This is a genomic window from Agromyces sp. NBRC 114283 (assembly GCF_030268405.1).
GTDB classification, from domain to species: domain Bacteria; phylum Actinomycetota; class Actinomycetes; order Actinomycetales; family Microbacteriaceae; genus Agromyces; species Agromyces mediolanus.
Map to the genome: position 1 here is coordinate 223,522 of NZ_BSQP01000001.1, position 111,628 is coordinate 335,149.

A 111,628-nucleotide genomic window follows, 5' to 3' on the forward strand; every position below is an offset into this window, starting at 1 on the left:
CATCCCCGCCCTCGACCCGGTGAGCACCTTCACCGACGACCAGGGCTGGGTGCCTGGCTTCGCGCTGCGCGAGTCGGACGGCGCGCTGTTCTACCGCGACCGGGATGCCTCGACCGTGGTGCCCTCGGTGGGCAACGCGCAGTACAGCACCCCGCTGTACGACCTCGAGGGCAACCGCCTGCCCGGCTACGACGGCGTCGACGCCGGGGTCGGGCCGTTCGGCTCGGGCAACCCGGCCGACGACGGCGTGGGCTACGGCACCGTCATCAAGCTGAAGAAGCCGATGAAGGACAACACGACGGCGCTGATCCAGATCACGCCGCCGAAGGCGGACTGACCCGCTGCACCGCGCGGCCCCGCCGCGCTGCCGGGCGCCGGCTCTCCTCGTGAGGGCCGGCGCTCGGCCGTGTCAGCCCCGGCTGCCGATCCGCTCGCCCCGGCGCACCCCGCTGCGCACCACCCGGATCTGCACGAACAGGGTCACGACGCCGCCGGTGACGATCGCGGCGAGGTTCACGACGAGCTGCAGCAGCGAGGTGCCGAGCGTGTGCCACTCGCCCGCCGCGAGCGCGAGCGCCGCCGCCCCGGCCGCCGGCACCGTCGTGACCGAGATGAGCACACCGATGAGCGCCCCGGACTTCGCGGAGGTGAGCGACAGCACCCCGGCGATGCCCGCGAGGAAGCCGACGATGTAGCTCAGCACGTTCGGCGTCCAGATGAACTCGGTGGCCGGATGCGAGGACGCGAAGGGGTCCGCCGGGAACACGCCCCAGCTCACCATCACGAGGCTGAACAGCATCGCGACGACGATGGCCGAGGCGTAGCCGAGGAGGATGGCCACCGCCGACCGCCCGACGACGCGCCACCTGCGCCGGACGATCCCGACGGCCATCGCGGCGAGGGGGCCGAAGTCCGGCCCGACGACCATCGCCCCGACGATGAGGATCGGCTGGTCGCTGACGACGCCGACCGCCGCGATCATCGTCGCGACGGCCATGAAGACGAGGAAGGTCGCGGTGAGCCGCACCTCGTCGCCCGCGCGGGCCTCGACCTCCTGCCAGACGACGGCGTCGTCCTCGCCGCCGAAGACGCTCGCCGCGCTGCGCTTGGCGCTCGGCGAGAGCGTGAGCTCGACCGTCTCGATCGCGATCGAGCCCGAGCGGTCGAGGCCGGCGGCGTGCAGCTCGCCGAGGAGCTCGCTCGCCGCGATCCGGTCGACGTCGCAGAGCACGACATCGCCCGCGGGATCGGCCGCGGCGCCGGGCAGCCGAATGACGTTCGAGACGTGGTCGCGGTGCGCGCCGAGCACGCGGTCCACGGCGGTCCCGAGCCCGCTCGGCACGATCATCCGGAAGTGCAGCATGCGCTCAGTGTCGCGCCGGAGCGCCGAGCGGCGGGCGAGGCGCGCGCGGCGTTCTCGCCGCCCGGCCCCGCGCGACCGGTTGGACCGGTTACGCCGAGGCGAGCAGGCCGTCGATGAGGCGGTCGAGGGTCCAGCGCCGGGATGCCTCGTCGGCCTCGCCCGTGTCGAGCCCGAGATGGGCGGATGCCTCGAGCCGGGGGTGGCGGCTCGGCTCCTTCCAGAGGGTCTGCGGGGCCGGCGTCGGCTCCGGGCTCGCCGCGGCCGCGGCATCCAGCGCCGCAGCACCGATGACCTGCGCCCGCACCGCGTGCCCGGCGCGCGCCGCCTCGTCGGCGCCCAGGCCCGCCTCGGCGAATGCGGCGATGAGCGCCTCGGCGATGTCCCGCGACCGTTCGCCGTCGAGCGGGCCGCTCGTGAGCAGGGCGATCGAGCCGGCGTGGCCGGCGATGCGGGCGCGCAGCGCGGCGGCGACCGCGTGGATCCGCTCGCGCCAGGCCGGCTCGGCACTGGGCTCGGGCGCGGTGTCGGCCTCGGCGACGCCGGCGAGCAGCTGCTCGATCATCGCGGCCTGCAGCGCACCCTTGGAGGGGAAGTACGTGTAGAGCGCCGTCGGGGTGAGCCCGAGCGCGGCCGCCACCGCGCGCACGGAGACGGCGGCGAAGCCCTTCTCCTCGAGGATCTCGAACGCGGCGTCGACGATGTCGGCCTGGCTGATGCTGCGCCGGGGTCCGGGTTTCATGCGGGTGGGGCTCCTTGGTGCTCGACCCACCACGCTACCGGTTGAGGAGGCCACGCTCCCGGCTCAGGAGGCGGCGAGAGACGCCTCGATCGCCTCGACCACCTCGGGCGCGTCGGGCTCCGTCGTCGGCCGGAAGCGCGTGACCTCGCGAGCGGGCGAGACGAGGAACTTCTCGAAGTTCCAGGTGACGCGGCCGGCCTTGCCCGAGGCATCCGGCGTCTGCTTCAGCTCCTGGTAGAGCGGGTGGGCGTTGCGGCCGTTGACCCGCACCCGGTCGAGCACCGGGAAGGAGATGCCGTACGTCGTCGAGCAGAACTCGCTGATCGCCTCGTTGCTGCCCAGCTCCTGCAGGAACTGGTTGCTCGGGAAGCCGAGCACCGTGAAGCCGCGGTCCGCGTAGCGCCGCTGCAGCTCCTCGAGCTTCGCGTACTGCGGGGTGAGGCCGCAGCGCGAGGCCACGTTCACCACGAGCACCGTCTGGCCCGCGTAGTCCGCGAGCGAGCGCTGCTCGCCGTCCATGGTGGAGAAGGGGATGTCGTCCAGAGCGGTCACGTCGTACCTCCTCGCTCAGCCTACGCCCGCCCGAACGGCGAACGGCCAGGGGTCGGCAGACTCCCAGCCGTGCCGGAGAACGGTGGCGCTACGCCGGCGGCGTCGCCGCCAGCCCGGCCCGGTAGACCGCCTCGGTGCGGGTGGCCGCGCCGAGCTTGCGCAGGATGGCGGAGACGTGCACGCTCGCCGTCTTGCCGCTGATGAACAGCCGCTCGCCGATCTGCCGGTTGCTGAGCCCCTCGGCGATGAGCGCGAGCACCTGGCGCTCGCGGGCGGTCAGCTCGGCCGTGGCATCCGCGACGGCGTCGACCGCGTCGGTGACCCCGATCGCGCGACCCGCCCCGGCCCCCTCGAGCACGAGCCCCGCGGCGCTCGCGACACGCACCACCGAGGCGAGCACCGCGCCGATGCCGTACCGCTCGGCCTCGTCGTGCGCGAGCTGCAGCGTCGCCTTCGCCGCCTGCCTCGCTCCCGCCTCGAGCTCGGCCTCGCCGAGCCGGAGCCGGGCGTAGGGCCGGAGCAGCCGCAGCGCCCGCGGGTCGTCGACCGCGTCGACGGCCCGGCGCCACGCCTCGACGGCGCGCTCGTGGTCTGCCTCGAGCTCCGCATCGATCAGGGCGAGCCAGAGCGAGTGCATCGGCCAGTGCGCGAAGCGCTCGAGCAGCGCCCGCAAGCGGGGCTCGGCCGCATCGGCGGTGGCGAGCAGCTCGGCCTGCTCGGCGTTCGCGGCGGCGTGCCCGGAACGTGCGGCGGCGATCGTGCGCGCGAGCGCCCAGGCGTAGGGCAGTCCGTAGCCGGCGATGGCCCCCTCGTGCTCGTCGAGCAGCGGCGCGGCCTCGCGCCACGCGGTCACGACGTCGCCGTGGGCGAGCGCGATCTCGGTCGCCACGCGACCCACGCTCTGCCGGGTCTGCAGCTCGACCTCGCCGACGGCGTTCATCGCGGCGCGGTTCGTGCGCAGCACGTGGTCGGCGCTCGCGAGGTCGCCGCGCCAGAGCTCGGCCCAGGCCTCGGCGCGCCACAGGTAGATCTTGAACGGCTCGGGCGGATCGAGCGCCAGCGCCCGCTCGATGAGCTCGAGCCCGCGCTGCCAGCGACCGAGCGCGAACAGCGGATCGACGGCGTTGGAGGCGAGGATGACCCCGCTGCTGCGTTCGAGCCCGGTCGCCCGGGCCCGGCCGAGCCCCTCTTCGGCCAGCTCGATCGCGAGCTCGTAGTCGCCGAGCAGGTTGTAGAGGTCGGAGGCGTTGACCCAGTAGCGGAGGAGCGCGGAACCGTCGCCCTCGGCGAGCTGCTTCGCCCGTTCGAGCTGCTCGGCCGCGCCGAGCGGGTCTTCGAGGTGGGCGCGGCTGACCGCGGCGATGTTCAACGCGACGGATGCGAGCCGCGGGGCGTGGATCGTCTCGGCGAGCTCGAGCGCGCTCTGCGCCATCTCGGCCGCCTCGGGCAGCCGCCCGTCGATCATGTAGCGGCCGGCGAGCGAGGTGCGTACGGAGGCGCGCAGCTCGGCCGGGCCGTCGGGCCCGAGCACATCGAGCGCCTCGAGCAGCAGCGGGATCGAGCCCGGTCGGCCGTCGCTGCCGAGCGTGAGCGCCCGGTCGCGCAGCAGCCTCGGATAGTTCGGGTCGTCGCGCGGGCACTCGGCGAGCGCCGCCTTGAGCACGGCGAGGCTGCGGTCGTTCTCGCCCGCATTGCGGAGGTGGGATGCGGTGCGCCCCATCAGCTCGGTGCGGCTCATGCCCGCAATCTTCGCCGCGCCGCCGCCGGCGGACCCGCCATCCGCGCCATCCCCGTCATCTGTGCCGCCGGTGCCGCCGGCCGACCCACCGGCCGTGGCCCCGTCTACCACGTCCCACAGGGCGAGCGCCCGCTCGCCGAGCTGCGCCGCGGAGGCGAAGGCGGAGGCCGCCCTGGCCTCGCGCATGGCCTGCACCGTGGCGGGGAACGCCCGCATCGCATCGTTCGCGCCGAGCCAGTGGTAGGAGATCTCGGCCGCGAGCCGACGGCTGCCCGCCGCCGCGAGCGCCTCGTACGCCTCCGCGTAGCGGGCGTGGAACCTGGCCCGCTCGCCCGGCAGGATGTCGGCGAGGATCGCCTCGCGCACGAGGGCGTGCCGGAAGCCGTACTCCTCGCCGTCGACGACGAGCACGCCGCCGAGCACCGCCTCGCGCGCGGCCTCGTCGAGCTCGTCGTCGCCGCCGCGGAAGACGCGGGTGAGCAGCGGGTGCGCGACCCGCACCCCGCCGGTCGCGATGAGCCGGAGCAGCTGCTGCGCTTCGTCGCTCAGCCGTTCGTAGCGGGCGAGCAGCAGGTCGCGCAGCGTGTCGGGCAGCTGCCCCTCGTCGCTGCAGCCGTCGAGCCCGACGACCTCTTCGACGAAGAACGGCACGCCGTCGCTGCGGCGGAAGAGGGTGTCGAGCAGCGCCTCGTCGGGCGAGCTGCCGGCCAGGGAGGCGGCGAGCTCGCGCACTTCGTCGCGCGACAGCCGGGACAGCTCGCGACGGTCGACCCAGCGGTCGCGCTCGAGTTCGGCGAGGAAGGGCCGCAGTGGATGCCCGCGCGTGACGTCTTCGCTGCGGTAGCTGAGCAGCAGCATCACCCGGCTGGCGGTGAGCGCGCGCACCAGGAAACGCAGCAGGCCGAGGCTCGCCGGGTCGATCCAGTGCAGGTCTTCGACCACGAGCACGAGCGGCCGCTCGCGGGACACTGTCTCGAGGAGCACCGCGACGGCCTCGTGCAGCTGGCCGCTCGCCCCGGGGCCGCCGGCCACGGCCGGCACCGGCTCGCCCGCCGCGCCGGACTCGGCCAGCTCGGGCAGGAGCGCGACGAACGCCGCGCGCCCCGGGCCGACGGTGTCGAGGGCGCGCTCGGCTCCGATCTCGGAGACGAGGCTGCGCAGCGCCGCCTTGATGGGCGCGTAGGGCGCGGCCACGGTGCCGAGGTCGACGCACTGGCCGACGACGACCCGGGCGATGCCGCTCGGGCCGGGCGACGCGCCGTTCGCGCCAACGCGGGCCGCGAACTCGCGGATGAGCCGGCTCTTGCCGATGCCCGCCTCGCCCCCGACCACGACCGTGCGGGGCATGCCGGCCTCGGCCTCGCCGAGCAGCCCGTCGAGCCAGGCGAGCTCGGCGTCGCGGCCGATCATGGCGCTGGCGGAGGTGGTCACCTCTTCATGCTGCCACGCACCACCGACGGCGCGTCCCGGCTCCGCCGTCAGCGGATCGGCGATCGTCACGCAGTGCGACCGGCGGCGCGCTCCTCGGCGGCGCGGCGCAGTTCGAGCACCAGCTCGGCGCGTCGCAGATCGGCGGCGTAGGTGCTCGTGGCGAGCACGGCGTCTGCGAATTCCATGGTCTTCTCCCCTGTTCGGTACTCCGAGCCTCGCGACTGAGGTACCGACGGGGCATCCGGCGATCGCCCTATTCCTGCGGCCGGGGCACCTCAGACGCCCGTGAGGCGGCGCACCGACTCGGGGAGCGGAGTGCCCGCCGGGGTGAGCGGCGAGGGCTCGGGCTCGCCCCAGGCGCGGCCGAGCGGCACGACGCCGGCCCAGGCGGAGTGGTCCTCGCCGTCGTCGGGGGTCTCGCCGACGCCGGCCGCGCGGGCCTTCATCACGAACTCCGCGATGGGCAGCCGCAGCGCCCGCGTCGCCGCGTACTCCTTCTTGGTGGTGTCGCGCACCTCGGCCGGGCGGCCGGGCATGAGGTGGGCCGAGAGCGCCACGAGCGCGTCGTGCTCCTCGGCCGCGGGCACCTCCTCGAGTACGCCGTAGACGACGGCGCTGCGGTAGTTCATGGAGCTGTCGAAGAGCGAGCGGGCGTAGACGAGCCCGTCGAGCGAGGTGACCGCGAAGGCGACGGTCGCGCGCTCGGCCGCCGCGCGCAGTGCGAAGCCGCCGCCGGTGGAGCCGTGCAGCAGCAGCTCGTCCCCGACCCGGGCATAGGCCATCGGGATCACGAGGGGCTGGCCGTCGGCGACGACCGCGAGGTGGCCGACGAGCTCCTGGTCGAGCAGGGCGTCGAGCTCGGCGCGCTCGTGGCGCTGGCGCTCGGGCAGACGGCGGACACGGCGGGGGGAGGAAGTCATGCACGCAGTCTCGCTCGCACACTGGTACCGTTTGCAGTCCAGTTCAGAGACTTTCACACAGACCAGTTGGGAGCCATGGCCGAGCCGCACATCCTCCTCGACCGCCGTCCGGGCGCCGGCCTCGTCGCTCAGCTCGTCGCGGCGCTCCGGCGCGACATCCTCGACGGCCGCCTGCGCGCCGGCGACGCGATGCCCTCCACGCGCGGCCTCGCGCGCGAGCTCGCGATCGCCCGCAGCACCATCGTGGCCGCCTACGAGCAGCTCGCGGGCGAGGGCTACCTCGAGCTCCGGCAGGGCGCGGCGACGCGGGTCGCCGAGCTCGGGCCGCGTCAGGCGCAGGGGTCCGCCGACGGCGGCCGGTCGGATGCCCCGGATGCCCCGGCCTCCCCGGCTGGCGACTCCCCCGCCCGGTCGCTCGTCGCCGACCTCTCGCCCGGCGTCCCCTCCACGGTGCGGCTCGACGAGCGCGCGTGGCGCGCCGCCTGGCGGGCCGCCGCCGCCCATCCGCCCTCGTGGTCGCCGCCGCCGCTCGGCGTCCCCGCCCTGCGCACCGCGATCGCCGAGCACCTGCGGAGCGCCCGCGGGGTGCACTGCGCACCCGAGGACGTCGTCGTGGCCGCCGGCACGAGCGAGGCCCTGGCCCTCGTCGCGCGGGCGCTCGTCGCGCTCCGCGGCGCGGGGGTGCGCGTCGGCGTCGAGGACCCCGGCTACCCCGCCGGACGCCGGGCGCTCGAGCGGCACGGGGCCACGCCCGTGCCGCTGCCCCTCGCCAACGGCGGCCTCGAGCTCGGCGCGCTCGAACGCGCCCTGCAGCGGCGCGGCCGCGCTCGGCTCGACGCGGTGATGGTCACCCCCAGCCACCAGTACCCCCTCGGCGGGCGACTGCCGGTCGCCGATCGACTCGCGCTCCTCGAGCTCGCGGCCCGAGCCGACGCCTTCGTCGTCGAGGACGACTACGACAGCGAGTTCCGGCACACCGGCGCACCGCTGCCCGCCCTCGCCTCGCTCGACGGCGGCGAACGGGTCGTGCTCGTCGGCAGCTTCTCGAAGGTGCTGACGCCCTGGCTGCGGCTCGGCTACCTCGTGCTGCCCGCGCACGCCGGCCTGCGCGCGGCCGTCGCGACCGCCCGCGCCGAGCTCGATACCCCCGTGGCCGGGCCGGTGCAGCTCGCCGTCGCCGACTACCTCGGGCGCGGCGCGCTGCGCCGGCACATCGCGGCGACCCGTCGCGAGTACGCGCACCGGCGTCGGCTCGTGCAGGACGCCCTCGGCGACCTCGACCCCGGGCGGGCCCAGCTCACCGCGATCGACGGCGGACTGCACGCGGTGCTCGAGCTCCCGGACCGCGCGGCGGAACGCGAGCTCGTCGCACGCCTGGGCGAGCAGGGCGTGATCGTCGCCCCGCTCGCGCAGTACGCCGTGCACGAGGATGGGGCCGGGCCGGATGCCACCGGCCGACCTGCCGGCATCGTGCTCGGCTACGCGGGCGTCGGGGATCTCGCGCTGGCGGCGGCCCTCGAGCGGATCCGCACGGCGGTCGGGACCTGAACCCGGCCGGAGGGTGTGTTCCACATCCCCGCCGAAACCGGTCCAGCGGTGGCATCCGCGACTAGGCTGGCCGAGCCCACCGGATCGATGAGGAGCCCTCGTGAGGCCAGTCCCCAGCATCGCGCGGCGACGCCGCGCGCTCGGCGCCGCCGCGCTCGTCCCGCTCGCGATCGTCGGATTCGCCGCGTGCACCCCGTCCTCGCCGCCGCCGGCCGAGACCGTCCTCGTCACCGTCACGGCCACGCCGACGCCCACGCCCACCCCGACACCCACCGCCCCGGTGGCGGCGCCCGAGCCCCCGCCCGCGCCCGAGCCCGTGCCGAACGACCCCGCGCCCGTCGTCGAGCCGGGGCCCGCCGTCGACCTCGGCTCGATCCCGGGCGCCACCGGCACCCCGGTCCTCGACGGCGACGGCATGCCCGTCCGCTACACCGTCGTCTCGGGCGACAGCTTCTTCGACATCGCGCAACGCTTCGACCTGCCCCAGCAGCAGCTCCTGCGCATGAACCCGCAGATCCACGACTTCGGCGAGGCGGTCTACATCGGCGACGAGCTCAACCTGGACTGGACGAAGACCGGCCTCGGCTGAGCGCGCGGCTCCCGCGCAGCCCCCTCCGGTAGCCTGACCGGGTGCCGCCCGCCCTCGCTCTCGACTCCCCCGTCGTCGTCCTCGAGCCGTGGAGCCCGTGGCCGCTCGTCTTCTCCGGGCTGGTCCTGCTCACCGGCGCGGTCTTCGCGATCGCGGGCCGCGAGCACCGCTGGATGCGCGACCTCGGCTACGTGCTCGTCGTCGCCGGGCCGCTCTCCGGCGTCGCGCTGCTCGGCTTCCTCTCGGGCAACTGGGACCAGGGCCAGCGCCGCGACGCGATGATCGCGATCGGCTACGAGCAGCCGCTCTTCTCGGGCGGCGAGGGCATCGTCGGCGGCACGCCCGGCGCGATCGACTTCACGGCCGTCCGCGACGGCGAGGACGTCTCCGGTCAGCTGCAGCCGCTCGGCGGCGACCGCTGGGCCGTCGTCGAGGGCGCGCGCTCCTCGCAGGAGTAGGCGCGCGGGCGGCTCAGTCGAACAGCCGCTGCCCCACGAACTCGCCCTCGGCGATCCCGCCGGGCACGGCGAAGATCGCCGAGCCGACGTGCTTCAGATACTCGTTCAGCCCGTCGGCCGCGAGCGAGGTCTGCACCCGCACGAACTGCTCCGGCGAGCGCTGGAACGCCAGGAAGAACAGTCCGGCGTCCAGCCGCCCGAGCGCGTCGTTGCCGTCGACGAAGTTGTAGCCGCGCCGCAGCAGCCGCGCTCCGCCGTTCGTGGTCGGATGCGCGAGCCGCACGTGCGAGGCCGGATCGATGAGCGGGGCGCCGGTCGGGCCGGCGGCCTCGAAGTCCGGTTCGGTGAACTCGGTGCCGCCGGAGAGCGGCGCGCCCTCGCCCTTCGAGCGGCCGACGAGCTGCTCCTGCTCGCCGAGCTGCACCCGGTCCCAGTTCTCGATGACCATGCGGATGCGCCGCGCCACGAGGTACGAGCCGCCGGCGAGCCAGGCCGGCTCGTCGCCCGGCTGCACCCAGACGTGCTCGTCGGCGACGCCGGGCTCCTCGGCCTTGATGTTCGCGGTGCCGTCCTTGAACCCGAAGAGGTTGCGCGGCGTCGCCTGCGCCGTCGACGTCGAGGAGGTGCGGCCGAAGCCGAGCTGCGACCAGCGCAGCGTCGCGCGCCCGAAGGCGATCCTGCTGAGGTTGCGGACGGCGTGCACGGCGACCTGCGGGTCGTCCGCGCAGGCCTGGATGCAGAGCGCGCCGCCCGTGCGCGCCGGCTCGAGGGCGTCGCCCTGGAACCTCGGCAGCGCCGCGAGCTCGGGCGGGCGACGGACCGCGAGCCCGAACGGGTCCCCGCCATCGGCAGTCTCGAAGAGCTCCGGGCCGAAGCCGAAGGTGATCGTGAGTCCGGACGCGGGCAGGCCGAGCGCCTCGCCCGTGTCGGCCGGCGGCGCGTAGTCGGAGCCGCCGACCGCGCCGCCCTCGGCGACCTCGAGGCCCTGGCTGAGCCGGGCCGCCGCGGCCGTCCAGTCGCTGAGCAGCCCGATCAGACCCTCGCGGTCGAGGCCGGCGTCGGGGTCGAAGACGGCGAAGTGCAGCCGGTCCTGCGCCGGCGTGGTGATGCCGGCCTGGTGCGTCCCGTAGAAGGGGAACACGGATGCCCCGGCCGCGCCGCCGCCGCGAGCGCCCGCCGTGAGGGCGACGCCCGCGGTCGCCGCGCCGCCCGCGAAGCCCGCCGCGGCACCGGCCGCCCCCGCGCCGAGCAGCCCGAGCAGCCCGCGGCGGGAGACGCCGCGGGACTCGGGCGCGGCGCCGGCGGCCGGGGCGCTGCCCTGGTCGTCGGCCTCGGCGGGGACGTCCGGCTCGGTCATCGGACTCAGACCCCGAGCACCGTGGCGGTGAGCTGCGACAGCGGCTCGGCGAGCGCGTTCACGCGGTCGCTCAGCGCCTTCCGGTCGGCATCCGTCAGCGTCGCGTAGTCGACGAAGCCCGCATCGAGCGAGCCGTACTTCGCGAGCTCGTCCTCGAGCGCGGTGAAGCGCCCGTCGATCTCGTCCGCGAGCGCCGTGCCCTCGTCGCCCTTCGACTCGGCGAGCGCGCGCACCGCGCCGAACGCCACGCCGGCGCCCTGCACGTTCGCGGCGACGTCGGAGAGGTCGGTGCCGCTCCACCAGTCCTCCTCGCCGGTGATCTTTCCGGCGGCGACCTCGTCGAGGAGGGCGATGGCGCCGTTCGAGATGTCGGCGAGCGAGACCGCGAACGCGGAGTCGGTGACGAGCTCGTGCAGCTGGGTGACGTCGGCGACGAGGCCGTCGGCGTAGGCCTTCCGCTCCTCGGGGGTCGAGGGCGCCCAGTCCTTCAGCGCGTCCTGCCCGTCGGAGTTGAGCTCGCCGGGCTTCGGCGCCCAGAGGTCCTTCTCGATGCGGTGGAAGCCGGTCCAGTCGAGGCCGTCGGCGACGGCGTCGACCTCGCGGAAGTCGATCTTCGGGTCGAGATCGCCGAACGCCTCGGCGGTGGGCTCGATGCGCTCGTAGGGCACGCGCGCCGTCGCGAACAGGGCGCGCGCCGCCTCGTCGTCGCCCGCCGCGTAGGCGTCGGCGAGCTGCTGCACGAGCGGCAGCAGCTCGGAGGTCTGCGAGCGCACGTAGGCGAGGTACTCGGTGACGGCCTGGTCGCTGAGCTCCTGCTCGTCGGCCGAGACGGCGGATGCCTCGCCGGTCACGGTGAACTCGGCGAGGCCGACCGGGGCGCCGACCTGCTGGAACTTGCACGCGGTGTAGTACGTGCCGGGTTCGAGCTGCGCGGTGAAGTCGACCGTCTGCCCCGGCGTGACGTTCTCCTTCTCGCCGACGATGCGGAGCTGGTCCTCGGCGAGGATCTCGAACTCGTTCACGTCGCTGCCGGAGTTCGTGAGCGAGAACGTGACGGCTCCCGCCGGGGCGGTGCCGGTGGCGACGGCGCAGGCGTCGTCGCTGATCTCGACGGCGATCGCCTGGGCGAGCTCGGACTTCGCGACGCAGCCGGTCAGAGCGAGCGCGGTGAGCGCGGTCGCGGCGACGGCGACGGGGAGGGCACGACGGGTCATGGATGCTCCAAGGGTCGATGAGTGGATCGGATCACTGCTGGCGACGTCGGCCGGCGGGCCGACGGGCGTCGGATTCAGCCGGCGACGGGCGCCGGGGCGGGCGGGGCCGCGGCCGCGGTGTGCCGGCGACGCAGCATCACGAGGTAGAGCGCCATCGTGACGGCGACGTACGCGGTCCAGCCGATGACCTGCGCCCAGGTGGGCTCGGGGGTGAAGTTGAAGATGCCGCCGAGGAGGGTGTCGAGCCAGCCGCCGGCGGGGATGAGCTGGGTGAGGCTGTAGGCCGGCGTGCCCCAGCCCGGGATCACCGAGGCCTCCTGGAGGTCGCCGATGCCGTAGGCGAGCACCCCGGCGGCGACGAGGATCAGGAAGAGGCCGGTCCAGGTGAAGAACGCGCCGAGGTTGAAGCGCACGAGGCCCTTCGAGATGCCCCACGCGATCACGATCGCGGTGGCGATGCCGGCGAGCGCGCCGAGGGTGCCGAGCACCGGGTCGCTGCCGCCGGCGACGTTCGCCCAGACGAACAGGGCGGTCTCGACGCCCTCGCGGCCGACCGAGAGGGCGCCCAGCAGCACGATCGCCCAGGACGAGCGCTCGATCGCGGCATCCACCTGACCGCGCAGCTCGCTCGAGAGCGTTCGGCCGTGGGTACCCATCCAGAAGATCATCCAGGTGACCATCGCGACGGCGAGGAGCGAGAGCGCGCCGCCGAGGATCTCCTGCGCCTGGAACGTCATCGCGTAGGGGCCCCAGGTGAGCAGCGCGCCGACGCCGAGGGAGATCGCGACGGCGATGCCGATGCCGATCCAGAGCCGCCCGAGCAGGTCGCGGCGGCCGGTCTTGCCGAGGTACGCCACCAGGATGCCGACGATGAGGCCGGCCTCGAGGCCTTCGCGGAGGCCGATCAGATAGTTGGCGAGCACGGGCGTCTCCTGGATGTGGACGGAGGATGGCTCTGATGAGAGCAGCTAAGGCTAACCTAAGCGCGCCCCCGCGGCGAAACGGATTCTCAGCTTCGGATGCGCCCGGTCCCCGGAGGCCGGCCCGGGGGTAGCGTGGGGACGTGCTCACTCCGCCCGTGACCCCCAAGCGACCGACGCAACGAGAGCACCACGGCGACGTGGTGGTCGACGACTACGAATGGCTGCGCGAGAAGGACGATCCCGCCGTCATCGCGCACCTGCACGCCGAGAACGCGTACACCAAGGCGAAGACCGAGCACCTCTCCCTCCTCACCGAGCAGGTGTTCGAGGAGATCCGCGCCCGCACCAAGGAGACCGACCTCTCGGTGCCGACCCGCGAGGGCGACTGGTGGTACTTCACCCGCACCCGCGAGGGCGCCGAGTACGGCATCCACTGCCGCGTGCCCGCCGCCGGCCCCGACGACTGGGAGCCGCCCGTGCTGCCCGAGTCCGGCGGGGAGGCGCTGCCGGGCGAGCAGCTGCTGTTCGACGAGAACGCCGAGGCCGAGGGCCACGAGTTCTTCGCGCTCGGCAGCTTCGACGTCTCGGCCGACGGCGCGCTGCTGCTCACCGGCGTCGACGTCGAGGGCGACGAGCGCTACGAGCTGCGCATCCGGGCGATCGACGGCTCCGGCCGCACCTTCGACGACGTCATCCCCGGCACCTCGGGCGGCGCCCTGTTCGACCCCAGCGGACGCTTCGTCTTCTACGCGACGGTCGACGGGTCCTGGCGGCCCGACACGATCTGGCGGCACGAGGTCGGCACCGAGGCATCCGCCGACGTCCGCGTCTTCTCCGAGCCGGACGAGCGCTACTGGCTCGGCGTCGGGATGACCCGGAGCCGCCGCTTCCTCGTCATCGAGGCGGGCTCGAACATCACGAGCGAGACTCGCCTGCTCGACGCCGACGACCCGACCGGCGAGTTCCACGTCGTGTGGCCGCGCCGCGAGGGCGTCGAGTACGACGTCGAGCACCTCGTCGCGGGCGGGCGCGACCGGCTGCTCATCACGCACAACGACGGCGCCCCGAACTTCGAGCTCGTCTCGGTCGCCGCCGACGACCCCGAGGGCCCGCGGCGCATGCTGCTGCCGCACAACCCGGCGGTGCGGCTGGAGGGCGTGGATGCCTTCCGCGACTTCGTCGCCGTCGAGTACCGTCGCGGCGGGCTGCCGCGCGTCGCGATCGCGAAGGTGCCGGCGGCCGGCATCCCGGAGGGGGCGACCGCCGACGACACCCTGCACGAGCTCGTCTTCGACGAGGAGCTCTTCGCCGTCGGCGTGCGCGGCAACCCGGACTGGGCGCAGCCGCAGCTGCGCATCGGCTACACGAGCTTCGTCACCCCCTCCACCGTGTTCGACGTGGTCGTGGAGACGGGCGAGCGGCGGCTGCGCAAGCGCCAGCCCGTGCTCGGCGACTACGACCCCGCCCGCTACGTGCAGCGCCGCGAGTGGGCCACGGCCGAGGACGGCACCCGGGTGCCGATCTCGCTCGTCTACCGGCACGACCTCGTGACGCCCGGCACGCCCGCGCCGACCCTGCTCTACGGCTACGGCTCGTACGAGCACTCGATCGACCCCGGCTTCGGCGTCGCCCGGCTCTCGCTGCTCGACCGCGGCATGATCTTCGCCGTCGCCCACGTGCGCGGCGGCGGCGAGCTCGGCCGGCACTGGTACGAGGACGGCAAGAAGCTCCGCAAGAAGCACACCTTCAGCGACTTCGTCGCCGTCGCGCGGCACCTGAGCGACGAGGGCTGGACCGCACCCGACCGGCTCGTCGCCCAGGGCGGCTCCGCCGGCGGCCTGCTGATGGGCGCCGTCGCGAACCTCGCGCCCGGCGCGTTCAGCGGCATCCTCGCCGAGGTGCCCTTCGTCGACCCGCTGACCTCGATCCTCGACCCCTCGCTGCCGCTCACCGTCATCGAGTGGGACGAGTGGGGCGACCCGCTGCACGACCCCGAGGTGTACGCGTACATGAAGTCGTACTCGCCCTACGAGAACGTTCGCGACGGCGAGCACGGCGGGCGGCACTACCCGCCGATCCTCGCGGTCACCTCGCTGAACGACACCCGCGTGCTCTACGTCGAACCCGCGAAGTGGGTGGCCCGGCTGCGCGACGCCGGCGCCGAGCCGCTGCTGCGGATCGAGATGGCGGCCGGGCACGGTGGCGTCTCCGGGCGCTACGCCTCCTGGCGGGAACGGGCGTTCGCCTACGCCTGGGTCATCGACCGGGCGAAGGCGCACCCGAGCGGCGAGTGACTGGTTCGCTGAGCTCGTCGAAGCGCCTGGTTCGCTGAGCTCGTCGAAGCGCCTGGTTCGCTGAGCTCGTCGAAGCGAGCCCGCCGCAGCGCCTGGTTCGCTGAGCTCGTCGAAGCGAGCCCGCCGCAGCGCTTCGACAGGCTCAGCGAACCACAGCGCGCTTTGACCGGCTCAGCGAACCACTCCGGCCCAGCGAACGTGCGGACGTCGGCGGCGGGTGGCACACTGGCGCGCATGCCGATCCTCGCAGCGTTGCAGCAGGTCCTTCCCGGCCGCGCCTTCGGGCCCGGCGACTCCGAGTACGACGCCGGGCGCGCGGTCTTCGCCGGCGTTGGCTCCCCCGAGGCGGTGGTCCGCCCGGCGAGCGCGGAGCACGTCGCGGCCGCCGTGCGCATCGCCGCCGAGTACGGCGCGCCGATCGCGGTGCGCTCCGGCGGGCACGGCAGCGAGCCCGTTGACGGCGGCCTGGTCATCGACCTCGCCGAGCTCGACGGCGTCTCCCTCGGCGAGGGGCGACTCGTCACGGTGGGCGGCGGCGCGCGCTGGGGCGACGTGGCCGCCGCGCTCGAGCCCGCGGGCCTCGGCGTGAGCTCGGGTGACACCCGCGACGTCGGCGTCGGCGGCCTCACGCTCGGCGGCGGCATCGGCTGGCTCGTCCGCCAGCAGGGGCTCACGGTCGACGCGCTGCGCTCGGCGGAGCTCGTGACGGCGGCGGGCGAGGTGCTGCGGGTCGACGCCGAGCAGCACCCCGAGCTGTTCTGGGCGATCCGCGGCGGCGGCGGCAACTTCGGCGTCGTCACCTCCTTCACCTTCGAGGCCGTGCCCGCCGACGGGCTCGCGGGCGGTCATCTGCGCTTCGCACAGGCGGATGCCCCGGCGGTGCTCCGAGCCTGGCGCGAGGTCGTGCGCGCCGACGAGGCGCTGAACTCGACGCTGCTGATCTTCCCGCCGTTCGCCCCCGAGGTGCCGGCGGGCCCCATGGTCGCCGTCGCCAGGCGCGGCAGCGAGGCCGAGCTGCGCGAGACGCTCGCGCCACTGCTCGCGCTCGACTCGCTCGAAGAGACCGTGCTCGGCCCGGTCGCCTACTCCGAGCTGCTCGAGGACGCCCCGCCCGGCAAGCCGCCGTTCCGTTTCGTCGGCGGCAACGGCTTCGCGCCCGAACTCGACGACGCGCTGCTCGAGGCCTGCCTCGCGGCACTGGCCGGTCCGGCGCCCACGATGCTGCTGCTGCGAACGCTGGGCGGCGCCTTCGGACGGGTGCCCGCCGAGGCGACGCCGATCGCCTTCCGCGACGCCGAGACCTTCGTCGTGGTCAACGCGGTGCTGCCGCACGACGCGCCCGAGCAGCAGGTCGCCGAGCTCCGTGCGCTGCACGAGGGCGTGCTCGGCCGACTCAGCGGCGTCTACGGCAACTTCTCCGAGGAGCGCGGTGAGCACGTCATCCGCGCCATGTACCCGCCCGAGACGCTCGCCCGGCTGCGCCGGATCAAGGCCGAGGTCGACCCGCAGCACCTCTTCCGCCACGGGCACGCGATCGCGCCGGCGTAGCCGTTCGCCGAGCCTGGTTCGCTGAGCTTGTCGAAGCGAGCCCGTCCGAGCGCTTCGACGAGCTCAGCGAACCAGCCGCTTCGACGAGCTCAGCGATCCAGCCGCTTCGACGAGCTCAGCAAACCAGCCGGCGCTTCGACGAGCTCAGCGAACCATGACCGGCGGGTCGGCGTGCAGCTCGGTGTCGGCCGCCACGTGCCGCCAGGCGGTGAAGGTCACCTCGAGGCCGTCGCGCGAGGGCGCGCAGATCATCGGGCCGGCCGACGCATCGGCCGGGAACGGCGTCACCCGGAACGTGCGCCACGGCCCGTCGTCGGCCCGGGCGCGCAGCACCACCGCGTCGGCGATCCGGCTCGCGCGGATGGTGACGAGGCGCCCCGCCCACTCGGGCACGGGAGCCATCGACCAGTCCGAGCGCCCGTCGGTCACGACCGCCCCGAGCTGCGGCACCCCGTCGCTCAGCTCGATGCCCGCCTTGACCCAGCGCTCCGGGCCGGCGACGAGCATGAGCCCCGCCTGGTCGTAGAGCTCGCTGAGCGAGGCGCTGTCGAAGGAGACCTCGATCGCGGCATCCGCAGGCCACGCACCGAGCAGGGCGTGCCCGTCGTCGTGGACGAAGCCGTAGAGCGTCTCACGCCAGTAGTCGCTGCCCTCCAGCGCCCGCACGACGAGCGCGTCGCCGCGCTGCTCGGTCGAGGCGGGCTCGCGGCTCCAGCGGCCCTCGCTCCAGGGAACGCGCATCGTCAGCCCACGTACCCGTGGAAGGGATCTTCGCGCTCGGCGCGCTTCAGCTCGGCCGTCTCGACGGCGCGCTCGAGGTCCTCGAAGAGCTCGCGCATGCGCTGCGGGCGGGCGAGCTCGTACTCGGCATCCACCTCGATCTGCGGCCACTCGCGGTCGAGCCTGGCCTCGATCGCACCGGCGACGTCGTTCCACGCCTCGTCGCGCGCGCGGGTGGCGAACTCGCGCAGGTACTCGGGGTCTTCGCGCAGCTCCCAGAGCCGCTTCGCGACCGAGGTGTAGACCTTCTCGCGGCGGCGCAGGTTGCCGGTGTCGGCGCGGCGGTAGTCGTGCTGGTGCTTCGCCTTGCCCTCGCGCTTCGCGGCGGTCTCGCGATCCTCGGCGGAGAGCTCGGCGGTCGCGTCGGCCTGCTGCACGAGTTCGTACAGCACCTCGCGCGCGGCCGCGGCGGCACGATCGTCGTCGTAGCGCTCCTCGCCGCGCAGCGCCTCGACCACGAAGCGGTTGCGGAGCGTCATCCGGCCCGCCGATTCGGCGAGCATCACGCCCTCGTCGATCATCTCCTCGACGCTGGGCGGCTGGACCTCCGGCAGTGCGGCGCGGTCGAATGGCTTGAACTTCGGACGCCTCCGACGGAACCAGCGCATGCGGGCTCCCTTCCGACTCCGATGCCCGCCTTCGAGCCTAGCGGCGGGAGCCCGGACGATGGGAGGGGGCGGCGGCCGCGGCGATCACGTCGGGCAGTGCAGCTGCGTGCGCTCGCCCGAGCGGTCGATGTCGTGCTCCGACATCGGCTTGCCGCAGAGCGGGCAGGCCGGCGGGCGCTCGGCGACGGGCTCCTCGTCGTAGGGACCCAGGGGCGGGGGCCCGATGTACGGCAGGAGCTTCGCGTTGAGCTTGTCGATGAGGCCCGCGTACCCCCGTCGGGGCGAGTCGCCTGCGGGGTGTTCTCTTCGTGTCACAATCATTAGTGTACTAATTATTAGCTCATGCGCAATACTGGAGGAGTGACCATGCAGGAGCAGCGCGCGAGCGACGACCGCACGGATGCCTCGATCGTCGAGGTCGACGGCGAGCCCATCGACCTTCTGGCCCTCGAGAATCAGGTGTGCTTCGCCCTCGCCGTCGCCGCCCGCGGCGTGATCGGGGTCTACCGCCCCATCCTCGAGCCGCTCGGCCTCACCCACCCCCAGTACCTCGTCATGCTCGCGCTGTGGCAGCGCAGCCCGCGCACGGTCCGCGACCTCGGCGCCGCCCTCCAGCTCGAGCCCGCCACCCTCTCGCCGCTCCTGAAGCGCCTCGAGGCGCAGGGCTATCTGACCCGGCAGCGCAGCACGAAGGACGAGCGCGCCCTCGACGTCGAGCTCACCCCCTCGGGCCGGGCGCTGCGGGAGCAGGCGCTCGGCATCCCGCCGCAGGTCGTCGACCGGCTCGGCATGACCCTGGAGGAGCTCGGCTCGCTGCGCGACCGGCTCGGCGAGGTCATCGACGCGGTGCAGCGCGGCGAGCGCTGAGCCGGCCCGAGGCTCGGCACCGCGAGCGCCGGGCGGCGCGCCTCCTCAGGCCTGCGGGTCGAAGCCCGCGATGCGCCCGTCTGGCGAGGCGAACTTCGCGATGAGGCTGCAGTCCTTCGCGCCGTAGCCCTCGCCGATCAGCCGCTCGAACTGATCGAGCGCGATCCGAGCCGCCGGCGTGCGCACCCCGGCCGCCCCGGCGGCCTCGACCGCGAAGGACAGATCCTTCTCGGCGAGCGCGGCCGTGAACGTCGCGTCGAAGTTGCGGTTCGCCGGGCTCGTCGGCACGACGCCCGGCGCGGGGTACCAGGTGCGCAGCGGCCAGGACTCCCCCGACGAGACGGCCGCCACCTCGAAGAAGCGCTGGGGATCGAGTCCCAGCGACGCGGCGAGCGCCGCCCCCTCGGCGACGCCGAGCAGTGAGACGAAGAGCATGAGGTTGTTCGCGAGCTTGGCGGCGATGCCGCTCGTCGCCCCGCCGAGCTCGAAGACGTGCCCGGCGAAGGGCTCGACGAAGCCGCGGGCGAGCGCCGTCGCCTCGGCCTCGCCGCCGAGCATGACGGTGAGCGTGCCGGCGGCGGCGCCGGCGATGCCTCCCGAGACGGGCGCGTCGACGAAGCGGATGCCTCGGGCCGCCGACTGCTCGTGGCACCAGCGCGAGGTCTCGACGTCGACGGTGGAGGTGTCGAGCAGCAGCGCCGTGGCCGGCGCGGTCTCCCACACGCCGCCCGGGCCCTCGTAGACGGCGCGCACGTGCTCGCTGCGCGGCAGCGAGGTGAAGACCGCCTCGGCTCCGGCGACGGCCTCGGCGACGGAGGCCGTGACGCGCACGCCCCTGGCCGAGGCATCCGCCGCGGCCTCGGCGGCGACGTCGAAGCCGCGCACCTCGTGACCCGCCGCGACGAGGTTCCCCGCCATCGGCGCACCCATGTGCCCCAGCCCGATCCAGGCGATGACCGACATGACGACCTCCCGACCCCGGTGTCGATGTGCTCACTCCCCACGGTACGCCCGCCCGGCCGCGGCGCTACAGCAGCAGCTCCTCGGGCCCGGTGAGCTCGCGCCACCCCTCGGCTGCCACGGGCCGGGGCATCCGGTCGGCGGCGACGAGCTGCGGCATCGCGAGCCGGGCGAGCTCGGAGATCTCGGCGATCGGCGCCTGGAAGGTGCGGAAGCCGCCCAGCTCGGGCAGTGCGCCGGATGCCGAGCGGCCCGGCGTCGCCTCGCGCTCGACGATCGAGGCGATGAGTGCGGACTGGTCGAGCACGAAGCCCGCCGCGGCGAGCCGCTCGCCGCGCAGCCAGGCGACGACCTTGAAGAAGCGGCGCGGCAGGCGGATGCCCCGGTACGGCGGGTCGTCGGCGGCGAGCACCGGCGCGGTGAAGACCGCGAGCCGGAGCCCCTCGGCGGTGCCGAAGGCGAGCACGTGGTCCTCGAGGCCGAGCCACAGCTGCTTGGACTGGTTGAAGCCCGCGGCCTGCGGCGCGGCGTTCGGGTAGTGGAAGGTGTCGGACTCCGCCCGGGCGGCGACGGCCGGATCGCCCCAGACCGGGTCGCGGCGGCGCACGAGGTGGCCGCGGTCGAGCGGGTTATCGGCGTAGACGCCGGGGCCGGCCTGCCAGTCGGCGGGGATGCGCGGGTCGAGCCGCCAGCCGTCGCCCGAGCGTTCGCGCTCGACGAGTTTCGCCCCGTCGAGGTTGACGCCCGTCACCCGGGCCAGCCGCCGCAACTGGTCGAGCCGCACCGAGAAGTGCACGTAGTCGAGCAGCACCGTGTCGGGCTGCGCACCGTCGAGCGGCAGCGGCACCGGCATGGGCAGTTCGCCGCCGAGGAAGTCCGTCTCGTACCCCATGACCCCAGCCCAGCACACCCCGCCGACGCCCGTGCGCCGGCCGGGCGGGGCACGGCAGAATGTCCCCATGGATCTGCTGCTGGCCGCCGTGCTCGCGCTCCTCGCCATCGCCGCGGCGACGGCGTTCGCGCCGAAGCTCGGCGTCGCCGCGCCGCTCCTGCTCGTGCTGGTCGGGCTCGGCGTCGGCCTCCTGCCGATCGTGCCGGCCTTCGAGGTCGATCCGGAGTGGATCATCGCGGGCGTGCTGCCGCCGCTGCTCTATTCGGCCGCCGTCTCGATGCCGGCGATGGAGTTCCGCCGAGACTTCGGCGCGATCAGCGGCCTCTCGGTCGTGCTCGTCGTGGTCACCTCGGTGCTGCTCGGGCTGCTCTTCGCGTGGCTCATCCCCGATCTCGGCATCGCCGCCGGCATCGCGCTCGGTGCGATCGTGAGCCCGACCGACGCGGTGGCGACCTCGATCGTGAAGCGGCTCGGCGTCTCGCCGCGCGTCGTGGCGATGCTCGACGGCGAGAGCCTGCTCAACGACGCGAGCGCGCTCGTGCTGCTGCGCTCGGCGATCGCGGGCATGGCGGCGACGGTCTCGCTCTGGAGCGTCGCGGGCTCCTTCGTCTACTCGGTCGTGCTCGCCGCCGTGATCGGCGTCGTCATCGGCTGGGTGAACCTGCGGGTCCGGGCGCGCGTGATGAACCCGACCGTGAACACCGTCATCTCCTTCACGATGCCGTTCCTCGCCTCGATCCCCGCCGAGCACTTCGGCGCCTCCGGGCTCGTCGCGGCCGTCGTCGCGGGGCTCGTCACGGGGCGCGGCGCGGCGAAGTTCCTGAGCCCGCAGCATCGCCTGTCCGATGCGCAGAACTGGCGCACGGTGGAGCTCGTGCTCGAGGGCGCCGTGTTCCTCATCATGGGGCTCGAGCTCACCGCGATCGTCGACGACGTCGAGACCGCGCACTCGGGCGCCTGGCACGCGGCGGGTCTCGCGGCGATCGCCCTCGCGGCCACGATCCTGATCCGCGCGGCGTACGTCGCCCCGCTGTTCGCCGGGCTCGCCCGCCGGGCGAAGCGCGCCGAGGGCATCCGCGAGTTCATCCGCACGAAGCAGCAGACGAACCCGGGCGCGGCGATCCCGGTGCACCCGAAGGCCTCCCCCGCGCAGGCCGACCGGATGCGCTCCATGTTCCGCCGCCGCGTCGCCGACATCGACTACTACCTCGACGAGCGGCTCGGCTGGCGCGAGGGCACCGTGGTCGTCTGGGCGGGCATGCGCGGTGTCGTGACGCTCGCAGCGGCGCAGACCCTCCCCTCGGACACGCCCAACCGCTCGCTGCTCGTCTTCATCGCCTTCCTCGTCGCGATCGGCTCGCTGCTGATCCAGGGCGGCACCCTGCCGTGGCTGGTGCGCTGGGTGATGCCCGCCCGCGACCCCGAGGACGGCGCCGCCGAGCGCCGCGAGCTCCGGCACGTGCTGCAGTCGGCCGCGATGACCGAGCTCTCCGGCTCGGAGGATCCCGCCATCCGCGCCATGGCCGAGCGCATGCGCGCCGCCTGGCAGCTCTCGAACCAGGAGGGCGTCGGCGAGGACTCCGCCGAGGAGCTCGCCGAGGTCGAGGGGGCGGATGCCTCGGCGGGGGCCTCGGCGGGGGCCGCCCCGCCGGCCGAGAGCCAGCCCGGGCCCGAGGCCAGCCAGCGCCGCCTCGTCGATCCCGAGCGGGTGCGCCAGCTGCGGCTGCGGATGATCCGCGCCCAGCGCGACGCCCTGCTCGACGCGCGCGACGAGGGCCGGTTCAGCGCGGCCTCCCTGAGCGCGGCCCTCGAGGACCTCGACGCCGAGCAGATCAGCATCGAGCTGAAGGCGATCGAATAAACCGTGGCGCGATCGGCGTCATGATCGCGCCGCATCCGCATCCCTCCAGTAGGCGCATCGCGAACGGAGGGAGACCGGATGGCCCGCCACCTCGAATTCGTCTTCGGCCCGCTCGGCGAGGAGACCCGTCTGCCCTGCGCATGCGCCAGGGACGGCAACCATCTGCGGCCCACCTCCGTCGACCGCGTCGGCGCGCTCGACCCCGAATCCCTCGCCCGCGCGGAACGGCTGCGAGCCCGTCGTCGGGGCCACCGCCGCCGCTTCAGCTTCGAGCTCGCCGCGCAGCCCAGGCACGCCGCCTGAGCCCGCGAAGGGCCCGCCATCCCGCCGGAGTCGTCCCGAGGTACCACGCATCTCCCTCGCCCGGCTGATGCCCGACCCCCGCCTCGCCGAGTGAACTGGAACCATCGCCCGGCGCGGCCCCTGCCCGGCGCGCTCGTGCACCGATGCCCGCTCCATCCGGCCGTGCCCCCGACCGGAGATCGCCATGACCTTCCTCACCCGAGCCAGTCTCGCCAATCGCGCCATCGTCGGCCTCATCACCATCGCCATCGCCCTGCTCGGGCTCGTGGCGATGGGCTCGCTCCGCCAGGAGCTGATGCCACCGGTGAAGTACCCGGGCGCGTTCATCTCCGTCCAGGCCGCGGGCCTCGCCCCCGAGCAGATGGCGGAGGTCGCGACCGAGCCGGTCGAGCAGTCGCTGCGCTCGGTCGCCGGCATCACCGAGGTGAGCTCCGTGTCCAGCACCGGCTCGTCGCAGATCTCCGTGACGTGGCCGTTCGAGCTCGACGCCGAAGAGACCGAGCGGGCCATCCGCTCCGCCGTCGACGGCGCGAAGGCCGCGCTGCCGCAGGGTGCGCGCGTCGACGTCATGTCGGGCTCCAGCAGCGACATGCCCGCGATGATGTTCACCGCCGGCTCCTCCGGCGACCCGATCGCCTTCGCCGACTCGCTCGAGCAGACCGTGCTGCCGGCGCTGCGCTCGGTCGACGGGGTGCGCGAGGCGACGCTGTCGGGGCGCGAGGAGCAGCGCGTCGAGGTCGCGATCCGCCCGGCCGACCTCGATCGGCTGAAGGTCGAGGCCGCCTCGGTGCTGCAGGCGCTCCAGGCGAACGCCGCAGTACAGCCCGCCGGCCAGGTCGAGGGCGCCGAGGGCGCCGTCTCGGTGACCGTGGGCCCCGGCCTCGAGAGCATCGAGGCCATCCAGGCGCTGCCTGTGCAGGTGGAGGAGGGCTCGGTGCGCGTCGGCGACGTCGCCGACGTGTCGCTGCAGTCCGTCGCCGCGACGAGCATCTCCCGCGTGAACGGCAAGCCCGCGCTCACCATCCAGATCATCCCCGGCTCCGGGGCGAACGTCGTCGACATCTCGCACGGCGTCCAGGCGCAGCTCGACGGCTTCACCGAGTCGCTCGACGCCGAGTTCGTCACCCTCTTCGACCAGGCGCCGTACATCGAGCAGTCCATCCACGACCTCTCCGTCGAGGGCGCGCTCGGCCTGCTCTTCGCGGTCATCGTGATCTTCGCGTTCCTGCGCTCGTGGCGCTCGACCGTGATCGCCGCGGTGTCGATCCCGCTGTCGCTGCTGATCACGATGATCGGGCTCTGGTGGAGCGACAACACGCTGAACATCCTCACGCTCGGCGCCCTCACGATCGCGATCGGCCGCGTGGTGGACGACTCGATCGTCGTCATCGAGAACATCACGAGACACGCGGAACGACGCGCGCCGACCCCCGCCGACATCGTCACCTCGGTGAAGCAGGTCGCCGGCGCGATCACGGCGTCGACGCTGACGACGGTCGCGGTGTTCCTGCCGATCGCCTTCGTCTCGGGTCTGACGGGCCAGCTGTTCCGGCCCTTCGCGATCACGGTGACGATCGCCCTGCTCGCCTCGCTCGTCGTGGCGCTCACGATCGTGCCGGTGCTCGCCTACTGGTTCCTGAAGAACCGCGCGGCGAAGCAGCTCGCAGCGGCGGATGCCTCGGCGGAGTCCGTGGCGGCCGGCACAGCCGGCGCGGCCGGCGCGGCCGCGCACGACGACGCCGAGCACGACGCCCCGCTCGACGCGGCCGCGGTCGCCCGGGCGGAGATGCAGAGCCCCGAGGACCGGCTGCAGCGCAGCATCATGCCCGCGCTCGGCGCGACCCGACGGCATCCCTTCATCACCCTCGGCGCCTCGATCGTCATCCTCGTCGCGACGCTCGCCCTGAGCGTCGTCATCCCGACCGACTTCCTCGGCGAGTCCGGGCAGCAGAGCCTCTCGCTGCAGCAGACCCCGAAGGATGCCGTCGACCTCGAGTCGCGGGCGAAGGCGGCCGAGCCCGTGGAGCGCGCGCTCAGCAAGGTCGAGGGGGTGCGCGACGTCGTCGCCGCCATCCCGGCCCAGTCGAGCACGGCCGGCGAGCCCGCCAAGATCAGCTACGACATCCTGCTCGCCGACGGCGCGAAGGCCGACACCGTCCGCGGCGCGGTCGAGCGCGCGCTCGAACCGCTCGGCGACCCGGAGCAGTTCGAGCTCACCGCGGTCGACACCAGCGGGTTCGGCGGCGGCGGCATCGAGCTGCGCGTGCTCGGCAACGACCCCGTCGCCCTGCGCGAGGCGAGCGACTCGCTCGTGAAGGCCCTCGAGGGCGAGCCCGGCGTGGAGAAGGCCACGAGCAGCCTGTCCGGCGATCAGCCCGTCGTGCGCGTCGTCGTCGACCCGGCGAAGGCCGCGGCCCTCGGCTTCGACCAGCAGCAGATCGCGCAGGCGATCGACGCGGCGCTGAGCGGCACGCCCGCGGGCACCCTCATGCTCGAGGGTCGCGAACGCAACATCGTGATCCGCACGAGCACGGTCACCGGTGGCGCCGCCGGCGTCGCCGAGCTGCTGCTGCCCGTGACTCCGAAGCAGACCGCCGCCGCCCAGAAGGCCGCGTTCGACAAGCTGAAGGCCGAGCAGGAGCAGCAGGCGCAGAGCGCGCAGGCGGACGCCGCGAACGCGCTCGATCGACAGATCTCCGAGGCGCAGTCGGCCCGGAGCGAGCTGCGCGGTCAGCTCGGCACCCTGCGCGAGCAGCTCGCCGCGCTCCAGGCCGCACCCATCGTGCCCGCGGTGCCCGGTTCGCCCGAGGAGGAGGCCGTCGCCGCCGCCATCCGGGAGCGCCAGGAGCAGCTCGCCGGCCTCGAGTCGGCGATCGCACAGACCGAGCAGGGCATCACCGCGAGCGACGAGCAGGTGGACCAGCTCCGCAAGGCGCAGCGTGAGGCCGACGAGCAGCGCGCCGAAGCCGAGCGGATGGAGCAGGAGCAGACCGCCGCCGGCGAGCTCCGCGGCACCGCCGTGCGCGTCGCGGACGTCGCCAGCGTCACCGAGGAGCGCACCGCTCCCTCGGTGACCCGCGTCGGCGGCGAGCGCGAGGTCACCATCACGGTCACGCCGAAGAGCGGGGCGCTCGACGCGGCGAACGCGGCCGTCACCGCGGCGATGGCCGAGGTGACCCTGCCGAGCGGCGTGCACTACGAGGTGCACGGCGTCGCCGCGGAGCAGGACGAGGCGTTCGGTCAGCTCGGGCTCGCGATGCTCGCCGCGATCGTGCTCGTGCTGTTCGTCATGATCGGCACGTTCCGCAACCTGCGGCAGCCGATGATCCTGCTCGTCTCGGTGCCGTTCGCGGCGACCGGCGCGCTGCTCGGCCTGTTCCTCACCGGGACGCCGCTCGGCCTGCCCGCCCTCATCGGCCTGCTGATGCTCATCGGCATCGTCGTGACGAACGCGATCGTGCTGATCGACCTGGTCAACAAGCTGCGCGAAGGGGGTGCGACGCTCGAGGACGCGGTGCGCCACGGCACCCGGCTGCGGCTCCGCCCGATCCTCATGACCGCGGCCGCGACGATCTTCGCCCTCCTGCCGATGGCCTTCGGGCTCACCGGTGGCGGCGTGTTCATCTCGCGCCCGCTCGCGATCGTCGTCATCGGCGGGCTCATCTCCTCGACGCTGCTGACGCTCGTGCTGGTGCCGATCCTGTACCTGCTGTTCGAGCGCGGCCGCGATCGGCGGATGGCCCGGCGCGCCCAGCGCCGCGAGCGCCGTGCCGCGCGCCGCGACGGGGGCTCGGGCACCGGCTCCGCCGACGGCGGATCGAAGGACGGCGGCCTGACGGACGACGGACCGGGTTCCGGACCGGGCACGGGGGTTCCCGGACCGGGCCTGCCGTCGCCGACGGCCGGCTGAGGGCGCGTGCCGGGCAGCATTGGGGGCTGCCCGGCACGGCGCCCCGCGCACGCACCGGATGCGGCTGCACGCCATCCGGTGCGTGCGTGCGTCCGGGCGCGGCCTGGCCCGCGCGCGCAGGTTCCGTCGGACGCGCTCGACCGACCGCCCGTCTCGCAGCGTCAGCCGGCGACGAGCACGCCGCCGAGCGCGACGCCCGCGACGACGAGCGTCGAGGCGCCCGCGAGCGCGACGGGGCGGAACCCGACCCGGCGGAACATCGAGAACCGCACGCCCGTGCCGAGCGCGAACATCGCCATGGCGAGCAGGACCGTCTGCACGACGCCCGCACCGGCGAGCACGCCCGCGGGCAGCACGCCCGTCCAGCGCACGAGCACCATGACGAGGAAGCCCACGACGAAGAGCGGCACGATCGGCGGGCGCCTGCCGGTGGGTGCGGCGCCGTCGGCCTGCTCGCGACGCATCGCGCGGCGCCGCTGCACGGAGACGACCGCGAGCACCGGAGCGAGCAGCAGCACCCGCGCGAGCTTCACGACGACGGCCGCGGCGAGTCCCGCCCCGCCGATCGCGGAACCGGCGGCGACGACCTGGGCGACCTCGTGGATCGAGCCGCCGGCCCACAGGCCGGTGCGCAGCTCGCCGAGCCCGAGCCCGGCGCCGAGCAGCGGGATCAGCGGGATCATCAGCGTGCCGAACAGCACGACGAGGGCGAGGGCCGTGACGACCTCCTCCTCGTCCTCGGTCTCGATGACACCGTCCACGGCGGCGACGGCGGCCGCCCCGCAGATCGAGAAACCGCAGGCGATGAGCAGACGCTGCGTCGGCGAGACGCCCAGCGCCCGGCCGATCGCGAGGGTCGCGAGGATGCCGACGGCGACGATCGCGACGACGACCGCGATCATGCCCGGCCCGAGCGCGAGGATGTCGCCGAGCACGAGCTGCAGGCCGAGCAGCACGATGCCGATCCGGAGCAGCCGCTTCGCCGCGAGCGCGAGGCCGGGGTCGAGCGAGGCGGGCAGGGGCAGCAGGTTGCGGCAGGCGACGCCGAGCACGATCGCGACGAGGAGCGCGCTCACGGTCGGCAGCACGAGCGTGAGCGCGAGCGAGAGGCCGGCCGCCGCGAGGGCGAGGGCGAGTCCGGGGGCGAGGCCGCGCAGCCGCGCGGCTCGGGAGGCGGTGCTCGGGACGGGGTTCGGGGCGGGGCTCGGACGTGCGGGACTGCTCACCAGTTCACTCTGGGCGCCCCGGACGGCTCGCAGTAGCCGCCGATCCGGCATCGAGTCATATCATCGTGATATGCCCTTGACGCCGCAGCAGCGCTGGCCTGATCTGGCCGTGCTCGAACTCCTCGTCGCCGTGGCCGAGCACGGCGGCCTGGGCGCCGCGGCGCGCGCGGTCGGGATGGCCCAGCCGAACGCGAGCCGCGCCATCACCCGCCTCGAGGGTGAGCTCGGACTCGACCTTGTGGCGAGGCATCCGCGCGGCTCGCGCCTCACCCCGGCCGGCGCCGCCGTCGCCGACTGGGCCCGCCGCGTGCTCGACGACGCCCGCGAGCTGATGACGGCGAGCGCCGCCCTCCGCGCCGACCGCGACGCCCACCTCGACGTCGCCGCGAGCCTCACCGTCGCCGAGTACCTCGCGCCGGCCTGGCTCGCCCGACTGCGACGCGCGCGGCCCGAGCTCGAGGTGCAGTTGCGCGTCGCGAACTCGGCCGAGGTGTTCGCCCTCGTCGCTTCGGGGGCGTGCGAGCTCGGCTTCGTCGAGACGCCGCGCGTGCCGCCGGGGCTCCGCAGCGTGACCGTCGCCGACGATCGTCTCGCGGTCGTCGTCGCCCCCGACCATCCGTGGGCCCGGCGCCGACTGCTCACCCCCGCCGAGCTGGCCGCGACCCCGCTCGTCGTGCGCGAGGGCGGCTCCGGCACCCGCGCCACGCTCGCGGCGGCACTGGAACGGCTCGGCATCCCCGAGCACGAGCTCGCCCCGCCCAGCCTCGAACTCGGCAGCAACGCCGCCGTCCGGGTGAGCGCCGCCGCAGGGGCGGGACCCGCCGTGCTGAGCGAGCTCGCAGTCGCCGGCTGGATCGCCCGCGGCGACCTCGTCGAGGTGCCCGTCGACGGACTCGAGCTCCGTCGACGCCTGCGCGCGGTGCGCCGCGCGACCGCCCGGCCGAGCGAGGCCGCCGCCGAGCTCGTCGCGATCGCCCGGCGCTCCTCGCGGCCCGCGTAGGCCGCGTGGGGCGCCGCACCCGGCTGCCCCGTCCACCGCCGCCCCGCGCCGCCGCCTCTCCCCGCCCGCTCTCCCCGCCGAGAACCGCCGTGTCGTCACTATTTGCGGGTGGCGGCGACCGGCGACCCGCAAATAGTGACCGCACGGCAGGAGTGGGGTCCGGGTGGGTGGGCGCGGGTGGGTGGGCGCGGGTGGGTGGGCGCGGGCGTGGCCGGGATGGGTGGGTCCGGGTGGGGGCCGGTCAGGCCGGGCGGAGCGTCGCGAGGATGGCGGCGGCGACCTCGGCGCGGTCGCGCTCGGGCTCGAAGACGAGCCATTCGAGGCCCGCCATCAGCACCGCGCCGAACACGGCCGAGGCGCGCAGGCCCGCGGCGGCGGCCGAGGCATCCGCGTCCCCCGCACCAGCGGGGCCGGATGCCTCGGCGATCGCCTCGGCGAACACCGCGAGCGCCTCGTGCCGCAGCGCGAAGAGCGTCTCCTGCCAGGCCCGGTCGGTGCGGAAGATCTCCGCCGCCATCAGCTTCGCGAGCGCAGAGTTGGCCGCGATCACGTCGAGCAGCTCCGCGACCAGGGCCTCGATGGCCTCCTGTCCGCGGCGCTCGCCCTTCGCCCGGCGCAGCGACTCGGCGAGCGCGCCGACCCGCTCCTTCAGCAGGGCCTCGAAGAGCAGGTCCTTGGAGCTGAAGTTGTAGTAGAGGCTGCCCTTGGCGACGCCGGCGCGCTCGGCGACCTCGTCCATCGTCGTGCCGGTGATGCCCTTCGTGGCCGCCAGCTCGAGCGCGGCGTCGAGGATCTGGCGCTTCGTCGTGCTGGTGCGGGCCACGGGCATCTCCTGGTCGGCGGCGGCGGTCGGTGCGGGCGGTCGGCGGCGGGCGGTGGCTCAGATCACGAGCTCGGGGTGCAGTCGGCCGATGCTCCACACCCGCTGCTTGCCGGCGCTCCAGGCGCTGATCGCGAGCGATCCGACGAGGATGCCGGCCATGACGAGCACCGAGAGCCACAGTCTAGAGTCGACGCCGCCCGTGATGAGCTCGCGCAGGCCGTTCACGACGTAGGTGGCGGGCATGAACGGGTGCAGCGCCTGGAAGAACGCGGGCGTCGTCTCCACCGGGTACGTGCCGCCCGAGCTGCTGAGCTGCAGCATGAGCAGCACGAGGCTCACCACGCGCCCCGCGGCGCTGCCGAGCACGACGATGAACATCTGCTGCAGGGCGAGGAACGCGAGCGTCACGAGGTAGATGAACGCCGCCGTGCCGAGCCAGTACTGCGGCTGCAGCCCGATGCCGTAGACGAGCACGAGCACCATGATGACGACCTGGCCGAGCCCGATCGCCATGGCCGGCAGGAACCCGGTCATCACGGCGCGGAGGCCGGTGGCACCCGCGGCGAGCGCGCGACTCGGCAGAGCCCGCAGGATGAGCCAGGTGATGAGCCCTCCGACGAAGGTCGCGAGGGCGATGAAGAACGGCGCGAAGCCCTCGCCGAAGCTCCTGGACTCGTGCTGCCAGCGCTCGTCGAGCGCGACCGGGGCGGACATCACCTCGGACTTCGCCTCGAGGTCGGCGCGGCTGAGCTGCGGCGCCGCCTCCGCTCCGGAGCCGAGCTCGTCGGCGAGGGTGCGGCTGCCGTCGGCGAGCGTTCCCGCGCCGTCGGCGAGCTTCGTGCCGCCCGCGGCGAGCTCCCCGGTGCCGCTCACGAGGGAGTCGGTGCCGCCCGCGAGGGTGGCCGCGCCGTCGGCGAGGGTGCGGGCGCCGGATGCCGCGTCGCCCGACTTCGCCGCGAGGGTGGCGGTGCCGTCGCGGAGCTGGGCGGCCCCGGCGGCGAGCTGCTGCGCCCCGGGCTGACCCGCGGCGAGCGCGGCGGCCAGCTCGTCGGTCTTGCCGGCGAAGCCGGCGCTCTTTGCCGCGTACTCCTGGGCGCCGGGGAGGGCGGCCTGCGCCCGTCCGTTCAGCTCGCTCGCGCCGTCGGCGAGCTGCTGCACGCTGTCGAGGTAGGCGGCAGCGGGCACCTCCGGGTGCGCCTGCATCGCGGCGAGGAGTTCGTCGATGCCGCCGGACAGCGTGCCGGTTCCGCCTGCGAGGGCCGCGGTGCCGTCGCTGAGGGCGCCGGCGCCGTCGGCGAGCGCGTGCGCGCCCGCGGCGAGCGCCTGGGACCCGGATGCCGCGTCGCCGACCTTGCCGGCGAGCAGCGCCGAGCCGTCGGCGAGCTGGGCGGCGCCGCCCGCGAGTTCGCCCGCGCCGTCGCGCAGCTGGGCGAGCCCGTCGGCGAGGGTGCCCGAGCCGTCGGCGAGCCGGATCGCCCCCGCGTCGAGCTGCCCCGCGCCGTCGGCGAGCTCCCCGATGCCGACGACGAGCGCGCCGGCCCCGGTCTTCGCGGTGGCGACGCCGTCGGCGAGCTGATCGGCCCCGTCGGCGGCCCGGCGGATGCCGTCGCCGGCGTCGGTGATGCCGACGAGCAGGGTGTCGGCGGTGCGCTTGGAGACCTGCTCGGCGACGGCGTCCTTGAGCTGCACCATGGCCTGCTTGCCGAGGGTGGAGGCGAGGAAGTTGTTCGCGTCGTTGTAGTCGACCTCGACGCTCGCGGGGCGCGGCTCGTCGGTGCCGACGGAGACGGCCCGCTCGGAGAAGTCGCGCGGGATGGTGACGGCGAAGTAGTAGTCGCCGGCGGCGACGCCGCTCGAGGCATCCGCCGCGTCCGTGACGCGCCAGTCGAGCTGGCCACCGTCGGTGAGCTCCTCGACGAGGTCGTCGCCGGCGGTGATCCGCTCGCCGTCGAGGCGCGCGCCGGCGTCCTCGTTCACGAGGGCGACGGGCAGGTTCTTCAGCTCGTCCGTGGGCGCCCAGAACGCCCAGAGGTAGAGGGCGCCGTAGATGAGCGGGATGAAGAGCAGCACTGCGATGGCGATCTTCGGCAGCGTGCCCTTCCGGAAGCGGCGCAGCTCGGTGCCGGGTGAGAGGAAGGCGAACATCAGGCGTGCTCCAGGAGAAGGTCGAGGTCGTCGGCGTCGTCGGCGCCGTCGGCGCCGCTCGGCGTCGAGTCGGCCCGTTCGGCCGTCGGGAGGATGGACTGGGCGGCGGGCTCGATGCCGAGCTCGGCCCAGAGGCGGGGGTCGGCAGTGGCGGCCGAGACGACGACCGCGGTGCCGGCGCGGGCGATCGCGTCGAGGCTGCGCCACACGGCCGCTCGTGCGGCGGGCGAGGCGAGCTCGTCGAGGCCGTCGAAGCAGAGCAGGCGCGGCTCGCTCATCATGGCGAGCGCGATGCGCAGCAGTGCGGTCTGCGCTTCGTCGAGCTCCCAGATGACGGTGTCGGGAGCGGGCAGCGGCGTCTCGCCGAAGACGGGGCCGAGGACGGCGCGCAGGGCCGCCTCGTCGGGGCGGCGCACGAACGCCCACCACGGCGAGATCCAGGCGGCGCGTTCGCGGACGGCGGCGCCGACGGTGACGGACTCCTCGAGCTCGTCGATGCCCGCGAAGCCGGCGATGCCGGACTCGCGCTGCACGCGGCGTGCGCCGCGCGGCAGTTCGCGGCCGAGGGTCTCGAGCGTGCCGGCCGAGGGCTTCATGCGCCCGGCGAGGGTGAGCAGGAGGCTGGTGCGTCCGCTGCCCGAGGGCGCGTGCAGCACGGTCAGGCCGTCCTGGATGCGGAGGTCGAGCGGGCCGTAGACGGGTCCGCGCTTCGATTCGAGGGCGAGGTCGTTCGCCCTGGCGATGGTCGGCACGTGCGTTCCTTCGATTCGTGCGGTGGGATGGTTCGCACGTCTTTGTACTGACCAGTCAGTTTAATCACGAGAAGCGGATGCCGCAAGCGCCCGATGCGCGGGGCGCAGTCAGCCGTGCGCGGCGGACTGCCCCGCGAAGACGTTCAGCACGATGACCCCGGCGATGATGAGCGCGATGCCGATGAGCTTCGGCACCGTCAGACTCTCGCCGAGGAACAGCACCCCGATCGCGACGATCGCCGCCGTGCCGACGCCCGACCAGATCGCGTAGACGATGCCGATCTCGAGCTCCCGCACCGCCTGCGCGAGCGTCAGGAACGACACGCCGTAGCCGGCGAGCACGCCGACCGTCCACCACAGCTTCGTGAAGCCCTCGGTCTTGCCGATGAAGCTCGTCGCAGCGACCTCGAAGGCGATGGCGAGCGAGAGGTAGAGCCAGGCCATGGCGGTCCGTTTCCGCCCCGTGCGCAGGGTGCGCCGGGCTCAGCCCGCCGGGGTCACATTCGCATTGTCGCGGAAGAGGTTGTCCGGGTCGACCTCCGCCTTGATCCGGCGCAGCCGCTCGAGGGTCGCGGGCGGGAAGGCGGCGGCCAGGCGCTCGGGCCCGCCCTCGGTCTCGAAGCTCAGGTATGCGCCGCTCATGTGCGGCTCGAGCAGCTCGTCCCAGCGCTCGCTCGTGCGACGGTTCGGCGTGCCGAAGGCGACGACCGAGAACTCCGCGTCGCGGTGCGCGTACGCGGTGGCGTCGGCGGGCACGTCGTGCACGGCGCCGCCGGCCGCGCGCACCTGGAAGAAGTAGCTCGCGCCGCTCTCGAGGAAGCGCGTCGCATCCCGGGCGAACTCCGGCGTGAACCGGCCGATCAGCCCGGTGCGCGACAGCGGCTCCCCCTCGGCGCTGTGGCTCGCGTCGCTCGCGTTCGACACGATGCCCCGGTAGGTCGTGAAGCGCACGTCCTGCGCGACGAGCTGCGCCGCGTCGGCGAGCGGGTTCAGCCGCTCGAGCACCGTGTCGGCGTCGTCGGAGTCGACCACCACGAGCACGTGCGCGAGCGGCGGCCGACTGGCGCTGCCGGGCTGCACGATGAGGAAGCTCGTGAGGTCGCGCGGCGCGTCCACGACCCAGTCGCTCCAGGCGAGGAGGAACGCGGCGGTGTCGCTCGCGTCGAAGGTGAGCTGCCCGAACGCGAGCACGCCGACCTCGTCGGCCTCGAACTCGAAGGCGGTCACGATGCCGACGTTCGCGCCGGCGCCGCGGACCGCCCAGAACAGCTCCGGGTGCTCCTCGGCGCTCACGCGCACGGTGCGCCCGTCGGCGAGCACGAGCTCCGCCGCGCGCAGGTGGTCGATCGTCAGGCCGTGCTCGCGCACCAGCCAGCCGATGCCGCCCGCCGTCGCGAGGCCGCCGACGCCGACGCCGCCGGAGTCGCCGGAGCTGAGCGCCCAGCCGTGCGGTTCGAGGGCGGCCGCGACATCGACCCAGCGCGCGCCCGGTTCGACGCGGACGAGCCGGGATTCCTCGTCCAGCACCTCGATGCGACGCATCCGGGAGAGGTCGATGACGAGGCCCCCGTCGTTCGTCGAGCGCCCGCTGATGCCGTGCCCGGCGCTGCGGACGCTGAGCGGCACATCGCGATGGGCGCGCGCGACGGCGACCGCCTCGACGACCTCCTCGCGCGTCGCGGGCTGGAGCACGAGCCCCGGGTCGCCGCCGCGGAGGTACGTCGAACGCACGCGGGAGAACTTCGCGTCCCCGGGTTCGATGGCGGTGGCGGCGAGCGAGGCGGGCAGCCCGTCGTAGTCGATGCCGGGGCGTCGCTTCGCGAGCGCGGCGGTGCTGCGGACGGCTCCGGCCGAGGCATCCGCGCCGAGCTCCTGCTCGACCGCCTCCCGCAGCGCGGGCGCGACCTCCTCGATGAAGCGCTGCATGCTCGCCGGGTCGTCGCCGGCGAGGATGAAGGTGTCGGCGCCGTCTTCGACGACATAGGGCAGCAGCTGCTCGACCCAGTCGGCCGGCGCACCCTCGACCATGCCGCCGCGGCTGCGGACGTCGCCGCCGCGGCCGGCGGTGAAGCGACCGGCGACGTTGAGCAGGCGGCGGATCTCGGCGGGGTTGCGGCCCGCCTTCGTCGCCGCCTCGTCGATGCGGGCGGCGGAGTCGGTGTAGTCGCCCGGTTGCAGGTAGGCGAGCGAGGGCAGCCAGCCGTCGCCGGCGCGGCCGATGAGGCGGAGCATGCGGGGCTTCAGCGCACCGATCCAGATCGGGATGTCGTGCGCCGGGGCGGGCCCGCGCTTCGCGCCGTCGACCCGGTAGTAGTCGCCCTCGACGGCGAAGCGTCCGCGATCGGAGACGTCCCAGGTGCCGCGGATGATGCGGATCGCCTCGTCGAGCGCGTCGACCGCCTGGCCCGGCGTGAGCCGGCGCCCGCCGATGGCCTCGATCGCGTCCCAGAAGCCGCCGGCGCCCAGGCCGAGCTCGAAGCGCCCGTCGCTCAGCAGGTCGAGGCTCGCGGCGGCGCGGGCGAGCACGGCGGGCTCGCGCTGCAGCGGCAGGTTCAGCACGTTGCCGGCGAGGTGGATGCGGCTCGTGCGCGCGGCCGCCCAGCTCAGCAGCGTCCACGTGTCGTGGAACGCGGGCTGGTACGGGTGGTCCTGGAAGGTCACGAGGTCGTAGCCGAGCTGCTCGCTGAGCTCCGCGAGCTGCACCGCGCGCTGGGGCGGGTCGTTCACGGGCGTGACGAAGGTGCCGAACTGCAGTGGGCGTCCGTAGTGCATTCCATGCTCCGTTCCGGGGCGGTCGCGTCCATCATGCTGGGGATGCCGCGGGCCGCGCATGCGACGGGTAAGCTACTTACTCGAAGGAAGTTCCTTCACCGAGTGGAACGGAGCGCGGCCCATGGCGTATTCCCCGGACCCCGAGGCGCAGGCCGACGAGCTCGACGCCCGACGCTCGGCCCGGCTGCACGAACTCGGCCACATCGACGACGAGGCCTGCCGCCGCTTCACGAGCGCCATCGAGTTCGCCGGGCGCAAGTGGAACGCGGCCATCCTGCTCGCCGGAGTGCGCGGCGCCCGCCGCTTCTCCGAGTACCGCGACACCGTCGCCGGCATCTCCGACCGGGTGCTCGCCGCCCGCCTGCGGGAGCTCGAGGCCGACGGCCTGCTCGAACGGCACGTCCGCGCCACGACGCCCGTGACGATCCGGTACACGCCGAGCTCGCGCGCGCTGCAGCTCATGGAGCTGCTGCAGCCGCTCGTCGAGTGGCAGGCCGACGAGGAGCGCAGCGCCGGACAGGCGGGCTGACCGGGCGGCGCCCGGGTTGCGCGCTCAGCGGGCGCGGTGGTCGACGAACGGCATCCGCGGTCCGCGCCGCGGCCGCCCGCGGTGCCCGGCGAGGCCGAGCAGGCGGATGACCCGGTAGCGCTGCCCGGCCCACGGCGCGAGGGCGGCGAGCATCTCCTCGTCGCTCATGTCGCGCCCCTCGAGCGCGTGGCCGACGAAGTTCGCGAGATGGTAGTCGCCGACCGAGACCGCATCGGCGTCGCCGAGGGCGCGCTGGGCGACCTCGGCCGCCGTCCACGGGCCGACGCCCGGCAGCGCGGTGAGCCGGACGAGGGCGTCGGCCGGCGCCATCCCCGCCGCCTCCTCGACGCGCTCGGCGAGCGCCGCGACCCGCACGATCGCGCGGGAGCGCTGCGGGTCGACCCCTGCCCGGTGCCACTCCCAGCTCGGGATCATGCGCCACCCCTCGGCACTCGGCGGCACCAGCATCGGCCGCGGCACCGGCCCCGGTGCCGCCTCGCCGAAGCGACGCAGCAGCACCCGCCACGAGTCGTGCGCCTGCAGGGTGATCACCTTCTGCTCGAGGATGGCGGGCACGAGCGCCTCGAGCACCCGGCCGCTGCGCGGCACCCGGAACCCCGGGTTGCGCCGGTGCGCCTCGACGAGCTCGGGGAGCCTCGGCTCGAAGCGGGCGGTATCGTCGCGCGCACCCAGCAGCTCGGGTGCCGAGGCCACCGCGGCGGCCGCCCCCGGCCCCCACGCCTCGCAGCGGAACTCGTCGGCGCCGCGCTGCGAGAGCCGCATGGTCGCCGGCCCCTCGGCCATGCGGGTCGCACGCCAGACCGAACGATCGGGCGCGGTCAGGTACGCGGGGTCGCCGGGCCCCCGGCGGAGCGAGCCCACCGTCTGATGCAGCTCGCTCGGATGGGGCGCCCGCCAGTCGAGTCGCGCGTCCGGGGTCACCAGTCCAGTGTGCGCCATCCCGCCGACGGCGCACCCGGGCGGCCTGAGCCGTCGAGGCATCCGGCATCCTCCGCGCGCCGCCGCCCGCACGCAACGGACTGCCCGTTTGTGCCGTCCAAGCGAGCGGTGATTGCGTGCACGGCGGGATTCATGCGTAGAAGTTGCGCGCGGCCGGGCGACGGTTCAGACTTGCCGATGCCATCGAGAGGACACACATGGGCACCGCAGCCGACTCCCCCAGCAGCAGCACCACCGACGCCGGGTCCACGCCCCCGGCGGAGGCCGTCGACCCCACGCGGATGCACGCCGTCACCGCCGAGACCCAGGCCATCGTCGACCTCGTGCTCGACTACTCGCGCCGCCGGCTGCTCTCGACCGACACCCCGCTCGACAAGCCCGAGACGGAGGCAGAGCTCAGCCGCCTCGCCGGCCGCACGATCGACGAGCACGGCATGGGCGCGACGCGCGCCCTCTCGGTGTTCGAGCACGTGCTCGCCCCGGCCTGCATCACGATCGACCACCCCCAGTACCTGTCCTTCATCCCCGCCGCGCCCACCAAGGCCGCGATGGCGTTCGACCTCGTCGTCTCGGCGTCGAGCCTGTACGGCGGCAGCTGGATGGAGGGCTCCGGGGCGGTGCACGCCGAGAACGAGGTGCTCACCTGGCTCGCCGCGGAGTTCGGTCTGCCCGCCGGCGCCGGCGGCGTCTTCGTGCAGGGCGGCACCATCGGCAACCTCTCCGCGCTCGTCGCCGCCCGCGAAGCGGCCCGCGATCGCCGCACCGCGGCCGGGCTCCCCGCACCCGCCAGGTGGAAGCTCGTCTGCAGCACCGAGGCGCACTCCTCGAACAAGTCCGCCGCGAAGGTCATGGACGTCGAGCTCGTGCTCGTGCCGGCGGGCCCCGACGGCCGGCTGCGCGGCGACGCCGTGCGCGCCGCGCTCGAGGAGCACGGCGACGACGTCTTCGCGGTCATCGCCACGACCGGCTCGACGAACTTCGGCATCGTCGACGACGTCGCCTCGATCGCCGCCCTCAAGGACGAGTTCGAGTTCTGGCTGCACATCGACGGCGCCTACGGCCTGACCGGCATGCTCTCCCCCCTCGCCCGCCCGCGGTACCGCGGAGTCGAGCGCGCGGACTCGGTCATCGTCGACCCGCACAAGTGGCTCTTCGCGCCCTTCGACGCCTGCGCCCTCATCTACCGCGACCCCGAGATCGGCCGCCGCGCGCACACCCAGCACGCCGAGTACCTCGACACGCTGACCGGCAAGCCCGAGTGGAGCCCGTCCGACTACGCGGTCCAGCTCACCCGACGCCCCCGCGGGCTGCCGTTCTGGTTCTCGCTCGCGAGCTACGGCGCCGCCGCGTACCGGGCCGCCATCACCAACTCGCTCGAGCTCGCCCAGCGCATCGCCGAGGAGATCCGCTCGCGGCCGGAGCTGCGGCTCGTGCGCGACCCCGAGCTGTCGATCGTCGTGTTCGAGCGCGAGGGCTGGACGATGGACGACTACGAGCGCTGGTCGACGCGCCTGCTCGAGGAGCAGCGCGCCTTCGTCACGCCGAGCTCGCACGACGGCCGGCCGAACACCCGCTTCGCGATCGTGAACCCGATGACGACGTTCGAGCAGCTCGTGGGGATCCTCGACTCCATGGAGTGAGGCGGGCCGCGAGCCCCGGCGGTGCGCCGGGGGCCGCCCGCCGCATCGTCGGGACCCGATCACCCGGCGCTGGCGGGGCCAGCCCGGCCGGCACCGTCGTGCCGCGAGACGCGGCGCGCGCGGACCGCGTCAGGAGGGAGTCGTCGCGGACCCGCGTCGCGCCGCCACCGCATCCGAACCGATGCGATCGTGCTCGTCGACACGATCCAAGGCTGCGCGCCGACCCTATGACCGGGCTATGTCGGGGGCTCGGATCCGCTGTGAACGCCACCCATCGGCAGCATCGCTTCGACGCCAAAAAAGACTCGGCCCCAGAGGGGCCGAGTGGTATCCCGAAAGGATAGCACGCTCGCCCGTGGCACCTACCAGCCGGAGGGCTTGGTGAGCCTTCCGACCCGGTCCGGCAGCTGCGCACTCTTCACATCGTCCGCAGTGAGCTGGTACCACCAATGGCCCCCGACCCCGTCGAGCGGCGTCCCGCCGAGCTTGCCAGCGCGGTAGTTCTTCGTCGGATTCACCGTTCCGACGGGCACACGCTCTCGTGCCTGGGCGATCGGGAACGCCAGATCGCTGTCGTTGCTGACGACGACGGCCGCATCGACCCGTCGCTCCAGCACATCGAGCAGCAGATGCGATGCCACGTTCACATCGGAGCCCTTCTCCTCGCGTCGGGCCACCGAGGCCATGAACACCGCGTCCGGGTGAGGTCGGCCATCCCGATGCTGGATCATCATCGGCCAGCCCGGCAGCGCGAGGACCGGACGAGCCTTCCGATCGGCGACCGCGAGCGGAGCCGTCGAGACCCGCGAGACGTAGTTGCCCATCGCGAACTCATCCACCGACCCCGATTCCCGCAGTGCACGGAGATAGACGTCCTGGTCACGCTGGCCGCTCGCGTTCGACGCCCCGCTGACCCTGGCCGTGCAGTACACGACTCGATCGATCGTCGGGCCGATCCATGTGGAACGACGAGCGACGATCGAGCCGGCGAGCTGCCGGAGGTCGAGCCACCGCCACCCGGGGGTCGACCGTGCGCACAACCCACGCGCGCCGTAGTAGAGGTTGAAGCCGTCGACATAGACCCCGATACGCATCCCACTAGCCTGGACGGCTCGATACGCGCGCTCGGCAGTTCAGGTCAAGCTGTGGAGAACTCGCGCACCGAGCCATCCGCTCAGAGCGGGCGCACGTAGCGCAGCTCGTGCAATCCCTCAACGCTGCCGCCCTCACCGAACTTCTCTCCGCCGTCGGCGCGCCAGCCGTGCCGCTCGTAGAAGCGGATGGCGCGGGCATTGCCGTCGAGCACCCAGAGATAGCCCTCGGTCCAGCCGGCCGCGGCGAGCTCCTGCTGCGCCCGCTCGATCAGCGCGTGGCCGACCCCGCGCGTCCAGCTCGTGGGATCGACGTAGAGCCCCGCGAGCTCGCCGAGCTCGCGGCGGTCGTCGTCGCGTCCGCCGCCGAAGCTCGCCCAGCCGAGGATCTCGCCGTCGAGCTCGGCGACGAGCAGGCGGTGCGCGACGTCGCCGTAGCCGTCCGGCGCTTGCCCGAGCTGCGAACGAGCGATCCAGTTCCGCCACATCTGCGTGCGCGCCTCGACGCTCTGCCGATCCAGCACGGCCTGGTCGATCAGCCCCGCGTAGGCCACCCGCCACGCGTTCACATGCACTGCGGCGACCCCGGCCGCATCCTCGACCGTCGCCCATCGGATGCTCAGCATCCGACGACGCTACCGGAGGGCGGCGACGTGTGACGCGCGCGCATCACGGTGGACCACCGGCCGCGTCATACGCCGCACGGCAGGCGTAGCGTGGGGGCATCGGCCGGGACGGGAGGCAGCCATGCGACAGGACGAGCACCTCGTGATCGAGCCGAGCGTGCTGTACGTCGGCACCCCGGTCTATCTGGTCGTCACGCAGAACGCCGACGGCACCGCCAACCTCGCCCCGGCATCGAGCCACTGGGCGCTCGGACGCATGCTCGTGCTCGGCCTCGAGACCGACGGGCAGTCGTACGCGAATCTCGTCGAGCGCCGGCAACTCACCGTCAACTTCCCGGCGTCGGGCCAGTGGCGCAACGTCGAGCGCCTCGCCGCCGTCACCGGCAGGGACCCGGTGCCCGCGGCGAAGGCGCACCGCTACCGCACCGAGCGCCGCAAGTTCGAGCTCGCCGGTCTCACGGAGCAGCCCTCGGAGCTCGTCGCCCCGCCGCGGGTGCGCGAGGCCCCGCTGCAGTTCGAGGGCGAGGTGCGCCGGATCACGCCGGGCGTCGACCCGGGCTACGCGATGGTCGAGGTCGAGGTCGTCCGCGTGCACGCGCTGCCCGAGCTGCACGTGCCCGGCACCCAGCACATCGATCCCGGCGCCTGGCACCCGCTCATCTACGCGTTCCGGCACTTCTACGACCGCGGCGAGGAGCTCGGCTGGACCCGCAGCTCCCCCACCGCGGCCGGACCGCCGGAGCTCGGGCCGCCGGCCCTCGAATCGGCATCCGCGAGCGCCCCGCTCGACGAGCTCGCCCGCTGGGAAGGCTTCGGCGGCACCTGGGCGCTGCGCGAGATCGATGCCGAGGGTGCCGTCGTCAGCCTGTGCCGCTGCGACGGCGGCGAAGAGGTGTCCAGGATCGTCTCCGCCGACCCCGCGTTCCTGCGCTGGGCGGCCGAACAGGAGGTGCAGCCGTGACCGGTCTCGCCACGCCGTGGTCCGCCTCGCTCGGGCTGGGCGTTCCGATCGTCGCGGCCCCGATGGGCGGGGTGGCCGGCGGCCGCTTCGCGCACGCCGTCTCGCGGGCCGGCGCGCTCGGCCTCATCGGCATGGGCAGCGCGGGGTCCGCGACGAAGCTCTCGGCGCAGCTCGCCGAGTTCGAGGCGGCGCGCGGCGTGGATGCCGAGGCATCCGCGCTCCCCTTCGGCATCGGCCTCGTCGACTGGGGGCTCCGCCGCGACCCCGAACTGCTCGACACGGCGCTCGCGGCCCGCCCCCACCTCGTCTCGATCGGCTTCTCCGAGCGCTTCGACTGGGTCGAGCGGGTGCACGCCATCGGCGCGCTCGCGGCGACCCAGGTGTACACCCCGGCGGAGGCCGTGCTCGCGGCCGACGCGGGCATCGACGTGGTCGTCGCGCGCGGCAGCGAGGGCGGCGGCCACGGCGACCCGCGCATGGGCACGCTCAGCCTGCTCGACGCCGTGCTCGACGGGATCGGCGGCCGGGCGACGGTGCTCGCCGCGGGCGGCGTCTCCTCGGGCCGCAGCCTCGCCGCGGTGCTCGCGGCCGGCGCCGACGGTGCCTGGGTGGGCACCGCGCTGATGGCGAGCCCCGAGGCGCTGACGCCCGAGTCCGCCCGGCCCGTGCTGCTCGCCGCGAGCGGCGACGACACCGTGAACACGAGCGCGGCGGATGCGGCGCTCGGACTGCCCTGGCCGGAGCGCTTCCCCGAGCGGGTCGTACGTAACGCCTTCGTCGAGGCGTGGGCGGCGCGGGTCGACGAGCTCCGCGGCAGTGGCGACGAACTCGACGACTTCCGCGCCGCGTTCACGGCAGCGAACTCGGCGGGCGACCACCGGCTGGTGCCGGTCGACGCCGGTGAGGGCGTCGGTCTGCTGCGTTCGGTGCGTCCGGTCGCCGAGATCCTCGACGAGTTCGCGCGGGATGCCTCGGCGCTGCTCGGCCGCTGGAGCTGAGGGGCCTCAGCGGCCGGATTGACGCGCTTCGCCGACCGACTGGGAGAATGACCTCGTGAGAGCACTGCTGACCGCTGGAGCCTTGTCGCTCGCCTTCACGCTCTTTCTGACCCCGGTGTTCATCAGGCTGTTCACCCGGTTGGGGTGGGGGCAGTTCATCCGCGACGATGGGCCGCAGAGCCATCATGTGAAGCGGGGCACGCCCACGATGGGTGGGATCATCTTCATCCTGGGCGCCTTGTTCGGGTATTTCGGGGCGACGCTGATCAATGGTGAGGGTGCCACGGCGTCGGGGCTGCTGGTGCTGTTCATGATGGTCGGGCTCGGCGTGGTCGGGTTCATCGACGATTTCTTGAAGACGCGGAAGAAGCAGAGCCTGGGGCTCGGGGGCTGGGCCAAGGTCGCCGGGCAGGTCGTGGTGGCGGGCACGTTCGCGGTGTTGGCGTTGCAGTTCCCGAATGCGCAGGGCACGACGCCGGCGGATACGAAGATCTCGTTCATCCGGGATCTGCCGTTGGACTTCATGGTGTTCGGCACGATCGCCGGCACGATCCTGTACGTGATCTGGATCTGTTTGATCTCGACGGCGGCGTCGAACGGGGTGAACGTGACCGACGGGCTCGACGGGCTCGCCGCCGGGGCGTCGATCCTCGCGATCGGCTCGTTCGTCGTGATCGGCTTCTGGCAGTTCAACCAGGCCTGCGCGAATCCCAATCTGAATCAGGCGGATGCCTACCGCTGCTACGAGGTACGCGATCCCCTCGACCTCGCGATCGTGGCGACGGCGATCGTGGGCGGGCTCATCGGCTTCCTGTGGTGGAACACGAACCCCGCGAAGATCTACATGGGCGACACCGGGTCGCTGGCCCTGGGCGGGGCGCTCGCGGCGCTGGCGATCGTGAGCCGCACGGAGCTGCTCCTGGTGCTGATCGGCGGGCTGTTCGTGATCGAGACGGGGTCGGTGATCGTGCAGCGGGCGTACTTCAAGCTCACGCACGGCAAGCGGATCTTCCTGATGAGCCCGATCCATCACCACTTCGAGTTGAAGGGGTGGGCCGAGGTCACCATCGTCGTGCGGTTCTGGATCATCGGCGGCCTCCTCGTCGCCGCCGGCGTCGGCACCTTCTACCTCGAATGGCTCCAGAGCTGACGGCGAACCCCGCGGCTCACTCCGGGCGGCGGAACACGCGGCGCATGTGATCGCTGTCCAGGAAGTCGGCGATGCCGATCAGGATCAGGCTGAACACGATCTGCTCCGTCACCATCCAGAACGGGAACAGTCCGGGGATGGCGGCCATGACGAGGGTGATCACCGGGAAGATCTTGCTGAACAACCGCAGCCGGGAGTACGCCCAGCGGTAGCCCTTCTGCGCGCGCCAGGCGAAGTAGAACAGCGTCGCGGTCATACCCAGCACGACGAGGATCCGCATCCACACGGGGAAGGCGAGCACCGTGCCCTGCGCGAACAGCACGATCGCCACGACCAGCGCCGCGAGCCCGATGAGCAGCTCGAGCGCGAGCAGCCAGCTGATCCAGGTGAACGCGCGGCGCGTGCGCGGGTGCTCGACGAGTTCGTCGTCGGCCTTCTCGCCCGCGGCGCGGCCGCCCGCGATGCGGTCGAGCTTCGTGAGCACGGGTTCGAGATCCATGGTCGCCTCCGGCTCCGACGATACGCCGCGGGCAGAGCGGCCGCATCGACCGGAAGTTCGAGCCCCGAACCCCGGAGCGGCACTGAAACCACCTAGAGTGGTGACATGGCGGCCCGCTCCGACGACGCCGTGGTCATCGAGGTCGACGGCCACGAGGTGCGGGTGAGCCATCCGGGCAAGCTCGTCTTCCCCGACGCCGGCCTGACCAAACGTGACCTCGTCGACTATTACCTCGCCGTCGCCGACGGCGCACTCCGCGGCGCCGGCGGACGGCCGATGGTGCTGAAGCGCTTCGTGAAGGGCATCGATCGCGAGGCGTTCTTCCAGAAGCGGGTGCCCGAGCAGCATCCCGACTTCATCGACACCGCGACCCTGCACTACGCCTCGGGCACCGAGGCCGAGGAGACTGTCGTGCGCGATCGCGCCGGACTCGCCTGGGTCGTGAACCTCGGCTGTATCGACCTGAACCCGCATCCGGTGCGCGCCGAGGACCTCGATCACCCCGACGAGCTCCGCGTCGACCTCGACCCGATGCCCGGCGTCGAGTGGTCGCAGATCGTCGACACGGCGTTCATCGCGCGCGAGGTGCTCTCGGAGCACGGTCTCGTCGCCTGGCCCAAGACCTCCGGCTCCCGTGGCATGCACCTGAATGTGCGCATCGAGCCGCGCTGGAGCTACCCCGAGCTGCGCCTCGCCGCCGAAGCGCTCGCCCGCGAGGTCACCGATCGCGCCCCGGGACTCGCGACGGCCCGCTGGTGGAAGGAGGAGCGCGGCGAGACCGTGTTCGTCGACTTCAACCAGAACGCGAAGGACCGCACCGTCGCCTCGGCGTACTCGGTGCGCCCGCTCCCCGATGCGCGCGTGTCGACACCGCTGGACTGGGACGAGGTGCGCACCGCCCGGCCCGAGGACTTCACCGTCACCACGGTGCTGCGCCGCTTCGCCGAGCGCGGCGACCCGGCGGCCGGCATCGACGACGCCACCGGATCGCTCGACGGGCTGCTCGCCCTCGCCGAACGGCTCGGCCCGGCCGAGAAGCCGCCGAGAGGGGCGGATGCCTCGGGCCGCCGCACCTCGACGATGCCGCTCATCGAGCTCGCCCGCACCGAGACGAAGCCCGAGGCGCTCGCCGCGCTCGAGGAGTGGCGGACGAGGCATCCGGCCGCCGCCGCGGCGCTGCACCCGGCCGACGTGCTCGTCGACGGCATGCGCGGGGCGAGCTCGCTCTGGTACCGCGTGCGGGTGAACCTGCAGCACGTGCCCGAGGGCGAGCGCCCGCCGCAGGAGCCGCTCGTCGCCGACTACGACCCGTGGGCGGGCCGGCGGCCGGACTGAGTGCTCGGCGGGGCTGCGGACGTCGGCGGTCGGTGGCAGGCTGGCAGTGATCCGGGGAGGCAGCATGTGCGGAAGATTCGTGGTCTCGCAGAAGGCCGACGACCTCACCGAGGTGTTCGAGGCCGAAGACGACTTCCCCGAGTGGCGGCCGAGCTACAGCCTCGCGCCGACCGACACCATCCCGATCGTGCGCGAGCGAGCCGACCGCGAGACGGGCGCGTTCGTGCGGCGGCTCGAGCCCGCCGTGTGGAACTTCCACCCCTCGTTCATGAAGGAGTCGAAGCGGCCGCAGTTCAACTCCCGCATCGAGACCGTCGCGACGAACGGGCTGTGGAAGGGCGCCTTCGCCCAGGGCCGCTGCATCGTGCCGATGCGCGGCTACTACGAGTGGACGGGCGAGCCGGGCAAGAAGCACGCGCACTACCTGCACGGCGAGAGCGAGCTGCTCGCGGCGGCCGGCATCTCGACCGCCAGGCGCCTCGACGACGGCAGCTGGCAGGTCTCCGCGTCGATCATCACGCGTGAGGCGCGGGATGCCTCGGGCGAGATCCACGAGCGCATGCCGGTGTACCTCCCGCTCGACGAGGTCGAGCGCTACCTCGACCCGGTGAAGCTCGACGCGGGCGGCATGCAGGCGATGGTCGACTTCCTGCTCGAGGCATCCGACCGCGTCGCGCCCACCATCCGCGAGTACGAGGTCGATCGGCGGGTCAACTCCCACCGGGCCATCGACCCGCATGACCCGACGCTGATCCAGCCGCTGACCGCCGACTGAGCTGGGTCGTGGGCGGGTATCGCCCGCGTATGCGGATTCCGAGACGGCCCGGCAACGGCCGCTGCGGTCGACTCGTCGTATGCGAACCCATCACGACTCCGTCATCCGCCGTCGCCGCGTCGCCGTGCTCGGCGCCCTCGCCGCCGTGCTCGCCTTCGTGGCCGTCGGAGCCGCCCTGCTCGGTGCGGCGGCGGCGAGCCGCGGCGGCGTCCCCGGCATCGGGGCGGACGGCCTCGGCACCCCCTCGGGTGAGGCGCAGCCGGGCAACGGCGACACCGGTGACGGCACGATCGACGAATCGGACGGGTACATTCCGGAAGGGGAATGGATCTCGCTCGACGACGAGGTGCCCGCGATCACCCTGCTCGACGGCGAGCTGCTGGCGGCCGTGCGCGCCGCCGCGGCGGACGCCGCCGACGACGGCATCGAGTTCCGGGTGACGAGCGGCTGGCGCAGCGCCGAGTACCAGCAGCAGCTGCTCGACGACGCGGTGCTCGAGCACGGCAGCCTGGAGGAGGCGCGTCGCTTCGTCAGCACCCCGGAGGCCTCGAACCACGTCACCGGCCGGGCGATCGACATCGGCCCCACCGACGCCGACAGCTGGCTCTCGCAGCACGGCGCCGACTACGGGCTCTGCCAGACCTACGCGAACGAGATGTGGCACTTCGAGCTCTCGACCGAGCCCGGCGGCGAGTGCCCGGTGATGCTGCCGGACGCCTCGTGAGCCGGCTCGACGGCCTCGGCGTCGCGTGGTCCGCCCTGGCGCTGCTCGCGCTCGGCGTGCTCGCCGTGCCGCTCCTCGCGGTGTGGCTCATGCTGCCGCTCGTGCCGGCGGTGGCGATGCTCGCCCAGCTGCTCGGGGTGTTCTAGGGCGAGCCGCCTCAGCCCGCGCGCTCCGCCGCGGCTCGGCGCGCTCGGCTCGCCCAGAACAGCACCGGGATGAGCACGAGCGAGAGGATGCCGCCGCCGAGCGCCAGCGCCGCATAGCTCGACGCCGCCATCACCACGCCGGACATCACGCCGCCGCCGGCCCCCGCGAGCGCGATCAGCACGTCGATCGTGCCCTGGGTGCGCGCGCGGTTCGCGGGCACCGTGGCGTCGACGACGAGCGCGGTGCCCGCGATGAGGCCGAAGTTCCAGCCGAGGCCGAGCAGCACGAGCGCGAGGATCAGCAGGCCGAGCGAGTCCGCCGGGGCGACCGCCGCGACGATGCCGGCCGCGAGCAGGGTCACGCCCGCGGCGATCGCCATCGGCGTGCGGCCCACGCGGTCGACGAGCACGCCCGTGACGAGCGACGGCAGGTACATCGCCGCGATGTGCAGGCCGATGACGAGGCCGACCTCGCTGAGGCCGTGATGATGGGCGCGCATGTGCACCGGGGTCATCGTCATGATCGCGACCATCGCGATCTGCGTGAGCACCATCACGGTGGCGCCCGCGTACGCGCCGGGGCCGGGGCGTACGGGCGCGGGCGGAGCGGATGACGCAGCAGGAGCGGATGCCGCAGCAGGAGCGGATGCCGCAGCGGGCGGCACCGCCTCGGCCGGGTCTGATGCCTCCACGACCGCGGGCGCCTCGGCATCCGGCAGCCGGCGGGCGAGCAGGAAGGGGTCGGGCCGGAGCAGTGCGAGCAGCACCGCACCCGCGGCGACGTAGGCGGCCCCGCCGAGCAGGAACGGCCCCGCGAGCGCCGGGATGCCCCAGGACTCGGCGAGCCGGCCGAGCGGCTCGACGAGGTTGGGGCCGGCGACCGCGCCGAGCGTGGTCGACACCATCGCGATGCTGACGGCCGTGCCGCGGGTGCGCGGCGTCGCGAGGTCGGCTCCCGCGTACCTCGCCTGCAGGTTCGTCGCGGTGCCCGCCCCGTAGACGAAGAGCGAGAGGAACAGCAGCGGCACGTTGTCGGCGACGGCGGCGAGGACGACGCCCGCCGCGCCGATGCCGCCCGCGGCGAAGCCGAGGCCGAGGCCGAGTCGGCGCCCCCGGCGCTGAGTGACCCGGCCGACGAGGAACGCGGCGAGCGCCGAACCGAGCGTGAAGAGCGCCGTCGGGACACCGGCGAGGCCGTCGCTGCCGAGCACCTCCTGGGCGAGCAGCGCGCCGACGGTGACCCCGGCGGCGAGGCCGGCGCCGCCCAGCACCTGGCTCGCGACCACGACCGCGAGGGTGCGGCGCTGCAGCCGGCGGCGCAGCTCGTCGTCGGCGGCGAGCTCGCGGGCGAGCTGGTCGAGCGCGGCGGCGCCGTGCGATGCTCGCGACCCGGCGGGACCCCCGCCCGCGCGACTCACGTCTGCACCGCGGCGATGGGCTCCGTGGTGGGCTGCTCCGAGCCCCCGGCCGGTTCGACCGTGAGGCCGACGACCATGCCGTCGACGAAGTCGCCCTCGAGCACGCGCCAGCTGTTCGCGCCGACGAGCCCCGCCGGTGCCGGCCCCGCCTCGTCGATGTACCAGAGCTCGTAGTCGTGCGTGGAGCCGAGCTCGGGCAGACCGTTCGCCATGACCGCGCTGCGCCCGAGTTCGGCCGACCAGAGCACCGTCACCTCGCCGCCGCCGGACACCTCGACCGTCTGCCGCTGGGCGTCGGGGGCCGCCTCGAGGGCGGCGAGCTCGCGCTGCGCGCCCCAGCCGTTCGGGCCGGACCAGCCGATCCCGATCACCACGCCGATCGCGAGGATCGCCACGGAGGCCGCGGCGGCCAGCGTGGTCACGAGGCGACGCCGCCGGCGCCGCGCGGCGAGCTCGTCGACGGGCGCGACGTCGGGCTCGGCGGCCGCGTCGGGCTCGGATGCCGACGCCGGGAACGCGGCGGGCTCGGCGAGCGGTTCGGCATCCACCGGCGGCAGCTGCGGCGTCTCGTCGAGCCGCGCGAACAGCCCGGCCTTCAGCGAGGGCGGCGGCGCGAGCTCGGGCGTCTCCGCACCGAGCCCGGCGGCAACGGCGCGGAAGCCGTCGACCTCGGCCCGGAGCTCGGGCGATCGGGCGAGCTCAGCTTCGAAGCGGCGCAGCTCTTCGCCGTCGAGCGCGTCGAGCGCGTAGGCCGCAGCGAGCGCGCGAAGCTCCTCGTCGGGTTCGGTCATGAGGTCACCCCCAGCAGGTGGCGCAGCCGGATCATGCCGTCGCGCAATCGGGTCTTCACCGTGCCGAGGGGCAGTTCGAGCGCGTCGGCGATCTCGGACTGACTCTTCCCCTCGTAGTAGGCCATGGCGAGCGCGGTGCGTTGCGCCTCGCTGAGCTCGCCGAGCGCGGCGCTCACGCGCTCGTGCTCGACGCTGAGCTCCACGCGCTCCTCGACGTCCTCGGCGGGCGTGGCGAGCTCGCGGATGCCGGCGCGGAGATCGCGCTCGGCGCTCGCCTGCGCCGAGCGCACCCGGTCGACCGCGCGGCGGTGCGCGATCGTCAGGAGCCAGGCGACGGCCGCACCGCGGCTCGCGTCGAAGCGCGCCGCCTGCTGCCAGACCTCGAGGAACACGTCTTGCGTGACCTCCTCCGCCTGGGCGGCGTCGACGAGGATCCGTCGCACGAGGCCGAACACCCGCGGTGCGGTGCGGTCGTAGAGCTCGCCGAACGCGGCCCGGTCGCCGCCCGCCGTGCGCGCGAACAGCACGTCGATCGACGGCTCCCCGCTGCTGCCCTCGCCGTCGCTCACCCGACCAAGCATGGCAGACCCCCGGCCGAGCGTCGCCCGGTCGGCCCGAGGTCGTTCCAGCAGCTGGGTCATCCGAAGGTGAAGGAGTAGGCCTGCACGTCGCCCTCGACCGTGACGTCGAGGGTGCCGCGCTCGGGCGAGTCGGACTGGTGGACCGCGTAGGAGCGGGGGACGCCGGAGATCTCGATCCGCTGCGTCGTTCCGCCGTCGCGGACGGTGATGGTGCCCTCGCCGCCGAGCACCATGCGCACCTCGCTCGCGAGGTACGAGAGCCGCACGGCGGCCTTCCCGCCGTCGGCGGGGGCGATCGACTGGGTGTCGAGCGCCCACGAGCCGTCGAGGGCGAAGCGGTCGTCGGCGAGCTTCTCGGGGAACGCGAACGAGCTCGTGCTGCGCCGGTAGGGCTCCTCGCCGCCGAAGTTCGCCTGCTTCGTGGTGCCGAGGAAGGTCTCGGGCGTGGTCGAGCCGGCGTCGGGCGTCTCGTCGGCCACCTCGGTGGCGGCCGGCAGGGCGACGCCCGGGTCGGCGTCCTCGAGGAGCTGGCGGATGAGCCGCTCGGTGTCGGCGTAGTGGCCCTCGCCGAAGGAGACCTGGCGCACGACGCCGTCGGCGTCGACGAGGTAGTGCGCGGGCCAGTAGCGGTTGCGGAAGTTCGTCCAGGTCGCGAGGTCGTTGTCGAGCGCGACGGGGTAGTCGATGCCGAAGTCGCGGATGCCGGCCTCGACGTTGCGCGGCTCCTTCTCGAAGGCGTACTCGGGCGAGTGCACGCCGATCACGCTGAGCCCGGCGTCGCGGTACGCCTCGTCCCACGCGACGACGTGCGGGATCGATCGCTGGCAGTTGATGCACGAGTACGCCCAGAAGTCGATGAGCACGACCCGGCCGCGCAGCTCGTCGAGGTCGACGGCGGCGCCGTCCGGCGTGTTGAACCACTGCTGGATGCCGCGGATCGAGGGCACGGGCCCGCACGATTCGAGCTCGGCGGCCCCGTTGGTGCACTGGTCGAGCTGGCGGTTCTCGTCGGTGACGAGGCCGCCGAGGTCGAGGGCCTGAGTGACCTCCTCCGACTGCGCGAGCTGCCGCTGCAGGTCGCTCGTGTAGTCGGGCACGAGCCGCTGCAGCGCGCCGGGCAGGTCGAAGACGAGGCCCACGGCGAGCGCGATCATGACGATGCCGCCGGTGATGCGCACGCCTCGCTGGTGCTTGCGGAACGCGGCGACGCGCTCGGCGACCCGGCGGCCGGCGAGCGCGAACAGCAGCAGCGGAGCGGCCGCGCCGAGCGCGAAGGTCACCGTGAGCACGATCGTCTCGACCCCGATGCGCCCCGTCGAGCCGGCGACGGTGATCGCGGCGAGCACGGGGCCGGCGCAGGGCACGTAGACGGTGCCGAGCACGAGGCCGAGCACGAAGCCGTTGCCCTCGGTGCCGACGCTGCGCCGCGGGATCCAGGCGAAGGGCTTCTCGAGCAGCTCCTCGAAGCGCGGCACGATGAGGCCGATGCCGATGAGCACGAGCACGACGAGGCCGGCCCAGCGGAGCACGTCCTGCGGCAGGCCGAGCAGCCCCAGCACGAGCGAGCCGGCGAGGGTGATCAGGCTGAAGCTCACGACGAGGCCGGCGATGACGAGATAGGGCCGCCACCGGCTCGGGCCGGGCGGGGCGGCAGCCGGGACGCCGTCGGGGTCGACCGCGGTCCCCGCGGTGCTGCGTGCGCTCTGCGCGCCGCCCGAGAGCAGGATCACGGGCAGCACGGGCAGGATGCACGGCGAGATCCCGGTGATGAGACCGCCGGCCAGGCCGATCAGGGCGAGCGCGATCATGGGGTCCCTCGATTCAGCTGGGCGACGGGTGGGCTGCCAGGGATTCGGAGCGGACGCCGGATCGGATGGTCCGAGGCATCCGATCGGGCGGCCGCCGCGGTGCCCGACGAGGCCGTCCCGAGGCATCCGCGATTCCGTCCAATCCGATCGGCGGATGCCTCCGAATCCCCCGTGTCGGCCAGAACCGGGCCGACGCATCCGAAGGAGGAAGTCCATGCGCACGATCCGCACTCGCACCGCATCCGCCCTCGTCGCCCTCGCGGCGATCACCTCGCTCGGCCTCGCCGGGTGCAGCATGGGCGGCTCGTCCACTCCCAGCGAGGAGTCGACGCCGAAGACGGAGTCGACGCCCTCGGCCGAGTCGATGGAGACCGACCCCGCCGCCGACCTCGTGGGCTCCGGCTGCGCGGCCTACGCCGAGCAGGTGCCCGACGGCGCCGGCTCGATCGTCGGCATGTCGCAGGACCCGGTCGCCGTCGCGGCCTCGAACAACCCGCTGCTGACGACGCTCGTCGCGGCGGTCTCCGGTCAGCTGAACCCCGACGTGAACCTCGTCGACACGCTGAACGGCGACGAGTTCACCGTGTTCGCCCCCGTCGACGACGCCTTCGCGAAGATCGACCCGGCGACGATCGAGTCCCTGAAGACCGACTCGGCGACGCTCACCTCGATCCTCACGTACCACGTCGTGCCCGGTCAGCTCTCGCCCGACGAGGTCGTCGGCACGCAGACCACGGTGCAGGGCGGCACGGTCGACGTGACCGGATCGGGCGACTCGCTCAAGGTCAACGACGCCAACGTGATCTGTGGCGGCGTGCACACCGCGAACGCGACCGTCTACCTCATCGACGGCGTGCTGATGCCCCCGATGTGATCCCGGCGTGCGTCGGCAGCACGACGCACACGCCCCACATCGGGACCCCCGAGTTCATCGGGAACCCCCGAGTTGCCCGACTTTCATGGAAGTCGGGCAACTCGTCTGTTCAGCGGGCGCGGACGGCGCTCAGCGGATGCCGCTCACTCGATGGCGTCGTCCGAGCGTTCGCGCTTCGTCGTCGCCCCGCGCTCGGGGATGAGCGCGTAGTCGGTGAGCAGCTCGCCGATCTGCGTGCCGTCGAGCTTCGCGAACAGCCGCTCGCGCAGGAACTTCGGCCCCGGCAGCCCCACCTCGGCGCCGTCGCGCAGCCGGCTCGTCGCGTTCAGCAGCCAGCGCACGTCGTACGTCGAGCCGAACACCTCCGGCACGCCGCGGTCGACGCCGAGCAGTTGGTACGCGGCCTCCATGCCGGTGCGCACCGAGTACTCGGTGGTGAAGATGCAGTCCCGCGTGGTCTCGGCGAACTGCCCGATGAAGGCGAAGTTCTGCGCGCCCGCCGGCACCACCGCGGGCCGGTCGCCCGCCTCCCGCGGCATGAAGAACGAGGTGACGTACGGCATCATCACCGGCACGCAGCTGGCGGCCTCCGCGGCGAGCCCGTCGATCTCCTCGACGGGCACCCCGAGGTGGTACAGCCACTCGCGGGTGATCTCCTCACCCGTGGACTCCTGCAGCGTCTTGCCCGTGTAGTCGCCCGGCACGTCGACGAACAGGCCGTACACCCAGACCACGATCTGGTCGGCGGGCTGCTGCTTGAAGTGCGGCTGGCGGTTCACGGTCCAGCTCATCAGCCACGCCGAGTCGCGGGCGGTGACGATGCCGCCGGTCACGACGCGGCCGCTGAACGGGTCGCGCTTCGCGATGCGGCGGATGTACTCGGGGATCCGCTCGTCGAGCGTCGTGACCGTGGCCGACTCCCACTTGGTCTTCGCGATGTCGCCGCAGAAGACCTCGGGACGGCCGAAGGACGGATGCTTCGCCGCGATGTTCTGCCAGAGCGCCCAGCCGGCCGCGGGGGACTCGTCGAGCCTCGCGGGCGTGTGCTGGTCGCCCTCGTCGGAGTTCTCGGTGAGGCCGCCGATGGTCGCGAGCACGAGGTCGTCGTCGCCGAGGTCGACGCCGCCCTCCACGCCGTCCTGCACCCAGTGGATGCGGGTCGCGCGCTTCGAGGCATCCGGCTCGTCGCCGTCGATCGCGAAGTCGATGTCCGTGACCTGCGTGTCGAAGTGGAAGGTGACGCCCTGGTCGAGCAGCCAGCGGTACATCGGCAGCACGAGCGACTCGTACTGGTTGTACTTCGTGAACTTCAGCGCCGAGAGGTCGGGCAGCCCGCCGATGTGGTGCACGAAGCGGTGCAGGTAGAGCTTCATCTCGAGCGCCGAGTGCCACTCCTCGAAGGCGAACATGGTGCGCCAGTACAGCCAGAAGTTGCTGTCGAGGAAGTCCTTCGAGAACACCTCGTCGATGCGCTTGCGCTCCATCTCCTCGCGGGTGGCGAGGAAGATGCGCACGATGTCCTTCTGCGCGGTGTCGTTCAGTCCGAAGAGGTTGTTCGTGTGCGCGTCCTGTCCCTGCTGCTCGGTGACGCGGCAGAGCGAGAAGTTCGGGTCGTCCTTGTTGAGCCAGAAGAACTCGTCGAGCACGCTCGCGCCCTCGATCTCGAGCGACGGCACCGTGCGGAACGCGTCCCACAGGCACTCCATGTGGTCTTCCATCTCGCGCCCGCCGCGGATGACGAAGCCCTTCGCCGGCTTCTTGATGCCGTCGAGCGCGCCGCCCGGCAGCGGCAGCCGCTCGAGGATGGTGATGCGGTCTCCCGGCAGCTGGCCGTCTCGGATCATGAAGAGCGCGGAGGACATGGAGGCGAGCCCCGCCCCCACGAACCACGCCGACGCCCGATCCGATCGCTCCGGCTTGCGCGGCCTCGCGAATGCCTCGTAGTTGCCCGTGCTGTAGTACATGCGTCTCCCCCCGGAACGTCGCGTCGCGACGATGCGCGGCGCACCCTGTTCCCCACGCTAACCCGGTTCGCGCGGATTGCACCCGCGGATTCGGGGTCTGCTGAGCCCCCTGGTTCGCTGAGGCCCCTGGTTCGCTGAGCCTGTCGAAGCGGGGGCGGTTTGGTCCGCTGAGCCCGTCGAAGCGGGGCGTTCCCTTCGACAGGCTCAGGGAACCAGCTGGTTCGCTGAGCTCGTCGAAGCGGGGGGCGTTCCCTTCGACAGGCTCAGGGAACCAGCTGGTTCGCTGAGCTCGTCGAAGCGGGGGGCGCGGAGGCGCGGGGCACAAGACGGTAGGGCGCCTGCTCGACGCGCGGCGGCGACTCGGGGTCGTCGACGAGCCGCAGCACCGAGGCGACGGCGAGCCGGGCGAGCTCGCCGAGATCGGGCGCAATGCTCGTCAGCGGCGGCACCGCGTACGCCGACTCCGGGGCGTCGTCCCAGCCGACGACGGCGACCCGGCCCGGCACGTCGACCCCCGCCTCGCGCAGCGCGCGCAGCGCACCGATCGCGAGCAGGTCGTTCGCGCAGACGAGGCCGTCGAGCCCGGCCAGGCCGTCCCGCTCGGCGAGCAGCGCCCGCACCCGTGCGTGGCCCTCCTCGCGGGAGTAGTCGCCGTCGGGCGAGCGCTGATCCCACGGCGAGACCTCGAGCAGGTGCCGGGGGTCCGCGTCGAGTCCGGCCGCGCGGAGCGCCGTGCGGAACCCCTCGAGGCGCAGGTCGGCGGCGGCGGCGCCGCTCGAGGCATCCGGAACCGTGCCGAGGAAGCCAAGCGTGCGCCGACCCGCGGCGATGAGGTGCGCGGTCGCGTCGCGCGTGCTCGTCACGCTGTCGACGACGACGCGGTCGACCCGGGCGGCGCGGATGCGCTCGCCCAGCACGACGAGCGGGGTGCGACCGCGGGCCGCCATCAGCTCCTCGTCGCCGATCGACATGGCCGACAGCAGGATGCCGTCGCTCAGCAGGGTGCGGTACCCGGAGGCCGCGCGCAGCTCCCGCTCGGGATCGCCGTGGGTCTCGTCGACGACCACGTCGTAGCCCACGGCCTCCGCCGCGGTGACGACGGCGTGCGCGAGCTGGGCGAAGTACGGCAGCGAGAGGAACGGCACCGAGAGGGTCAGCAGGTTGCTGCGCCCGACGCGCAGCTGCCGCGCCGCGAGCTGCGGGCGGTAGTCGAGCTCGGCGACGGCGGCCTCGACCCGGGCGCGCGTCGCGGCGCTCACGGGCGCCTTGCCGCTGATCACGTTCGAGACGGTGCGGTACGAGACGCCGGCGATCGCCGCGACGTCCTTCAGCGTCGGCCCGGCCGAGCGACGGGGGCTCACCAGCGGTTCCGCACGTCTTCGGCCCAGCCGAGCAGGCCGTCGAGTTCGATGCGCTCACCGTCGGCCTCGACCCACCCCGAGTAGTGGCCGAAGCACTGGTGCCCGTGCGAGCCGAACACGCCGAGCTCGGTCGCGCTGACCCGGTCCCAGAACGGCTCGAAGCGCAGCTCGGCGCTCGCGCCGTGGATGCGCCAGGGGGCGAGCCAGTCCCGCTCGTCGTACTCCCAGTCGAGCTCTTCGCTGAGCTTGCGGAGCCGGCCGTCGACGACGATCGCGTTCTCGGTGGAGCCGGTGCCGTCGGTCCACTTGCCGCCGAGCTGCAGTCCGACGACGCGGTCGCCGACCCGACCCGAGGCGGCGCCCCAGTTCCACACCATGCGGTAGGGCCAGCGGCCCCGGCCGTGATCGAGCACCGCCCAGCTCTCACCGAGCGGCAGCTCCACGATCTCGGGGGCGCCGAGCTCCGGCGCGTCGAGCTCGAGCCGACCGCGCGCGGGGCGGGCGACGTCCTTCACCGTGTACTGGAACCGCCGCTTCGACCACGGCACCACGACCCCGAGCCGCTCGTGCCCGGCCGGCAGCTCGGCCAGGATCTCGACGCGGGCGCCCGGCACCTCGGCGCGCAGCAGCGTGCCCTCCGCAGTCTCCTCGAGGTCGATCGCGAGGTGCTTGGCCCGCGCCCGGGCCGGTCCGTCGCCGAGCGAGGCGGGCAGCATCGCGCCGCGACCGAACGGCACGATCGCCCCGCGGTCGAGCGTGCGCCCGGTGCGCCGGTCGTGCACGAGCACGCCGTGCACCGCCGCGTAGTCGATCGAGGAGACCGTGAGCGCCACGAGATGAGTCGGCGTCGTCACCGCCCAGTACTCCCAGCGCTTATTGCGCCCCCAGCTGCGCCGGCCGTCGATGCCCGAGGTGTCGTGCAGGGGCGTGCGCGTCCAGCCGACCGCGGCCGGGTTCAGCCGGTTGTCGGCGCCGCGCAGCGCGACGGGGACGGTGAGCTCACGCTCGGTGATCGTGCGAGGCATCCTGGACCTTTCTCGTGGGGTGCGGCGCGGGCGCGACCGCCTTCGCGAACCGGGCGGCGAGCTCGGCGTTCACCTCGCGCACGCGGTCGGCGTGCAGCTTCCGCACCGTGCGGTCGGCCGTGAGCAGCCCGTTCAGCTCGTCCTCGACATCGGAGAGCTGGGTGTAGACGTAGCCGCCGAGCCCGGCGTCGATCGCGGGGGCGATCTCGTCGCGGTGCAGGGCGACGAAGGCCTCCGTCAGCTCGTCGACGCCGGCGTAGCGACGGTAGCCGAACTCGCGCGGCCCGAACTCGTGGCCCGGCAGGCGCAGGCTGTAGCCGCCGTACTCCGAGACGACGATCGCCCGCCGCTCGCGCCGCCAGCCGCGCTCCGGCTGGAGCTTGCGGAAGTAGACGTGCAGGCTGCGCAGGTCGCCGCCGCCCTGGTCGTGCCAGCCGCTCGCGTGGTCGATCACCCGGTCGGGGTCGAGTTCGCGGAGCCGCGCGGTGACGGCGAGCGCATCGAACTGGCCCCAGCCTTCGTTGAACGGCACCCACACGGCGATGCTCGGGGCGTTGCCGAGCAGGCGGACCGTCTCCTCGAGCTCCGCCAGGAACTCGGCGCGCCCCTCGGCGTCCTGCCGGCCGAATCTGCGATGCCGGCGATCGTCGAGCCGCAAAGGCAGCTTCACCGGCAGCGTCACGACGGCCGGGTGGTAGCGGCGACCGCCGTTCACGAAGTCCTGCCAGACGAGCATGCCGAGCCGGTCGCAGTGGTGGTACCAGCGCAGCGGCTCGATCTTGATGTGCTTGCGCAGGGCGGTGAAGCCGAGCGCCTTCATCTCCTCGATGTCGTGCACGAGCGCCGCGTCGGACGGCGGCGTGTAGAGGCCGTCCGGCCAGTAGCCCTGGTCGAGCACGGCGGCGTGCAGGATCGGCTCGCCGTTCAGCACGAGGCGCGGCCGACCGTGCGCGTCGGGCGCGATGCCGACGGAGCGCATGCCGAAGTAGCTCTCGACGCGGTCCTCGCCGAGCCGCACCTCGAGCTCGTAGAGGAAGGGGTCGTCGGGGTGCCAGCGGCGCGGCTGCGGCACCGGCAGGCGCAGCGGCTCACCGACGGCGCCGGTGGCCCGCGCGATCTCGCGGCCGGCGGCGTGCACGATCACGCTCGCCTCTGGCCGAGCGGATGCCTCGGGAGGAGCGGATGCCTCGGGAGGAGCGGATGCCTCGGGCCATCCGACCGCCTCGACGACGAGCTCGACCGCCTCCGCATCGAGGAGCGGCCGCACGCGGAGCGCCGCCACGTGCACCGCCGGCACCCGTTCGAGCCACACCGTCTGCCAGATGCCCGCCTGCGCGGTGTACCAGATGCCCCCGCGCTTCAGCGCCTGCTTGCCGCGCGAGTGGAACGAGGTGTCGCTCGGATCGACCACGTCGACGACGAGCTCGTGCGGCTCGCCGTCGCCGAGCTGCGCGGTCACGTCGAGCGTGAAGGGCAGATAGCCGCCGCGGTGGCCGCCCACCTGCACCCCGTCGACGAGCACCCGGCAGCGCTGATCGACCGCGCCGAAGTGCAGCAGCACCCGGCCGCCGCGGGCCCCGCCGTCGAGCCGCACCGTGCGCCGGTACCAGAGGTGCTCGTCGGGCTGCAGCTGCCGGCCGACGCCGGAGAGCTCGGCCTCGGGCGAGAACGGCACGACGATCTCGCCGTCCCACACGCGCGGTTCGAGCGCGTCGTCGGTGATGGCGTACGACCAGCGGCCGTTGAGGTTCTGCCAGTGCTCGCGCACGAGCTGGGGGCGCGGATACTCGGGCAGCGGGTGGTCGGGGTCGAGCTCGTCGGCCCAGGGGGTGCGCCGGCTCATCCGCGGTCCGCCATGGCGGGTTCGGTGCGACGCAGGACGCGTGTGCGCAGCGCGATGCCGAGCGGCACGAGCAGCAGCACGACGGCCGCCGCTGCGAAGATCTCCGGGCCGGGCACCGGATGGGCGACCCCGAGCTCGACGTAGCTGTGCGCCGAGCCGGAGATGACGGCCGCGCCGATCGCCGGGCCGATGATCATCGGCAGCATGACGGCCAGGATCATGCGCGCGCCCTGCACGCCGCCCGCTCGGTCCTCCGGCGTGTGGTCGCGCGTCAGCGCGGACACCGCGGCGATCGAGCCCATCATCCCGGCCATCATCACGGTGGCCGCGGCGATGACGCCGACGGCGTCGCGCACGAACGTCATCGCGACGAGTCCCGCCGCGAAGGCCGCAACGGCATACGGCAGCACGCGGGCTTTGCCGAAGCGGTCGATGAGCCGTCCGCCGACGACGCTCAGCGCGGAGGCGAGCAGCAGTACGATGCCGAGCACGATCGCGTAGCCGTCGAGTTCGAGCGAGTAGCGCAGGTAGATGAGCACGTAGGGCAGGAACACCTGCGAACTGACGCCGATCACACCCCAGACCGCGAGCGTCGCGAACAGCGCGGGCTCGCGCCGCACCGTCGCGGGACGGAGCCCGTCGACGACGGCCTTGAGCACGCCGTGCTCGTGCCGGGCGACGCCGCGGTCGCGAACCAGGAACCACGCCGCGACGCCCGTGGCGGCGGTCAGGCCGCCGACGATCCCGAAGAAGAGCTCCCAGCGGCCCTCCTGCGTGAGCGGGTCGAGCAGGGCGAAGACGAGCAGCATCCCGACGAGGGGCATGATCGCGAGCCAGCCGTCGACGCGCCCGCGGTTCGCCGGCACGGTGGAGTCGGTGACCCAGGCGGCGAAGGCGGCGTCGTTGGCGCCGGAGCCGATGAAGCTCATCACGCAGTCGAGGGCGATGATCGCGATCACGGCGGTCGCGACGGTCGCCCCGGCGCTCGCGACGGCGGATGCCTCGCCGCCGGCCTCGCCCGCGGCGCCCGCGCCGACCAGCCCGAAGGCTGCGGTCACGAGCCCCCAGGCGATGTAGCCGATCGCGATGAACTCGCGGCGGCGGGCGAGGCGGTCCGACCAGGCTCCGAAGAGCAGCGTGGCGGCGGTCGCGGCGATCGCGCTGAGCGCGACCATCCAGGCGATGACGGCCGGATCGGTCGAGATGGTGTCGTAGACGAACACGTTGAGGTACATGTTCTCGATGACCCAGGCGAGCTGGCCGACGAGGCCGACGACGAGCACCGCCGTCCAGGTGCGGGCGCCGAGCGGCGCGGGGGAAGCCATGGCTCGGGGACTCCTTGCGGTCGGGCGGGGCAGACCCGGGTTTCAACGTTGAAATCACGGGAACCCTAGCAGCTCGCCCGAGCTCCATGGAAGCCACGCACGTCGGAACCGCACCTCACGTCGGCGAGCTGACCCGACTTGCCCGACTTTCATGAAAGTCGGGCAAGTCGGAGGCTGGGGGTCGGGCTAGGGGGTGGCGACCGCGGCGGCCAGGCGCTCCTCGGCCCGGCCGAGGTGCTCGGCGAGCACGGCGACCGCGGCCTCGGCATCGCCCGCCGCGATGAGCTCCAGGATCCGCTCGTGCTCGGCCAGGATCGTGTCGACCGAGATCAGCCCGCGACCCTGCACCTGCGCCATGCACTGCCGGACCTCTTCGGTGAGCGAGCGGTACGCGCGGCTCGTGCGCTCGCTGCCGAGGGCGTCGACGATCGCCGAGTGGAACCGCAGGTCGGGGTCGACAATGTCGACGCTCGAGCCGCCGAGGTGGGCGGCGATCTCGGCATCCGCCTCGGCCGCGGCATCCGGCCGGCTCCGCGTGGCCGCCAGTTCACGGATCGCGGCGCTCTCGATGCGGCGGCGCGTGCGGTAGACGTCGCGCACCGCGTCGGCGTCGAGGCGGCGCACCCGTGCGCTCCGGTGCGCGGTGCGCTCGAGCACGCCCTCGCCGACGAGCTTCTCGATCGCGGCCTTGGCGCTCGGCCGGGCGACCCCGAAGCGGCCGGCGACCCAGGCCTCGGTGACCGCGCGGTCGGGCGCGAGCTCGCCGCCGATCGCGGCCGCGCGCAGCGCCTCGGCGACGGCATCGACCACGCCGGTGACCCGGATCCCCTCGACCATGCGCACGCCCTTCCGCCGCGCGTCAGTATACTTGTCCGACCATCCCGGTATACTTGTCTAACAATCTGGAGCACCAATGTCGCCTGCCGCCGTCGCCAGCGTCCTCGACTCCGCCCTCCTCGGCGAGCGCGCCACCGTGAGCGTGCGCTCCATCGACCGCTTCGCGAAGGCCCACGACGCCTCGCACTACCTCTTCGTCCCCGAGGCCGTCGTCACCCCGCACGACGCCGGCGCCGTCGCCTCGCTCTTCGCCGCCGCGCGGGCGGCCGGCCGCAGTGTGACGTTCCGCTCCGGCGGCACGAGCCTCTCCGGCCAGGGGATGACCGACGAGCTGCTCGTCGACACCCGGGCGCGCTTCCGAGGCATCCGCGTCGGCGAGGAGGGACGCACTGTCCGCGTCGAACCCGGCGCCACCGTGCGCCAGGTGAACCAGCGGCTCGCGCGGCACGGCCGCAAGCTCGGCCCCGACCCGGCGAGCGAGATCGCCTGCACCATCGGCGGCGTGATCGCGAACAACTCGAGCGGCATGGCGTGCGGCATCACGCAGAACGCGTACCGCACGATCGCCTCGCTCCGGCTCGTGCTGCCGAGCGGCACCGTGCTCGACACGGGGGCGCCCGATGCGGCCGAGCTCCTCGCCGCCCGCGAGCCCGAGCTGCACGCCGGCCTGCTGCGGCTGCGCGAGCGCCTGCTCGCCTCCCCCGTCTCGGTCGAGCGCGTGCGGCAGCAGTTCTCGATGAAGAACACCATGGGCTACGGCCTGAACGCCCTGCTCGACTTCGCCGAGCCGCTGCGCATCCTCGAGCACCTCGTGATCGGCAGCGAGGGCACGCTCGCCTTCGTCGCCGAGGCGGTGTTCGACACCGTGCCGCTGCTCCCCCACGCGGCGACCGCCCTGCTCGTGCTGCCCTCGCTGCGCGAGGCGACGGCCGCACTGCCCGAGCTCGTCGCGACAGGCGCCGCGACGATCGAGCTGATGGATGCCACGTCCCTCCTCGTCGCCCAGCGGGCCGCCGACGTGCCCGAGCAGATCGCCGCCCTCACGGTCGAGGGCCACACCGCCCTGCTCGTCGAATACCAGGCGGAGACCCCCGAGGCACTCGACGCGGCGCTGGCCGGCGCCGCGTCGCTGCTCGACGCGCTGCCCCTCGCCGCGCCCGCCGCCTTCACGCGCGATGCCGCGGAACGGGCCGCGCTCTGGCATGTCCGCAAAGGCCTCTACACGACCGTCGCGGGCGCGCGCCCGAGCGGCACCACCGCCCTGCTCGAGGACATCGTCGTGCCGGTCGAGCGCCTGCTGCCCACCTGCGAGCGCCTCATCGGGCTCTTCGCCGAGCACGGCTACGACGACTCGGTGATCTTCGGCCACGCGAAGGACGGCAACCTGCACTTCATGCTCGGCGAGCGCTTCGACGACCCCGAGCAGCTCGCCCGCTACGAGCGCTTCACCGAGGATCTCGTGCAGCTCGTGCTCGAGCAGGGCGGCTCGCTCAAGGCCGAGCACGGCACCGGCCGCATCATGGCGCCGTTCGTGCGGCGGCAGTACGGCGACGAGCTCTACGCGATCATGCGCGAGGTGAAGCGGCTGTTCGACCCGAGCGGGCTGCTGAACCCGGGGGTGGTGCTCTCCGACGACCCCGACTCCTACCTGCGGCATCTGAAGCTCGTGCCGACGGTCGAGGCCGAGGTCGATCGCTGCGTCGAGTGCGGCTACTGCGAGCCGACGTGCCCGAGCAAGGACCTCACGCTCACCCCGCGCCAGCGCATCGCCCTCCGCCGCGACATCGCGAGCGCCGAGGCCGCCGGCGACACCGCCCTCGCGGCCGAGCTCCGCGACGACTACGAGTACGACGGCGAGCAGACCTGCGCCGTCGACGGGCTCTGCGCCATCGCCTGCCCGGTCGACATCAACACCGGCGACCTGGTGCGGCGGCTGCGCGCCGAACGCCGGAACCCGGTGCTGAACGCCGGCTGGTCGGCGGCCGCGGCGGCCTGGGGCCCGGTGACCCGCCTCGGCGGCGCGGCGCTGACCGTCGCGAACGCGCTGCCCGCGGCGCTGCCGAAGACGGCCACGACGGTCGGTCGCGCGCTGCTCGGTCGCGAGACAGTGCCCGAGTACGACGGCGGCCTGCCGCGCGGCGGGGTGAAGCGCCCGGAGCCGGGCGGCGACCCGGCGACGGCCGAGGCGGTGTTCTTCGCGGCCTGCATCGGCACGATGTTCGGCCCGGAGCCCGGCGGCATCGGCGCGACCGCGGCGCTGCTCGAGCTCGCCGAGCGGGCCGGCGTCGGGCTCGTCGTGCCGGACGGCATCGGCTCGCTGTGCTGCGGCACTCCGTGGAAGTCGAAGGGGTTCCTCGACGGCTACCACGCCATGACGGAGCGGGTGCTGCCCGCGCTCCTCGCAGCGAGCGGCGGCGGCCGGCTGCCCATCGTCTGCGACGCGGCCTCCTGCACCGAGGGGCTCGAGACGATGCAGCACCTCGCCGCCGTCGCGGGCCGCGAGGCGCCGGCCCTGCGCTTCGTCGACGGGACGCAGTTCGCCGCCGAGCGCATCCTGCCGCGGCTCGAGGTGACGGCGCCCGTCGGCCGGGTCGCCGTGCACCACACCTGCTCGACCGCGGCGCTCGGCGCGGGCGGCGCGATCGACCGCATCGCGCACGCCGTCGCGGCCGAGGTCGTGCTGCCCGACGACTGGAGCTGCTGCGCGTTCGCGGGCGACCGCGGCCTCCTGCACCCCGAGCTCTCGGCGAGCGCGACGGCACGCGAAGCCGCCGAGGTCATCGCCGCCGACGCCGACTGGCACGTCTCCGCGAACCGCACCTGCGAGATCGGGATGACCCGGGCGACGGGTCGCCCGTACCGCCATCTGCTGGAGCTGCTGGAGGCCGCGACCCGGCCCTGACGACCGCCGTCTGAAGGCCGCACGAAAATTCTCGAAAAATCTTGGATTCGCCTGTAACGCTTTGCCCTCTGGTGGAAACAGAGCAATTGAGGTGGCCGGCGTGGTCCGCAGGTTCGGGGGAGCTTCGGACCCCGGCCACCTTCAACGTCGACCCGTCGACGCCCCCAGCCGTCACGTCGGCGAGCCCGCGCACGCGCGGCCCGATCAGGCGGATGCCTCGTGCAGACGCGGGCTCCACTGCACCACCGTGCCCACCGCGCCGATCCCGCTCACGCCGACGACCCGGCCGCCGAACTCGTGCCGGGCGACGAACTCCTCGCCGTCCTCGAGCCGTGCCTCGCCGCACGCCGGTGCGCCGACCCCCGAGACGACGAGCCCGTGCACCATGGCGAGGTACGAGCTCCTGGGCAGGTAGTCACCGGGGTCCGCTCCCGCGCCGAACTCGTGGAGCACGGACTGCGCTGCGTGCGCCCCCTGCGCCGCGGCGTCCTCCCAGTGGTCGATCCGCCAGCTGCCGAGCACCTCGTCGCGGTGCACGGCCACGCCTCCCGCCCCGAAGACCCCCGGCGCGTCGGCTCGCAGCCGGCCGTCGACGTGCACGCCGTCCGCCCAGGGCGCCGGCCCGGACGGCTCGGTGCCGAGCGCGAGGAGCGCGAAGTCGGCGACGACGCGTTCGCCCCGATCGAGTTCGATCACGAGCCCGCCGTCGGCCGCCGCGACCGCGTCGACGCTGCGCCCGAAGCGGGTGAGGACGCGGGCGCTGTGTTCGGCGGCGAGCCGCTCGGCGACGGGGGCGCCGAACGCGGCGATGCCCGGCACTCGGCTGCGGGCGATCAGGATCACCGTGTGCCCCTGCGCCCGCAACGTCGAGGCCGTCTCGGCGGCGATCGCCCCGCCGCCGAGGATCGCGATGCGTGCGGCGCCCGCGAAGCCGGCGAGCCGCTCCCGCAGTTGCAGCGCGTCGTCGAGCGAGTGCAGCCCGTGCACGAGGCCGGCCGAGCGCGCCTCGGCGGCGCCCGGCAGCTCGGGCGGCAGCCCGCGGGGCCGGCTTCCCGTCGCGACGATGAGGGCGTCGTACCTGAGCCGGGCGCCGGAGGCCAGCCGCACCCGCCGCGCGCCGACGTCGACCTCGCTCGCGGTGTCCGCGACGAACTCGACCTCGGGCAGCGGCAGGGCGACGGCCTCCGGCGGGAGGGGGCCGAACGCGACCCCCGTGATGAGCATCCGCGTGAACGGCGTCTCATCGCTCCGGGCCACGAGCGTGACCCGGGTGTCGCCGCGCGACGCGAGCATCCTGGCGGCCCCCACCCCGGAGGCTCCCGCCCCCAGGACGACGACGTGGCGCGACGACACGTCGACTACGCCATGTTCGCGGCGTACTTGGCCGGGTCGGAGTCGAAGGCGGGCCCGCATCCGGCGCAGCAGAAGTAGTAGCGCTGGCCCTCGTAGTCACGGAACAGCCCGACGGCCTCCGCCGCGGCCTTGCTGACCGGGCTGCCCACCATCACGGGGCAGGTCGTCTGGTCGTCGGCGGAGGCGCCGCCGAGCAGGTTGGCCTTGCCGTGGCCGCTGACGGCGGCGGTGTGGGCGGCGTCGCTCGCCGCCACGCCGGTGCTGCAGCAGGAGCCCGTCTGGGTGTCGTTCGTCATGGTGGTGCCTTTCGTCTCTCGGTTGGAGCTGGTGGATCGGGCCGGGCGGCCCGGGTCAGGACTTGGCGACGCTGCGGAACCCGCGCAGCCGCAGGCTGTTGCCCACGACGAACACGCTCGAGAACGCCATCGCCGCGCCCGCGAGCATCGGGTTGAGCATGCCGAGGGCCGCGATCGGGATGGCCGCCGTGTTGTACGCGAAGGCCCAGAACAGGTTCGTCTTGATCGTGCTCAGGGTCTTGCGGGAGAGCCGGATGGCGTCGACCGCGCTGCGCAGATCGCCGCGCACGAGCGTCAGGTCGGATGCCTCGATCGCGACATCCGTGCCGGTGCCCATCGCGAGGCCGAGGTCGGCCTGCGCGAGCGCCGGCGCGTCGTTCACGCCGTCGCCGACCATCGCGACGACCTTGCCCTCCGCCTGGAGGCGGGCGACGACGTCGACCTTGTCCTGCGGCAGCACTTCGGCGTACACCTGCTCGATGCCGACCTCGCTCGCGATCCGGCGCGCGACCGCCTCGTTGTCCCCGGTGAGGAGCACGGGCGTGAGCCCGATCTCCTTGAGCTGGGCGATCGCCTCGGCGCTCGTCGGCTTGACGGTGTCGGCGACGACGAGGATGCCCCGCGCCTGCCCGTCCCAGCCGATGGCGACGACGGTCTTGCCCTCGCCCTCGGCGCGCGCCTTGGCGGCGGCGACCTCCGGGGACAGCGTCAGCGCCCAATCGGCGAGCAGCGACTCGCGGCCGATGACGACGGAGGCCCCGTCGACGATGCCCTGCACGCCCTTGCCCTCGACGTTCGCGAAGTCCTCGGGCACGGGCAGCTGCCCGACCTCCTGGGTGGCCCCCTTCGCGATGGCCTGCGCGATCGGGTGCTCCGAGGCATCCTCCAGCGCGCCCGCGAAGCGGAGCAGCTCGGCGCGGTCGACACCCGACTCGGTGATCACGTCGACGAGGGTCATCTTGCCGGTGGTGACCGTGCCGGTCTTGTCGAGCACGACGGTGTCGACCTTGCGCGTCGACTCGAGCACCTCGGGTCCCTTGATCAGGATGCCGAGCTGCGCGCCGCGGCCCGTGCCGACGAGCAGGGCGGTCGGGGTCGCGAGGCCGAGCGCGCAGGGGCAGGCGATCACGAGCACCGCGACGGCGGCGGTGAAGGCCGCCGCGACCGGGAAGCCGGCGCCGAGCCACGCGCCGAGCGTGACGAAGGCGATGACGATCACGATCGGCACGAACACGCCGGAGATGCGGTCGGCGAGGCGCTGCACCTCGGCCTTGCCGGTCTGGGCGTCCTCGACGAGCTTCGCCATCTGCGCGAGCTGCGTGTCCGAGCCGATGCGGGTCGCCCGCACCACGAGCCGGCCGCCCGCGTTGACGGTGGCGCCCGTGACGGGGTCGCCCGCGGCCACCTCGACCGGCACGGACTCGCCGGTGAGCATGGAGGCGTCGACGGCGGAGCTGCCGGAGACGACCACGCCGTCGGTCGCGATCTTCTCGCCCGGGCGCACGATGAACTCGTCGCCGACCGCGAGCTCCTCGACCGGGATCTTCACCTCGGCGCCGCCGCGCAGCACCGAGACCTCCTTGGCGCCGAGCTCGAGGAGCGCACGCAGCGCGGCCCCCGCCTGGCGCTTCGAGCGCTTCTCGAAGTAGCGGCCCGCGAGGATGAACATCGTGACGCCCGCGCCGACCTCGAGGTAGATGTTCGCGGCGCCGTCGGAGGGCGCGATCGTGAACTCGAAGGGGTGCGTCATGCCGGGGACGCCCGCGGTGCCGAGGAAGAGGGCGTAGACCGACCAGAGCAGCGCGACCGAGGTGCCCATCGAGATGAGCGTGTCCATCGTCGCGGCGCCGTGCTTGAGGTTGGTCCATGCAGCCTTGTGGAACGGCCAGGCGGCCCACACGATGACCGGCGCCGCGAGGGCGAGCGACGCCCACTGCCAGTAGGTGAACTGCAGCGCGGGGATCATCGCCATCGCGATGACCGGCACGGTGAGCACGATCGAGCCGATGAGCCGCTGGCGCAGCGAGGTCAGCTCGGGGTCGTGCTCGGCGTCGTCGGCCGAGCCGTCGCGCGAGCGCTCGCTCGCCTTCGGGGTCGGCAGCAGGGCGGTATAGCCGGTCTTCTCGACCTCGGCGATGAGCAGTGCCGGGTCGTAGCCCTCGGGCACGGTGACCTTCGCCTTCTCGGTCGCGTAGTTGACGGTCGCCTGCACGCCGTCGAGCTTGTTCAGCTTCTTCTCGATGCGGTTCGCGCAGGAGGCGCAGGTCATGCCGCCGATCTCGAGCTCGATGCCGGTGCCGCCGGCGAGGGGCGCGGTGGTGCTCATCGGTGCGCCTCCCCCGTCGCTCCGGCCGACGCGTCGACCACGAACTCGGCGGTGTGCACCTGTCCGTCGACCTGGAAGTCGAGGTAGAGCAGGTAGCGACCGGGCGTCGGGGCGTTCGCGGCGAACGCGATCTCCGGGCCGCCGGTCGACCCGGCCTCGGGCTCCTCGCCCTCGGGGTGCACGTGCAGGAAGGCGAGGTCGCCCTGCCGCAGCGCCACGAGGTGCCCGAACGCGCCGAGGTACGGCTCGAGCTCGGCGACGGGCCGCCCGTCGCGCTGCACCGAGAGGGTCAGCTCGCTCGAGGCGCCCGCGGCGAGCTCCCCGTCGAGGGTGACGACGAAGCCGTCGACCTCGCTGCGGCGGTTCGGCTCGGCCGTGACCGGCACGAGCTCGCCCGCCACGTCGATCGTGCGGGTCAGGGTGATGCCCTCGGCGTCGTCGCCCGCGGGGGTGAAGTCCGCGTAGAGCCGGTAGCTGCCGGCCGCGTCCCACGTCCAGGGCAGCGACCAGACGCCGCTCGCCTCGTCGAGCACGGGGTGCACGTGCCGGAAGCCGGCGCCGTCGGAGCGCACCACGATGGTGTGCAGCTCGCGCTCGTGCGAAGTCGTGTACTCGGTGACGGGGTGGCCCGAGGCATCCAGCACCTGGAAGCGGAGCTCGCCCGCCTCGCCGACCGCGCCCGGCGCCGTCACCGGCGAGAGCAGATAGCCGTCGGCGTCGATCGAGACGCCGTTCGGTCCGTGCGCGGCCGTCTCGGCGCCGGCTCCGCCGTGCGCGTTCTGGTCGTCACCGTGAGTTTCCATGTCGCTTCCTTCCGCCCATGCCGCTACGAAAGAGTCGGGGACGACGACCCCGGCGAGCGCGAACGCGCCGCCGAAGGCCACCGCGACCCCCGCCCCGTAGAGGGCGAGTCGTGCCCCGGCCCGCATCAGATGCGCACGGCCGAGTAGCCGGCCTCCTCGACGGCCGCGAGCACCGCGGCGTCGTCGATCTCGTCGGCCGAGCTCACGACGAGCCGACCGGTCTGCGCACTGACCTGGATGTCCTGGATGCCGGCGAGCTCGCCGACCTCTTCGCGGATCGACAGCTCGCAGTGCCCGCAGGTCATGCCGGTCACCTGGTACTCGTTGGCGGTCATCGCTTCTCCCTTTCAAGCCCGTACCCGACGGGGTACCTGTGCACGAGACAACTATATACCCTCCGGGGGTATTCCGCGAGTCGCGCAGAAGCGCAGAAGGGGCGGCGGGCGGACGCCGGTGCTCGCTACTCCCCGCGCCTCGGGCCCGGCTTGCCCGGTCGGACGGCCGCGGAGTCGGCGACGTCGATGCGGGTCACGTCCTCGTCGGCCTCGGTGACCTCCACGCGCGGCGCGGCGTCGCCGGGGTCCGCCTTCGGGGCTGCGGTGAGCTGCTCACGGCGCTCTTCGGGGTCGGCTGCGGGCACGGTGATCCTCCGTTCCTGGGGTGACTCCCCCCCAGTCCATCGCGGAGCCCCGGTGCGCAGAAGCGGGTTGACACGGGCTGTTCGCCCGGACGGCGCACAGTCCGCCGGCGATGTCAACGCACTCGACCGGCCCGCCGGGCGGGCATACGGTCGCCGGATGGGCAGGATCGGATACAGCACCCGCGACTTCGAGGTCCCGGATCGCACGCTCGCGCACCTGCAGGTGGTCATCCTCGATAAGCTCCGACGCTCGGAGACCTTCAGCCTGACCCTCGGCAGCGGCCTCGACGGCGGCACCCGCACCGTCGTCATCGGCCCCGGGACGGAACTCGCCTTCGTCTACTCGGGCAACCGACCACCGCGGCTGAACCGTCGTTGGCTCGCCCAGCTCGCGGGCGTCGCCACGACGAACACCGGCCTGCTCGTCACCTCCGAGCCGGACGACGGCGAACCGCTGCCGGAGTGACCGCCACGAGGCCCAGCGCGATCAGCAGCAGGGCGGCGAGCGTCGGTCCGGTGATGGGGCTCCCGGTCTCCGCGAGTTCCTTCGCGCCGCTGTGCTGGGCGGGCGTCGGCGCGGCCGGCACCACCGGCGCCGCCTCCACCGTCACCGTCTGAGCGGCGTCCGCCAGGTCATGGTGGACGGCGACCGGCTCGGCGATCCCCGCCTGCGTCAGCGTCTCGAAGGCGACGAGCTGCTGCCCGGCGTAGCCGGAGGGCACCGTGAACGACACCTGGACCGTGCCGTCCGGGGCGGTGGGCGTGAACGTGGCCGAGGCGGTGATCCCCGTCGCGGACCCGTCGCTCTTGCGCATGAGCTCGCCGGACACCGTGTACTCGACGCCCGGGATGAGGTGCTGGTACGCGATCGTGTCGGTCGCGGTGCCGCCGTTCCAGGGCAGCGTCTGGTCGCCGTCCGCGGCGTCGACGAGCGTGGTGCCGATCACGGGCGGGACCGCGTCGCCGACCCACTCGGCGGTGGCGCTGGCGGTCGAGACCGCACCGGCGGGCGCGACGAGGGCGATGGTCTGCGAATGGGCGGCCTCGCTCGGGGTGCCGCCCGGCGTCGTCGGGACCGAGACGATCCGGCCGCCGACGGTCGTGCCCTCGGCGGTGGCGGTGACGGTCGCGCTGCCGCTCGTGTTCGCATCGCGCAGATCGAGGTAGAGCTCCTGGCCGTCGACGACGGCATCCGCGTCGATCGGGGCGCCGGCGGCGTCGGTGATCGCGAACGCCGGGTCGGCCGTGACGCGCACGCTCGGCCGATCGGTCGTCACCGTGAACGGTCCGACCAGGGTGCCGGCCTCCTGCGGGGCGGAGGGCCCGGAGATCGACAGGGTGATCGAGAGATCCGCGGGCGTGAGTCCGCCGCTCGCCTCCGCCCCGTCCGCGAGGTAGTGGTACACCGCCTCCGAGTTGGGGGTCTCCCACGGCCAGTTCGCGTCGAAGCCGAGGTCCGTGTACCGCCAGATGGCGTACTGGGTCGCCTCGAAGGCGTCGTTGGCGTCGAGCCCGGGCGCCCCGGCGGCCGTTCCAAGCTCCGCCAGTGAGACCGCCGGATAGCTGTGCGCGAGAATCCACAGCACCTTGCCCTGCACGACCGGGTCGAGGAACAGATTGTCGCCGAGGAAATCGCCGGCCTCGCCGATCGTGCCCTCGAGCCCGGTCCGCGCGGTCACGTCGTGTTCGATGCAGAAGGCCCAGAGGTCCGGCTCGCCGGGCGCCGACGGGTCGACCGGGGTGTCGAGGTAGATCGGGAACGCGCCGGTGCCGCCGTAGCCCTGGCGCGGCCCGATGTAGACGGAGTCGCCGGCCTCGGGCGCGGCGGCGGCCGCCACGGGCACCGCCAGGAGTGCGCCGATCGCCAGCACGCCGATCGCCCCGATGCTCCGCAGTCGACCAGTTCGTGTGCTCACCACAATCCCACCGCCCTTTCGGTTCAGCGCGCGCCGGATCGCCCCCGGCGAGCATCACGGTAAACCCGCCGGGGCGCCCGTGGCGAGAGGGGCGACCGGATCGCCCCCCGAACGGGGTCCAGAACGGGCGCGCCGCAGAAGCGCTGCTGTCAACCCCCGCGAATCGAGCAGCGCTTCGGACGTACCGTGCAGGCATTCATGCGGTCCCCCGGGGGCGGCCAACGAGGACGGGAGTGGGCTGATGAGGCGGAAGACACGACGCGGTGCATGGCTGGCAGGGGTGGGCACCGCGGTACTCCTGAGCGGATGCGCCGTCGGCACCGGTGGCGGCAGCGGTGCGGATGCGGACTACGACAGCGAGGCGAAGGTCGGCGGCACACTCAGCGTGATGGGCTTCGGCGCCGGTGACGAGGTCGCCACGGCTCGGGTCGACTACACGACGGCGCAGCTCGGCGACGTCGAGGTCGACCTCATCGAGGGCGAACTCGACCTGCAGCAGTTCCTGTCGGCCGTCGCCACCGGGGACCCGCCCGAGCTGGTCTACGCGGACCGCGACCAGATCGGCTCCCTCGCCGCTCGCGGAGCGATTCGCCCCCTCGACGACTGCGTCGACGGGGAGGGCATCGACCTCGACGCCTACGTTCCCGCCGCCGTTGACCAGGTCACTCTCGACGGCACCGTCTACGGCATCCCCGAGTTCAACCAGGTCCAGCTGACCATGGCGAACTCCGAGCTCCTGCAGGCTGCCGGGCTCGGCATCGACGACGTCAACGGCTCGGACCGCGACGCCGTCACCGCCGCGAACGAGAAGCTCATGCGCTCGGACGGCGGGACCGTCTCGGTCATCGGCTTCGACTCGAAGCTGCCCGAGTTCCTCCCGCTTTGGGTGGCCGCGGGCGGCGGATCGGTGCTCTCCGACGACGGGCGCACCGCGCAGCTCGACAGCCAGGAGGCGGTCGACGCGCTGAGCTGGGCCGCGGGCATCTACGACGACCAGGGCGGCTTCAGCGCGGTGAAGTCCACTCGCGACGCTGCCGACTTCTTCGGCGAGGGCAATCAGTTCGCGAGCGGCACGCTCGGCGCGATGCCGATGGAGCAGTGGTACCTCAACGTGCTGAACGACGTCTCGCCCGACGCCCCCATGGCCTTCGACACCGTGCGGACGACCGATGGGGAGCCGATCGCCTTCGCCACGGGTTCGGCGTGGGCCATCCCGACCGGGAGCGAGAACCCGGAGGCGGCCTGCCGCTGGGCGAAGGACATGACCTCCGTCGAGGCGTGGCGTGCGGCAGCCGAGGCGCGACTCTCCGCCCGCGAGGCCGACGGCAAGCCGTTCACCGGCATCCTCACCGGCAATACCGTGGCCGACGAGGAGATCCGGGGCATGGTGACCTCCGGCGGCGAGCCCTGGGACAGCGGCGTCACGGCGATGTACGAGGCGAACGACCACACGGTCGGCCTGCCCTCGAATCCAGCCGACGCGGAGTTCAAGGACGCGATGCAGGATGCCGTGAACCGCGTGCTGGAGGGCCGGGAGTCGCCCGAGGACGCCCTCGCGAAGGCGCAGCAGTCCGCGCAGCAGGCACTCGACGAAGGCTGGCAGAAGCTCGAGGAGAGCAAATGACCGCTGAGCTCGAGGCTCGAGCCGACGCGGCCGCCGCACCGGTCGCTGGCGAAGCCCGGCCGCCGGGCGTTCGGCCTCCCGCCCGGCCTCGTGCGGCGGAGCGCCGCCCGAGTGCGCGTCGCCGGCGGTGGCGCGAGGCCCGCCCGGCGCTGCTCTTCCTGAGTCCCTGGATCATCGGCTTCCTGGTCTTCACGGCCTGGCCGATGCTCTACAGCGCCTATCTCTCGCTCACCGACTACGACGTCATCAACGACCCCTCGTTCGTCGGGCTCGACAACTACGCGCGGCTCGCCTCCGACGAGAAACTGCTGCTGGTCCTCGAGAACACGGCCGTCTACACCCTGCTGCAGGTGCCGCTCGCCATCCTGGTCTCGCTCGGGCTCGCGCTGCTGCTCGACCGCGCCGGCCGGGGCTCGGGCTTCTTCCGCACGGTGTTCTTCCTGCCAAAGATGACCCCGCCCGTCGCTGTGGGCGTGCTGTTCCTGCTGCTCTTCAACGGTCGGGACGGTCTGCTGAATCGCGCCCTCGCCGCGGTCGGCATCGAGGGGCCGAGCTGGACGACCGATCCGGCGTGGGTGAAGCCCGGCCTCGTGCTGATGTCGCTCTGGACGGTCGGATCATCGGTGATCATCCTGCTCGCCGCGCTCCGCGCCGTGCCCGACACGCTCTACGAGTCGGCGAAGCTCGACGGCGCCGGCTTCTGGCGCGCCTCGTTCAGCATCACCCTGCCGATGATCAGTCCGGCGATCTTCTTCATCGTGGTGGTGAACACGATCGCCGGCTTCCAGACCTTCGACGAGGCGTACACGGCCTTCTTCGGGGCCGGCAACTCCACCTACTCGAACGACGCCGCGCTCTTCTACGTCATCTACCTGTTCCAGCAGGCCTTCGAGTACCTGCACATGGGCTACGCCTCGGCGATGGCCTGGATCCTCTTCCTCGTCATCATGGCGGTCACGGCGGTGCAGCTCGTGCTCTCGCGCCGCCTCGTCTACTACGAGGGCGATCGATGACGGCCGCCGCAGAGGTGCGGGCGACGGCGAAGCGCCGTCGCGGCATCCGCCGTGCCCTCGTCTTCCTCGCGCTCGGCCTGTGCGGGCTCGTCTTCGTCTACCCATTCGTCTGGCTCATCAGCGCCTCGTTCAAGCCGCGGGGCGAGGTCTTCGACAACCGGCTGATCCCGCAGACGTTCACCTTCGACAACTATGTGAACGTCTGGCAGGAGGCACCGCTCGCGCTCTGGCTGTGGAACACGCTGCTGGTCACCGCGCTCGCGGCGATCACCGTGACCCTCACGAGCGCCATGGTGGCGTGGGGCTTCGCCTACTACCGCTTCCGGGGACGAGGGGCGCTCTTCGCGCTGGTGCTCGCGAGCATGATGCTCCCCGGCGCGGTCACCATGATCCCCACCTTCCTCATCTGGAACGCGCTCGGCCAGGTGGGCACCCTCACCCCGCTCTGGGCGGGCAATCTGTTCGGCAGCGCGTTCTACGTCTTCCTGCTCCGGCAGTTCTTCCTCGGCCTGCCGCGCGACCTGCCCGACGCGGCGCGGGTCGACGGGGCATCGCACTGGCGCGTGTTCTGGAACATCGCGCTCCCCCTCGCGAAGCCGGCGCTCGCGATCGTGCTCGTGTTCGAGGTGCAGGCGGTCTGGACGGACCTGATGCGCTCGCTGATCTACCTGCGAGACTCGGACACCTTCACGATCCCGCGAGGCCTGAAGTCCCTCGTCGACGCGTACGGCTTCGGCGGCGAGTGGCACTGGGAGATCATCGTCACGGCGAGCGTCATCGCGACGGTGCCCATGATCATCCTGTTCTTCCTGGCCCAGCGGCGGATCATGGACGGCATCGCCGCGACGGGGCTCAAGGGCTGAGCGGATGGCCCGCCTACTCGGCTTCGACCGCGCTCGCCTCGTGCGGCGCTCCCACCGGCTTCGACTCGGACGAACCGCGCTGCCGGAGGAAGATCGAGAACGCCACCATGCTGCCGACGGCCAGAAACTCCGACTGCCAGTTCTGCAGCGTGCGGTTCCAGAAGTCGGCCGAGACGGCGTAACCGAGCCAGTCGACCGCCGCCTGGCCGTGCTCGGCCTGCTCCGCGTTGAAGGCGACCATGCCGGCGATCGACTGCGCGAGCCACGACAGCAGGAACACGGCCCCCATCACGAGCAGCAGCGAGTTGGAGAAGAGCCAGCGGCGCCATCCGTCGACCCGGGCCCAGGCCGGCGAGTCCGGCCGGGCGTAGCGCCCGACCAGCTGGGACTCGTCCGAGCCGACTCCCTCGTCGCCCGGCTTCTTCGACTCCGGGCTACCGCGCTGCACCAGCCAGATCGTCGTCAGGATGAAGAGGAAGAACTGCAGGTACTCCGACTGCCAGTTCTCCGCCACGTCGACCACGAACTGCGAGGACAGCAGGTACTCGCCGAGGCCGACCGACGGCAGCCCGTGCGAGGCCTGCTCCTCGTTGGTCAGCGCGAGGCCCGTGAGCGCCTGGCCAGCGAGCGCCGCGAGGAAGATCGCGGCGAAGAACACGCTCAGCGCGTGCTGACGGAGGCGCATCACACCGACCTCCCGAGCAGGCCGATGACCAGCATGTAGACGATTCCGGCGGCGATGAACACCAGCCATCCGGTGAACACGACTCTCATGCCCGCACGCTAGCCCCGCCGCGCGAGCGGCCGGCAGGGGCTTGAAGCGCGGTGCGCGACGCGGTACGGATGCCGCGACGTTCCCGTCGGGCCCGGCGTCGCGCGTCCGCTCAGTCGCCGAGGTACGCGTCGATGAGCTCGCGCAACCGCTCGCCGTCGAAGGATCCGCCGTGGCCGGCGTGCACGGTGCGCACCGGGAGCCCCCGCAGCCGGCGGAGGCTCGCGGCGTAGTCGCCCCGGTCGGATTCGTGCAGCCCGTCGAGGAGCACGTCGTCGTAGATTACGTCCCCGCTGAAGAGCGTGCCGCTGGCCTCCTCGAGCAGGCACAGGGAGCCAGGGGTGTGCCCCGGCAGGTGGAGCACGGCGAACCGGCGGTCCCCGAGATCGATCGCGTCGCCGTCGCCGAGCCGAGTCGTCGCCTGCACGGGACGCAGGCGGTATCCGTCGGGATCGAACCCCGCTGGACGCGCGGTGATCAGGAGGTCCGGCAGCTGCTCGTCGAGGCCGAGTTGTTCGGCGAGCTCGGGACCGCGGATGGATGTGCCGCGCGGAGCGCCGATCGCTTCGGCGTCGTGCGCGCGGCGGTCGCCGAACTCGTGCGCGCCACCCATGTGATCGAGGTGGGCATGGGTCACGACGAGGATCGGGTCGTTCGCGAACAGTTCGGGGAGCTCTTCGCGAAGCGAGGCGACCCCCAGGCCGGCGTCGACCACGAGGTCGCGGTCAGCGCCTCGAACGTGCCAGATGTTGCCCCGCAGGAGCTCGTGCACATGCGGTTCGTCGATCCGCATGATGCCGTTCCCGACCCGCTCTGCGGCGAACCAGCGGTCGACGGTCGCGAGCCGGGCGGCGCTCACTCCGAGATCCCGATCGGTTCGGCGCCGGAGGTGACGGGAGCATCGTCGGTGCGTCGAGCGGGAGCCGGGACGGCACGACGGATGCCGCGTGGCGCGAGCACCGCGTACAGGCCGCCGCCGACGAGGACGCCGACGAGCGGGGACACGTCGGCCCCACCGAGGGCGACCGCGATCGGGCCGGCGTAGAAGGTGGTGTTCACGCACAGTGCGGTGACCACGCTGCCGACGCCGAGGGCGGTGCATCCCGCGAGATTCCAGCCAGCGACGTACCAGTTGGGCCCGTCGCGCGATTCGTCTTGCAGAGCGGTCCCGTCGTACCGGTTGCGTCGCAGCAGGATGTCGACGACGTAGATGCCGAGCGCGGGGGCGAGCACCGCGATGCTGATCTCCAGCAGCCCGCTCACGGTCCCGAGGAAGTCGGAGACGAAGAGCGCGTAGAGAGTGAGCGCGACGGCGATCACCGCGTCGAACACGACGGTGACCGAACGCTTCCACCGGATGCCCGACGCCATGAGGGCGAGCCCGGTGCTGTAGGCGGTGAGCGCGTTGTTGGTGATCGAGCCGATGACGACCACCAGCAGGAAGATCGGATAGAACCACGGGGGCACGATCTCGGCCATGGACTCCTCGGGCACCGACATGTCGACGACGGTGCCGGCGAGGACGCCGAGCGAGCCGATGACGACCGCCGGCAGGAACCCGCCGAGCGCCGTCCAAAAGGCGACCTTCGTCGGGCTGGACTGCTCGGGGAGGTAGCGCGAGTAGTCCGCTCCGACGAGCCACGAGAGGGGTGCCGAGGCGATGATGGTGAAGCCGGCGGCGGCAGCGGCCCAGAGCTCGACCCCCTCGAGCACGCCGCCGTCGGGCACGTACGACAGATCGGCGTTCGTCAGCACGAACCATGCGAGCATCGCGATCCCCCCGAGCAGGGCCCACATCACCCAGCCGCTGATCTTCAGGATGGTCGCGTGGCCGTAAACGCTGATCGTGAAGGTGAGCAGCGCGAGACCGATCACGATGACCGCCATGACCGCATCTGGGGCATCCGGGGCGAACCAGCGCACGAGCGTGAACCCGACGAGGGCGCCGACCGAGAGATTGATCGCTTCGTACAGGACGCCGATCAGCCAGCCGAGGACGACGTTCACGACCCGGTTGCCGCGCACGCCGTAGAAGCTGCGGGTGATGACCTCGCTGGGCACGCCGGCACGCGGTCCGCTGATGGCGAGGAATCCCACTCCGATGAAGAACAGATTGCCGGCGACGACGACGGCGAGGGCCTGCCATGCATCGAGGCCCAGCAGCACCAGGATGCCGCCGAGCACGAAGTACAGATACGTCACTCCGGAGCCGGCCCACACCGCGAAGAGGCTGCGCGGAGCACCATGCCGCTCGATCACGGGAATGTGGTCGGTGCCGTGCTGTTCGACCCGGCCGGCGCGGGTATTGACCTCCCGAGCCGAGCTCTCCGCAGGCCGCAGCCCAGTCGTCCCTCGTGCCGCCATCTCGAACGCCTCCTCGCGTTATTGGCCTTGCGGCCAAGTACAAGCACACAGGAGGCTAGCGCGTGTTGACCTATCGGTCAACAAGGGCCTCGCCCTCCGGTCACGCAGGGCGGAGCGCACCGGGGGGGAGGCCGAGCTCCCGCTCCGAGGTGCTGAAGACGAAGTCGGTGACGTTCGCGTAGTCGATGGTGGGCTCGTCCAGTCCAGCCCTGACGGCCGCGTTCGCGGCGAGCCCGTCGACGAGGGCGATGATGCGCATCGACGTCTTCGCAGACGCGTCGGGGAAGTCCCCGCTGGCGATGCCCGCTTCGATGATCGCATCGAGGTCCGCGACGTCGCCCTCCATCTGCCGGACGACCGCCTGCCGCACGGCCGGGCGGTGGGCGCTCTCGCGCCAGGCGTCGAGCCAGAGCAGCGCGGAGGGATCGCGGTCGTGCGAGACGTAGAACCCGAGGACGCGTCGCATGTCCGCGACCGGATCGCCGGAGGGCCGCGGATCGAGCGCGTCCCGCTCAGCCTCCGCCGCCCGCTCGAAGGCGGCCGCCAGCAGCTCGTCGATCGAGCCGAAATAGTGGGTGACCAGCCCCTGCGCCACCCCCACGCGCGCAGCCACCCGGCGCGCCGTGACCTTGCCGAGGCCGTCCTCGAAGGCGAGCGCCACCGCCGCGTCGAGGAGTTCGTCGCGACGGTCTTCACGCGGACGCCTCGTGTAGGCGCCACCCTGGCTGCGGGTCATCTCAGTCAGGGTAGCGGGGCGGGGCCGAGGGTGCCGTAGCGGGCGAGGAACGTCGTGACCGCGCTCGTCACGTGGGCGTCGAGCCCGTCGAACCGCTCGCCGAGGAGCGCGGCATTGAGCGGGGCGCCCACGACGAGCCACGTGAACTCGGCGGCTGCAGCTAGGGGGTCGTCCACCGTGAGCGCGCCGGCGCGGTGGAGCGCTTCGAATGACGTCGCGAGGGCCGCCACGTTCCGCTCCCAGCTGTCCCGGCGGTAGGCCGCGGCCACCTCGGGCTGCACGTTCGCCTCGGTGATCACGAGGCGGCGCATCTCGACGACGGGCGGCGCGAGCATGCCGCGCAGCATGCCGTGGCCGAGCTCGACGAGGCCGTCGCGCGGCTCGGCGGCCGCGGCGAGCCGCTCGAGCATCGGCCGCGTCGCGTCGCTGCCGGATGCCGCCCAGTCCGCGACGACCGCGGCGAACAGCTCGGACTTCGACGGATGCTCCCGGTACAGCGAGCTCTTCGAGATCCTGGCGCGGCTGGCGATCTCGTCCATCGTCGTGGCGGTGTAGCCGCGCTCGAGGAACACGGCCCGCGCCTCGGCCAGCAGCGCCGGCCCGGCCAGGCCAGGGGGGCGGCCTCGAGTTCGGGGGGCGACGGGCATGGTCCCACTTTAGTACTTGACGGGACTAAATCACGCGGCTACCTTGATTAGTACTAACCAGTACTGAAAGGAACGCGCATGGCTCTCCTCGGCGTCGCACTCGCGACCATCGTCTCGTTCGTCGCCAGCGCGGTGCTCTACGCCACCCCGCCGGTCGCCCGGCTCATCGCGGCGAACAGCACGCCGCGTCCCGGCATCCCCGCCGTGGTGCAGATGCTCCTCGTCGTGCTCCGCAGCCTGCTCGTCTCGTTGCTCGTCCTCGGGCTCATGGTCGCCGCCGACTGGCACGGTGCCGGCCCGGGCGCCCTGCTCGGGCTGGCGCTCGCGGTCCTCCCCGCCGTGCTGCTGCTCGGGTCCGTCGTGCACGAGAACACTCCGGTCGCCGTCGCCGCCGTGCACTTCACCGACTGGCTGGCCAAACTCGTCATCATCGGCGCCCTCGTCGGCGCCTTCCTCTGAACGGAGTCGTCATGACCGACCACCCCACTCCCCTCGACCTCACCTTCACGTCCGTGCTGGGCAAAGTCCGCGAGGGCGACACCTGGACCTGCGCGCAACTGCCGGGCTCCGCCGAGATCTTCGGCACCCGCGGCCTCGTCAAGGTCGAGGGCACCGTCGACGGCGAGCCGTTCCGGGGCGCCTTCATGGCGCTCGGCGACGGCACCCACAAGCTGCCGGTCTCCGCAGCCATCCGCACCCGCATCGGCAAGGGCGACGGCGACACCGTCACGATCCACCTGAACTCACGCCTCAACTGAGCGGCCCACTCGCGCCGGGGCCTTGACGCGGCACTTTCATTTTACAAGTATGTGTCCATGAGTCTCTTCATCAGCTGTCCCGTCGCGGACGTCGAGCGCGCGACCGCCTTCTACACCGCCCTCGGGTGGGTGCTCAACACCGAGATGTCGGATCACAACGTGTCCTGCTTCGCCATCGCCGCCGAGCAGTACGTCATGCTCTCCAGCCGCGAGATGTACGCCAGCGTCGGCGGCACCGAGGAGCTGATCGGCGGACCCGACACCCCCTCGAAGGTCACTGTCTCCTTCGACCTCCCCAGCCGCGAAGCGGTCGACGAACTCGTCGAACGGGCCCGTGCCGCCGGCGGCCGCATCGGCGACGTCGACGACTACCCCTTCATGTACCAGCGCCAGTTCGACGACCTCGACGGCTACCACTACTCGCCGTTCTGGATGAAGCCGGACGCCGATCAGACCGCGTGAGCGACCTCGCCGCCGCCCTGGAGATCGTCGGCTCGCGCTGGGCGCTCCGCATCGTGGAGCAGCTCCTCGACGGCCCGCAGCGCTACGGCGACCTCCAGCGCGAGCTCGGTGCGCCGACGAACATGCTCGCGATGCGCCTGCGCGAACTCGAGGAGGCCGGCGTGCTGTACCGCCTCCCGCTCAAGCACAACACCCGGGCGTACGCGCTGACCGAGCGCGGCCTCGCCCTTCGCGACGCGATCACCGCGCTCGGGCGCTGGGCAGCCGAGCAGGCCTAGCTCGACGTCGTCTGCGGCGAACCGACCAGCTCACCATACTCCCAGGACCGCCAGGAACCCGCCGAGGTACGCTGTGGGGTATTCGTTTGCCGCCGGGTCCGACGGATCAAGGGAGGTGCATCGCGTGCTGAACCTGACTCGTTCCCTGTCGATGCGTCGCCTCCGACTCATGCGGAACACCCTGCTGAGCGCGCTCGGCATGGCCGCGATCGTGATGGGGCTGCTGGCCATGCACTCGTCCGGTGCCGAGCACGGCGGCCTCCCCGGCTCCGCAGTCGTGAGCTCCGCTTCCGTCGATGCCGCCCAGTCGCCTGGAGTGCAGGCAGCGGCCTCGAGCGGTGCGCACTGCGACGGCGACTGCACGCACGACCTCATGGGTTGCGCCCTCGCGGTCATGGGGTGCGCGGTGCTCCTGGGCGTCGCCGCGTCGCTGCTCTTCGCGAACCGCCCCGGCTTCTTCCGGTCGCTCCTCGACGCCGGCGGCCGTGCCGCGATCCAACTCCGCGGCCTCCTCCCGCCGTCCGCGCCGCGCCCGGACCTCGTCGTCCTCTCCATCAGTCGCACCTGAACCCCGCTCCACTGTTGCGGCCACTGCGACCGCGCTCGCCCTGACGGGCTGACCGGTGCGCGCCCTGCCCGCGTGGACCCGGAACAGCCCACCGCACTGAGTCGACCGCACTGAGTTCACCGCACTGAGCCCCGGCGCGGTCCGCTGCCAGCTGCGGAGCCGTCACCCCAGCCCCGAGATCTCAAGGACCCTTCATGCCTCCCCTTTCCCCCCTTCCGGCGTGCCATGACTGAGCCGCCGCTGACCCGTCGCGCCCTCCGCGAGGCCGAACGTTCCCGACCGCGTCGATACCGCACCTCCCCGGAGCCCCGGGCGACGAGACGACGGCTCCTCCCGACCCTGGCGCTGACCTCGGCGGCCCTGATGCTCGCGAGCACCACCCTTCCCGCATTCTCGGCCGGCCCAGCCGGCGCGACAGCGACCCCGGTGACCGTCACCGCCGGAGAGGAGCCGCAGGACGTCATCGTCGGCCCGGAGGTCGCCCAACTGGACCTCCAGCGCGACAGCTACACGGCGGGCAAGGCCGCGACGAGCGGGGACTACGCACAGACCGCGGCGACCTTCGTGAACTATTCCGGAGCGATCCAGTGGCCGTTCCTCACCGGGGTGCCGATCAGCACTGATTTCGGTCCGCGCATCCCGCCCTGCGCCGGCTGCTCCAGCTACCACAAGGGCATCGACATGAACCCCGGCGACGGATCCCCCATCCAGGCCATCGCAGCCGGCGTCGTCCGAGAGGTGTCGGCCTCCGACAACGGCGGACTCGGGGTGTACGCCGTCATCGATCACGTCATCGACGGGCGACTGGTCAGCAGCGTCTACGCGCACATGCGGGAGGGGAGTCTCGCCCTCTCCGTCGGCGAGACCGTTGCGGTCGGCGATCTCGTCGGCAAGGTCGGCAACACCGGCCAGTCCACGGGGCCGCACCTGCACCTGGAGATCCTGCTCGACGGCACCACCCCCACCGACCCGGTCGAGTGGTTGTCCGAACGGGTCGTCCCGTGACGGGCGCGCGGCCCGCCGTCGCCGCGATCGCGCTCGCGGCCGCCGTGACCTTCGCCCTCGTCGGCGGAGTCGCACCGGCCACGGCGAGCAATGACTACCCCTCCTGGCAGGACGTGCAGAACGCCCGGGCGTCCGAGTCGGAGAAGCAGACGCAGGTCGCCGAGTTGCAGGCGCTGATCCGATCCCTCACCGCGGAGGCGCAGGCGGCGGAGGAACTCGCGACCCGCCGCGGCGACGAGTACGAGCAGGCGCAGGGCAAGTTCGACGAAGCCACCTACGCCGCGAACACCCTGCAGGCCGAGGCGGACGAAGCGGCCGCAGCTGCCGAGTCGTCCGGCCAGGCCGCGGGCCAGCTGGCCGCGATGATGGCCCGCACCGGCGCATCCGATCCGGCCCTGACGATGTTCCTCGGCGCGAGCGTCGCCGACGACCTTCTCGGCCGGCTCGCATCGATGGACAAGCTCACCGAGCGCATCTCCCTCGTCTATGAGGCCGCGGACGCCAGCCGGAACACCGCCGAGGCCCTCACGGAGCAGGCGCGGCTCGCGCAGAACGCGCTCGGCGAACTCGCCGAGGCCGCCGAGGCCGCACTCACCGCCGCGATCACGGCACGCGAGGACGCCAATCGCACGCTCGCCGAGCGGCAGGCCAACGAGGCGACGATGCGGGCGCAGCTCACGGTCCTCACCGAGAACCGCGAGGCCACCGAGGCCGACTACGAGAAGGGCGAGGCGGCCCGTCGCGCCGCCGAAGCCGCCCGCGGCGGTGGCGACGGCGGCCTGGATTCCGGGCAGCTCAGCGGCCAGGGGTGGGCGCTTCCCGTCTCCGGATGGATCAGCGACCCGTTCGGCCCTCGCCCGAACCGTCCGGTCGCGGGCGTCGGTGCCTTCCACTACGGCACGGATCTCGCCGCCGGGTGCGGTCGACCGGTGTACGCCGCGACCGGCGGAACCGTCGTCTACGCGGACTGGCTCGGCAGCTACGGCTTGTGGGTCCTCATCGACCACGGCAACGGGGTGCAGACCGGGTACGCGCACAACAGCGCCCTCCTCGTCTCCCCCGGCCAGTCGGTGCCCGCCGGTGCGAACATCGCCGAGGTCGGCACCACGGGTGCGTCCACCGGCTGCCACCTGCACTACGAGGTGCGAGTGGACGGCGCCCGGATCGACCCGCAACCGTTCATGAGCAACAGAGGAATCACCCTCGGCTGATGCCGGAACGACGAAGGCCCCGGCGAACCCGCCGGGGCCTTCTCGTGGTGGTGAGAAATTCACGAAACTCCTTGTGCCCTGTCATTCCGGGGCTGTTGCTGGGGCTTGAAGCTGGGGATCCTCCGCTAATGGACGGTGGATCCTCTCGTGAAACCATGTACGTGGTGAGTCACAGGAGCTGCGGTCTTCGACGTCGTGGAGTGCTTCTGCCGACTGATGATCGTTGCGATACGGCAATCGCGAGGACGCGATAGTTCGTGCGGTGTGGACCACCGCGCTTGCCATCCGGCACGATGGATCGGCAGGCGTGCTGGGGCAGTGATGGTCGCGGTAGTCGATATCATCTGGCCATGAGTAGGTGCACCGCCCCGATCCAGGGCCATCGAACGTCGAGCGCTGCGGCTGCCTGCCCCGCGTGTGGCAGCCGCGGATACGGCAGGTACTACTCGCCGCCCCCTTCGTACTATCGTCCGTCGGCAGTCGCCCCTCGGAGCAGCAGTGGAGGCGCCAGTTCAAACGGGGGCAGGACTCAGCCACGGTGGTCGCCAAGCGAGTCCTCCGTTACCTACACTCCGGCGGAGGTCCGGGCGCTAACGCCTGTCCGGCGGAAGGTTGAGATCCGTGCCAGGGAAGAGCCTGACCTGCGCGATGTGTTCCTCTGCCACGCGTGGGATGACCGGCGTGCAGCGGCGAAAGAGTTGCACGATCTACTCGTGGACCAGGGCGTGTCCGTCTGGTTCAGTGAGAAGGACATCGTTCTAGGTCAGCCATTCCTGCGGGAGATCGACCGGGGTCTGGCGAAGTCGCGGACCGGCTTGGTGCTCGTCACGCCGGCGCTGCTCAAGCGGGTCGACCAGCGAGGGATCTCGGACAAGGAGCTTTCGGAGCTTCTGGCTCGTGATCTGTTGATCCCGGTGATGCATGAGACAAGTTATGACGAGCTTCGGCGGGTCAGCCCGCTGCTTGGTTCTCGGAACGGTTTGGACACAGCGGAGGACTCGATGACAGACATCGCGATGAAGATCGCTGAGCTCGTCACTGTGGAGGAGGACCTGGCCGTCGCGGTCAGCTGATCCGCTGTGGCGTTCGTCTTGACGGGCTAGCTACGTCCAGAGGTGTTTGACGTCTTCCGGACGAATCGCGGTCCCCTCCAAGGCACCTTCCCATTGGTTGGGGGTGAGGCCGCTGACCCAGCCTCGAATGTCGTCGAAGGAGCGCGGGGCGTCGCGTCCTTCTTCTCGCCAGATGTCAGCAGCGCCTCGGGCGACATCGCGCGGTAGCCCTGCCATTCGCATCCAGGTGGCTTCCGGGGTGTTGACACCGTAGAACACCATGGTGGGGACGTAGCGTGCGGTTTCGTCCCTTGCGGGTTCTTTGCCTGCGAAAGCTACCTTCTCCAGGGCTCCGAGCCCCCAGCTCGCGTTCTGCGACAGCCTACCGAGTAGGTAGGTGACGAAAGACGCGTGGGTAGCGGCGGCATCCTTCCTCACCTTGGCGTGCTTTGCGACAAGTTCGGGCAGCGGCATGCCGTTCACCCAGTCGCGGAGGATGAGGGCGGCACGTCGCGGGTTGAAATCGCCTCGCTCTTCGTCGGGTGCCAGCCGGAGTTCAGGCATCTTGGACACGAGTTCGAGTCGTTGCGTGAGGGGGTCAAGACTTGATCCGAACAGCGCATGCGGTTCCCAGTTCTGAGGGTTTCGCATGTCGGGGTGCTCACGAAGCCCGCCCAGGAGCAGGTTGATCGCGGGCGTCGAGAATCCGGTGCCGTCGGCGAGTGAGACGAGTGAACCCTTGCCCTGCAAGGAGTCGAGGTAGCCACGGCACAGTTGCACGAGCTGCTGTGCCGCCTTCCGCGAGACGCGTTCGGTCTCCGCGAAGATCAGGCTGGATCGCAGGAGGTCTTCGATCTCATTGGCGGAACTCAATGCGCCGGATACACGCAGGGCATGCGCGAGGTACTGGAGGAACTCGGAAAGGCTCTCGACGTCAGAGCTTCGGTTCAACGCGCTGAGGAAGTCGGTTCCGATGCTGTCAGCGTGTTCAACGACGGCGGCGAGGCGGCTGGCGATGTCGGCGGCGTCGTCCTCGAAGAACGTCTGCCATTTGGCGCGTTGTTCGGCGGTGGTTACAGGGAAGCCGACGACCCCCATTCCGCTGAGCATGCCTCTTCCAGCGCGTCCCGCGATGTTCCAGAACTGTGCGTGAGTGATGTCACCGTCGCCCATCCGGAAAGACTCGATGATGACGTTCGTGAGGGGGAAGTTCGCCCCCTGGGCGAGGGTGGTCGTGCCGCAAACGACGTCTACATCGCCGTGCAGGACGAGTTCTTCGACAAGTCGTCGGGTATCGCCTGACATGCCTGCATGGTGATACGCGACACCGCGTCGGATGCACATCGCGAGCGGGCTGTCTTCACCGAGTTCGGTGACGACGTGGCGATGGACGGCTTCCGCACGCGGGCTGAGCGGGCGGTCCAGCCGCTCCTTCGCGATCTCCACGGCACGCTTGGTCGCTTTGGGTTTGCCGTTGCAGACCAGCAGGGTCGCGCCTCGACTCTCGAGTCGTTCGTGTGCGGCGGCGGCGATGTTCGCTAGCGATGCCGTTGGCATGGTGACTTGCCCGAGCTCGAGCACGCTATCCGATGGGAGATGGTAGTTGTCGGCGGCCTTGATGGGCGACAGGGTGAGGAAGCTGTCCTTTCGTCGGCCATCGTGGGGGTTTCTCTGCTTGCGGATGGCGAGCTCTCCGATGAGCTTCTTGTTCGGCTTCCAGTCGACGCGGATGCTGGAGCCTCGGTCGCCGCCCAGCCAGTCCGATAGGGACTTCGCGTTCGGCACGAACGGTGAAAGCAGGAGGAACCGAGCGGAGGGCTTGTCGCGGCGGATGGTCGCCAGGACGAGCTCTAGACGCGCGCCTCGGTTCGCTTCTCCGAGGTTGTGCGCTTCATCGACGACCACCATCGCGAGGTCCTCGATCACTGGGTGGGCGGTCCGCACGAGGAGGTCGAGCTTTTCAGGTGTGGTGACAAGCACGTGCGGGAGACTGTTCAGAAGCAGGTCTTCGGTCGGGTCGAGGTCAATGACCGGGATCGCTTGCTCAACCGAGTAACCGAGTGGTTTAAGGTCGCGTCGCAGCTCATCGGTGACCTGATTGACGAGTACTCGCGTCGGCACAATGTACGCGACGCGCCCCTTCTCGTTCAGTGAGAGCGTCTGCACTATGGAGAACTCGGCGAGCAGCGTCTTGCCGGCGCTGGTGGGCATCTGGACGACGACCGCCCGACGGTATGCGTCGAGCAGGTTCTTGTTCATCGCTTCGACTTGGCTGGGCCAGAGTTCGAGCATCGGGCTGGGGTTTTCGCGGTGTGCCAACGCTCCCGCCAAGCGTCCAACCTTAGACCCGAGAGTCTCAACTTGTGCCCAGATGGATCGCTCCACGAGCGGACGAAGACCGAGGTGGACCAGGTCGATGACCCGCGCCAACGTTCCGTCGTTGATTTCGGCAACGGCCCGAAGCGCCTGCGAGCGGTGGGTGTCCAGGCGCGTGACGGCCTGCTGGGTCGACCCTTGTCCGGTTTCGATGTACTTGCCTGCGGTCGTGGCCAGCTGAGCTAGGTGGTACCCAGCCACCAGCCGCATCACTCCGATACGCGGGCCTGCGCTGTCCTCACTCGCTTCTTCCGCGCCTGAGACTGGCGCCGTCTGCAATGGCTGGAGGAACGCCGGTTCGTGGTCTGCTTGACGGTCGCGGAGTGACTGGAGCAGCTCCAGCGCGAGCCCAACGTCGTTCCACCCACCGTGCTTTCGGGTGAGCAGGGCGAACGCAAGGACCGTATCGGAGATGACAGCTCGGGCCCAATCCGGGTCCTGAGATTGGATGAGGTCGGACGCTGGGGGCAGGAAGCGGATGAGCGCCTGCCTGGTCTCGGTTACCCGGTCAGCTGCAGTACCGGTCGCCGCGAGGTGCAGTACGACAGCGAGCTCTGCGGGCACGGCCCCATCCGCTAGCGGCGACAGGTCCTCGCCGAGCGCAAGCCGAATCCAGCAGGAGAACGCGTCTTCCAGCAGTTGCTTGCGGCGGGCGGGGTCGCGCTCGTCGAGAGCCTCGAGTTCGAGCATCTCAGCGCTGAGGACGAGGTCCTCAGCGTTCTCGCTCGCTGCCCCCTGCCCGAGCACGCTGACCAGTGTGGTGTCCCGCTCGGCGTCGGCCGCGACCGTGAACACGCCGGTGGCGTGGAGCATGCTGTCGAACTCAGACCGACGGTTCATGCTGCTTCCTGGCGTGCGAGGGCGAGGAACTCATCGACGAGCTCCTCGATGTCGCCGGTGTCGATGACCAGGATCGTGAAGTCGATGTGCCCCGGATCGTAGTCGGACGGCGAAGCCCGGAACGACCCGAAGTCGGTGGGCTGATGGTTGCGGTCGCGGACCAGCATCGAGGTGCTGCGCAGCGTGACCTTGTCGGAACCCTGACGCCACAACATGCCGGCCGCGAACAGTTGCCGGGCAGTATCCCGATCCGCCGTGTGTCGGGCGGCGCCGAGGACCTTTTGGATCGACTCTGCAGACTCGGTGAGGTGTCCTCGATGCTGAACGCGAAGGCAGTCCTTCGAGCCGTCGACGACCGCGGGAGGTGAGTTCTTGTCGATAGAAACCTTCGCTTCGCCGAGCGAGAGGACGTAGGCGCGCTCCCCGTTGGTGAGATCCAGTTCGAGAACGCCGATCTGATCGATGCCGCGACCTGGGAGCTTCACCAGCTCACGGTCACGCACGGACCGGTACCCGTAGTTGTAGCCGTACTTCAGCTCTCCGATGAGCGCGAGCACGAGCTCGCCGATGTCAGAGCGTTCGACCGCCATGTGCTTCACCTTCGGCGATCCACTGTGGCGCGTAGGGACCTGTGTTGCGACGAGGGCAGCCTGGAGATCTTCGACATCGAATCCCTCAAGGCCGGTGAGGCCAAGGTCACCGATGGGAACACGAGAGGCGGTGCGCAGCTCTCGGTAGAGCTCGGCGAGTCCGGTCAGCCAATCGGCGTGATCCGGCGTGATCACCCTGAATCGGTGGACACCGTCGTCCCACTCGCCGACCGTCTTGAAGTACTCGCTGATCGCGGGCACGCGCACCTCCACCCCCCGGTTGCACGTCCTGCGTGCTTGAGGGCGAGTGTATCGGGCACGCCGGACGTGGTGGCGCGACCCACGTCCGGCGCGTCGAACCGTGTCTGTTTCCGCTAGTTTCATAGCGCTACTATTCTAGCGATGATGTCTGACATCCAGAAGGTTCGAGCCGGCGCTGCGCTTGGTGAATGTGTTCGCGGTGCACGGCGGGCCGCGGGGCTTCGCCAAGAGGATCTCGCCCGCAAGGCTGGAGTTGGGACGTCCACACTTCGCCTGATTGAGTCGGGGTCGGCAACGGGCACGAGCCTCTTCGCGATCTTCCGGCTACTCCAGGCCTGCGGCGTGCCGCTCGCTGCCTTGGAGGATGTGTACCGGTTGGCGGCGCCGCAGCCGGCGCGGGCGAAACCTCGGCCACGGGGTACTGCTGCTGGGGCTGTGGCGGGCGCGGCAGGTGGCCGACGGCAGCGCTGAGGTGGTGGACACGGTCGCTCCGATAGGCGACCTCGCAACGCTTCCGACTGAGGGGCGCCTGGCGGTGCGGCTACCCGAGCGTAACGCCGCGGTTCGCCACGGCGAGCTCGACGTACTGGCTCTCCACACTCAGCCCGCACTCGTTATCTGAATTCATACGCAGATATATGCATTTTGGGCCTGAGAACGCAAGCCTCCGGTTTGGACGAAGACGCCCGACCCGCGCGTATCCAGCGTCGAGACCAGGGCGGATCGCCGGCGCTCCGGTGATGAGGGACAATGGCTGCATGTCCGGTCGGTGGAGTCGCGTCGCCCGCGGCGTCGCCGTCGCCTTGGCCGCAAGCTACGTCGCGGTGTTCGCGCACGTGCTCGGAGGCGGGCCGGTGCCGTCCTGGCAGGGAATCCTAGCGACAGTAGTGCTCGGCGTCCCGATCTGCACCGCCCTGTCCGGGCGCCGGCTGCGGTGGCTCCAAACCGCCGCCGGGGTTGCCGCCAGCCAGTACCTGTTCCACGGGCTGTTCTCGGTCGCTCCGTCGCGCTTCGGCGATGAGCCCGCGGTCGGGCATGGTGCGCACGGCATGGTTCAGCTTCCGTTGGCCGCCGACCTCCCGGTGGACGGGATGGCGCTCTCGCATGCGGGCGCCGCGGTGCTCACGTTCGGCCTCTTGCAGCTTGCCGAAGCAGTCGCCGACTGGCTCAGCCGCGTCGCGACGCGCATCCACGAGCGGGTCGTAGCGTCGATTCGCCTCATCGCGGTCGCCCCGGTTTCGCGGCCAGTCCGCACACTCCTGAGCTGGCTTGAGCGTCCGGCACTCACCGCTCGAACGGTCCTCACCGCGCCACGACGTGGGCCACCGGTGGCCGCGTAGCCCGTTGCTTTCCTGAACGCGTCGCCCGACGCGTCCGTCCTGCGCGCCTGACGCGCCCACGGACTCTTCACGCTCACCCTCTCCATCAAGGAGCCCCGTTTGCCTGCACGTTCACGTGTGCGCGGGGCGGTTCTCACCGCGATAGCAGCGGCGGCATTCATCGCCGTCGCGCCTGCGGCGCCCGCCATCGCCCACGAATCCATTCAAAGCACCAGCCCCGCCGAAGGCGCTGTCGTCGATGTCTCACCGAAGGAGGTCGTGCTCGAATTCACCGATGAGGTCCTCCCGCTTGGGGCGATCATCATCGTCGACGACGCCGACGGCACTGACTGGGTCGACGGCGACGTCGTCGTCGATGCGAACACCGTCACGGCCGCGCTCGAGGACGGGATGCCCGACGGCGTCTACAGCGTCCGCTGGCGGGCCATCTCCGGCGACGGCCACCCCATCAGTGACATCTTCCAGATCGGCATCGGCGCAGACACGGTCATCCCGACCACCGCGCCGAGCGCGCCGGCGAGTGCCGACCCATCCAGTGCGGCCGGAGACGAGGAGAAGCCGGCGCCGTCCACGGACACCGGGTCCGAGACTTGGCTCCGGGTCGGCCTGGTCGCCGCGTTCGGCGCGGCCCTCGCGCTGGGCCTTGTCATCGTCGGGATCACGCTCGGCCGCCGCCGCCCCCGTTCCGACAACTCCGACAACTCCGACAACTCCGACAACTCCGACCAGTCCGACGGCTCCGAGCCGTCGGACTCACCCACCACTTCGAAGGACTGACATGAACCTCACCCGCCGCACCACCACCATCGCCGGCATCGCGATTCTCGCGCTTGCCCTCACCGGCTGCGCCGCCGCCGGAACCCCGGAGGCCACGGAGCCGAGCCCGGCGACCGCCGCCGAGTCGCTCACGGTGACGGACGCATGGGTCAAGGCGACCGATACCGACATGACCGGCGGTTTCGGGCTGCTCGAGAACACCGGCGACGCCCCGATCACCATTGAACGGGCCAGCGCGGACTTCGCCGGCATGATCGAACTGCATGAGACCGTCCAGAACGAGGGTGGCGAGATGGTGATGCAGCCGAAGAAGGGCGGCTTCGTCATCGAGCCCGGCGACACGCTCGCCCTCGAGCCGGGTGCCGACCACCTGATGATCATGGGACTGAGCGAACCGCTGGTGTCAGGCACCGACCTCACTGTCTCGCTGGAGTTCTCCGACGGGAGCACGTCCACGTTCTCGACCGTGGTGAAGGACTACTCCGGCGCGAACGAGAAGTACACCCCGGAGACCGAGATGGACATGGGCGATGCGCCGAAGTAGCCAGACCCAACCGGGCGGGTTGAGCCGCCGCCAACTACTCCTCGGCGGAGCGGTTGCCGGCGCCGGCGCCGTCAGCGCGGTGGCCGCGGATCAGGTCCTCAACCCCGCGCCCGCGAAGGATGCGGTCGCCGACGTGTTGAACGGCACCGGGGTGGTGCCGTTCCACGGTGCACATCAGGCCGGGATCGATACGGCGCCTGCCGCACACGCAACACTCGTCGCCCTCGATTTGCGCGACGGCGTCGACCGGTCCCAGCTCGCGTCCATGATGCGGTTGCTGTCTGATGATGCGGCCCGGATGGCCCAAGGGGTGAACCCGCTCGCCGACACCGAGCCCGAGCTGAGCTTCGTCCCAGCGAACCTCACCATCACTTTCGGGTTCGGGGCGGAGTTCGTCCGCCGTGCGGGGGCGGACCCGGCGGCCCACGCCTGGGTGCGCCCGCTGCCCGCGTTCAAAGTGGACCAGCTCGACCCGGCCTGGAACGACGGCGACTTGCTGTTGCAGGTCTGCTCGGATGATCCGCTGACGGTTGCGCACACCCTGCGGATGCTGCTGAAAGACGCCCGCCGGTTCGCGACGATCCGGTGGACGCAGCGGGGGTTCCGGCGGGCGTACGGTTCAGAACCGACCGGGACGACGATGCGGAACCTGTTCGGGCAAGTCGACGGCACCACAAACCCCGCGCTCGGCAGCCCGGAGCTCGCTGACGTCGTCTGGGTGAAGGATGCCAGCTGGCTTGCTGGCGGCACCGGGATGGTCGTTCGACGCATCCGGATGGATGTCGACAAGTGGGACCGGCTGGACCGGCCCGGGCGGGAGTTGGCCGTCGGCCGGCGCCTGAGCAACGGCGCGCCGCTGACCGGGACCGCGGAGCGCGACACCCCGGACTGGGAGGCCACAACAGCCATCGGATTCCCAGAGATTCCGGAGTTCTCCCACATGCGCCGCGCACGCCCGGAAACGGCGGACGAGGTGATCTTCCGCCGTTCGTACAATTACGACGACACCCCGGACGACCCGGAAGCGATCTCGAACACCGGGCTCGTGTTCATCTCTTTCCAGGCAGACGTCGACCGACAGTTCGTCCCGATCCAGACCCGGTTGGATGAGCTGGACCTGCTGAACGAGTGGACCACCCCCATCGGATCCGCGGTCTTCGCGATCCCGCCGGGCTGCGAGCAGGGCGGCTACGTCGGCGAGACCCTGCTCGCCTGACCTACGGCCCGGGCTATCGGGTTCCGCACCCTCATCTCATGGGTGCGGAACTCATGGGTGCGGAACCCGATGGCGTGCACGGCCTGCGCGGCCTCCATCGACGTCACGATTGGGGCCTAGGGCGCGCTCAACCCGTTTGGCTATTGGTCTGAGAGGCGGGGGACGAGTCACATCGACTGGGCGACTTCGCGGACCGGCTCCGGCCGGTTCCGCGAATGACGCGTCAAGACCCGCGGAAACAGGGACGAGCTAGCCCCTGACAGTGTCGAGATTAGTCAGTGAATGCTGTATGGTCATTGCGTGCTGACTATTGCGTCTCGACTTGATGTGCTCAACCGGCTTGGCCGGGCGATGGCCGATCCCACCCGGTCGCGGATCCTGCTTTCGCTGCTGGATGAACCCGGCTACCCGGCGGAGCTGGCCCGGCAGTTGGAGCTCACTCGCACGAACGTGTCGAACCATCTAGCCTGCCTTCGCGGCTGCGGGCTGGTAGTCGCCACGCCTGAGGGGCGACAGACGCGGTACGAGATCGCTGACCCTCATCTGACCCGAGCGATTGGCGAGCTCGTGAAGACTGTGCTCGCCGTCGACGATGGTGAGCCCTGCACGGACGAGTACTGCGACGTACCCCTCTGCTGCGGCCCGGGGCTGAGGAGCTCACCGCCGGGACAGGCGTGACGGCATGAGCGAGGAGTGCTGCGGCCCAGACGTGCCGCGCGAGCCCAAGATCCGCCGACTTGAGCTGAGGGCCCGGCCCGTCGAAACTGACGCGTGCTGCCCGCCCGAGCCGGCCGAGACCAGCCGCCCGTCCCTCGCGCTACGAGCCCCCGTCGATGACGGGGACGCATGCTGCGGCCCAGGCCCCGCCTCCCAGCGGGAGGCGTCTGAGGCCACCGAACACGAAGTGCGCCCACCCTGGTGGCGCGACGTGGCGCTGCTTCCCTCAGCGATCTCCGGCATCACGCTCGCCATGGGATACACGCTCGAGTGGTCCGGGCTCGGTGTTCCCGCGCTGGTGTTCCAGTGGGTCGCGCTCATCGCCGGCGCCTACACGTTCGTTCCTGGAGCTGTTCGCCGTCTCGTGCGTGGCCGGCTCGGAGTTGGCCTGCTCATGACCATTGCCGCGGTCGGTGCCGTCGCGCTCGGTCATGTCGGAGAGGCCGCGGCGCTGGCGTTCCTGTTCTCGCTCGCCGAAGCGCTCGAGGACCGGGCCATGGATCGCGCGAAGGAAGGACTGCGCGCGCTCCTCTCGTTGATTCCCGACACGGTCCGGGTCTCGCGGCTAAGCGGAGACGTCACCATCCCCGCTGCCGACGTCCGTGAACTCGACCTCCTGGTCGTCGGTGCAGGCGAGCGGGTCGGCACGGACGGTGTCGTGGTGGATGGGCGCTCAAGCGTCGATACCTCGGCTGTCACCGGTGAGTCGATCCCTGTCGCTGTAGGACCTGGTGACGCGGTGCCCGCAGGGTCGATCAACGGCTCCGGCACTCTGCGGATCGAAGCCACCGCGGACGGCCGCGACAACTCGTTGACCCAGATCGTCGCCCTCGTCGAACAGGCTCATGCCCGGAAGGGTGAGCGAGCTCGTCTCGCGGACCGCATCGCCCGCCCGCTCGTCCCCATCGTGCTCATCGTCGCGGCCCTCGTCGCGGTGTTCGGTTTCGTGGTCGGCGACCCGTCGACGTGGCTCGAACGGGCGTTGGTGGTCCTCGTCGCCGCATCACCGTGCGCGCTTGCCATCGCCGTGCCGGTGACCGTCATCAGCGCTATCGGCTCGGCCTCAAAGCTCGGTGTCATCATCAAGTCCGGTGAAGCGTTCGAGCAGCTCGGCACCATCCGCCAGATCGCCCTGGACAAGACCGGCACGCTCACCCGCAACGAACCTCGGGTCGTCGACGTCCGCAGCAGCCCGGATGTCGGACGTGAGCGGGTACTCGAGCTCGCGGCCGCTGTCGAGGTCGGTAGCACGCATCCGCTCGCTGCTGCCATCCTCGCCGCGGCACCCGCCCGCCCGGCCGCCACCGGCGTCGTTGAAGACGCCGGGCACGGCCTAACCGGCCTGGTCGACGGTGCTGAGGTCCGCGTCGGCAACACCCGCTGGCTCAGCCCTGGCGTCCTCGCGGGCGACGCCGAGACCCTCGCAGCAGAGGGGATGACGGTTGTCGTAGTCCAGGTGGACGGGGAAGTCGTTGGCCTCATCGGCATCCGGGACGAACTCCGACCCGAAGCTGCCGAGACTGTGCGGATGCTGACCGATCAGGGCATCCGCCCCGTCATGCTCACCGGCGACAACACCCGAACCGCTCAGGCGTTGGCCGCGCAAGCCGGCATCACCGAGGTCCGCGCTGAACAGCTGCCGGCCGACAAGGCGACCGCGGTCACCCAGATGCTCACCGATGCGCCCACCGCGATGGTCGGTGACGGCATCAACGACGCCCCGGCGCTTGCAACAGCTACGGTCGGCATCGCGATGGGCGTCACCGGTTCCGCGGCGGCGGTTGAATCGGCTGACGTCGCGTTCACCGGGCAGGACCTGAGGCTGCTGCCGATGGCGTTCGCTCACGCCCGCCGTGGTCGACGCATCATGACGTGGAACATCGGCCTCGCCCTCGCGATCATCATCGGGCTCTTCCCGCTCGCCCTGTTCGGGGTACTCGGGTTGGCTGGTGTCGTCTTGGTGCACGAGATCGCGGAAGTCGTCGTCATCCTGAACGGCGTCCGCGCGGCTCGGCGGCCGGCACGGGCGAAGACGGCCGAGCTTCTTTCGGGAACTCCTGAACCCGCTCGGGTCTGAGCTGGCCACCGCGAACGAGGTCAGTTCCTCCCAGCATCCGTCTGTTATCTTGGCCGGGACCTCCCCGACAAATGAGGAACTGTGAACGCATCAACCCGATTGCTGACGCGGCTGCGTCACGCTCTCATCGCGTTGGTGATCGTTTTCGGCGCCAGTCTTGCGCTGCTGTTCTGTCACACGGCGGAGGCGGCCGAGCCGACGTCTGGGCCTGCTGCTCTCGCGCAGGTCTCCATCCCAACCATCGAGGTCGGTGACGCCGCGGCTGCCGAAACGCGAGTCGCTCCCGGCGAACGTTCGGCCCCGGACGTCTTGGCGCTCTGCGTCGGTCTGGCCTGCCTCGTCGCGTTGTTCGTAGTTGCGCTGGTCACGCGTGCACTCCCGCAGCTCGCGCTCCTCCTCCCAAGCTCCGAGCGTATGACGCTGCGTCCAGTTGGCCGTCGTCGCCCCATCCCCCTCGCGCTGAACCAGATCTGCATCAGCCGAACGTAGGCCGTACTCCGAATCGGCCTGCCGTCGCCAGGTGAGTTGCGACGGATAGGGCGCCACGTGCCATCCCATCGCCGAGGCACCCCCTCGCGAACTCCCTCCCCGCGATACACCGCGCGAGCTTGCAGTCTCGCGTCCATTCGGAGACCACATGCGTTTCATGTCGCGACGACCCGCTTCGTCGCAGTCCGCTGTCCATCCCGTTGCGCCGGCCTGGCGCAGAGCGGTAGCCGCCGCGATCACTACACTCGCCGCCACGAGCCTCGCCCTCGCAGGCTGCTCGGCCGCGTCGTCAACGTCCGGAGACTCCGCCGGCACGACATACGAGTCCGGCGATTTCAGGGTCGTGGAGATCCCGCCGGACAAGCGCGGCGAACCGGTGTCGTTCGAATCGACCACGGAGCGAGGTGCGCCCGTTTCCAGCACCGACTACCGGGATCGGGTGTACGTCGTGAACTTCTGGTACGCGGCGTGCGGGCCATGCATCGTCGAAGCGCCCTTCCTCGAAGAGGTGTGGCAGGAGTATCAGAACGACGACGTCGGCTTCCTCGGCGTCAACATCTACGACCAGCCGGCGACCGCGATCTCCTTCGCGGAGGAGAACGGCGTCACCTATCCCAGCGTCATCGACGTGAACGACGGCACCGTCAAACTCGCATTCGCCGCGGTGACTCCGATCCAAGCGACACCGACCACCCTGGTGATGGACCGCAGTGGACGCGTCGCAGCGCGGGTGATCGGGCAGCTGCAGTCGGCATCCATCCTCGCCTCACTTGTCGACACCGTCCTCGCGGAGAGCTGATGAACCCGTCGTTGCTGATCTTCGATGGGGCACTCTGGCTCGCCGCCCTCGTCGCATTGCTTGCCGGGCTGCTGTCGTTCGTCTCACCGTGTGTGCTCCCCCTCGTGCCCGGCTACTTCGGGTACCTCGGGAGCTCCCTCGGGGTCCGCGCCGACACTCGCCCGGACAGCAAATCGGGGCGGGAGCGGAACCGACTCCTGCTGGGTGTGTTGCTCTTCATCGGCGGGTTCACCCTGGTGTTCATCGCGGTCACCGTCGTCGGCGGAGTCCTCGGCCGCTTCTTCCTCGAGTACTCGAACGTCATCACCCGGTTCCTCGGCGTGATCGTGATCCTGCTGGGTCTGGCGTTTATCGGCGCGTTCCGCCCCATGCAGCGAGTGTTCCGGTGGCGGGCACCGGAACGCGTGGGCCTGATCGGGGCGCCGCTTCTCGGTATCGCCCTGGGCGTCGGGTGGACTCCGTGCATCGGCCCGACGCTCGCTGCGATCATGTCCGTCTCCTGGAACCTCGGCGACCCCGTTCGCGCTGGCCTGCTGGGCTTGGCGTACTCACTCGGTCTCGGCATCCCGTTCATACTGCTCGCCCTCGGCCTCGGATGGGCGAGCCGGTCCCTCGGCTTCCTTCGCCGGCACATCCGGGTCATCAACGTCGCCGGAGGGATCCTACTCATGCTCCTCGGTGCGCTCATGGTCAGCGGCGCTTGGACGGCACTGATGTCCTCCCTCCAGGGGGTGATGCTCCGTGTCACGCTCCCCCTCTGAACCCACCATGACCGATCCGGCACGTCCCGGGGATCACGTCGACGCGACCCCCTCTACCACCCCCGCGGCATTCGGCTGGCGTGGGTGGCTCCGGTGGGGCTGGCGGCAACTGACCAGCATGCGCACCGCATTGCTGCTGCTGGTGTTGTTGGCAACGGCTGCCGTTCCCGGCTCGATCTTCCCGCAACGTTCCGCCGACCCGAACGGGGTCGCCGCCTACTTCCGCAACAACCCGGGCATCGCGCCGGTCCTTGACGGGCTGCAGATGTTCGACCTCTACAGTTCAGCGTGGTTCTCCGCGATCTACCTCCTGCTGTTTCTGTCGCTGATCGGGTGCGTGATTCCCCGAATCCGGCACCACGCTCGTGCGCTGCGGTCCCGCCCGCCACGTACCCCACGAAACCTGGGGCGACTCGACCAGCACCTCGTCGACGAACACGAGTTCACCGAGCCCGCAGCAGCTCGGGACGCCGCGGACCGATCCATCGACGCCGCCGAACGAGTCCTCAAGGACCGCGGGTACCGGGTTGAGCGGTACTCCACCGCGGGTTCCGACTCCGTCTCAGCCGAACGCGGCTATTTACGAGAGACCGGGAATCTGGTCTTCCACGTGGCTCTGGTCGGTGTGCTCGTGGCCGTGCTCGTCGGCAGCGGAAACGCCTACACCGGGCAACGAGTGATCGTCGAAGGCACCTCCTTTGTAAACACGCTGAGTGACTACTCGTCCTTCTCACCCGGTCGTTTCGTCGACGACGGCGAGCTCGCCCCGTACTCGCTCACCCTGGACCGCTTCGATGTGACGTACGAGGCGCCCGGCACACCAGCGGCCGGGCAAGCCGGAAACTTCGCTGCCCAGCTCATGGTGCGCGACACGCCCACGGCGGAACCTCGGACGGCGACCGTGCGCGTCAACGCCCCCATCGACGTCCGTGGCGACCGCATCTATCTCCTGGGGAACGGGTACGCCCCCACGATCACGGTCCGCGGTGCCGACGGCACCGTCATCTACCGGGAGATGCAGCCGTTCCTGCCGCAGGACTCGATGATGACCTCACTCGGCACCATCAAGATCCCGGACGGGCTCCCCGAACAGGTCGGACTGGTCGGCTTCCTCTACCCCACCCAGGATGCGCTCGCCTCCGGGGCCTACACGTCCGTGTACCCCGCTCTGGTGAACCCAGTCGTGACGTTCAACGTTTTCGCCGGCGACCTCGGAATCGACGACGGCACGCCCCGCTCGGTGTACAGCCTGGACACCTCGGGCATGACACAACTCACCGGCGGGGACAGCGGGGCGGCGTCCATCGAGCTCCGGCCCGGGGAGACCGCCGACCTGCCGAACGGGTGGGGCACCGTCACCTTCGAGGACATGAAAGTCGAAGGCGCCCCCGAATCCGTGCTGCGCTTCGCCTCGCTACAGGTTCAACGAGACGCCGGCGCCACCTGGGTACTCGGGTTTGCGGTACTGGCAACGTTGGGCCTCATCACCGCGCTCCTAGTCCCCCGCCGCCGCATCTGGGTGAAGTGCAGCCTCGTCGAACCCACCACCGTGCGCACCGAGTTCGCGGCGCTCGCACGAGGTGAGGACCCAAGCCTGGGCCGTGCACTGTCCGACATCCAATCCCGCCACCACGCAGCCCTCACCTCCCAGACCCCAACCCAAGGAGCATCATGAACACCTCAAAATCCAAGCGCCCCTCGCCCGCAACTCAACCTCGCCGACGGATGACGCCGTTGAAGATCGGGATCATCACGGCAGCGGTCGCTATCGTGCTGCTGCTTGTCGCACTCATCGTGGGGATCGCCGCGCAGCCACGCACTTCCTCGGATGGGCCCACGTCAACGACGCCCGCAGCAGCCGACGGCGAACTGCCGGGCACCCGCTCCAACACCCACGTGCTCGATGAGGTCGGTCCGGACGCACCAACGCTCGTCGAGTACCTCGACTTCGAGTGCGAGGCCTGCGGCGCGTTCTACCCGTACATCGAACAGATTCGGACGCAGTACGACGGGAAGCTGAACTACGCCTTCCGATACTTCCCGCTTCCTGGACACTTCAACTCGATGAACGCTGCCATCGCCGTCGAGGCCGCCGCCCAGCAGGGCCGGGTTGAGGACATGTACAACAAGCTCTTCCAGACCCAGACCGAGTGGAGCGAGCAGCAAGAGTCCAGGGCGGACACGTTCCGCGGGTACGCCGAAGCGCTCGGCCTGGACATGAGCGCGTACGACGCCGCGGTCGCCGACCCGGCAACACAGGCTCGTGTGCAGCAGGACGTTGACGAGGGACGCTCGCTGCAGGTCAGCGGCACGCCCACGTTCTACCTCGATGGCGAGTTGCTCGAGCTGTCCAAGTACACCGACCTCACTGATGCTCTCGACCGCGCCATCGCAGACTGAGGCCCGCCCCCAGCAGCGACGACCGCCGGCACCAGTTCTCAACCTCGCTCCGGCCGTCGCCGCTTCCACGGTGGGTGGGTTCCTGCTCGATGTCGCGTTCCCGTCGGTGGGTTGGTGGCCGGTTGTCTTCCTCAGCGTGCCGCTCGCGCTGGTCGCGCTGATTGGACGCACCGTTTCGGGTGCCGCCCTGGTCGGCTTCAGCTACGGTGCGGCGTTCTCGTTCGCGCACCTGGTTTGGATCGGCGAGTTTCTCGGCCCCCTGCCATGGGTCGCCTTGGCGGTGCTGCAGTCCGCTCTCGTCGCGTTCGGTGCGGTGCTGATCACGTTGACGTACCGGTGGCTGCCGGAACTGGCACCCGGCCGGGTCGGCCAGCTGCTGCTCACACCGGTGGTCGTCGCGGCGATCTGGACTGGGCGGGAACTGCTCGCCGGGGCGTGGCCGTATTCCGGCTTCCCTTGGGCGCGACTCGGGATGACCCAGGTGGAGAGCCCATTGGCGGAACTCGTCTCCTGGACTGGGGTGACCGGTCTCAGCTTCGTCCTCGTCTGGGCTGGCGCGGTCATCATTGAGGGCTTCCGCCACGCTCCTCCCGTTCGTCTTGCGATGCTCGGTGGTCTGACCGCGGTGTTGACGCTGATCGCGCTCGTCCCGCAGTTCCCGACGGTCACGGCGGGAACGTTCCGCATCGGGTGGGTCCAGGGCGACGGGCCAGCGGGGTACTTCGATGCGCGTCGCCCTGGCGACATCTTCACCGCGCAGGAAGAGGCGACTGAACCACTGCTCGGCACCCGGATGGACCTGCTCGTCTGGCCTGAGGGCAGCGTCGACGGCGACGCCGTGAACGACCCGGCGGTTGCCTCACGGCTCGACCGTCTCGCGACGCAGACCGGCGCCCCACTCCTGGTGAACGGCGCGACTGCCCGCGACGGGCGCACCTTCAACACGACCCTTCTCTGGGGGGACGGAAACGACGCCGGCCCGCAACTGCATGACAAGGTCAACCCGGTCCCGTTCGGTGAGTACGTTCCGGATCGCTGGTTCTACGAGCTTCTGGTCCCGAACCTCACCGAACTCATCCAGCGTGAGTACTCGCCCGGAAACAACCCGCCCCTCGTCGACGTCGGAGGCACACCGCTCGGGCTCGCGATCTGCTTCGACGTCATCTACGACGACGTCATTCGAGCGGGAGCTGTTGGCGGCGCGCAGGCGTACGTCTTCCAAACGAACAACGCGGACTTCCGCGGCACCGACGAGAACTTGCAACAACTCGCGTTCGCACGAATGCGGGCAATCGAGACCGGCCGAGCGGTCGTGAATGTATCGACGGTTGGCACCAGCCAGGCCATCGGCCCCGACGGATCGGTCCTCGACACGCTGCCAGCCGACGAACCCGGTGCGCGGGTCACGACCGTTCCGCTTCGAACCGGAGTCACCGCCGGCACGATCCTCGCCCCGTGGGCGGAATGGACCATCGGGGTGGCCGGCATCTTCGTGCTCGGGTTCGCCGGGCTGGTGCGCGCACGCAAACGCAACGAGAACAGGAGAACAACCGGATGAACACCCCAACGCTGGATTCGGCGTCGTTGCTGGCCGTATGGACAGCCATCGCCCTCTACGTCCTCGCGTTCACGGCCTACAGCATCGATCTGGCCCGCCGGGCCGGTGCGTCGCAGCCGCGCACGGCGGAACTTGTCGGCGCCCGGGCAGGTGGCGGGGATCGGCCAGTCTCTCAGTTGGACGAACCGGACCCGTTGCGACTCCCGCCGCAGCTGCGCCCGCGGGCGTTCTGGGCACGTCTGGGCACGGCATTCACTGCGCTCGGCCTGCTCTTCCATCTCGCCGGCACGGTGACACGCGGGGTGGCCGCGGCTCGAGTGCCGTGGTCGAACATGTACGAGTTCGCGCTCACTGGCACGACGTTGGTGATCGCGGTGTACCTGGTGGTGCTTCGTCGATACGACCTTCGCTTCCTCGGCTCGTTCATCGTCGGCATGGTGGCGCTTCTCCTTGGCGGGGCAACGCTCGCGTTCTACGTCGACGTGGTGCCGCTGATGGATCCGCTGAAGAGCATCTGGCTGGTCATCCACGTCTTCGTCGCCTCCCTGGCGACGGCACTGTTTGCCATCGCGTGCGGGCTCTCGGTGACCCAGCTGATCCAGGCACGGCGTGAACGGACGAGCATCCGGCCGTCCGACGCTCGACCCGGTGCGTTCCCTTCCGCTGACACCCTGGAAGCGTTGGCGTACCGATTCGCCATCGTCGGGTTCATCTTCTGGACGTTCACGCTGATCGCCGGTGCGATCTGGGCGAACGAATCGTGGGGCCGCTATTGGGGGTTCGACACGAAGGAGGTCTGGACGTTCGTGATCTGGGTCCTGTACGCCGGCTACATCCACGCTCGTGCCACCCGAGGTTGGCGTGGAACGCGGTCGGCGTGGCTGTCGATCATCGGTTTCGCCGCGGTGCTGTTCAACTTCACCATCGTCAACCTCTTCTTCAAGGGTTTGCACGCCTACTCGGGTCTCAGCTGATGAGCGACCAGGTCCTGACCGGACAGACCCGCCGGTGGTCGCGACGACGGGCGTTCCTCGTCACGGCACTCATCGGCCTCGCCATGGCACTCGTGGATCAGACCAGCAAACTCCTCGCGCTTGGCACGCTCTCCGAAGGTGAGCGGATCCCGCTCATTGGTGACGTGTTCGGCCTGCAGCTGGCGTTCAACCCCGGCACCGTCATGTCATTCGGCGCCGGGTCCACATGGGTGTTCACGACGATCAGCGCTCTGGCAACCATCGGGCTCGGCGTCGCCGCGACCCGGGTTCCGTCGCTTCCGTGGGCGGTTGCGGTCGGCCTGATCTGGGGCGGCGCGATGGGCAACCTCTGGGATCGCCTCGCGGCGCCGCCCGGCTTCGGGGTCGGCCACGTCACTGACTTCCTCGCGTACGGCGACCTGTTCATCGGCAACCTCGCTGACGTCGCACTGGGGGTCGGCGTCGCGCTCTCGTTCCTGCTCCGGCTCCTCGCCCGCCGAGACTCCCGGGTCCCAACACCGCAGTGAGTGGGTCACTCGTGCGGGTGCGCCTCCGTGGCTTGGTGGGCGACCGGCTCGAGTTGAAACGTGGAATGCTCCACGTTCACATCGAAGTGCTCGGCAACGCATTGTTGCAGGTCACCAAGAATCGCCGGAGCGTGCCCGTCGCGGAAGCACTCCGGTTGAACCACAACGTGAGCACTCAACACCGGAAGGCCCGTCGCGATCTGCGAGGCGTGCAGGTCGTGTACGGCGACCACATGTTCCATACCCAGGATGTGCGCACGCACTTGGCCCAGATCGAGCCCTTTCGGCGTGGACTCGAGGAGGACGCTGACGGACTCCTTCAAGAGAATGAGGGTCCGCGGGATGATCAGGGCGCTGATGAGCATTGCTGCGACGGCGTCGATCTGCACCCAGCCGGTGGTCGCGATGACGATGGCGCTGACGATGACGGCCACCGACCCAAGCGCATCGTTGATCACCTCGAGGAACGCGGCCCGCATGTTCAGGCTCGCTGAACGTCCGGACGTCAGCACCAGGATGGACGCGATGTTGCCGACCAGGCCCACGATGCCGAACACGAGCAGACCCGTCGAGGAGACATCCGGTGGCTCGAACAGCCGTTTGACGCCTTCGATGAACGCGTAGATCCCGACGGCGAGGAGCACTGACGCTTGCGCCAGCGCGGCAAGCACCTCCGCCCGTTTGAACCCCCAGGTGTGCCGCGGGGTCGGCGGTTTCAGCATCCATGAGGCCGCGATCAACGCCATCAGCAGTCCGGACGCGTCGGTCAGCATATGACCGGCGTCGACAAGGAGCGCCAGGCTTCCGGTCCAGATGGCACCGATGACTTCTGCAACCAGGATCGTCGCGGTGATCGAGAACGCGATGGCGAGTCGTGTGCGGTTGTTGGATACCGCGTGGTCGTGTTCGTGGGACATAGTGAGCCTTCTTCGCCGTTCAATCGAGCCGGTTGCGCCGGATCATCCGGAAGAACGCAATCCCGATACCCAGGAACACCACTCCGAAGACGCCGGCGAGAACAACCAGGCGAATGGTGGCGGCCTGTGCGCGCTGCTCATGGTCCGGCGCTGGCGAGCTTGGCGTGTCGACTTCGATGACCGAGGAGGCTGGTATCACAGCCGATTCGCCCGGGGCAGCTTGCGCTGGCAGCGGGGCGGCGAGGGACAGTCCGATGCAGAGCGTGAGGATCGGGAGGACGCGTCGGCGCCCGGTGTGGATAGGCATGGTGTTGGTTTCGTCGTGGCCGGCATTCGCCGGCGGAGGTGAACGGGGTCGTGTGCGCTACAGCGCGAACACGACGACCGGCGGGCCCCGACGACGAACCGATGCACCCAACCACCGAACCCGGAGCGGGCGGGGGACGCACTCAATGACCTGCCTGGTATCGGGCGTGAGGACCCGCGGCAGCCTGCACCATGCTCTGTGGGCGAGACGCCTAACCGCCGCGGCGATGACCGCCGTCAGGTGGTTCCCGAACCCCAGATAAGCGGCGGTGACAACAGACGCGACCACATGCGGGACCCAGAGGGCGGCGGCAACGGTGAACTGGTTACCTTCGACGATGAACGACGCCCCGCACACCCCCTCTCCGACGCGGAAGAACGCGTGGAAGACGAGCTGGCTGGCGACGACTCCAAGCAATGCCCGGGAGATCGTGAAGCTCCGACCGCGGAACACTCCGTACGCTGCTGCGGAGAACGCCACAGACAACGCGAACCCCACGAGCGTCGGCGCAGCCCCCACCAGGACCAGGTTCGCGAAAGCCATCATGCAGGCAGCCGTGACGGCGACGAGTGCACTCTCGCCGATCCGCCGGTGCATGCCGCCCATGCCGACTCCGCTCTCTTCCCCTCATCTAACCACCGGTGACCTGCTGATCGCGGTGAACGACAACTGCTCAGGATCGGCAGAATGTCGTCTGCTATCTTGACGGTGTTCCCGTCCAGTTGCGAGGTCCCCCTTGGCTACGCCCCCACGATCCCACGCGCGCCTGCGCAGGGTCCTGGTTGCTGCGCTGCTCATTTTGGGGACCTGCGTGGGATTGCTCCTGGCGCACTCGTCGGACTGGCAGCATTCGGGATCCGCGACCGCCAGCGTGACCTCCGCTGATCACGGTGTCGTCGACGAACCGGCGGTCTCTGCGAATCCGGCCGATCTGCTCGCGGGGTACGACTCACTCGCGCTGTGCTTGTCCATCGGGATCGGCTGCGTGATCGCGTTGCTGATTGCCGGTCTCACGTTCCGGCGAAGCCCGGTACTCGCGCGCGGCCCGTCCCCTCAACGCACGTCACCGGTGCGCGGAAGCACCCGGTTCACCGCGCTTTCGATCTCTCTCGACACCCTCTGCGTTAGCCGGGTATAGGACCCGGCGGACTCCGCCACCGACGCCGGCCTCGGACCGGCTGTTGCAGCGTCGTCCCGTCCCGGTCCTTGCCCATGCCGTCTCCGGCCTACCCGCAGAGAACCATGTCGTCAGATTCAATTCCCCCGCTTCCATCCCGCCGCGAACTGCGTGCCAAGCGTTCCCGGCCTCGGCGCGGTGCCCGGGCTCCTCGCCCACGACCCGAGCGGAGCCAGGGCCCTCGCCGGCAGACGGTACCGCCCCGGCGACCTCGCGCCCGGCCCCGCATTCAGGGGTTTCTCGGGCTGGTCGCGGCAGTCCTTCTCGCGAGCGCGACAATGCCGGCGGCCCTCGTCAGCGCGCCAGCGGTAGCGACGGCTGATACCTCGGTCCACGCGTCCCAGTCCGTCGAAGTCGACGCGTCAGCGCTGTCCGCCCCAGTCAACGGGGAGGCTTACGCGGCGACGTCCGGCAAGGAGCTCCGCGCGGCGGCGAACATGCGAACCGCCGACACCTTCGTCAACGATCTGAGCTCCCCCGTGCAGTGGCCGTTCCCCGTCGGGGTTCCGATCAGCGACGACTTCGGGCCGCGCGCGGCCCCCTGTTCCGGGTGTTCCACCCAGCACAAAGGTCTGGACATGACGCCCGGCGAAGGCACCCCGATCTCCGTGATCGCAGACGGCGTCGTGCTCGAGACGCAGGAGTCCGACTCGGGCTTGGGGGTCTCGGCGCGGATCGAGCACATCGTCGACGGCGAACGCTACGTCAGCGTGTACGCGCATATGGGGTTCGGGTCTCTGCAGATCCAACCTGGCCAAGTGGTCCGCGTCGGTGACCAGGTCGGCGAGGTCGGAAACTCAGGGCAGAGCACCGGCCCGCACCTTCACTTGGAGATCTGGCGCAACGGCACCGAGGCCATCGACCCGTACGCGTGGCTGACCGAGCAGGTCGGGCGATGACCGGCCCTGTTCGCGGGCGCAAGCGACCGCGACCTTCAGAACAGGAGAAGCCACCGAGACGCGCCCTCTGGACCACCCTCGCGCTCATCGGCTGTTTCCTCGCAGCCGTCGCCCTGATCCTGCTCCTCATGCGCCCAACCTCCGCGAACTCAGAACCGGCGAACTACGAGCCGTCAAGCCAGGCAACGCTCCAGGCCGGAGGGCCCCTGCTGTGACCGTGTCGCTGGCGTTTCCAGTGCGGCGCCGATTGGCTGCGACGTCAGCTGCGACGTTGGGGGTGCTCACCCTTGCGGCGGTGATCGCGGCCACGATAGCCACCGCTCTGACCGCCACCGACCCGGTGTTCCCGGTGCCGGAGGTGGTCGAGTTCGGGCTACCCCTCGTGAAGACGTTGACGACGTTGGCGGCCTCGGTCACCGTCGGTGCTATCGCAGTCGCCGCGTTCATGCCCCGAGCCAACCCGGCACGGGACGCTGCACTCGACATCGGCGCCAGCGCAGCGGTGGTGACGGCGGTACTCAGTGGCGGGACCGCGGTCCTCACCCTGCTGGCGCTCGCTGGGGAGGTTGCAGCAACGACGTTCGCTGCGACGCTCGGCCAGTTCTTCACGGAGATCGCTGTAGGCCAGGCGTGGCTTGCGACGCTCCTTGCGTTCGCAGGGCTTTCGGTCCTCTGCTTCGCGGTTCGTGAGGAGGGGGCAGTTCGGTGGATCGCGGTGATCGCCGTGCTCGCGTTGATCCCTGTCTCACTGCAAGGGCACGCCGCCGGCGCCGGCAGTCACACGGTCGCAGCGACCGCGCAGTGGCTGCACTCGGCCGCGAGTGCGGTCTGGATCGGCGGGCTCGCGGTGCTCGCCACGGTTCGGCACCGGCTAGGGAACTCGACCACGCAGGTGCTCGCCATCTACTCGCAGATCGCGCTTGTCTGCTTCATCGTAGTTGCCGCCGCCGGGGTCAGTGGCGCTGTAGTCCGCTTCGAAAGCCCGGGCCAGCTCTTCACCACGACCTACGGCGTCCTGCTGCTCGCGAAGGTCGCGTTGCTCACCGTGCTGGGCGTACTTGGCGCCTGGTACCGGCGGTCTCTGCTTCGGTCGAACCCGCCGAAGCCGGCGTTCTGGAGAACCGTCGCCGCCGAGCTGGTGATCATGGGCACCGCCATCGGACTTGCCGTGGTCCTCACCCGGACCGCACCGCCCGTCGGAGAACGGATTGCCGCGACCCCGGCACAACGGCTGACCGGGCTCGACCTTCCGGCCGAGCCGGATCAGTGGGCAAGTGCGACGAGTTGGGTGTTCGACCCGTTGTGGATCCTTCTCATCGGGTTCGCCGCGTTCAGATATGTCCGCGCGGTCATCACGGCTCGACGTCACGGACGATCCTGGCCCCTGCTTCGCATCATCGGCTTCCTTGCCGCGCTCATGCTGCTCCTCTTCGTGACCTGCGGCTGGGCCGGCGTGTACGACACGTACCTGCTCAGCGTCCGCATGGTGGTGCTCGCAGCACTGACCGTGGTGATTCCACTGCTGATTGTCCTCGCTGCCCCGCTCAAGCTGCTGCGCCCCTCCGAACACCCCGGCCCCGCGCTGGTCCATCCGTTGGTGTCAGCCGGGCTGCTCGCGTTCGTGGTGCTGCTCTGGGCATCGCCGGTCACGTTGAGGTGGGCTGTTGAGGATCCCGTCGGCTCGCAGTTGATGCTGCTTAGTTCATTGGCCGCAGGGCTCTACTTCTGGGCGTCGATGCTCGCTCCCGCCCGCCGGCACATCCGGGCGGTCGCGGCAGGTGCGGTCACCCTCGCATTCGCCGGTGCTGGCATCCAGCTACTGAGCGTTCCAGGGGGGTCGCCGGACTGGTACGCAGTCATCACCGAGGGATGGGAGCTCGACCTCGTTCAAGACCAGGCGAACGCCGGGATCGTCCTGTTCTCCGGTGCGGCGGCGGTGCTCGTCGCTGCCGCGTTCTTCCTCCGACGGAAGCTGAGCGATGCGGTGGACTGAACCATCCGCGGTCGAGCCACCAGACCTGGCCGCGTTCCTCGCCTGGACGCCGCCGGAGCTGCCGCTGCTCCCGGCGCTCGGCGGACTACTCGCTCTGGCATACATCGCCGGCTGGCTCCAAATGGTCCGAACGGAGCGGCGGTGGCCGGCCTGGCGAGGACTGCTGTTCCTACTCGGGTGTGCGCTCATCGTCGCGACAACGGGAAGCGGGGTCGACCGCTACGGCCAGGAACTGTTCTCAGTGTTCATGTTCCAGCAGCTGACGTTGATGATGGCCATCCCACCACTACTCGTGCTGGGGTCCCCGGGCACGCTTCTGCTCCGCGCGACACCGCGCCGCTGGCCGGGTAAACTTCCCGCGGTCGTCGCAGTCTGGGGCCTGCGGTCCAGGTTCACTCGCGTGCTGCTTCATCCCGGCTTCATGATCCCGCTGTTCCTGTTCACCTTCTACGGGATTTACCTCAGCCAGATCGGCGACGCCGCACTCCGCACTCCCACCGGTCACATCTGGCTCGAGCTGCTGTTCCTCGCCTCAGGAGTCCTGTTCACCGTCCCACTCATCTCCGCCGACCCGCTCCCGGTTCGGCAGACCCATCTCGGCCGGATGGTGGACCTATTCGCTGAGATGCCGCTGCACGCCTTCTTCGGGGTCATCGTCATGATGGCCGTCGCACCGCTCGTTCCATACTTCGGCGAACAAGGCAACCAACTCGGCGTCGACCCCGTCGTCGACCAACAGATCGCCGGTGGCCTTGCCTGGTCATACGGAGAGGCCCCCTCGCTCATCATCGCCCTCGTGCTGCTCGCACGCTGGTACACCGACGACACCCGACGCGCCCAGGCTCGCGACAAACGCGTGGAACGAGACGGGGATCCGGAACTGAGCGCCTACAACGAGTACCTCGAACGCCTCCACGAACGGGACCGCACATGAACAACAACCGGAATCACGCACTCGGCTTCGTCGCCGTCGTGAGTACCCTCGCGCTCCTCAGCGGGTGCGCCATCACCCGCGAGCTGAGGACCATCGACGGCGCCGTGCCAAGCTCCACACTGGGGGAAATCCACCGCATCGCCGCATCCGCCGAGGGAGACCAGCTGCTCATCGCCGCGCACACCGGTGTCTGGACGACCACCTTCGACGGCACGAGCTGGCAGGCACCACAGCCGTCAGGGTCAACCGAGGACCTCAGCGAGCTCGCCGTCCTGAGCGACGGCACCCTCGTGGGCATCCGTCACGAGGACGCCAGCCAACTGCTCACCAGCGACGACGCCGCGCGAACATGGACGACATCCCAGATGCCGGCCGGGGCCGCATACTCGGAACTCACCGCGGGCGGCGGCACCCTCTTTGCCTCCAATGCCGGCAAGCTCCAGACATCCGATGACCTCGGCGAGACATGGACCACCTTGGGCGAAACGGAGATCGGGTCGATGTCCGCGTCGCAAACCGATGGCCAGCTGCTCTGGATCATCGGTTCCGACGGTCTGGTCGAAAGCCGCGACGGCGGGGAGCGCTTCTCCGACGTTCCGGATTCCCCGCAAACAACTCTCGTCACCTCCACCGCAGACGAGTCACACCCCGGATCCATCGCGACCACCGGCGGCGACCGGCGGATCTGGACCCGCGAAGGCGCTGACGAGCCGTGGCGTGCGAAAGGCCGCTACGTCGGGACAGCGCGGCTGCTCACCTACGTTCCCGGTGACACCCCGTACCTCGCCATCGTCGACGACCGCGGCCTCATCGTTTCACCTGACTACGGATACAGCTGGACTGCGCTTACCGAGGGGACCAAGTAAATGCCAACCGAGAAACAAGCCGTGTATCAACGAAACGCCCTCGCACCCTCACTGCTGGCCGGCCTGATCCTCCTCATCGGCATCGCCGCGGTCGGCGGAGGCGCATTCCTCCTGTTCCAGTTCCTCATCACAATCCTCGCGCTCATCGTTGGGTGGTTCGCGATCCAAGCCAAACAGTGGTGGTGGGCCCCCGCCTTCCTTGCCGTCGCTGTCCTCTGGAACCCCGTGTTCCCGATCACGCTCCCCGAACAATGGTGGGTTGGTGTGCACTACGTGGCGCTGCTGCTGTTTGTGCTCGCAGGGCTGCTCATCAAGACGCCGCGCGCCACACGCGCCTGACGAACACGGAACCCCGGCCGCACCGGCCGACGCAGCCTCCGAATCCGCTGCAGGATTGAGGATTCGCCAGCGGAAGCGTAGCTTCTCCACCGCAAAGGCAATCCGGCTCCCGAACAGCCTGCGCGCCGGATAGCGCAAGGAACGCCCCCGCACGGCCCGCCCGGTCACCGCATCGGGCGGGTCGGGGCGTCTCGGCAGCCGGTCGCTCAGACAGACTCACCCGCACACGCAGGCCGATCCTGCACGAGGGCCTGGTCGTATGGTTCAGGTATGTCCAAGCTCACGGAGAAGTTGAAGTCGTTGTTTCGACGGCCTCGGCCGGTATCGAAGGAGGACGCCGCCGAGATCGCTGACTGGGTGAACGAAGGCGGCGCCGTATCCCCTGATGGACCGCCCCCGGCCGTCGAGGATGACACAGAAAAGAGCTGAAGCGACCCGCGAAGCAGATTCGGCAACCCCCGAAATCAGATGCCGCCCACCCCGGGCGGTAGGACCGGGTTTCTCTGGGCTTCTTCGGCGACCCTGTCGAACGCACCTCCTCGCAGGAGCTCGACCGCGTTCGCACCATCGAACTCGTCCCGCCGCACGCAGAGCCAGAGCGTGACGGACCAGTCAACATCCGGGTCGAGCGCCGGGTTCAATGCGACACGCAGCTGCCGGAGCCCAGGCACTGTACTCCTGTCTCCGAGGAACTGGAACGCGGGAAAGAACTCACGACCGCCACGCTCGAGGCGAAGGACCTCGGCCCGTTCGATGCGTGCGTCGAGTTCTGCTTCAGCGATGGCGAGGTCACGCAGGAGCGTTGCACGCGAGTAGAAGGGACCGACCGTACGGTTCCAGTTCCGGGCCGCACGGTGCCGGGCTTCGTCACCGTCCACCTTCGCCCTCCCGCTCCAGGCGCGGGAAAGCCACCCAGTCCCACTTCAACGCAGACAGCTCGAGAACGGCCAGATTCCCTCGCATCCATTCGCATCCCATCGAGTAGACCCTCCGCCCGTCCGAAAGCGTCCGCCCGCCCGTCACGTGCATGTGCCCATGCGCGAGTAGCCGCGGCCGCACCTCCTCCCACACGGCGGTGACCCGCGCCCGAACCATAGCCGAGTAGGCCTGTGCCTCAGGGCTCCATCGGCCGCGGGCGAGCTGCTCCGCGGCTTCCCGAGTGCCACCATCGACCATGTCGTGCGTCAGCAGCACATCGACCGGGCCGCCGGCCGCGGCGTACTCAGCCTCGAGCTCCGTTGGTGCTTCCTCGGCCCACCAGGATCTGCCCTCGATGCGGGCTTCGTAGTCCATCGACGCGGCCCCACCAAACGATAGGAAGACTCGCCCACCGATCTGGAATCGCAGGCCGCGCGGCAGCGCCCACACCCGATCACTCAGGGAAACGGCACGGCCGGGGGCGGTCGCGAACTCCGCCTCCAGCCAGTGCCAGTCGTCGTGGTTCCCCGGTGTCAGGAGGAGACGGTCGATCCCGCTACGTCCCAGCCAATAGTCCACGGTGCCGAGAAAGCCAGGCGGTCGTTCCTG

The 111,628-nt window shown here is 71.4% G+C and carries 108 protein-coding genes (2 of these 108 running past the window's edge); 55 read left to right on the forward strand and 53 right to left on the reverse strand.

Annotated elements, in window-relative coordinates:
* Window positions 1–337 carry the 3' portion of an immune inhibitor A domain-containing protein gene (locus QSJ60_RS01050; RefSeq protein WP_285462213.1) on the forward strand. The gene continues 2,429 nt to the left of window position 1, outside the view, so the window shows 337 of its 2,766 coding nt (coding positions 2,430–2,766); the start codon falls outside the window, past its left edge; it ends in the stop codon at window positions 335–337.
* Window positions 338–409: 72 nt separating this feature from the next.
* On the opposite strand, the gene QSJ60_RS01055 is transcribed toward QSJ60_RS01050, so the two are convergent.
* From QSJ60_RS01055 to QSJ60_RS01075, 5 genes are all read right to left on the reverse strand, one after another.
* On the reverse strand, window positions 410–1,363 hold the full coding sequence (locus tag QSJ60_RS01055) for a DUF389 domain-containing protein (protein WP_285462214.1): 954 nt from the start codon (window positions 1,361–1,363) through the stop codon (window positions 410–412).
* An 88-nt stretch (window positions 1,364–1,451) separates the two neighbouring features.
* Window positions 1,452–2,102: a TetR/AcrR family transcriptional regulator gene (locus QSJ60_RS01060; RefSeq protein WP_230768461.1), complete on the reverse strand. Its 651-nt coding sequence runs from the start codon at window positions 2,100–2,102 to the stop codon at window positions 1,452–1,454.
* Window positions 2,103–2,165: 63 nt separating this feature from the next.
* Entirely contained in the window at window positions 2,166–2,621 is a 456-nt protein-coding gene (locus tag QSJ60_RS01065) for a glutathione peroxidase (RefSeq protein ID WP_189086755.1), read from the reverse strand.
* 121 nt (window positions 2,622–2,742) lie between these two features.
* A complete protein-coding gene (locus QSJ60_RS01070) occupies window positions 2,743–5,823 on the reverse strand; it encodes a helix-turn-helix transcriptional regulator (protein WP_285462215.1) in 3,081 nt (1,026 codons plus the stop codon).
* Window positions 5,824–6,098: 275 nt separating this feature from the next.
* The gene (locus QSJ60_RS01075) at window positions 6,099–6,743 is read right to left on the reverse strand and encodes a pyridoxamine 5'-phosphate oxidase family protein (RefSeq protein WP_285462216.1); all 645 of its coding nucleotides are present in this window, start codon (window positions 6,741–6,743) and stop codon (window positions 6,099–6,101) included.
* Between the two features lie 75 nt (window positions 6,744–6,818).
* On the opposite strand from QSJ60_RS01075, the gene pdxR reads away from it, so the two are divergent.
* From pdxR to QSJ60_RS01090, 3 genes are all read left to right on the forward strand, one after another.
* The gene (gene pdxR / locus QSJ60_RS01080) at window positions 6,819–8,291 is read left to right on the forward strand and encodes a MocR-like pyridoxine biosynthesis transcription factor PdxR (protein ID WP_285462217.1); all 1,473 of its coding nucleotides are present in this window, start codon (window positions 6,819–6,821) and stop codon (window positions 8,289–8,291) included.
* A 100-nt stretch (window positions 8,292–8,391) separates the two neighbouring features.
* Window positions 8,392–8,880: a LysM peptidoglycan-binding domain-containing protein gene (locus QSJ60_RS01085; RefSeq protein WP_285462218.1), complete on the forward strand. Its 489-nt coding sequence runs from the start codon at window positions 8,392–8,394 to the stop codon at window positions 8,878–8,880.
* Between the two features lie 41 nt (window positions 8,881–8,921).
* Complete coding sequence (locus QSJ60_RS01090) at window positions 8,922–9,338, forward strand: hypothetical protein (protein WP_285462219.1); 417 nt, start codon at window positions 8,922–8,924, stop codon at window positions 9,336–9,338.
* A 13-nt stretch (window positions 9,339–9,351) separates the two neighbouring features.
* Here QSJ60_RS01090 and efeB read toward each other — a convergent pair whose 3' ends face one another.
* The 3 genes from efeB to efeU all read right to left on the reverse strand — a co-directional run bounded on the left by efeB (window position 9,352) and on the right by efeU (window position 12,832).
* Window positions 9,352–10,695 (reverse strand): iron uptake transporter deferrochelatase/peroxidase subunit, encoded by a 1,344-nt coding sequence (efeB, locus tag QSJ60_RS01095; RefSeq protein WP_285462220.1) that lies wholly within the window; start codon window positions 10,693–10,695, stop codon window positions 9,352–9,354.
* 5 nt (window positions 10,696–10,700) lie between these two features.
* Window positions 10,701–11,909, reverse strand: coding sequence for an iron uptake system protein EfeO (gene efeO / locus QSJ60_RS01100; RefSeq protein WP_285462221.1), 1,209 nt, complete (start codon window positions 11,907–11,909; stop codon window positions 10,701–10,703).
* Window positions 11,910–11,983: 74 nt separating this feature from the next.
* Window positions 11,984–12,832: an iron uptake transporter permease EfeU gene (gene efeU, locus QSJ60_RS01105; protein WP_285462222.1), complete on the reverse strand. Its 849-nt coding sequence runs from the start codon at window positions 12,830–12,832 to the stop codon at window positions 11,984–11,986.
* 140 nt (window positions 12,833–12,972) lie between these two features.
* Here efeU and QSJ60_RS01110 point away from each other — a divergent pair, with 140 nt between their 5' ends.
* Together QSJ60_RS01110 and QSJ60_RS01115 are read left to right on the forward strand one after the other, a co-directional pair.
* A complete protein-coding gene (locus QSJ60_RS01110; RefSeq protein WP_285462223.1) occupies window positions 12,973–15,126 on the forward strand; it encodes a S9 family peptidase in 2,154 nt (717 codons plus the stop codon).
* A gap of 234 nt (window positions 15,127–15,360) precedes the next feature.
* The gene (locus QSJ60_RS01115) at window positions 15,361–16,674 is read left to right on the forward strand and encodes an FAD-binding oxidoreductase (protein WP_285462224.1); all 1,314 of its coding nucleotides are present in this window, start codon (window positions 15,361–15,363) and stop codon (window positions 16,672–16,674) included.
* Window positions 16,675–16,818: 144 nt separating this feature from the next.
* Here QSJ60_RS01115 and QSJ60_RS01120 read toward each other — a convergent pair whose 3' ends face one another.
* The 3 genes from QSJ60_RS01120 to QSJ60_RS01130 form a co-directional block, all read right to left on the reverse strand.
* Complete coding sequence (locus QSJ60_RS01120; protein ID WP_285462225.1) at window positions 16,819–17,415, reverse strand: DUF1349 domain-containing protein; 597 nt, start codon at window positions 17,413–17,415, stop codon at window positions 16,819–16,821.
* Window positions 17,416–17,417: 2 nt separating this feature from the next.
* Entirely contained in the window at window positions 17,418–18,062 is a 645-nt protein-coding gene (locus QSJ60_RS01125) for a hypothetical protein (RefSeq protein WP_189086734.1), read from the reverse strand.
* An 84-nt stretch (window positions 18,063–18,146) separates the two neighbouring features.
* Window positions 18,147–18,377 carry a hypothetical protein gene (locus tag QSJ60_RS01130; protein WP_230768481.1) on the reverse strand — a complete coding sequence of 77 codons (231 nt, stop codon included), beginning with the start codon at window positions 18,375–18,377 and terminating at the stop codon, window positions 18,147–18,149.
* Window positions 18,378–18,428: 51 nt separating this feature from the next.
* Between QSJ60_RS01130 and QSJ60_RS01135 the strand changes: the two genes are divergently transcribed.
* Complete coding sequence (locus QSJ60_RS01135; RefSeq protein WP_230768483.1) at window positions 18,429–18,929, forward strand: MarR family winged helix-turn-helix transcriptional regulator; 501 nt, start codon at window positions 18,429–18,431, stop codon at window positions 18,927–18,929.
* 45 nt (window positions 18,930–18,974) lie between these two features.
* Here the strand turns inward: QSJ60_RS01135 and QSJ60_RS01140 are convergent, their stop codons facing one another.
* Together QSJ60_RS01140 and QSJ60_RS01145 are read right to left on the reverse strand one after the other, a co-directional pair.
* Complete coding sequence (locus tag QSJ60_RS01140) at window positions 18,975–19,892, reverse strand: NAD(P)-dependent oxidoreductase (protein WP_285462226.1); 918 nt, start codon at window positions 19,890–19,892, stop codon at window positions 18,975–18,977.
* A 64-nt stretch (window positions 19,893–19,956) separates the two neighbouring features.
* Complete coding sequence (locus tag QSJ60_RS01145; RefSeq protein WP_285462227.1) at window positions 19,957–20,781, reverse strand: DNA/RNA non-specific endonuclease; 825 nt, start codon at window positions 20,779–20,781, stop codon at window positions 19,957–19,959.
* Between the two features lie 67 nt (window positions 20,782–20,848).
* Between QSJ60_RS01145 and QSJ60_RS01150 the strand changes: the two genes are divergently transcribed.
* The 3 genes from QSJ60_RS01150 to QSJ60_RS01160 all read left to right on the forward strand — a co-directional run bounded on the left by QSJ60_RS01150 (window position 20,849) and on the right by QSJ60_RS01160 (window position 26,855).
* The gene (locus QSJ60_RS01150; RefSeq protein WP_285462228.1) at window positions 20,849–22,642 is read left to right on the forward strand and encodes a cation:proton antiporter; all 1,794 of its coding nucleotides are present in this window, start codon (window positions 20,849–20,851) and stop codon (window positions 22,640–22,642) included.
* A gap of 78 nt (window positions 22,643–22,720) precedes the next feature.
* Complete coding sequence (locus QSJ60_RS01155) at window positions 22,721–22,945, forward strand: hypothetical protein (RefSeq protein ID WP_230768491.1); 225 nt, start codon at window positions 22,721–22,723, stop codon at window positions 22,943–22,945.
* Between the two features lie 184 nt (window positions 22,946–23,129).
* Window positions 23,130–26,855 (forward strand): efflux RND transporter permease subunit, encoded by a 3,726-nt coding sequence (locus QSJ60_RS01160; RefSeq protein ID WP_285462229.1) that lies wholly within the window; start codon window positions 23,130–23,132, stop codon window positions 26,853–26,855.
* Between the two features lie 161 nt (window positions 26,856–27,016).
* Here the strand turns inward: QSJ60_RS01160 and QSJ60_RS01165 are convergent, their stop codons facing one another.
* Window positions 27,017–28,081 (reverse strand): YeiH family protein, encoded by a 1,065-nt coding sequence (locus QSJ60_RS01165; protein ID WP_285462230.1) that lies wholly within the window; start codon window positions 28,079–28,081, stop codon window positions 27,017–27,019.
* A gap of 70 nt (window positions 28,082–28,151) precedes the next feature.
* Here QSJ60_RS01165 and QSJ60_RS01170 point away from each other — a divergent pair, with 70 nt between their 5' ends.
* Window positions 28,152–29,081, forward strand: coding sequence for a LysR family transcriptional regulator (locus QSJ60_RS01170; RefSeq protein WP_285462231.1), 930 nt, complete (start codon window positions 28,152–28,154; stop codon window positions 29,079–29,081).
* Window positions 29,082–29,322: 241 nt separating this feature from the next.
* On the opposite strand, the gene QSJ60_RS01175 is transcribed toward QSJ60_RS01170, so the two are convergent.
* From QSJ60_RS01175 to QSJ60_RS01195, 5 genes are all read right to left on the reverse strand, one after another.
* A complete protein-coding gene (locus QSJ60_RS01175; RefSeq protein WP_230768503.1) occupies window positions 29,323–29,904 on the reverse strand; it encodes a TetR/AcrR family transcriptional regulator in 582 nt (193 codons plus the stop codon).
* Window positions 29,905–29,961: 57 nt separating this feature from the next.
* Window positions 29,962–32,049 carry a YhgE/Pip domain-containing protein gene (locus tag QSJ60_RS01180; RefSeq protein WP_285462232.1) on the reverse strand — a complete coding sequence of 696 codons (2,088 nt, stop codon included), beginning with the start codon at window positions 32,047–32,049 and terminating at the stop codon, window positions 29,962–29,964.
* Window positions 32,049–32,801, reverse strand: coding sequence for an ATP-binding cassette domain-containing protein (locus tag QSJ60_RS01185; protein WP_230768507.1), 753 nt, complete (start codon window positions 32,799–32,801; stop codon window positions 32,049–32,051). The genes QSJ60_RS01180 and QSJ60_RS01185 overlap by 1 nt, the downstream gene beginning before the upstream one ends.
* A gap of 108 nt (window positions 32,802–32,909) precedes the next feature.
* Complete coding sequence (locus tag QSJ60_RS01190; protein ID WP_285462233.1) at window positions 32,910–33,245, reverse strand: DMT family transporter; 336 nt, start codon at window positions 33,243–33,245, stop codon at window positions 32,910–32,912.
* A 39-nt stretch (window positions 33,246–33,284) separates the two neighbouring features.
* Window positions 33,285–35,573, reverse strand: a complete 2,289-nt coding sequence (locus tag QSJ60_RS01195) for an LLM class flavin-dependent oxidoreductase (protein ID WP_285462234.1) — start codon at window positions 35,571–35,573, stop codon at window positions 33,285–33,287.
* 121 nt (window positions 35,574–35,694) lie between these two features.
* Here QSJ60_RS01195 and QSJ60_RS01200 point away from each other — a divergent pair, with 121 nt between their 5' ends.
* Window positions 35,695–36,102 (forward strand): winged helix-turn-helix transcriptional regulator, encoded by a 408-nt coding sequence (locus QSJ60_RS01200; protein WP_285462235.1) that lies wholly within the window; start codon window positions 35,695–35,697, stop codon window positions 36,100–36,102.
* A gap of 24 nt (window positions 36,103–36,126) precedes the next feature.
* Here QSJ60_RS01200 and QSJ60_RS01205 read toward each other — a convergent pair whose 3' ends face one another.
* Window positions 36,127–37,044, reverse strand: a complete 918-nt coding sequence (locus tag QSJ60_RS01205) for a DNA-3-methyladenine glycosylase family protein (RefSeq protein ID WP_285462236.1) — start codon at window positions 37,042–37,044, stop codon at window positions 36,127–36,129.
* A gap of 299 nt (window positions 37,045–37,343) precedes the next feature.
* On the opposite strand from QSJ60_RS01205, the gene QSJ60_RS01210 reads away from it, so the two are divergent.
* The gene (locus tag QSJ60_RS01210; protein ID WP_285465229.1) at window positions 37,344–38,702 is read left to right on the forward strand and encodes a pyridoxal phosphate-dependent decarboxylase family protein; all 1,359 of its coding nucleotides are present in this window, start codon (window positions 37,344–37,346) and stop codon (window positions 38,700–38,702) included.
* 362 nt (window positions 38,703–39,064) lie between these two features.
* Here the strand turns inward: QSJ60_RS01210 and QSJ60_RS01215 are convergent, their stop codons facing one another.
* Window positions 39,065–39,796: an NYN domain-containing protein gene (locus tag QSJ60_RS01215; RefSeq protein WP_285462237.1), complete on the reverse strand. Its 732-nt coding sequence runs from the start codon at window positions 39,794–39,796 to the stop codon at window positions 39,065–39,067.
* Window positions 39,797–39,876: 80 nt separating this feature from the next.
* Window positions 39,877–40,419, reverse strand: coding sequence for a GNAT family N-acetyltransferase (locus QSJ60_RS01220; protein ID WP_230768519.1), 543 nt, complete (start codon window positions 40,417–40,419; stop codon window positions 39,877–39,879).
* 121 nt (window positions 40,420–40,540) lie between these two features.
* Between QSJ60_RS01220 and QSJ60_RS01225 the strand changes: the two genes are divergently transcribed.
* From QSJ60_RS01225 to mraY, 3 genes are read left to right on the forward strand one after another with little or no spacing between them, the layout of a single operon-like run.
* On the forward strand, window positions 40,541–41,380 hold the full coding sequence (locus tag QSJ60_RS01225) for a flavin reductase family protein (RefSeq protein WP_230768520.1): 840 nt from the start codon (window positions 40,541–40,543) through the stop codon (window positions 41,378–41,380).
* Window positions 41,377–42,378 carry an NAD(P)H-dependent flavin oxidoreductase gene (locus QSJ60_RS01230; RefSeq protein ID WP_285462238.1) on the forward strand — a complete coding sequence of 334 codons (1,002 nt, stop codon included), beginning with the start codon at window positions 41,377–41,379 and terminating at the stop codon, window positions 42,376–42,378. Before QSJ60_RS01225 ends, QSJ60_RS01230 begins: the two co-directional genes overlap by 4 nt.
* A 55-nt stretch (window positions 42,379–42,433) precedes the next feature.
* The gene (gene mraY, locus QSJ60_RS01235) at window positions 42,434–43,528 is read left to right on the forward strand and encodes a phospho-N-acetylmuramoyl-pentapeptide-transferase (protein ID WP_285462239.1); all 1,095 of its coding nucleotides are present in this window, start codon (window positions 42,434–42,436) and stop codon (window positions 43,526–43,528) included.
* Window positions 43,529–43,544: 16 nt separating this feature from the next.
* On the opposite strand, the gene QSJ60_RS01240 is transcribed toward mraY, so the two are convergent.
* The gene (locus QSJ60_RS01240) at window positions 43,545–44,027 is read right to left on the reverse strand and encodes a hypothetical protein (RefSeq protein WP_285462240.1); all 483 of its coding nucleotides are present in this window, start codon (window positions 44,025–44,027) and stop codon (window positions 43,545–43,547) included.
* Window positions 44,028–44,132: 105 nt separating this feature from the next.
* Here QSJ60_RS01240 and QSJ60_RS01245 point away from each other — a divergent pair, with 105 nt between their 5' ends.
* From QSJ60_RS01245 to QSJ60_RS01260, 4 genes are all read left to right on the forward strand, one after another.
* Window positions 44,133–45,362: a DNA polymerase domain-containing protein gene (locus QSJ60_RS01245; protein ID WP_285462241.1), complete on the forward strand. Its 1,230-nt coding sequence runs from the start codon at window positions 44,133–44,135 to the stop codon at window positions 45,360–45,362.
* A 64-nt stretch (window positions 45,363–45,426) separates the two neighbouring features.
* Entirely contained in the window at window positions 45,427–46,137 is a 711-nt protein-coding gene (locus QSJ60_RS01250; RefSeq protein ID WP_285462242.1) for an SOS response-associated peptidase, read from the forward strand.
* A gap of 79 nt (window positions 46,138–46,216) precedes the next feature.
* Window positions 46,217–46,861 carry a M15 family metallopeptidase gene (locus tag QSJ60_RS01255; RefSeq protein ID WP_285462243.1) on the forward strand — a complete coding sequence of 215 codons (645 nt, stop codon included), beginning with the start codon at window positions 46,217–46,219 and terminating at the stop codon, window positions 46,859–46,861.
* A complete protein-coding gene (locus QSJ60_RS01260; RefSeq protein WP_285462244.1) occupies window positions 46,858–47,007 on the forward strand; it encodes a hypothetical protein in 150 nt (49 codons plus the stop codon). Before QSJ60_RS01255 ends, QSJ60_RS01260 begins: the two co-directional genes overlap by 4 nt.
* Window positions 47,008–47,018: 11 nt before the next feature.
* On the opposite strand, the gene QSJ60_RS01265 is transcribed toward QSJ60_RS01260, so the two are convergent.
* The 4 genes from QSJ60_RS01265 to QSJ60_RS01280 all read right to left on the reverse strand — a co-directional run bounded on the left by QSJ60_RS01265 (window position 47,019) and on the right by QSJ60_RS01280 (window position 51,605).
* Window positions 47,019–48,425, reverse strand: a complete 1,407-nt coding sequence (locus QSJ60_RS01265; RefSeq protein ID WP_285462245.1) for an MFS transporter — start codon at window positions 48,423–48,425, stop codon at window positions 47,019–47,021.
* Window positions 48,422–49,216: an anti-sigma factor gene (locus QSJ60_RS01270; protein ID WP_285462246.1), complete on the reverse strand. Its 795-nt coding sequence runs from the start codon at window positions 49,214–49,216 to the stop codon at window positions 48,422–48,424. The genes QSJ60_RS01265 and QSJ60_RS01270 overlap by 4 nt, the downstream gene beginning before the upstream one ends.
* A complete protein-coding gene (gene sigK, locus QSJ60_RS01275; RefSeq protein WP_372458678.1) occupies window positions 49,213–49,785 on the reverse strand; it encodes an ECF RNA polymerase sigma factor SigK in 573 nt (190 codons plus the stop codon). The genes QSJ60_RS01270 and sigK overlap by 4 nt, the downstream gene beginning before the upstream one ends.
* A gap of 68 nt (window positions 49,786–49,853) precedes the next feature.
* Window positions 49,854–51,605 carry a cytochrome c biogenesis protein CcdA gene (locus QSJ60_RS01280; protein WP_285462247.1) on the reverse strand — a complete coding sequence of 584 codons (1,752 nt, stop codon included), beginning with the start codon at window positions 51,603–51,605 and terminating at the stop codon, window positions 49,854–49,856.
* Window positions 51,606–51,819: 214 nt separating this feature from the next.
* On the opposite strand from QSJ60_RS01280, the gene QSJ60_RS01285 reads away from it, so the two are divergent.
* A complete protein-coding gene (locus QSJ60_RS01285) occupies window positions 51,820–52,479 on the forward strand; it encodes a fasciclin domain-containing protein (protein ID WP_230765066.1) in 660 nt (219 codons plus the stop codon).
* Window positions 52,480–52,622: 143 nt separating this feature from the next.
* Here QSJ60_RS01285 and QSJ60_RS01290 read toward each other — a convergent pair whose 3' ends face one another.
* The 6 genes from QSJ60_RS01290 to QSJ60_RS01315 form a co-directional block, all read right to left on the reverse strand.
* Window positions 52,623–54,443, reverse strand: a complete 1,821-nt coding sequence (locus QSJ60_RS01290; protein ID WP_285462248.1) for an oleate hydratase — start codon at window positions 54,441–54,443, stop codon at window positions 52,623–52,625.
* Between the two features lie 263 nt (window positions 54,444–54,706).
* A complete protein-coding gene (locus tag QSJ60_RS01295) occupies window positions 54,707–55,804 on the reverse strand; it encodes a LacI family DNA-binding transcriptional regulator (protein WP_285462249.1) in 1,098 nt (365 codons plus the stop codon).
* Window positions 55,801–56,829, reverse strand: coding sequence for a DUF2804 domain-containing protein (locus tag QSJ60_RS01300; protein ID WP_285462250.1), 1,029 nt, complete (start codon window positions 56,827–56,829; stop codon window positions 55,801–55,803). Before QSJ60_RS01300 ends, QSJ60_RS01295 begins: the two co-directional genes overlap by 4 nt.
* Window positions 56,804–58,672: a glycoside hydrolase family 2 protein gene (locus QSJ60_RS01305; RefSeq protein WP_285462251.1), complete on the reverse strand. Its 1,869-nt coding sequence runs from the start codon at window positions 58,670–58,672 to the stop codon at window positions 56,804–56,806. The genes QSJ60_RS01300 and QSJ60_RS01305 overlap by 26 nt, the downstream gene beginning before the upstream one ends.
* On the reverse strand, window positions 58,669–59,997 hold the full coding sequence (locus QSJ60_RS01310) for an MFS transporter (RefSeq protein ID WP_285462252.1): 1,329 nt from the start codon (window positions 59,995–59,997) through the stop codon (window positions 58,669–58,671). Before QSJ60_RS01310 ends, QSJ60_RS01305 begins: the two co-directional genes overlap by 4 nt.
* Before the next feature lie 186 nt (window positions 59,998–60,183).
* Window positions 60,184–60,834 carry a GntR family transcriptional regulator gene (locus QSJ60_RS01315; RefSeq protein ID WP_285462253.1) on the reverse strand — a complete coding sequence of 217 codons (651 nt, stop codon included), beginning with the start codon at window positions 60,832–60,834 and terminating at the stop codon, window positions 60,184–60,186.
* Between the two features lie 76 nt (window positions 60,835–60,910).
* On the opposite strand from QSJ60_RS01315, the gene QSJ60_RS01320 reads away from it, so the two are divergent.
* Window positions 60,911–63,736 (forward strand): FAD-binding and (Fe-S)-binding domain-containing protein, encoded by a 2,826-nt coding sequence (locus QSJ60_RS01320; protein ID WP_285462254.1) that lies wholly within the window; start codon window positions 60,911–60,913, stop codon window positions 63,734–63,736.
* A 204-nt stretch (window positions 63,737–63,940) separates the two neighbouring features.
* Here the strand turns inward: QSJ60_RS01320 and QSJ60_RS01325 are convergent, their stop codons facing one another.
* The 6 genes from QSJ60_RS01325 to QSJ60_RS01350 form a co-directional block, all read right to left on the reverse strand.
* Window positions 63,941–65,089, reverse strand: coding sequence for an FAD-dependent oxidoreductase (locus tag QSJ60_RS01325; RefSeq protein ID WP_285462255.1), 1,149 nt, complete (start codon window positions 65,087–65,089; stop codon window positions 63,941–63,943).
* A 5-nt stretch (window positions 65,090–65,094) separates the two neighbouring features.
* Complete coding sequence (locus tag QSJ60_RS01330) at window positions 65,095–65,385, reverse strand: YHS domain-containing protein (RefSeq protein ID WP_230765084.1); 291 nt, start codon at window positions 65,383–65,385, stop codon at window positions 65,095–65,097.
* A gap of 55 nt (window positions 65,386–65,440) precedes the next feature.
* Complete coding sequence (locus QSJ60_RS01335; RefSeq protein ID WP_285462256.1) at window positions 65,441–67,711, reverse strand: heavy metal translocating P-type ATPase; 2,271 nt, start codon at window positions 67,709–67,711, stop codon at window positions 65,441–65,443.
* Window positions 67,708–68,514: a DUF8832 domain-containing protein gene (locus QSJ60_RS01340; RefSeq protein WP_285462257.1), complete on the reverse strand. Its 807-nt coding sequence runs from the start codon at window positions 68,512–68,514 to the stop codon at window positions 67,708–67,710. The genes QSJ60_RS01335 and QSJ60_RS01340 overlap by 4 nt, the downstream gene beginning before the upstream one ends.
* Window positions 68,515–68,639: 125 nt before the next feature.
* A complete protein-coding gene (locus tag QSJ60_RS01345; protein WP_189083926.1) occupies window positions 68,640–68,849 on the reverse strand; it encodes a heavy-metal-associated domain-containing protein in 210 nt (69 codons plus the stop codon).
* Between the two features lie 125 nt (window positions 68,850–68,974).
* A complete protein-coding gene (locus QSJ60_RS01350; RefSeq protein WP_285462258.1) occupies window positions 68,975–69,154 on the reverse strand; it encodes a hypothetical protein in 180 nt (59 codons plus the stop codon).
* A 157-nt stretch (window positions 69,155–69,311) separates the two neighbouring features.
* On the opposite strand from QSJ60_RS01350, the gene QSJ60_RS01355 reads away from it, so the two are divergent.
* Window positions 69,312–69,620, forward strand: coding sequence for a DUF7882 family protein (locus tag QSJ60_RS01355; RefSeq protein ID WP_285462259.1), 309 nt, complete (start codon window positions 69,312–69,314; stop codon window positions 69,618–69,620).
* Here QSJ60_RS01355 and QSJ60_RS01360 read toward each other — a convergent pair.
* Window positions 69,580–71,070, reverse strand: a complete 1,491-nt coding sequence (locus QSJ60_RS01360; protein ID WP_285462260.1) for a VaFE repeat-containing surface-anchored protein — start codon at window positions 71,068–71,070, stop codon at window positions 69,580–69,582. The two genes, QSJ60_RS01355 and QSJ60_RS01360, sit on opposite strands and share 41 nt — an antisense overlap.
* A 280-nt stretch (window positions 71,071–71,350) precedes the next feature.
* Here QSJ60_RS01360 and QSJ60_RS01365 point away from each other — a divergent pair, with 280 nt between their 5' ends.
* From QSJ60_RS01365 to QSJ60_RS01375, 3 genes are read left to right on the forward strand one after another with little or no spacing between them, the layout of a single operon-like run.
* A complete protein-coding gene (locus QSJ60_RS01365; protein ID WP_285462261.1) occupies window positions 71,351–72,694 on the forward strand; it encodes an ABC transporter substrate-binding protein in 1,344 nt (447 codons plus the stop codon).
* Complete coding sequence (locus QSJ60_RS01370) at window positions 72,691–73,707, forward strand: carbohydrate ABC transporter permease (RefSeq protein ID WP_285462262.1); 1,017 nt, start codon at window positions 72,691–72,693, stop codon at window positions 73,705–73,707. The genes QSJ60_RS01365 and QSJ60_RS01370 overlap by 4 nt, the downstream gene beginning before the upstream one ends.
* Window positions 73,704–74,570 (forward strand): carbohydrate ABC transporter permease, encoded by an 867-nt coding sequence (locus QSJ60_RS01375; protein WP_285462263.1) that lies wholly within the window; start codon window positions 73,704–73,706, stop codon window positions 74,568–74,570. The genes QSJ60_RS01370 and QSJ60_RS01375 overlap by 4 nt, the downstream gene beginning before the upstream one ends.
* 13 nt (window positions 74,571–74,583) lie before the next feature.
* On the opposite strand, the gene QSJ60_RS01380 is transcribed toward QSJ60_RS01375, so the two are convergent.
* From QSJ60_RS01380 to QSJ60_RS01400, 5 genes are all read right to left on the reverse strand, one after another.
* Window positions 74,584–75,255 (reverse strand): DUF6766 family protein, encoded by a 672-nt coding sequence (locus QSJ60_RS01380; protein ID WP_285462264.1) that lies wholly within the window; start codon window positions 75,253–75,255, stop codon window positions 74,584–74,586.
* A 199-nt stretch (window positions 75,256–75,454) separates the two neighbouring features.
* Complete coding sequence (locus tag QSJ60_RS01385) at window positions 75,455–76,201, reverse strand: MBL fold metallo-hydrolase (protein ID WP_285462265.1); 747 nt, start codon at window positions 76,199–76,201, stop codon at window positions 75,455–75,457.
* A complete protein-coding gene (locus QSJ60_RS01390; protein ID WP_285462266.1) occupies window positions 76,198–77,601 on the reverse strand; it encodes a purine-cytosine permease family protein in 1,404 nt (467 codons plus the stop codon). Before QSJ60_RS01390 ends, QSJ60_RS01385 begins: the two co-directional genes overlap by 4 nt.
* 205 nt (window positions 77,602–77,806) lie before the next feature.
* Window positions 77,807–78,442: a TetR/AcrR family transcriptional regulator gene (locus QSJ60_RS01395; RefSeq protein ID WP_285462267.1), complete on the reverse strand. Its 636-nt coding sequence runs from the start codon at window positions 78,440–78,442 to the stop codon at window positions 77,807–77,809.
* A gap of 5 nt (window positions 78,443–78,447) precedes the next feature.
* Complete coding sequence (locus tag QSJ60_RS01400; protein WP_285462268.1) at window positions 78,448–79,089, reverse strand: TetR/AcrR family transcriptional regulator; 642 nt, start codon at window positions 79,087–79,089, stop codon at window positions 78,448–78,450.
* A gap of 78 nt (window positions 79,090–79,167) precedes the next feature.
* Between QSJ60_RS01400 and QSJ60_RS01405 the strand changes: the two genes are divergently transcribed.
* The 8 genes from QSJ60_RS01405 to QSJ60_RS01440 all read left to right on the forward strand — a co-directional run bounded on the left by QSJ60_RS01405 (window position 79,168) and on the right by QSJ60_RS01440 (window position 84,444).
* On the forward strand, window positions 79,168–79,548 hold the full coding sequence (locus QSJ60_RS01405; protein WP_189083931.1) for a DUF1761 family protein: 381 nt from the start codon (window positions 79,168–79,170) through the stop codon (window positions 79,546–79,548).
* A gap of 11 nt (window positions 79,549–79,559) precedes the next feature.
* On the forward strand, window positions 79,560–79,847 hold the full coding sequence (locus QSJ60_RS01410; RefSeq protein ID WP_285462269.1) for a DUF1905 domain-containing protein: 288 nt from the start codon (window positions 79,560–79,562) through the stop codon (window positions 79,845–79,847).
* Window positions 79,848–79,904: 57 nt separating this feature from the next.
* The gene (locus QSJ60_RS01415) at window positions 79,905–80,309 is read left to right on the forward strand and encodes a VOC family protein (protein WP_285462270.1); all 405 of its coding nucleotides are present in this window, start codon (window positions 79,905–79,907) and stop codon (window positions 80,307–80,309) included.
* Entirely contained in the window at window positions 80,306–80,587 is a 282-nt protein-coding gene (locus QSJ60_RS01420) for a winged helix-turn-helix transcriptional regulator (protein ID WP_285462271.1), read from the forward strand. The genes QSJ60_RS01415 and QSJ60_RS01420 overlap by 4 nt, the downstream gene beginning before the upstream one ends.
* A gap of 169 nt (window positions 80,588–80,756) precedes the next feature.
* Window positions 80,757–81,155: a DUF6153 family protein gene (locus QSJ60_RS01425; protein WP_285462272.1), complete on the forward strand. Its 399-nt coding sequence runs from the start codon at window positions 80,757–80,759 to the stop codon at window positions 81,153–81,155.
* Window positions 81,156–81,518: 363 nt separating this feature from the next.
* The gene (locus QSJ60_RS01430) at window positions 81,519–82,160 is read left to right on the forward strand and encodes a M23 family metallopeptidase (RefSeq protein WP_285462273.1); all 642 of its coding nucleotides are present in this window, start codon (window positions 81,519–81,521) and stop codon (window positions 82,158–82,160) included.
* Window positions 82,157–83,371, forward strand: a complete 1,215-nt coding sequence (locus QSJ60_RS01435) for a M23 family metallopeptidase (RefSeq protein WP_285462274.1) — start codon at window positions 82,157–82,159, stop codon at window positions 83,369–83,371. Before QSJ60_RS01430 ends, QSJ60_RS01435 begins: the two co-directional genes overlap by 4 nt.
* A gap of 350 nt (window positions 83,372–83,721) precedes the next feature.
* Window positions 83,722–84,444, forward strand: coding sequence for a toll/interleukin-1 receptor domain-containing protein (locus tag QSJ60_RS01440; protein ID WP_251203958.1), 723 nt, complete (start codon window positions 83,722–83,724; stop codon window positions 84,442–84,444).
* 30 nt (window positions 84,445–84,474) lie between these two features.
* Here QSJ60_RS01440 and QSJ60_RS01445 read toward each other — a convergent pair whose 3' ends face one another.
* Window positions 84,475–87,639 carry a DEAD/DEAH box helicase gene (locus tag QSJ60_RS01445; protein ID WP_285462275.1) on the reverse strand — a complete coding sequence of 1,055 codons (3,165 nt, stop codon included), beginning with the start codon at window positions 87,637–87,639 and terminating at the stop codon, window positions 84,475–84,477.
* Window positions 87,636–88,490 carry a hypothetical protein gene (locus tag QSJ60_RS01450; protein ID WP_285462276.1) on the reverse strand — a complete coding sequence of 285 codons (855 nt, stop codon included), beginning with the start codon at window positions 88,488–88,490 and terminating at the stop codon, window positions 87,636–87,638. Before QSJ60_RS01450 ends, QSJ60_RS01445 begins: the two co-directional genes overlap by 4 nt.
* 144 nt (window positions 88,491–88,634) lie before the next feature.
* Here QSJ60_RS01450 and QSJ60_RS19060 point away from each other — a divergent pair, with 144 nt between their 5' ends.
* The 7 genes from QSJ60_RS19060 to QSJ60_RS01480 all read left to right on the forward strand — a co-directional run bounded on the left by QSJ60_RS19060 (window position 88,635) and on the right by QSJ60_RS01480 (window position 95,161).
* Window positions 88,635–88,961 carry a helix-turn-helix domain-containing protein gene (locus QSJ60_RS19060; RefSeq protein WP_352230699.1) on the forward strand — a complete coding sequence of 109 codons (327 nt, stop codon included), beginning with the start codon at window positions 88,635–88,637 and terminating at the stop codon, window positions 88,959–88,961.
* A gap of 287 nt (window positions 88,962–89,248) precedes the next feature.
* Window positions 89,249–89,830 carry a hypothetical protein gene (locus tag QSJ60_RS01455; protein WP_251203955.1) on the forward strand — a complete coding sequence of 194 codons (582 nt, stop codon included), beginning with the start codon at window positions 89,249–89,251 and terminating at the stop codon, window positions 89,828–89,830.
* A 99-nt stretch (window positions 89,831–89,929) separates the two neighbouring features.
* Window positions 89,930–90,607, forward strand: coding sequence for a copper resistance CopC family protein (locus QSJ60_RS01460; protein WP_285462277.1), 678 nt, complete (start codon window positions 89,930–89,932; stop codon window positions 90,605–90,607).
* Between the two features lies 1 nt (window position 90,608).
* Window positions 90,609–91,151 carry a copper chaperone PCu(A)C gene (locus QSJ60_RS01465; RefSeq protein ID WP_251203954.1) on the forward strand — a complete coding sequence of 181 codons (543 nt, stop codon included), beginning with the start codon at window positions 90,609–90,611 and terminating at the stop codon, window positions 91,149–91,151.
* Window positions 91,138–92,367: a Dyp-type peroxidase gene (locus QSJ60_RS01470; RefSeq protein WP_251203953.1), complete on the forward strand. Its 1,230-nt coding sequence runs from the start codon at window positions 91,138–91,140 to the stop codon at window positions 92,365–92,367. The genes QSJ60_RS01465 and QSJ60_RS01470 overlap by 14 nt, the downstream gene beginning before the upstream one ends.
* A gap of 300 nt (window positions 92,368–92,667) precedes the next feature.
* Window positions 92,668–93,045 (forward strand): Cd(II)/Pb(II)-sensing metalloregulatory transcriptional regulator CmtR, encoded by a 378-nt coding sequence (gene cmtR / locus QSJ60_RS01475; protein WP_285462278.1) that lies wholly within the window; start codon window positions 92,668–92,670, stop codon window positions 93,043–93,045.
* A 4-nt stretch (window positions 93,046–93,049) separates the two neighbouring features.
* Entirely contained in the window at window positions 93,050–95,161 is a 2,112-nt protein-coding gene (locus QSJ60_RS01480; protein WP_502871374.1) for a heavy metal translocating P-type ATPase, read from the forward strand.
* Between the two features lie 90 nt (window positions 95,162–95,251).
* On the opposite strand, the gene QSJ60_RS01485 is transcribed toward QSJ60_RS01480, so the two are convergent.
* The gene (locus QSJ60_RS01485; protein ID WP_285462279.1) at window positions 95,252–95,707 is read right to left on the reverse strand and encodes a hypothetical protein; all 456 of its coding nucleotides are present in this window, start codon (window positions 95,705–95,707) and stop codon (window positions 95,252–95,254) included.
* Window positions 95,708–95,993: 286 nt separating this feature from the next.
* On the opposite strand from QSJ60_RS01485, the gene QSJ60_RS01490 reads away from it, so the two are divergent.
* Genes QSJ60_RS01490 through QSJ60_RS01520 form a run of 7 tightly spaced genes read left to right on the forward strand, consistent with a single transcriptional unit; the run spans window position 95,994 to window position 102,669 of the window.
* Complete coding sequence (locus tag QSJ60_RS01490) at window positions 95,994–96,449, forward strand: TlpA family protein disulfide reductase (protein WP_251203951.1); 456 nt, start codon at window positions 95,994–95,996, stop codon at window positions 96,447–96,449.
* Window positions 96,449–97,210, forward strand: coding sequence for a cytochrome c biogenesis CcdA family protein (locus QSJ60_RS01495; protein WP_251203950.1), 762 nt, complete (start codon window positions 96,449–96,451; stop codon window positions 97,208–97,210). The genes QSJ60_RS01490 and QSJ60_RS01495 overlap by 1 nt, the downstream gene beginning before the upstream one ends.
* A gap of 7 nt (window positions 97,211–97,217) precedes the next feature.
* Window positions 97,218–98,885 carry a cytochrome c biogenesis protein ResB gene (gene resB / locus QSJ60_RS01500; RefSeq protein WP_251203949.1) on the forward strand — a complete coding sequence of 556 codons (1,668 nt, stop codon included), beginning with the start codon at window positions 97,218–97,220 and terminating at the stop codon, window positions 98,883–98,885.
* Entirely contained in the window at window positions 98,882–99,610 is a 729-nt protein-coding gene (locus tag QSJ60_RS01505; protein ID WP_285462280.1) for a DsbA family protein, read from the forward strand. Before resB ends, QSJ60_RS01505 begins: the two co-directional genes overlap by 4 nt.
* Window positions 99,582–101,168, forward strand: a complete 1,587-nt coding sequence (lnt, locus tag QSJ60_RS01510; RefSeq protein ID WP_251203947.1) for an apolipoprotein N-acyltransferase — start codon at window positions 99,582–99,584, stop codon at window positions 101,166–101,168. The genes QSJ60_RS01505 and lnt overlap by 29 nt, the downstream gene beginning before the upstream one ends.
* Window positions 101,165–102,142: a c-type cytochrome biogenesis protein CcsB gene (ccsB, locus tag QSJ60_RS01515; RefSeq protein WP_251203946.1), complete on the forward strand. Its 978-nt coding sequence runs from the start codon at window positions 101,165–101,167 to the stop codon at window positions 102,140–102,142. Before lnt ends, ccsB begins: the two co-directional genes overlap by 4 nt.
* Entirely contained in the window at window positions 102,142–102,669 is a 528-nt protein-coding gene (locus QSJ60_RS01520; RefSeq protein ID WP_251203945.1) for a signal peptidase II, read from the forward strand. Before ccsB ends, QSJ60_RS01520 begins: the two co-directional genes overlap by 1 nt.
* Window positions 102,670–102,674: 5 nt before the next feature.
* On the opposite strand, the gene QSJ60_RS01525 is transcribed toward QSJ60_RS01520, so the two are convergent.
* Genes QSJ60_RS01525 through QSJ60_RS01535 form a run of 3 tightly spaced genes read right to left on the reverse strand, consistent with a single transcriptional unit; the run spans window position 102,675 to window position 104,499 of the window.
* The gene (locus tag QSJ60_RS01525; protein ID WP_251203944.1) at window positions 102,675–103,586 is read right to left on the reverse strand and encodes a cation diffusion facilitator family transporter; all 912 of its coding nucleotides are present in this window, start codon (window positions 103,584–103,586) and stop codon (window positions 102,675–102,677) included.
* A gap of 19 nt (window positions 103,587–103,605) precedes the next feature.
* Window positions 103,606–103,893: a hypothetical protein gene (locus tag QSJ60_RS01530; protein ID WP_251203943.1), complete on the reverse strand. Its 288-nt coding sequence runs from the start codon at window positions 103,891–103,893 to the stop codon at window positions 103,606–103,608.
* Between the two features lie 57 nt (window positions 103,894–103,950).
* On the reverse strand, window positions 103,951–104,499 hold the full coding sequence (locus QSJ60_RS01535; protein ID WP_251203942.1) for a hypothetical protein: 549 nt from the start codon (window positions 104,497–104,499) through the stop codon (window positions 103,951–103,953).
* Between the two features lie 205 nt (window positions 104,500–104,704).
* On the opposite strand from QSJ60_RS01535, the gene QSJ60_RS01540 reads away from it, so the two are divergent.
* The 7 genes from QSJ60_RS01540 (at window position 104,705) to QSJ60_RS01570 (ending at window position 110,530) form a co-directional block, all read left to right on the forward strand.
* Window positions 104,705–105,031 (forward strand): hypothetical protein, encoded by a 327-nt coding sequence (locus QSJ60_RS01540; protein WP_251203941.1) that lies wholly within the window; start codon window positions 104,705–104,707, stop codon window positions 105,029–105,031.
* A 476-nt stretch (window positions 105,032–105,507) separates the two neighbouring features.
* Window positions 105,508–105,969, forward strand: coding sequence for a M23 family metallopeptidase (locus QSJ60_RS01545; RefSeq protein WP_251203940.1), 462 nt, complete (start codon window positions 105,508–105,510; stop codon window positions 105,967–105,969).
* 211 nt (window positions 105,970–106,180) lie between these two features.
* Window positions 106,181–107,962, forward strand: a complete 1,782-nt coding sequence (locus QSJ60_RS01550) for a bifunctional copper resistance protein CopD/cytochrome c oxidase assembly protein (RefSeq protein WP_285462281.1) — start codon at window positions 106,181–106,183, stop codon at window positions 107,960–107,962.
* Window positions 107,949–108,896, forward strand: coding sequence for a cytochrome c oxidase assembly protein (locus QSJ60_RS01555; protein WP_251203938.1), 948 nt, complete (start codon window positions 107,949–107,951; stop codon window positions 108,894–108,896). Before QSJ60_RS01550 ends, QSJ60_RS01555 begins: the two co-directional genes overlap by 14 nt.
* A complete protein-coding gene (locus tag QSJ60_RS01560) occupies window positions 108,893–109,762 on the forward strand; it encodes a DUF6242 domain-containing protein (protein WP_251203937.1) in 870 nt (289 codons plus the stop codon). Before QSJ60_RS01555 ends, QSJ60_RS01560 begins: the two co-directional genes overlap by 4 nt.
* Window positions 109,763–110,101: a DUF6804 family protein gene (locus tag QSJ60_RS01565; RefSeq protein WP_251203936.1), complete on the forward strand. Its 339-nt coding sequence runs from the start codon at window positions 109,763–109,765 to the stop codon at window positions 110,099–110,101.
* Window positions 110,102–110,371: 270 nt separating this feature from the next.
* Window positions 110,372–110,530 carry a hypothetical protein gene (locus tag QSJ60_RS01570; RefSeq protein WP_285462282.1) on the forward strand — a complete coding sequence of 53 codons (159 nt, stop codon included), beginning with the start codon at window positions 110,372–110,374 and terminating at the stop codon, window positions 110,528–110,530.
* A 35-nt stretch (window positions 110,531–110,565) separates the two neighbouring features.
* Here the strand turns inward: QSJ60_RS01570 and QSJ60_RS01575 are convergent, their stop codons facing one another.
* Together QSJ60_RS01575 and QSJ60_RS01580 are read right to left on the reverse strand one after the other, a co-directional pair.
* Complete coding sequence (locus QSJ60_RS01575) at window positions 110,566–110,979, reverse strand: hypothetical protein (protein ID WP_251203934.1); 414 nt, start codon at window positions 110,977–110,979, stop codon at window positions 110,566–110,568.
* On the reverse strand, window positions 110,969–111,628 hold the 3' portion of the coding sequence (locus QSJ60_RS01580; RefSeq protein WP_285462283.1) for a metallophosphoesterase family protein. The gene runs 168 nt beyond the window's last position; 660 of the gene's 828 nt are visible here — the last part of the coding sequence; its start codon lies beyond the right edge, outside the window; it ends in the stop codon at window positions 110,969–110,971. The genes QSJ60_RS01575 and QSJ60_RS01580 overlap by 11 nt, the downstream gene beginning before the upstream one ends.

Bases quoted from the DNA above. Each gene is read 5' to 3' on its own strand.
- QSJ60_RS01340 (WP_285462257.1), bottom strand. From the start codon at position 68,514: ATGGAAACTCACGGTGACGACCAGAACGCGCACGGCGGAGCCGGCGCC.
- QSJ60_RS01055 (WP_285462214.1), bottom strand. From the start codon at position 1,363: ATGCTGCACTTCCGGATGATCGTGCCGAGCGGGCTCGGGACCGCCGTG.
- QSJ60_RS01240 (WP_285462240.1), bottom strand. From the start codon at position 44,027: ATGGATCTCGAACCCGTGCTCACGAAGCTCGACCGCATCGCGGGCGGC.
- QSJ60_RS01195 (WP_285462234.1), bottom strand. From the start codon at position 35,573: ATGCACTACGGACGCCCACTGCAGTTCGGCACCTTCGTCACGCCCGTG.
- QSJ60_RS01415 (WP_285462270.1), top strand. From the start codon at position 79,905: ATGAGTCTCTTCATCAGCTGTCCCGTCGCGGACGTCGAGCGCGCGACC.
- QSJ60_RS01155 (WP_230768491.1), top strand. From the start codon at position 22,721: ATGGCCCGCCACCTCGAATTCGTCTTCGGCCCGCTCGGCGAGGAGACC.
- QSJ60_RS01285 (WP_230765066.1), top strand. From the start codon at position 51,820: ATGCGCACGATCCGCACTCGCACCGCATCCGCCCTCGTCGCCCTCGCG.
- QSJ60_RS01445 (WP_285462275.1), bottom strand. From the start codon at position 87,639: ATGAACCGTCGGTCTGAGTTCGACAGCATGCTCCACGCCACCGGCGTG.
- QSJ60_RS01380 (WP_285462264.1), bottom strand. From the start codon at position 75,255: ATGCGCCTCCGTCAGCACGCGCTGAGCGTGTTCTTCGCCGCGATCTTC.
- QSJ60_RS01440 (WP_251203958.1), top strand. From the start codon at position 83,722: ATGAGTAGGTGCACCGCCCCGATCCAGGGCCATCGAACGTCGAGCGCT.
- QSJ60_RS01345 (WP_189083926.1), bottom strand. From the start codon at position 68,849: ATGACCGCCAACGAGTACCAGGTGACCGGCATGACCTGCGGGCACTGC.
- QSJ60_RS01505 (WP_285462280.1), top strand. From the start codon at position 98,882: ATGAACACCTCAAAATCCAAGCGCCCCTCGCCCGCAACTCAACCTCGC.
- QSJ60_RS01225 (WP_230768520.1), top strand. From the start codon at position 40,541: ATGCGACAGGACGAGCACCTCGTGATCGAGCCGAGCGTGCTGTACGTC.
- QSJ60_RS01520 (WP_251203945.1), top strand. From the start codon at position 102,142: ATGAGCGACCAGGTCCTGACCGGACAGACCCGCCGGTGGTCGCGACGA.
- QSJ60_RS01565 (WP_251203936.1), top strand. From the start codon at position 109,763: ATGCCAACCGAGAAACAAGCCGTGTATCAACGAAACGCCCTCGCACCC.
- QSJ60_RS01480 (WP_502871374.1), top strand. From the start codon at position 93,050: ATGAGCGAGGAGTGCTGCGGCCCAGACGTGCCGCGCGAGCCCAAGATC.
- QSJ60_RS01470 (WP_251203953.1), top strand. From the start codon at position 91,138: ATGCGCCGAAGTAGCCAGACCCAACCGGGCGGGTTGAGCCGCCGCCAA.
- QSJ60_RS01375 (WP_285462263.1), top strand. From the start codon at position 73,704: ATGACGGCCGCCGCAGAGGTGCGGGCGACGGCGAAGCGCCGTCGCGGC.
- QSJ60_RS19060 (WP_352230699.1), top strand. From the start codon at position 88,635: ATGTCTGACATCCAGAAGGTTCGAGCCGGCGCTGCGCTTGGTGAATGT.
- QSJ60_RS01245 (WP_285462241.1), top strand. From the start codon at position 44,133: ATGGCGGCCCGCTCCGACGACGCCGTGGTCATCGAGGTCGACGGCCAC.
- QSJ60_RS01410 (WP_285462269.1), top strand. From the start codon at position 79,560: ATGACCGACCACCCCACTCCCCTCGACCTCACCTTCACGTCCGTGCTG.
- QSJ60_RS01455 (WP_251203955.1), top strand. From the start codon at position 89,249: ATGTCCGGTCGGTGGAGTCGCGTCGCCCGCGGCGTCGCCGTCGCCTTG.
- QSJ60_RS01535 (WP_251203942.1), bottom strand. From the start codon at position 104,499: ATGGGCGGCATGCACCGGCGGATCGGCGAGAGTGCACTCGTCGCCGTC.
- QSJ60_RS01335 (WP_285462256.1), bottom strand. From the start codon at position 67,711: ATGAGCACCACCGCGCCCCTCGCCGGCGGCACCGGCATCGAGCTCGAG.
- QSJ60_RS01280 (WP_285462247.1), bottom strand. From the start codon at position 51,605: ATGATCGCGCTCGCCCTGATCGGCCTGGCCGGCGGTCTCATCACCGGG.
- QSJ60_RS01355 (WP_285462259.1), top strand. From the start codon at position 69,312: ATGGGCAGGATCGGATACAGCACCCGCGACTTCGAGGTCCCGGATCGC.
- QSJ60_RS01525 (WP_251203944.1), bottom strand. From the start codon at position 103,586: ATGTCCCACGAACACGACCACGCGGTATCCAACAACCGCACACGACTC.
- QSJ60_RS01330 (WP_230765084.1), bottom strand. From the start codon at position 65,385: ATGACGAACGACACCCAGACGGGCTCCTGCTGCAGCACCGGCGTGGCG.
- QSJ60_RS01570 (WP_285462282.1), top strand. From the start codon at position 110,372: ATGTCCAAGCTCACGGAGAAGTTGAAGTCGTTGTTTCGACGGCCTCGG.
- QSJ60_RS01120 (WP_285462225.1), bottom strand. From the start codon at position 17,415: ATGCGCGTTCCCTGGAGCGAGGGCCGCTGGAGCCGCGAGCCCGCCTCG.
- QSJ60_RS01310 (WP_285462252.1), bottom strand. From the start codon at position 59,997: ATGGCTTCCCCCGCGCCGCTCGGCGCCCGCACCTGGACGGCGGTGCTC.
- QSJ60_RS01250 (WP_285462242.1), top strand. From the start codon at position 45,427: ATGTGCGGAAGATTCGTGGTCTCGCAGAAGGCCGACGACCTCACCGAG.
- pdxR (WP_285462217.1), top strand. From the start codon at position 6,819: ATGGCCGAGCCGCACATCCTCCTCGACCGCCGTCCGGGCGCCGGCCTC.
- QSJ60_RS01075 (WP_285462216.1), bottom strand. From the start codon at position 6,743: ATGACTTCCTCCCCCCGCCGTGTCCGCCGTCTGCCCGAGCGCCAGCGC.
- QSJ60_RS01290 (WP_285462248.1), bottom strand. From the start codon at position 54,443: ATGTACTACAGCACGGGCAACTACGAGGCATTCGCGAGGCCGCGCAAG.
- QSJ60_RS01255 (WP_285462243.1), top strand. From the start codon at position 46,217: ATGCGAACCCATCACGACTCCGTCATCCGCCGTCGCCGCGTCGCCGTG.
- efeB (WP_285462220.1), bottom strand. From the start codon at position 10,695: ATGACCGAGCCGGACGTCCCCGCCGAGGCCGACGACCAGGGCAGCGCC.
- QSJ60_RS01405 (WP_189083931.1), top strand. From the start codon at position 79,168: ATGGCTCTCCTCGGCGTCGCACTCGCGACCATCGTCTCGTTCGTCGCC.
- QSJ60_RS01395 (WP_285462267.1), bottom strand. From the start codon at position 78,442: ATGACCCGCAGCCAGGGTGGCGCCTACACGAGGCGTCCGCGTGAAGAC.
- QSJ60_RS01210 (WP_285465229.1), top strand. From the start codon at position 37,344: ATGCACGCCGTCACCGCCGAGACCCAGGCCATCGTCGACCTCGTGCTC.
- QSJ60_RS01465 (WP_251203954.1), top strand. From the start codon at position 90,609: ATGAACCTCACCCGCCGCACCACCACCATCGCCGGCATCGCGATTCTC.
- QSJ60_RS01190 (WP_285462233.1), bottom strand. From the start codon at position 33,245: ATGGCCTGGCTCTACCTCTCGCTCGCCATCGCCTTCGAGGTCGCTGCG.
- QSJ60_RS01495 (WP_251203950.1), top strand. From the start codon at position 96,449: ATGAACCCGTCGTTGCTGATCTTCGATGGGGCACTCTGGCTCGCCGCC.
- QSJ60_RS01270 (WP_285462246.1), bottom strand. From the start codon at position 49,216: ATGACCGAACCCGACGAGGAGCTTCGCGCGCTCGCTGCGGCCTACGCG.
- QSJ60_RS01530 (WP_251203943.1), bottom strand. From the start codon at position 103,893: ATGCCTATCCACACCGGGCGCCGACGCGTCCTCCCGATCCTCACGCTC.
- QSJ60_RS01370 (WP_285462262.1), top strand. From the start codon at position 72,691: ATGACCGCTGAGCTCGAGGCTCGAGCCGACGCGGCCGCCGCACCGGTC.
- QSJ60_RS01220 (WP_230768519.1), bottom strand. From the start codon at position 40,419: ATGCTGAGCATCCGATGGGCGACGGTCGAGGATGCGGCCGGGGTCGCC.
- QSJ60_RS01065 (WP_189086755.1), bottom strand. From the start codon at position 2,621: ATGGACGGCGAGCAGCGCTCGCTCGCGGACTACGCGGGCCAGACGGTG.
- QSJ60_RS01305 (WP_285462251.1), bottom strand. From the start codon at position 58,672: ATGAGCCGGCGCACCCCCTGGGCCGACGAGCTCGACCCCGACCACCCG.
- QSJ60_RS01300 (WP_285462250.1), bottom strand. From the start codon at position 56,829: ATGCCTCGCACGATCACCGAGCGTGAGCTCACCGTCCCCGTCGCGCTG.
- QSJ60_RS01115 (WP_285462224.1), top strand. From the start codon at position 15,361: ATGCCGATCCTCGCAGCGTTGCAGCAGGTCCTTCCCGGCCGCGCCTTC.
- QSJ60_RS01545 (WP_251203940.1), top strand. From the start codon at position 105,508: ATGCGAACCGCCGACACCTTCGTCAACGATCTGAGCTCCCCCGTGCAG.
- QSJ60_RS01180 (WP_285462232.1), bottom strand. From the start codon at position 32,049: ATGTTCGCCTTCCTCTCACCCGGCACCGAGCTGCGCCGCTTCCGGAAG.
- QSJ60_RS01430 (WP_285462273.1), top strand. From the start codon at position 81,519: ATGCTCGCGAGCACCACCCTTCCCGCATTCTCGGCCGGCCCAGCCGGC.
- lnt (WP_251203947.1), top strand. From the start codon at position 99,582: ATGCTCTCGACCGCGCCATCGCAGACTGAGGCCCGCCCCCAGCAGCGA.
- QSJ60_RS01140 (WP_285462226.1), bottom strand. From the start codon at position 19,892: ATGTCGGTCATCGCCTGGATCGGGCTGGGGCACATGGGTGCGCCGATG.
- QSJ60_RS01560 (WP_251203937.1), top strand. From the start codon at position 108,893: ATGAACAACAACCGGAATCACGCACTCGGCTTCGTCGCCGTCGTGAGT.
- QSJ60_RS01060 (WP_230768461.1), bottom strand. From the start codon at position 2,102: ATGAAACCCGGACCCCGGCGCAGCATCAGCCAGGCCGACATCGTCGAC.
- QSJ60_RS01160 (WP_285462229.1), top strand. From the start codon at position 23,130: ATGACCTTCCTCACCCGAGCCAGTCTCGCCAATCGCGCCATCGTCGGC.
- resB (WP_251203949.1), top strand. From the start codon at position 97,218: ATGACCGATCCGGCACGTCCCGGGGATCACGTCGACGCGACCCCCTCT.
- QSJ60_RS01215 (WP_285462237.1), bottom strand. From the start codon at position 39,796: ATGCGTATCGGGGTCTATGTCGACGGCTTCAACCTCTACTACGGCGCG.
- QSJ60_RS01200 (WP_285462235.1), top strand. From the start codon at position 35,695: ATGGCGTATTCCCCGGACCCCGAGGCGCAGGCCGACGAGCTCGACGCC.
- QSJ60_RS01125 (WP_189086734.1), bottom strand. From the start codon at position 18,062: ATGCGCTGGTTCCGTCGGAGGCGTCCGAAGTTCAAGCCATTCGACCGC.
- QSJ60_RS01315 (WP_285462253.1), bottom strand. From the start codon at position 60,834: ATGGTCGAGGGGATCCGGGTCACCGGCGTGGTCGATGCCGTCGCCGAG.
- QSJ60_RS01425 (WP_285462272.1), top strand. From the start codon at position 80,757: ATGCGGAACACCCTGCTGAGCGCGCTCGGCATGGCCGCGATCGTGATG.
- QSJ60_RS01400 (WP_285462268.1), bottom strand. From the start codon at position 79,089: ATGCCCGTCGCCCCCCGAACTCGAGGCCGCCCCCCTGGCCTGGCCGGG.
- QSJ60_RS01145 (WP_285462227.1), bottom strand. From the start codon at position 20,781: ATGGGGTACGAGACGGACTTCCTCGGCGGCGAACTGCCCATGCCGGTG.
- QSJ60_RS01150 (WP_285462228.1), top strand. From the start codon at position 20,849: ATGGATCTGCTGCTGGCCGCCGTGCTCGCGCTCCTCGCCATCGCCGCG.
- QSJ60_RS01170 (WP_285462231.1), top strand. From the start codon at position 28,152: ATGCCCTTGACGCCGCAGCAGCGCTGGCCTGATCTGGCCGTGCTCGAA.
- QSJ60_RS01135 (WP_230768483.1), top strand. From the start codon at position 18,429: ATGCAGGAGCAGCGCGCGAGCGACGACCGCACGGATGCCTCGATCGTC.
- QSJ60_RS01555 (WP_251203938.1), top strand. From the start codon at position 107,949: ATGCGGTGGACTGAACCATCCGCGGTCGAGCCACCAGACCTGGCCGCG.
- efeO (WP_285462221.1), bottom strand. From the start codon at position 11,909: ATGACCCGTCGTGCCCTCCCCGTCGCCGTCGCCGCGACCGCGCTCACC.
- QSJ60_RS01320 (WP_285462254.1), top strand. From the start codon at position 60,911: ATGTCGCCTGCCGCCGTCGCCAGCGTCCTCGACTCCGCCCTCCTCGGC.
- ccsB (WP_251203946.1), top strand. From the start codon at position 101,165: ATGAACACCCCAACGCTGGATTCGGCGTCGTTGCTGGCCGTATGGACA.